The organism is Collinsella sp. An2 (assembly GCF_002160065.1).
Classification (GTDB): Bacteria; Actinomycetota; Coriobacteriia; order Coriobacteriales; family Coriobacteriaceae; genus Limicola.
Genome location: NZ_NFJW01000001.1, coordinates 284,394 through 397,072 on the forward strand (window position 1 = coordinate 284,394; position 112,679 = coordinate 397,072).

Below are 112,679 nucleotides of genomic sequence, written 5' to 3' on the forward strand. Positions count from 1 at the left end.
TCGTTGACGCGACAGTTTCCAGATGATAATGTGTTCCATCGTGCCCGTACGGGGCGGTATTTGGAGGTAATGAGTTTCATGCGTACATTAGTCACCCTTGCGTGCACTGAGTGCAAGCGTCGCAACTACACGACCACCAAGAACAAGGCGAACATGCCTGATCGTATGGAGATCAAGAAGTATTGCCCCTGGTGCCGTCGTCACACCGTGCACAAAGAGACCCGCTAGTCTCACATACATACGCCAGTAGTTCAATTGGTAGAGCATCGGTCTCCAAAACCGAGTGTTGAGGGTTCGAGTCCTTCCTGGCGTGCCAGCACCTATCCCGTAAGCCTCGGAAACGAGGCTTACGGTTTCTAACTGTCAAGCGCTTTTGCGCCGGAGGTTCAGCATCATGGCCAACAAGAAGAACAAGAAGAAGGCACAGCAGAAGAGCAGCCAGCCTGCTGCGGCTGCCGCGGCCGATGCTAAGGTCGAGAAGAAGGCTGTAGCCAAGAAGGCCGATGCGAAGGGCAAGCCTGCCAAGGAGACCTCCAAGGCTGCAAAGGCCAAGAAGAACAAGGGCGGCAAGCCCGGCCTGTTCGCCCGCGCCAAGAAGTATCTTGGTTCGGTTCGCTCCGAGATGCGCCGCGTCACGTGGCCCAGCAAGAAGGAGCTCATTAATTACTCCGTCGCCGTTTGCGTCTCCCTGGTGGTCGTCGGCGTCGTTATCTTCGTGCTCGATATGGCTATCGGCGAGGGCCTGGCCCTCTTTGCAGGATTGAGGGGGTAGGCCATGTCGAAGCGTTGGTATGTCGTTCACACCTACTCGGGCTACGAGAAGAGCGTCAAGACCGATCTTGAGCATCGTATCGAGACGATGGGCATGCAGGATCGCATCTTCGATATCGAGATTCCCACCGAGACCGTCACCGAGATCAAGGAAGGCGGCAAGCGCGAGACCAAGGACGTCAAGATCTTCCCGGGTTATGTGCTGGTCCGAATGGAGATGGATGACGATGCTTGGACGTGCGTGCGCAACACGCCTGGCGTCACGGGATTCCTGGGCGCCAACGGCAAGCCTTCTCCGCTTTCGCGCGACGAGTACAACAAGATGATGCGTCGTTCCAAGAAGGGCGATGCTCCTAAGCGTACGGCCGTCAATCTTGAGGTCGGTACCTCGGTCAAGGTCACCTCTGGTCCTCTTGCCGATTTCGATGGCCAGGTTTCCGAGGTCAACGCCGAGTCCGGCAAGGTCAAGGTCAACCTCCTCATCTTCGGTCGCGAGACCCCTGTGGAGCTTGGCTTCGATCAGGTTGCCGTTATCAGCTAATTCGTTTGTTCGCGAGCGCGTGTTTCCACGAGGTCCGCTCAACCTCGCAGGTGCTTCTAGCACGTGAACGCTGACGATATGTTCTGCAAGTATTTTTCCAGGAAGGTTTGAAAGATGGCTGAGAAGAAAGTCACCACCGTCATCAAGCTTCAGATTCCTGCCGGCCAGGCCAACCCGGCTCCTCCCGTGGGCCCCGCCCTCGGTGCCGCTCAGGTGAACATCATGCAGTTCTGCCAGGCGTTCAACGCTGCTACGCAGGACAAGATGGGCGACGTTATCCCTGTCGTCATCACCGTGTACGAAGATCGTTCGTTCACCTTCGAGTGCCACACTCCGCCTGCGGCTCACCTCATCAAGAAGGAGCTCAAGCTCAAGAGCGGTTCTGCTGTCCCGCAGCGTGACAAGGTTGGCCAGCTCACTCAGGAGCAGCTCACCAAGATCGCCGAGATCAAGATGCCGGACCTCAATGCCAACGACATCGAGGCCGCTAAGAAGATCGTCGCTGGTACCGCCCGCTCCATGGGCGTTACTATCGCCGGGTAACCATTTGGTATCAACGGGTGCGTCAAAGGGGCGCACCCGTTTAATGTGCAATACCGCACATGTTCGATGTGGGAGGGCAGGAGCCCGTTTACCACAGGAGGTGTAACATGCCGAAGCATGGAAAGAACTACCGCGCCGCTGCCGAGAAGGTCGATTCTCTGAAGCTCTACACGCCGCTCGAGGCTGTGAAGCTCGTCAAGGAGATCGCTCCGGCCAAGTTTGACGAGACCGTCGAGGCTCACTTCCGTCTGGGCATCGATACCCGTAAGGCCGACCAGAACGTTCGTGGCTCCATCTCGCTGCCTCACGGCACCGGCAAGACCGTTCGTGTCGCCGTGTTCGCCGAGGGCGAGAAGGCTCGCGAGGCCGAGGCTGCTGGCGCTGACGTCATCGGTGCCGACGACCTGGTCGCTCAGATCCAGGCTGGCGAGATCAACTTCGACGCCGCGATCGCTACCCCGAACATGATGGCCAAGGTTGGCCGCATCGGTAAGATCCTTGGTCCCCGTGGCCTCATGCCCAACCCCAAGCTGGGCACTGTGACCATGGACGTCGCCAAGATGGTTGCCGAGCTCAAGGCTGGCCGCGTGGAGTATCGTGCCGACCGTTACGGCATCTGCCACGTGCCGGTGGGCCGCATCTCCTTCGACGACCAGAAGATCGTTGAGAACTACGCTGCTCTCTACACCGAGATCCTGCGTGTCAAGCCGTCTTCTGCTAAGGGCCGCTATGTGAAGAGCATCTCGCTGTCTTCCACCATGGGCCCGGGCGTCAAGGTCGACCCCGCCGTTCAGCGCAACTTCATGGCTGAGTAGCGCGCCTGTACCATATGCGCTTGCATTCGCCCGTCTGCCGTTTGGCAGGCGGGCGTTTTTTAATATGAGTCGAACATTGTCAAGCGGCAATACGGCCCCGACCGCTCGCGGGTCAAACGCGACCGGTCGGGGCCCCCTATCTGAACCGGCTTCCCCGTCGTTTTAAAAGGCGTGTGTCGACGCAGTGGTGTCTGTCAGTTTAATATCCGCGGGTCGGGACCGCATTTCGTCTGTCCGGCTGGGGGCCTACGGTCGTATGACAGTCTGTGTGTCGGGCGTGCCGGTCCCCCGGTGCCCAGAAAAAGTCGCCCGAATGGCCCCCGGCTGCCTCGAATCCGCTGGGTCGCCGGTGGAGATACGGTATGCGGCGCCCGGGCCTACCCGGCCATGCGGGCGAGCGCCCACGCCCAGCACGCCATCTCGCGCGCGGTCGCGCAGTTCGCCACGCAGGGGCGCTTCCCGGACAGGCGCATCGCCTCGCGCCTGTCCTGCAGCCTCCTGTTCCCCTTGGTCGCGTGCCGCCTGACGGCCGGCGCCACCGACTGGCCGCTCGCCAGCGCCTTCGGCGCCCTGCCGGACATGGGCACGTGCCACGCGGCCTCCACGAGGGCCGCCCTCGCGTGGGCGTTCCCGGCCCTCGTGATGCCCCCGCGCGACACGGTCTCCCCGCTCGAGCGCTCCGAGGGCGTCAGCCCGCACCACGACGCGAAGGACGGCGCCGTCGGGAAGCGGCCGAAGTCGCCGGCCTCGGCGGCGAGGCAGAAGGCGGTCGCCGACTCGACGCCCTTGAGGCAGCGCAGCGCGTCGCACACGGGCTTCCACTCGGGGCGCCCCGCCGCCTCGGCGACCCTGCGCGCCAGGTCCCTCCACGCCTCCTCGGCGCGCCTCACGCAGTCGCGGTAGTACTCGAGGACGCAGGCGTCGTCGGCCTCCGCGAACGAGATCGAGCCGACCCACCTGCAGTAGGCGGCGGTCCAGTTGCCCCTGCGCCTGCCGGCCGGCGTCCTCTCGTCGAAGACGTGGCCGTGCCTCAGCAGGAACTTGCCCATGCGCTGCTTGGCGCGCCGGAGGTCGTCGCGCGCGTCGGCCAGCGCGCGGGAGAGGTCGCGGGCCGCCTCGGTGCGCTCGTCGGGGACCCACACCTCGGTGACGTTCCTGGTGGCGAGCAGGCGCGCCAGGAACTCGGCGTCGCGCCTGTCGGTCTTCCTGCGCCTGTCGGCGGCGGGCCGCTGCATCTTGGAGACCGCGCCGACGACGCAGTCGACGCCGAGCGCCCGCAGCGCGCGGCAGAGGTGGAAGCCCGTGACGCCGCTCTCGTAGACCGCCTTGGGCTCCTCGAACCCGAGGGCCCACTCCGCGACGGACACGGGGTCGTACCCGAAGCGGGCGCTCTCGCACTCGCCGGTCATCGGGTTGAAGGCGAATGCGGAGATGCTGCGCGCATGGACGTCGAGGCCGATGGAGGTGACATACTGGGACATGGGTCCTCCCTTGTCGCATGTGGCGCGCGGCCACGGCTTGCTGGAACTGCCATTGTCGCCCGACCCACGGAGCCGCGGCAAGCGGGGGGCCCAATGTTCGACTCATATCGTCTGTATCGGGCTGCCGGAGTTGCTGTGAGGTGTGGCGTAACGATGAGCTCACTGCCTAGACCTAAAGCTGAAATAACACTTAAGTAGAAAAAGTATATCGACACACATAGTACTCTGTGATAGATTGAGCGTAGCAACACAAGCGCCAACCTAGGAGGTGACGCGATGGCAGCGCGAGATGCGGTGAGCGACTTGATTCGCGGAAACATCGACGCGATCATTCTCTGCACGCTCTCCCGAGGCGACAGCTATGGATACGAGATTCTCAAAGAGGTCGCCGAGACCAGCCAGGGTCAGTACGAGATGAAAGAGCCTTCGCTCTACACCTGTCTGAAGCGGCTGGAAAATCAAGCGTTCGTAGAAAGTTACTGGGGTGATGAGACCCAGGGGGCACGTCGAAAGTATTATCGAATCACCCCCGCGGGTCTAAAAGAACTCCGTGAGGCGACCGACCGATGGGTTCGGGTTCGCGACATCATTGACAAGCTGCTCAACCAGAATGGGGGAGACCGATGAATGAACTTCGTATGTATGTGGAGCATCTCTTCGAAGGCAAGGTGCTCACCTCCGAGAACATCGAGCTAAAAGAAGAAATCTACGGCAATCTGGTTGCTCGGTACCAGGATTATGTTGCGAGTGGCATGTCCGAAGCTGAGGCGCTTGAGAAGACCAAGGCGAGTGTGCCAAGCGTAGATGACGTGCTGCGCGGCGAGGATGCGGCCGGGGACGCTTCGGCAGAAGAAGCGGCAGCTGCGGTGCCGACGCCCCAGACTGAAGCCGTGGGGCAACCCGCTCCCACTGCCGCGCCTGCGCAGGATGCGTCCGCAGCGCCCGTGTCTTCGACGGTGGCGGGTGCACCGACTCGTCCTTCTGACTATGGCACAGAAGCTGCGACTCCGCCAAAGAAGAAGTGGCCGCTTGTCGTGGGCATCGTCGCGGCTGTACTAGTTGTTCTGACGGTCGTGGTCGTAGCGTTCAACGTGGTAGTCGAGCCAGCGCTCGACTACGCGGAGGACACGGTTGAAGACGTGCTGGAAAACAATTCCAACAAGGGCGGTACGTCGAATACAAACGGCGGCACCACCGGCGGCAACGCCTCAGCAGGACAGCAGCAGACGCCCACCTTCACCGACCCGGAAGATCAGCGTGAGTACGAGGCGACCATGGCACTCCTGCAGGAGATTGATAGCAGCGATGCTGGCCTGCTGCAGGTCTATGCCGGCCGCGGGACAAGCTCCGAGGTGTCCGAGCTTGCTTCTGAGCTTCCGCTCGGTGCGAACCGTCGTGAGGCCGGTCTTGACAATACGGTCGCTGCGACGGCCTACATCGACTACACCAACGTGTCCGAGGATATCGATGGGGATGCCATCGATCGCGCGCTTACCTATAACGCGCTCGCCATCTTCTCGGTGTATCCCGAGGTCTCGACCCTGCGCGTTACGCTGCAAGAGGTCAACGACAGCCAATGGGACGCCGACACCTACTCCTTCGATCGCACGAGGGTGGAGCAGAGCCTTGCTGCTGCAAGCAACAATGCGATCACACAGCTCAACAGCTCGCTCTTCGAGAGCGCCGATGCTTGGAACCAGGTGAAAAGCTACCTCGATTATCCGGATTTCGCCGATCATGTGGTTGAGTGGGCCGAGACCAACTAGCTGTAAGGACGAGCGAATAGACCGTACGCCGGATTGTCGCTTGCGTGGCTACTTTAGTTTGCTACACTACAAACCATCGCCACGTCCGCAAGGCCGGCGAGAGACGAAGGGAAGCACCGCATGGAGTTCATGTCGAACATCGCAGCACAGGCCGCAACGGCTCCTGCCGCCATGCTCTCGCTATCCCTAGACGCCCTACTACTAGGTGCATGCGCGCCGAGGGTGTCGGCCAGCCTGTAAGGCCCGTCTGGACGATAGAATTCACCAGAGGCACCCGCGACGCGTATCTGCCCATCGCCCTGCAGGGCTTGGCGGACCGTCCGGGTGCCTTTTGCGTAAGCGCGGCATGAACGTCATCCTCCTGCAGAGCTCGATTGTATGCAACGGCTCGAATGTGTAGGAGGAACCATGACCCGTAAGATCGCCATCTTTGACACCACGCTGCGTGACGGCGAGCAGTCGCCCGGCGCGAGTATGAACACCGAAGAGAAGCTCATCATCGCGCGTCAGCTCATTCGCATGAACGTGGACGTTATCGAGGCGGGTTTCCCCATTTCCAGCCCCGGCGACTTCAAGAGCGTCTCCGAGATCGGCCGCATCGCTGGCGACAAGTGCACCGTCTGCGGCCTCACGCGTGCGGTGGACAAAGACATCGAGGTCGCGGCCGAGGCGCTCAAGACCGCCAAGCGCCCGCGCATCCACACCGGTCTGGGCGTTTCTCCGTCGCATTTGCACGAGAAGCTTCATATGACCGAGGACGAGGCCATCGAGCGCGCCATCCATGCCGTGAAGCTCGCGCGCAATTTTGTGGACGACGTTGAGTTCTACGCCGAGGATGCCGGCCGTGCCGACCAGGACTTCCTGGTGCGCATCGTCGAGGCGGCCGTAAAGGCGGGCGCCACTGTCATCAACATTCCCGATACCACCGGGTACAACCTGCCCTGGCACTTCGGTGCGCGCATCCGCGACCTGCGCGAGCGCGTGGACGGCATCGAAGACGTGACCATCTCCGTTCACACCCACAACGACCTGGGCATGGCGACGGCGCTGGCGCTCGAGAGCGTGCGCAACGGCGCTACCCAGATCGAGTGCACCATCAACGGCCTGGGCGAGCGCGCGGGCAACACCTCGCTCGAAGAGGTCGTTATGGCCATCAAGATGCATGGCAAGGAGCTCGACGCGCATACCGACATCGTGACGCAGGAACTCACCCATGCGAGCAAGCTCGTGAGCTCGATCACCGGTATTAACGTCCAGCCCAACAAGGCCATCGTGGGCGCCAACGCCTTCGCTCACTCTTCGGGCATTCATCAGGACGGCGTCCTCAAGGCGCGCGACACCTACGAGATCATCGACCCGGCAGACGTGGGTGCCGCCGGCTCGCAGATCATCCTCTCTGCCCGCAGTGGCCATGCAGCGCTGCGCCATCGCATGTCCGAGCTGGGCTACACCTTCTCCGATGAGGATTTCGAGGGCATTTACCAGGCGTTCCTCGAGGTCGCAGACAAGAAGAAGGAAGTCTACGACGAGGACCTGGAGTCCATCGTTCACGAGCGCGAGCGCGTGAGCACGGCTATCTGGAACCTCGACGCGCTGCAGGTTTCCTGCGGCTTCCCGCTCACGCCTACGGCAACCATCAAGCTCGCCGATGTGGACGGGAATGTCTTCACGGCGTGCGAGTACGGCGTGGGCCCGATCGACGCGGCGTTCAAGGCGGTCGACAAGATTGTGGCCGTGGCGAACGACCTGCAGGAGTTCTCGGTCAAGGCCGTGACGCGTGGTATCGACGCTCTGGGCGAGGTCACGGTACGTGTGACGGCCGAGAACGGTGAGGTGTACATCGGTCGCGGCAGCGACGGCGACATCATCGTGTCCTCGACGAAGGCCTATATCAACGCGCTCAACCGTCTGATCTCTGACCAGAACGAGCGGGCGGGGAAGTAGCCATTGGACGGGGTCCGGCCGTTTCATCCTTCGCTGGTCCTCGCGCTTCGCGCTGCGGAATCGCTCAGGACGAAACGGCCGGACCCCTCTCGAGTGTTCTCCGCGGCGCGTTGATTCGGCCTACGTGCTCGGGGGCTTAAAATAAAGATGGTGCACCGCTTCGCGGTGCCCTGAACAAAACGCGAGGCGTAGCCTCGCACCAACTTTATTTCATCTATCAATGCGCTAGATGGAGTACCTGAAAGAAACGGTTCGTAGAGCCCTGGAGCATCGTCCCGAGCGCTTCCGCAGCGCGTAGCGCGAGGACCAGCGAGGGATGATGCTCCAGGGCTCCCGAGAGGTATAAGAAAGGAACGCACAGCTATGCCTAGACCCATGACGGTGGCAGAGAAGATTCTTGCAGCCCATGCCGGGCTCGACGAGGTGCGCCCCGGCCAGCTTGTCGAGTGCGACCTGGATCTCGTGCTCGCCAACGACATCACCGCTCCTATCGCCATCGACGTGTTTCACGAGCTCGGGGCCAAAGAGGTCTTCGACCGCGACCGCGTGTGCCTTGTGCCCGACCACTATGCGCCAAACAAGGACATCAAGAGCGCCGAGCAGACCAAGAAGATGCGCGACTTCGCCCACGAGCAGAAGATCACCCATTACTGGGAGCAGGGCTGCGCGGGCATTGAGCATGCCCTGCTGCCCGAGCAGGGCGTCGTGGTGCCGGGCGACCTGGTGATCGGTGCGGACTCTCACACCTGCACGTACGGCGCGCTCGGCGCGTTCTCTACGGGCGTAGGCTCCACCGATGCCGGCGTGGGTCTCGCCACGGGCCGTGCGTGGTTCAAGGTCCCGCCCACCATTCGTTTTGAGATCGATGGCGACCTGGTCGATGGCGCCTCTGCCAAGGACATCATCCTGCACATCATCGGCCTTATCGGCGTCGACGGCGCTCTGTACCAGGCCATGGAATTTGCCGGCTCCACCATCGAGAGCCTGTCCATGGAGGGTCGTATGACCATCTCCAACATGGCCATTGAGGCCGGCGGCAAGGCGGGCATCATGGAGGTCGACGACGTTGCTCGCGCCTGGCTCGAGGGCCGCTGCCAGCGTCCGTACGTCGAGTACCATGCCGACCCGGACGCCGAGTATGCGCGCGTCATCAAGATCGATGCAGCCGACATCAAGCCCTGCGTGTCCTGGCCGCACCTTCCTTCCAACACCCATCCGGTAAGCGAGAGCACCCATATCCAGATTGACCAGGCGGTAATCGGTTCGTGCACGAACGGCCGTATCGAAGACATGCGTGCCGCCGCGGACGTGCTGCGTGGCCGCAAGGTGAACGAGAACGTTCGCTGCATCGTGATTCCCGCCACGCAGGCCGTCTTCAAGCAGTGCATGGCCGAGGGTCTCGCCGACGTGTTCATCGATGCGAACTGCGTCTTCTCGACCCCGACTTGCGGGCCGTGCCTGGGCGGCTACATGGGCATCCTCGCTGCCGGCGAGCGCTGCGTGTCGACTACGAATCGCAACTTCGTGGGCCGCATGGGCGACACGACCTCTGAGGTCTATCTGGCAAGCCCGGCCGTCGCCGCAGCCAGCGCCGTAGCCGGCCACATTTGCGCTCCGTCAGACCTGTAGCTCCCCAAAGGCCTCGGCAGCATCGTCCGCTGCTCGGGCAGTCCTCGCTCGCTACGCTCGCTGCGGAACTCGCGGCGGACGATACTGCCGAGGCCAGCGCTACAAAATCTACTTCGCCTGACAAAATCACGCGAGGGGCTTTGGGTTGCAAGGGGCTCTCTAGCGCGAGGTCCTGAGCATGCGCGCAGTTTCCGCAGGCCGAAAGCCGAGGACTGTTTGAGCAGCGAATGATATGCCCAAGCCTCCCGGGGAAGGAAAGGAAATCTAACATGAAGTTCGAGGGAACCGTTTTTAAGTATGGGCGCGATGTCGATACTGACGTCATCATTCCGGCCCGTTACCTCAACAGCTCTGATCACGCTCACCTGGCGGCGCATGCCATGGAGGATATCGATCCCACGTTTGCCACGACGGTGAAGCCGGGAGACATCATCGTCGCCGAAGAGAACTTCGGCTGCGGGTCGAGCCGCGAGCATGCGCCCGTGGCGCTCAAGGCGGCGGGTGTTTCCTGCGTCATCGCCAAGAGCTTCGCGCGCATCTTCTACCGCAATGCCATCAACGTCGGCCTGCCCATCATGGAGTGCCCCGACGCCGTCGATGCCATTGAGGGCGGCGCCCGCGTGGCGGTGGATACTGAGACTGGCACCATCACCAACCTCGACACCGGCGCCACCTTCACGGCCGAGCCGTTCCCGCCGTTCATCGCCGAGATTATCGAGGCGGGCGGGCTGGTCGAGCGCACGCGTCGCAAGCTTGCCGCCAAGTAACATCTGCCATTGGGGACGGGTACATTTGGCAGATGTTCCGCCATTGGGGACGGGTACATTTGACAAATGTTTCGCCCAGCTTCGCCTCTGTTCTATGGTGGGACAATCGCTCCAGATATCTTTGTCCCATTTCAAGGGGAGGACGCATGCCGCTCGATAATCCATTTGCTGCGGGTCCAAGCTCGCAAGATTGGAGTTGTAACGTGAAGAAGACCTATAAGATCTGCCTTCTGCCGGGCGATGGAATCGGCCCGGAGATCATCGCCGAGGGCGTCAAGGTCATGAACGCCGTGGGCAAGAAGTACGGCGTGTCGTTTGATTGCGCCGAAGCTTTGATCGGTGGATGTGCAATCGATGCGACGGGCACGGCGCTGCCCGACGAGACGCTTGAGACCGCCCAGGCCTCGGATGCCGTGCTGCTTGCGGCGGTGGGTGGCCCCAAGTGGGACACCACCGACCCCTCTAAGCCGCGTCCCGAGCAGGGGTTGCTTGGCATTCGCAAGGCGCTTGGGCTGTATTGCAACCTTCGCCCCGTCCAGATCTTCGGTGCGCTTTCCGATGCGTCGACGTTGCGCCCCGAGGTCATCGACGGCGTTGACATGATGATCGTCCGCGAGCTCACCGGCGGCCTGTACTTCGGTCGTCGCGAGCGCTTCTACGACGAGGAGGGCGCCGGCACGGACGGCAAGCCCGGCCAGCGCGCCTACGATACGCTTGAGTATCGCGAGTACGAGATTGAGCGCATCGCGCGCCAGGCATTTGAGGCTGCCCGCAAGCGCCGTGGCAAGGTGTCGAGCGTCGACAAGGCCAACGTGCTCGAGACAAGCCGCATGTGGCGCGAGATCGTGCATCGTATCGGCGAGCAGGAGTACCCGGACGTCGAGTTCGAGGACGTGCTGGTGGACAACGCCGCCATGCAGCTCATCAATCGCCCCGCGACGTTCGACGTCGTGGTGACCGAGAACATGTTCGGCGACATCCTGTCCGATGAGGCCGCGCAGATCACCGGCTCGCTCGGCATGCTCGCCTCCGCGAGCCTGGGTGACGGTGTGGCGCTCTACGAGCCGAGCCACGGTTCGGCGCCCGATATCGCAGGGCAGGGCATCGCCAACCCGCTGGCGCAGATTCTCTCCGTCGAGATGATGCTGCGTTACAGCTTTGACATGGGCGATGCGGCCGACGACATCCGCCGCGCCGTGACCGCTGTGCTCGACGAGGGCTGGCGCACGCGTGACATCGCCGACGACGCCACGCCTGCCGACCACGTGCTTGGCACCGAGGCCATGGGCGATGCCGTGGCTGCTCGTCTGTAGCGAGGCCTTTGATCGTTCGTTCGAGTGACGGACGAACGTTTATCGTGGCGCCTGGATCCAGTACAGGGTCTGGGCGCCACGCGCTGTCGTAGTGGTGTTACGAGCGGTCTAAGTCGTACACTTGAGTCCCGGTACATAGCTTAGGGGAAGGAGGGGCCATGGCGTTGCCGGAGGAGCGGCTGACCGAAGACTTGCTCAAACGGCTGCTCGAGGCCGAGACGCCCGAGGCCTACCTCGACCAGGGCGAGACGCTTGGCCGCGACCTAGCGGATTACCTACGCGAGTTGCTTGCCGACCGAGGCATCAACCGATCGGAGCTGGCGCGTCGGTCCGGCGTCAACGGAACCTTTGTTTACGACATCTTCAACGGCAAGAGCCTTCCCCGCCGGGATAATTCCATCATGCTGGCGTTTGGTCTTTCATGCAGCCTGATCGAGACACAGCGGCTTCTGCGTCTCGCGGGCGTGTCGGAGCTCTGGCCCAAGCGCCGGCGCGACGCCATCATCATCTGGTGCATAGAGCATGGCATGACCTACGCCGCTTGCGACGATGAGCTTGCGCGTCTGGGCGAGCGGACGCTCTTTCACCCCGAGAAGGACAACGTAAGCACGAGCGCACACCCAACGGCGAACAAGGGCGGTGCTGCTATAGAGGGGCATCGCATGAAGGGGCTCGGATAGCGGCCATGGACGACCTGCAGGTACGACATGCGATGAGTATCGACGACGCCTATGTGGTCGAGCGTGTGCTGGCGCGTGGCGAGCGTGGTATCACCGAGCTCGTGACGCTCGACGGCGCAGGGCCTTTTGTGCGAAAGCGCATGCCGCATGCCGCTGCGCGCCGCATGGTGTGGGCGGCGCTTGCCGAATGCTCGTCCCCGTATCTGCCTCGTGTGCAGGCGACCTACGATATGCCTGACGAGTTCGTGGCAGTGTACGACTTCGTTGCCGGCGAGACCTTGTCCGATGTCATGAATCGGCGCGGGAAGCTGTCGCTCGACGAGGTTGCTGACATCGTTGCCGCCGTGTTCAATGCGGCGTCGGATCTGCATGCGCACCATGTTGTGCATGCCGACATTGCCCCTTCGAACATCATTGTTGCTGCTGACGGGGCACATCTCATCGATTTTGACATTGCTCGCATGACCTATGACGCGCCCGCATCGGGCGAGCAGACGTGGGGTACGTATGGCTTTGCCGCGCCCGAGCAGCACGGTTTTGCTCCCATCGACACGCGGTCCGATATCTATGCGATTGGTCGGTTGGCCGGCTACCTGCTTGTGGGCACGCTTCTGGATGAGCGCACGTACGAGGCTGCGCTGCGCTGCACGGGGCTTGTTCCCGAGGCAGTGTGCTCCGTTTTGGGGCGGGCATGCGCCTTTGAGCCGAGCGCGCGGTTTCAGACGGCCGATGCGCTTGCTTCGGCATTTGCGGACGCGGTAAGGGGCGAGGCCTCCGATATGGGACCCGAGGATTCGTCGGAGATGCCTTCTTCGATCTCTGCGGCTACCTCACGGCATGCTGCGGACGTCGCGGAAAAGCCTCCGCTAAGTACGGATGATGCGGGGCGTACGGAGCTGTCTGGCGCGGAGACGGGGCATGCCTCATCGAAAAGTTCCCATATGTCATCTGCGACGCGGCGAATGCTTGTAGGGGTCCTGGCCGTGGTCGTGGTTGTGCTGGGAGCGCTTGGATTTTGGATGCTCGGTGGGCGTGCACAAGACAGCGGCACGGATGCTCACGACGATGCTTCGCCTGTGGCCACCGCTACGGATGACCTTTCCGGATTCTCGGACGCTCCCGATGAGCTGGGAGGCAGCGCGCTGCCCGAATCGAGCGAACCTGCGTCCGAAGAGGCACAGGCATGCTTGAAGATCGTCGATTCCGGCTGGTCGGTCGACGCGGCCGGCTACATCAATTATGGGGTTGCTATTCAGAACACAAGCGAGGACCTGACCATCGAGTTTCCTGCTTATACGATTACGGGTCGAAGCGAGGATGGATCGATCCTCTACTCCGACACGCAGGCGCTCTCTGTCATCTATCCAGGGGAAACAAGGTACTTTGGCTCTATTGCGGGGAATGGTAACGCTCCGGCGACGGTGGAATTTGCCACCGTTGCACCGTATGAATGGGCGGTTTCAACAGCTGCTGGGCGGCCGAGTACGTTCGATATTGCCCACCTGTCTGCTGTTTCCAATGGTATTGGTGGCACGTCCATAACCGGTGAGGTCACGATGACATCGAAGGGAAACGATGCGGAAGGTGCGTCCAATATTGAGCTGACGCTGATTGCGCGCAACGACAGCGGCAGCATTGTGTACGGTGCCGATGCGTTTATCACGATGCCTGCAGAAGGGGCAGCGACGCCTTTCGAAATTTTCTGCTACGACCTTCCGAGTTATAGCTCATTTGAGATTTATGCCCAGCCGTGGTAGGCCATTATGTGGTTCGGCTGCCTCGCTGTTCTGCCGCCGTTCCGGCGGTGGTCGCATGCGTCGCTTTTTAGGAGCCTATTGTAGGGACCTATTGCCTGCTTTTTATTGTGGCGAAGGGGCCTTGGAAGAACTCGTTTCGTTTTTATGCAGTTAATTCCGAACTTCTCGAGTAGACGGCCGATTTCGTCGGCAAGGCCCCAGGATTTTGGGACCCGAAAACCGGGTCTACTCGGCAGGTCGTGAAATAACTGCATAAAAACGAAACGAACAGTCATTGGTACAGGCTGGACACGTCCATAAAGGGGTGCGACACCATCTAGATTTTGTGCAAATCAGGCCGGCTTCCATCGAATCGGGTGCGAATGCTCCCCCTAGGTGTCACGAGCGGGCTCTCGGTCTGGTGGGCACACGCCGCTGAAGCGAGGCGTTCGGGCCATCGGTTTCAGTTGCCAACTGAGGTTATCTGCGAGAGCGTTCGCGAAAATATCACCGCCTATAGAGGAAGGGCCGCATAGCGGTCGACCTCACGAGAAAGGCGATGTATGAAGCAGACGAAGAACGGGCAGTTCAGCGGTGGTAAAGCGCATGGGGCGGCCTCGCATCGGCTGGCGGGGGAATCTCGCTGCTTCCTTGCCGCCCGGTTGCCGGGCGGTACAGGATGGGATGGGAAGGAGGTGCCGATGTGGAAGCGGTCGGAGGTTGAGCAGCTAACGGGGCTCACACGTCACATGATTCAGGACCTGTGCAACCAGAACACGTCGGGCGATGGCCTGGCGTTTTGGGTGCCGGCGGTCTCTAAGCCGGGATACTCCCGGTTCGATGAAGGCGATTTATTCATGTTCTATCTGGTCAAGCAGCTCAGTAAAGCAGGCTTCGCGCTTATTGAGATTGAACCGGTTGTACAGAGTATGCTTGAGGATGGCCGGGAGTTTCAGGCGCGCCTTCAACAGAAACAGCTCGAGCTTGCTGCTCGCAGAAGGGAGCTCGACGCTAAGCTTCGCGCGGTTGCAACATTGGAGGATGCAGCTGATGCAGCGCCGGAAGATCGACCTTATGTGATGGCCGCTCGTGCCTTGCATGCTGGGGCATTCCGCTCATTGGCGTGGGCAGCTCGGGAGACCAGCGCGGACGATGAGATGCATCAGGCTGTTGGCAACGCGATCAATTACGTGTTTCCCATCGCAATTGAGGTGATGGGATGGGATACCGCTGGGGAGCGGTCGCGCAATTGCGCTCAGAATGACGCGCTCTCCGCTGGTAAGGATGACCACACGCGCATAAGACACGCTTTGGATGCATGTAGGATGCATGTTTCAAGGTTGGTACAGGATTGCTCTAGATCCGATGATGCGAGCGGGCAGAGGTTTGTGCAACATGTCGTCGATGGCTTCTGTTCGCTGACACGAAGTATTGCGAGTCCCCTCCGTTTGCACACCCCCGCCCTGGAATGTCTCGTTGCAACGACATTGGTGCACTTTTTCTCGCAGGCCGAGAACGGTGTGCCCGTCGAGCTTGCCTGTGGAAAGGGGTCCTTTGCATTTTTGAAACGGGCGGCATGTGCGTATTTGAGCAAGGTAGCTGCCAGCGTGTGCACGTAAGGGGACTGAAGGCGACCGGAGCCTGACTGAGATACTGGAATGCATAGCGCACCGTTTGCCGATGAATCCCCACACGTTCATCCAGCAGCCTTATGCCTAGAGATGGCTGTGCGCTTGCATGCTATAACATGGCTCACTAAAGAGAGCATATCTCAGGAGAAGGGGAGAACGGCGAAGCCGGGCGATTGCGCTGGGCGGGCATTCTGCACCGGGTATGGCAATCGCTTTGAAACGACGGCACCTCGACGGGGGGATACTAATGGGATTTATGGATGAATTCAAACGAAGCGCTGGTCTTGATGACGAGAAGCTGGAAAAGAGCAAGGAGCGTCTCAAGGGCAGTGTTAAGGCTATCGGTGAAGAACTGAAGCGAAGCGGTGCGGTTCTGGCCCGCAACGCTGCAAAAAGCGTTGGCGACTTGGCGGAGGAGGCGCTGGCGAATTCACGCCAGGAGGAGAGTCGAGCGAAGCCTCGCGAAAGCGTCGTCGATTGCTCTGCTGCCACGCCCGACCTTGAATCCAGAAGCGAGGCGGATGATAACGAGGCGCCGGCTAAACAGACAATGGTGCTTCCTCATGTTGACGAAGACGAAGATGAACCGTTCGTCACGTCGTCGGAGCAGGTATCGGAGGCGGCGGAGGCTGAGGAGTCCCAGCCTGATTCTGTTGCAGGCAGCGCGCGTCAAGAGAGCGCCCAGAAAAAGAGGGCGACGCCAAAGCTCCAAAAGAAATGGCTGTATGCAGCGGCGGGGGTGAGCATAGCCCTTATCGCGGCAATTGCTATCGGCGCCGTGGCTTGTTCTGGTGGCCAAGGAGGTGCAAGTGATAGTGAGCCCGACATGACAGAGCCGGCTGAGGAGTTCGACGTTGCTTTGCATCTTGAGTGTGAGCGGAATCTCTTCTTTAGCACCTACAACTTGCGCGTTCTTATTGATGATGACGAGCAAGGAATACTCGCGCACGGCGATTCGGCGGATTACGACCTTGAGCTTGAGAAGGGAGAGCATCAGCTTCGACTGGAAAAGGAGGATGACCCCGAGGTAGCGGGAGAACTGGCGTTCAAGGTCGATGAGGATGAAGAGCTGTACTTCCATGCGAAGTGTACGAGTTCGGGCGTCGAGGTGGCGTCGGCGTCTCAGGATGAAATCGCGCAAATCAGAGCGCGAAACAACGCCAAAAAGTATCTTGAGATTGCGAATAAACCTGGTACCCGGGCAGATGAGATTATTGCTGAGTTGGAGCAAGAGGGCTATGCCGACGAAGGGTTCGAGCTAATCTGCCTCGACGGCGATGAGCGGCTGAAGGATTTTAATCCGGAAGAGTACAACGTCGAGAGTGCCGAGACCGATGCTGACAGCAAGACGATCACGCTTCACCTTGTGACGAATATTGAGGTTTCGTTTGATCAGGAGACCGCTACCCGTGCAGCCGTGGTTGCCATGACGAACTGCTATGCAACTGACGTTTTCACAGCAGATGGGTCCGCTTACGATGTGACCAAGTTTCATTCATATGCCGATATGGGAGGGTATTACCTTACGGTTGAGTCCTCGGGTACATGGAGGCCTAAAGACGCGCAGACGTGGCATGTCGAAGGGCTTCGCCTCAAAGCTGCAGGTGGCGATTTTCGTATTGAATTCAAGGGAGACGTCACGTTCGATGGGGCGAACTACATCATTTCGGGTGAAGCCAAGACTGCGAACTCCTTTGACGCCATTGACTCAGGTGGAGAGAACGTTGGGACAGACACCTTCCAGCCAAGTGAAACGGCGCCGTATTTGACGGTATCCCCGGCGCTGGTGGCAGACGCACGCGATACAGCTGCTGAATCGGCCGCTCGCGATGCGGAGAATGCGGCTCGTAAGGAGCAGGAGGATTACAACGACTGGGTTTCATCTCAGTTTAGCTTCTGGAGTGGCAGCAACGATGCTTTTGTCGATGCGGTGAAGTCGATGCTGAACGATGAGCGTTCCTTCCATCATGAGGAGACGAAATACCTGCCGATTCGTGATGCCGAGACGCTCGACAGCGTCAACTCTTCCTTCTCGCAAAACGGCAGTGCAGTTGCAAGCATGAATGACGTTCTGCTGACCATGGACTTCACGGCCAAAAATGGGTTCAACGCAACGATCAAATGCCAAGCTTACGGAATCATGCATTACCCAGACGGCAACGTCGACGTTCTGGGCATTCAATAGCAACAAACAGCGGATAGGAGGCATCGTGAACAGTTTTAGAAGCAATGTGGTGTTGCCGGCGTTGGTATTGGTGTTGGCCGGGAGCCTGACCGCCTGCTCTCCAGGTGCATCAAGTGGATCGGTTGAACCAGACTATGCTGACGATGAGGCCATGGCGGTTGTCGCAGATGGATTGGAGGCAAGGTTCGACGTAGCCGATGAACACGAGGAGTCGGGGGAGGAATCCACAGGCGAATCGTATGCCGAGGCAATCCAGGCGGAACTGGACTATGTGGAGCCGCTCAAGAAGCGTCCCTTCGAAGATTCCAAGCTTCAGGAGGGAATTTTGGCATATGTCAATGTGCTTGATGACTCAATGGCTGCCGTTGATACATATCCCATCAACAGCCAAGAGTTTTATGACGCTTGGACCGACCTCTACAACGAGCGGACCGTCATGCTGAAGAACTTTGTCGACAACTATGGGCTTGAGGTCGACTTTGCACATGAGGACACATTGAAAGACATGTTGAGAAACGCCAACACCGTAACTGAACAGCGTGAGACGGAAAAGGCGCTTGATGCCCTTGTTTCGACCATTGTGTTTGAAAAACAGGACGACGGATATGGGTTCTATACCTATACTGCGACTGTGCAAAACACATCTGGCATCAATCTTGAAAATGTCTCGCTCACGCTGGGACTCTATGACAGCGCAGGTGTAAAGGCGGACGAAACGTTTACAAGCTGCTCTTCGTGGGCGGCAGGGGAGACGGTCGTTTTCGATGCGATGTCTCAAACAGATGCTGCCCAAATCAAAGTCTCGCTTGACTACTACACAATTGCTGAATAAGCGGCTAGAAATCAAAGAGGCTATGAACAGGGATATCGAGAGCCTTCGCGATTTTAATGAGCACGTCGATTCCTACATCGGCCGTTCCTGTCTCGATTTTCCAGAGATAGGAACGGCTGATGCCGGTCATGAGTGCGAGCTGGCGTTGCGAGATGTTGCGCTCCGCTCGCACCGAGCGGATGCTCGATCCAAGCATCCTCTTTTCGTGCACGTTGTCCATGCCTCTTAGCGTACGTGCGCAAGGAAAAGGGTCGGCTCACTATAGAGAGCCAATACAATAGAACAATGGGATTGTTCGGGATAGAGAGAGGAGATTCTCATATGGACGAGCACATTGATGCAATCATATCGGCCGAGTCCGACGAGATAACTGTAGGCAGCGGAATGTCGGCAGACCTCTCCGGAAGGTCGCGAGGTCTTTCGAAGGCGCGTATCGTGGGCATAGTCTTGCTTGTCGCCTTGGCGCTCATATCGGTGTTTCCACTGAGGGGGACGTTTACGAATCCTGCAACATATGAGGCGCAGATTCAGACTCTTGACGAGAAGAAGGGCAATGTCACCGCTCTCGTCGCTATGTCTACTGCGGCATCTGCTGGCATTTCCCTCATTCCCGACGATGTGGGAACGCCTATCGCCAACAAACTGATGGATCTCAGCAGCAACCTCATGGTTATCCTTGCGGTTATTTACTTGGAAAAATATCTGCTCACCATTTTTGGTATGGCGACCTTTGCCATTTTAGTGCCGGTCGCTTGTGTGCTTGGAATCGCCGCAATTGTATTGTGGAACCGAGCGGCGATTTCGAGGGCGGCGGTGCGTCTAGCCATGAAGCTTGTCGTGCTGGGTGCTGTGCTTATGTTTACAGTGCCTACCAGTGTGGCTGTGACCAATATGATCGACGAAACCTATGACATAACGGCGAGCATTCAAGAGGCAAATCAGGCAGCTGCGGAGGAAGAGGACACCGACGAGGCACCTTCCGACCCGCTCAGTTTCATCGCCTCTATTCCGAACATGGTTGCCGATGGTCTTGCGAGCGTTTCAAACGAGATGCTCGATGAGGTGAATAGCCTCATCGAGAGCGCGGCGGTCATGATCGTGACTTCGTGCGTGATTCCTATCGTCGTGCTCGTCTTTTATCTATGGGTTGCGAACATGCTGCTGGGAATTGACGTTTCGACGCCCAAGAACTTCCTTTCAGGACGGATGGCCCGTATGGGCGGCGGACGAGAGGTCATCGCAGAGTCTGGCCAGAGGGTGCGTGAGGCGCGGGCTGGGCGCCGTGAAAAAACGGAGATGCAAGACGCGCGATAACGCTGCAGTTCTCACTTACCCCATCAGCGAGCCGTTGTAGTACACGATGGCTCCTAAGGCGCCGGCGAGGCTTGCCGCAAATACGATGACGCCCGCCACAAGCACTACGTTGCTCCAGCGCGGCGCGGGTCGACGAAGGGCCGCGCCGCCAAAGCCGACCATGCATATCAGAAAACTGACGCCCAGTCCGATCATGCAGATGCCTTCGGCGCGGGCGAGCAGCGGAATGTCGGCGGGCGCGACGTTGACGTAGTGATAATCGTGCAGCGAGCTTACATCTCCCGTCGCGATCATATGGATGCCTGGGACAAAACCTATGAGCGAAAGGGCGATTCCGATGATCGTGCACGCCAGCATGACGACCCACGGTTTCTGTCCGGTTATGAGGGGCCAGCTGCTGTTGGGAGCAAGGGTCACAAGCCCGCCATTGTGTCGAACGATGGCGGCGAACATGCCCACCAGGCCCGCCACGAGCAGCACGACGCCTATAACAGAGACCCAGCCGGGCAGAACCGTCGGGACGATAAGCGCAACGGAGACACCGCATGCAATGAGCGACGCGCCGACTTCGCGTGCTAGTATGGGTCGCTCGGCAGCCGGAGTGGTGGCGTAATGGTAGCTGTGTAGCAGCGAGCAGTTTCCGCTTACCAGCATATAGAAGCCACTAAGCGCCACGCATACGCCTATGCCGCAGCCAATGATGATGCTTCCCATAGCGACTCCTTCAACCGAACCTCGCCTCAAATGCGGGGGCTGTAATTCGTTGCCACGGGATTATAGGCAGCCACATGCAAAAGACAAGGGCTTGTACCAGCGAAAATAGAAAATTGGCGAGCGGTTGCATGGAGCGATGCGGCCAGCCAGATGGTTGGCCGATGATGCGCTCGTCTCTGTCGTCTGGTCGCTATTCCAGCTCGCGCGCAATAGCCCGTACGACGGCATCGGCAGCGGCAGAGGTCTTCGAGGCGTCCTCGATCGTAAAGATGACCTTGCCCTTGATGCCAAGCTCACTCACCTCGGAGAAGAAGACCTTGGGGCCGTCGGTGATGGGCGAGATATCGCCTGCGGCCTCGCGTGCCTGGTCGACGATAGTCGCGGAGAGCTGGTCCAGGTCGCGCGCAACCTGGGTGGCCTGCACGCTGGGGCCAGGCGTGGGCTGATCCGCGGGTGCCGAGTCCAGTGCGCCGGTGCTCTCGTCAACGTTTATGGACGCGCCGATGCTCACGTTTCGCGACACGGCGAACGGCACGCTCACGCGGCTTGGCGGCAGAAGATGGACTAAGGCCGTCTTGGATATCACCGAATTGGGGATGATGACCGTCTGCCCAAGGCTGTCACGGATGGTGGTGTGCCGCCAGCTCACGTCCTGCACTACGCCCGACGATGATCCGACCTCGATGTTGTCACCAGGCTTCACAATGCCCATAAGCGTGACCTGCAAGCCGCCGATAAGGTTGGAGAGCGTGTCCTGAAAACCCAGGGAGACCGCGATGCCTCCAACGCCCAGGGCGGTGACGATGGCGTTGACGTCTTGATGAAAGCAGGTGCTCAGGATAAAGCATGCGCCCACCACGTAGATGGTGGCGCGAACGATGTTGATGATGATGCTCGAGCTCGGTAGGGGGTTGCTATCGTGGTGGAGCAGATGTCGCACCGCGCGGGTGGCGACGCGGGCAACCAGGAGGGTGATGGCGGCAAAAATGCACGCCCATATGACGCTCTGCACGAGCGGAATCTGTAGGAAGTCGACAATATCGACAAGAAGCTGCGGCATGAAGGTCCTTTCGTCCTTTCGCGAGGAAGGTTTCCCTCATGATACCCATGGAGGGGCGGGTTCTCATGCGAGGCTACGTGCGGCACGGTGCGGATTGCGGCAAGGCGAGGGCGACCGTGCAGACCGGCGCGGATGGCTGCTCGGATGCTGCGCGGCGAACGCCGCCGCGCAGGCCAATGCCACTTGTCGGCGGCGACCCCTTTAGGCCGCCTGGCGGCGCGTCCGGCGGTCCAGCAGCAGCGTGATTGCAACAAGGGCGAGCGCAACGAGCGAGAACGCGCCGCCTACAAGCCCCACCTGCGCCATGCCGGGCCCGGATACCACTGCGCCACCCACGGCCGTGCCAAACGCAATCCCCGTGTTAAACGACATGGGTTCAAGCGAGCTGGCCAGCGTGAGCGCCTTGGGGTGCCGCTGGCGCGCGACCCTCATAAACAGGCTGATGCACGGCACCGAGACGACATACATCGAAAGGCCGATGAGCAGCACGATCGCAAGCGCGGCCGGCATGGTCGGCCCCAGCAGGAAAAGCGCAAAGAGCAGCGCTGCCTGGATAAGGAAGCTTGCCAGCAGCGCCTTCATGCCTACGCGGGCATCGAACCACCCCGAGAGCAGGTTCGAGAAGAAGCAAGCCACGCCATATGCCATGAGGACCGTGCTGGCCCCGAGCGCGTCCATGCCCAAAATGGTTTCCAGATACGGCGTGACGTACCCGTAGAACACATAGACCGAGCCCACGCCAAAAATGAAGATAGCCATGCCAGTCAGGATCTGGGGCTCGCAGAAAAGGACCGCCTGCTCGCGCATGGTGGCGGGTTCGTCGGTGCTGCCGGATCGTGGCAGCACCAGCAGCAGCGCCACGCTCGTGACCACGGCAAGTACGAGAACGCCCATCATGGCCACATGCCAGTCCATGGTCTCGGCAATCATCTTGCCTGCCGAGGTCGAGATCACCATGGCTACGGAGAACGCAGCATACACGATAGAGATCATCATCGATGTCCGCTGCACGCCGACAAGCTCGGGAATAAAGGTGACGCCAACTGCCAGCAGGGCACCCGAGACCGCTCCCAAGAGCACGCGGGCCGCCAGAAGAAGCTCGAAGCTGGGCGCGAACGCCATGGCGATATTCGAAAGGATGAAGATAACCGCATAGGCAGCAAGCAGCTGAAAACGCTTGAAGCGCCCCGTAGCGATTGCAAGCAGCGGGGTGCACACCGCGTAGGTGATGGAGAAGAAGCTGATGAGCTCGCCTACGCGAGCGATGCTCACACCAAAGGTTTCGGCAAGTTCGGTCTCGATGCCGATGACCACGAATTCCGAGCACCCGAGCGAAAAACCCAGCAATGTGAGCAGCGCCACACAGACAAGGGCGTGGGGTGTAAGGCGCTCGGCGCGGTCGGCAGATGCGCTCGATGACGCGGAGGTGATATCGGACATGATGGCTCCCGAAGACGTTCTGTATGGCAGAGGGCAACGCGTATTGTAGCAGGGGCAACAGGGGCATTCATGCACGTCTTGCATCGTGGAGACTCAGTCTCGCTTGAAGCGGCGTAAGATGGTCTCAATCGATATTCCGAGCATTTGCAATCGTCGTGGGTTTGAGGAGAATCACATGGGCAACGGCAAGCGAGTGCGCCGTCAGGCGCCGGACGCCATCTTGGTGCGTGGCGCGCGCGTGCACAACCTGAAGGACATCGACGTCGACATTCCCTTGCGCAAGCTGGTGGGCATCGCCGGCGTGTCGGGCTCGGGCAAGAGCTCGCTTGCTCTGGGTACGCTCTACGCCGAGGGCTCCCGCCGCTACCTGGACGCGCTTTCCACCTATACGCGGCGTCGCATTTCACAGGCGGCCCGCGCCACCGTGGACGAGGTGCGCCACGTGCCAGCGGCACTCGCCCTGCGACAGCGCCCCGGCATCGGCAGCGTGCACTCCACCTTTGGCACCTCGACCGAGCTCCTCAACTACCTGCGCCTTATGTTCTCGCGCCTGGGTAGCCACCGCTGCCCGCACTGCGGCGCGCACGCCGAGCCTTCCATGGCCGTGGCGCTCATGCAGCCCATCACATGTCCTAGCTGCGGTCGCGAATTCTTTGGGCCCGGCGCGGAGGACCTGGCCTTCAACAGCGCCGGTGCGTGTCCAACGTGCGGCGGCACCGGTGTGGTGCGCACGGTGGACGAGGCGAGCCTTGTGCCGGATGAGTCCATCAGCATCGATGACGGGGCAGTCCTTCCGTGGGGAAGCCTCATGTGGGACCTCATGAAGCAGGTCTGCGGCGCCATGGGCGTGCGCACGAACGTGCCGTTCAACCAGCTTACGCCCGAGGAGCGCGAGATCGTGTTCCACGGACCCATGGAGAAGAAGCACATCCTCTATAAGGCTAAAAAGGGCGATGCGTTCGCCGAGATGGACTTCACCTACTACAGCGCCGTCAACACGGTGAAAAACGCCCTTGCGAAGGCCAAGGACGAGAAGGGCCTCGCGCGCGTGGCGAAATTCCTGCGCGAAGACGTGTGCCCCGACTGTGGCGGCACGCGCCTGTCGGAGGCGGCGCGCGGTCCCGTGATTGACGGCATGACGCTTGCCGATGCGACCGCGATGACGTTGGACGAGCTGAGTCGCTGGGTGCCCGGCGTGCCTGCCCTCATGCCCGCCAAGCTGCGCCCCATGGCTCAGTCCATCGTGGCCGAAATGGAGGAGCCTGTTCAGCGTTTGCAACAGCTGGGGTTGGGATATCTGTCGCTCGACCGCGCGAGCTCGACGCTTTCCACCGGTGAGCGTCAGCGCGTGCAGTTGGCGCGTGCCGTGCGCAACCGCACCTGCGGCGTGCTCTACGTGCTGGACGAGCCGTCGATCGGCCTGCATCCCTCCAATGTCGAGGGACTGCTTGGGGTGGTGGACGACCTGTTGGACGACGGCAACTCGGTGGTGCTTGTAGACCACGACGTGCGCGTGCTGCGCCATGCGGACCATCTCATCGAAATCGGTCCCGGGTCGGGCGCCGAAGGCGGGCAGGTCATTGCGCAGGGTACGGTCGAAGAGGTCGAGGCGGCGTCGGCCACGCGTATCGGGCCGTTTCTCTCGGGCGAGCGACGTATTCGCACGCGTGAGCGCGCTGCTTCCAACCAGGTGTTCGAGCAGGGGGCCATTCGTCTGGAGACGGACGCCATCCACACGGTGAAGCCGCTGTCGGTCGAGATTCCGCGCGGACGCCTCACTGCGGTTACGGGTGTTTCCGGTTCGGGCAAGACGACACTGGTGCTCGAGAGCCTCATACCCGCGCTCAAGGCGGAGGCGGCGGGGGAGGCGTTGCCGTCGCATGTGCGGTCTGTGGGCGCTGCGGGTATCGCTCGGGCGAACCTCATCGACGCGACGCCTATTGGTGCCAACGTGCGCTCGACGGTTGCCACGTATTCTGGCGTGCTCGACGACCTGCGCCGCGCCTACGCCAAGCTGCCCGATGCTCGCGAGCGGGGTTACAAGGCAGGGGTGTTCTCGTATAACACGGGATCTCTCCGCTGTCCTACGTGCGACGGCACAGGGCAGATCTCGCTCGACGTGCAGTTTCTGCCCGACGTGGACATTCCCTGTCCGGATTGCGATGGGGGACGATATGCACGAGCGGCCTACGAGATACGGCTCATCTGTCCCGACGAAGGCCAGGCGTCACGTGGGGCATCCTCCGGAGGTGCCCAAGCGGGGGACGACCGCGTCGAGCGCTCTCTCGCCGAGGGCGTCAGTCTTCCCGATTTGCTCACCTGCACGGTGGACGAGGCCCGCGCCATCCTTGCGGGAACCAAGCTCAAGTCGGCCAAGGCCAAGCTGCAGGTTCTTTCCGACCTGGGTCTTGGCTATCTCACGCTTGGCGAGGCGACCCCGGCGCTCTCGGGTGGCGAGGCGCAGCGTCTCAAGCTCGCCAGCGAGCTCACCCGCAACCAGGCAGACGCGCTCTTTGTGTTCGATGAGCCGACGATCGGCCTGCATCCGCTTGACGTGGAGGTGCTGCTTGGCGTGTTGCAGCGCTTGATTGACAACGGCGCGACCGTTGTGGTGATTGAGCACGACCTGGACATGATTGCCAACGCCGATTACGTGATCGACATGGGGCCCGGTGGCGGCAATGCCGGCGGACGTGTTGTCTGTGCGGGAACGCCCGAGGAGGTCGCGGCATGTTCCGATAGCATCACCGGCAGCTACATCGCCGAGGAGCTGGGGTTATAAAACTGGGTCTGAAGAATCGGGTCTGGAAAATTGAGGCCGTAAAGCCTGGCCTGTAAGCAGCGCCGGGCTCGCGATGCCGTCATGTGTCCGCTTGATGCGTGTTCGTGCTGATAGTTGCGTGCGTCCGGCACGAGTTGCGTGCCCCGTTTTCAAGTTACGTGCGCCAAACGAAAGTTGCGGGCGCAATTCAGCCATTTCGGGCCCCTTGGGAGGCGTTTTTTGGACGAAATCCTCCATCAACTTTTGCTGGGCGCACGCAACGGCGACGGGGCGTACGAAACTCGCATCGGGCGCACACAACTCCGACAAGGGGCGCGCAACGAGCGGTGGAGCGTACGCAACACTGATGGAAAGCGTGCAACACGGGGTTTCCTTGCCGCGATGTTCGCGCAACCTGTCTCTAGGCAAGGTATCAGGTAGGATGTGAAGAAGGGGGTCGCGATATAGGGAGGCCAGCGTGTTTACCGTCGATGAGATCAAGAGTCTGAATGAACTCGAGCTATGTGTCTACCGCTATGTTGCCACGCATCAGGAAGATGCCTGCTATATGAAAATTCGCGACCTTGCTGAGGCGGCCCATGTGTCTACGACGACGGTTCTTCATTTTTGCAAGAAGATGGGCTGCGACGGTTTTGCCGAGTTTCGGCTGAGATTTCGAGACTATCGTCGATATCTTTCGGGGCATCGACAGCGTTACGATGCGAGTGAAATCACGCATTTCTTCCAGCGCGTAGGTGATTCTTCCTACCAGGCAGAAATCGATCAGGTGGCATCGGTGCTCAAGGCCGCTCCATGCATCATTTTTGTAGGCGTAGGAAACTCGGCGTTCACAGCGCAATATGCCGCACGCTATTTTTCGAATGCCGGTGCCTTCAGCCTAAGCGTTACCGATCCATTCCATCCTGCAGAAATCAGCCAGGATCTTCCGGTCACCATAGTGGTGATTTCCGTTTCAGGAGAGACGACTGAGACGTTGGACATTGCAAACAAGTTCAAGTTTCGTGGTTGTCCCATCGTGAGCATTACGATGAGTGAAAACTGCACGTTGGCACGGCTTGCCGATTACCATTTGAGCTGCTATCTCACGCAAGTGAAGAAAGGCACGCTTGACCTTACAACGCAGGTTCCCATTTTGTATCTTGTGGAGCAGCTCGGTTATCGCATGCTCGAGGATGGCGCCCCGGCCTCAGAGTAGGTCGATGCTTCGTCAGGGATATGCCGACGAGTCTTGAAATGCTTGGCTTCGCCTGCCGTGTTCACAAGGCTCGGCTCCATTGTTCATGCCTGGGCCGTCAAGGTTTGCATGCCATGTTTTTTGTTGACGTTGGGCGATCTCTTGCGTCCTTGTGTTTTCGCTTGCTTTGACCGCTCACGGAGGGTTTGTAACCGGTCGCGCCCGGGGAGGAAATAACGGCTGTTGCCTGTAAAAAACAGGTCGCTTTTATGGGAAACAAGTCACCCAATATCCGTTTACCTCAACAAAATGCCTGGTTAAGGCCTATAACAGATGCACCGGGAAAAGCGACGTGCAACGCTTCAACCCAGGCACAGTTTTTTCAATGGGAGGAGAGCATATGGATTATCGGGATGCGGCGAAGAGCATCGTTGATGCCGTCGGCGGCGTCGGAAACATTTCCGAAGTCGTGCACTGTGCGACCCGACTGCGGTTCAATCTTGTTGACGACGACAAGGCGGACGTCAAGAAGATTGAAGGCATCGATGGGGTTCGCGGCACCATGAGACAAGGTGGCCAATTCCAGGTCATCATCGGCAACGAAGTCACCGATGTGTACGACGAGGTGATTGGCATCACGGGTGCCGAGCGCAAGCCCGAGGTCGCGGCTGATGAAGGTGCCGAAGCTAAGAAGGGCGGCTGGGGCAGCCGGCTCATCAGTACCCTTACTGAGATCTTCGCACCGGCGCTTCCCGCCATCACGGGTGCCGGTATGTTCAAGGCACTGCTTGCGGCGGTTGTTGCGTTCAACCTGCTCGATACGACGGGCGCGACGTATCGCATCCTGTATGCCATGGGCGACGCGATTTTCTACTTCCTGCCCATGATTATTGGCTTCACGTCGGCGAAGAAGTTCGGCGGCAATCCTGCGCTTGTGCTGGGACTTGCGGGCCTTCTGCTGTATCCGGATTTCATGACGATGCTCTCTGGTGAAGACCCGGTTTCCTTCTTCATGCTTCCGGTTACCAAATTTACCTATTCGGCAAGCGTCATTCCCATCATTTTGATTGCGCTGATCGAGGCCCCGATCGAGAAGTGGATGTACAGGCATGTTTGGGCGCCTATCCGGTACTTTATCGCTCCGTTGCTCACGCTCTTCATTTGTGGCGTCATCGGCATCTTGGTGCTTGGACCGCTTGGAGCTTGGGTTGGCGACATCATCGCCATTGGCCTGCAGTGGCTTGTGACGAACGCTCGCATCTTTGGATGCATTCTGATTGGAGTGCTTGGTCCCTTTATCGGCATGACGGGCATCCATCAGAGCTTCACCCCGATCACCATCTCGATGTTTACGCAGTTCGGCTATGATCCGCTCATGTTCCCGGCGACTCTTGCGTGCAACATGGGTCAGTGCGGCGTCGCCCTTGCAGTGGGTTTGAGGGTCAAGGATACCAACAAGCGCAGCCAGCTTCTGTCGAGCAGCCTCACGGCTCTTATGGGCATCACCGAGCCGGCGCTTTTCGGTTGCACCATCAAGTCAAAGAAAACGTTCGCCGCAGCTATGATCGGAGGAGGAATTGGCGCGCTCGTAGCGGGTTTGCTGTCGCTTAAGGCGTTCGCTATCTCCGGCCCGGGTCTCGCTTCCATCGCGATGTTCTTGGGCGGCACCGATCCTGTGGGCAACATCGTTGCCGCAGCGATTGTCATGGTCGTTTCCATCGTGGCGTCGTTTATCGCCGCATGGTTCATCGGCGGCAAGTCCATCGCCGAGGAAATGTAGCGTGAAGAGGCGCTGGCATCGGTTCATGCCAGCGCCTCGTGGCGCCGATGGCGGCGCAGCGCCTCAGAAAGCAAGAGATTGTGCGTGTGGATGCGCAATGGTAAGAGGAAGGCCGATGCCAAAATGCCGATGAAGATGCCCGAGGGGTTTCTCTGGGGAGGTGCCGTTGCGGCGCACCAGATTGAGGGGGCGTGGAACGTTGATGACCGTGGGCCTAGCGTATGCGATGTCATGACGGCTGGTGGCCCCCATCGTCCGCGGCGTATCACAAACGGAGTGCTTCCTGGCGAGTATTACCCCAACCACGATGGTATCGATTTTTACCATACATACGAGCATGATCTCGACCTCTTTCAAGAGATGGGCTTCTCTTGCTTTCGCACATCGATTTCTTGGTCGCGCATCTTTCCGCGCGGAGACGAGGACGAGCCGAGCGAAGCTGGTCTTGCCTTTTATGACAAGCTCTTTGATGCAATGCATGCGCGGGGGATCGAGCCGGTGGTTACCATTAGCCATTTCGAGATGCCCTATCACCTGGCAAAAGAGTACGGAGGCTTCCGTGATCGCCGCCTCATTGACTTCTACCTTCGTTTCTGTGAAGTGATATTTAAGCGCTATCACAATAAGGTTCGTTGGTGGATGCTGTTTAACGAGATCAACAATCAAACCGATGTGACGCGCGACATCTACGCGTTCACCAATTCAGGCGTCACCTATACGCCGGCCGATAACCGACGGCAGGTGATGTATCAGGTGGTGCACAACGAGCTCGTTGCAGGCGCTCGGGCTCGCCAGCTGGCTCGTCAAATCGACCCGAAGATGAAGATCGGTTGTATGGTGGCGTGGGTGCCGATTTATCCGGCAAGCGCTGACCCTGCAGACCAGATGAGCGCGCTCGATGCCATGCATGACCGGTTCTTGTTTACCGATGTGTATCTGCGTGGGCATTATCCTGCGTACATACGTAAACAGTGGAAGCGCGAGGGCATTCAGATCGATATCCACGACGGCGATCTCGAGGCCCTTAGAGAGGGAACCGTCGATTTCATCGGGTTGAGCTATTACATGTCCTCTGCGTCACGGGCGGGGGCTACTGGAGATGCCGACGAACGGGGATTTGAATCGTCGGTTTCCAACCCCTATCTCGAGAAGAGCGCATGGGGATGGAACATTGATCCTACGGGACTCACATACACCCTCGCGACGCTCTACGAGCGCTACGAGGTTCCGCTTTTTGTGGTGGAAAACGGTTTCGGTGCGTACGACATTCCAGATGAGAGCGGCTACATCGCCGACGACTACCGCATCGATTACCTCCGTAAACATATTGCCGCTCTCGAGCGCGCTGTTGTAGATGAGGGGGTCGAAGTTATCGGGTATACCGTTTGGGGATGCATTGACGTGGTCAGCTTCACCACCGGCGAAATGGAGAAGCGCTACGGCATGATTTACGTTGATCGCGACAACGAAGGGCATGGCACGCTCGAGCGACGCAGGAAGAAATCGTTTTATTGGTATCAGCATGTGATAGAGACGAATGGCGAGGAGCTGTGATGATACGCGGCGTGAATCTCGGCGGATGGCTTGCGCTCGAGCGGTGGATTACGCCGAATCTATTTGAGGGGATTGCTGCGGCTGACGAACGGGAGTTTTACGAGGAGCTCGGCTGGCAACAGGCTTGCGACCGCCTTGTACGGCATCGTGAGAGCTTCATCGACGAGAAGGATTTCGCCTTTATCCACGAGGCGGGCTGTTCGCTCATTCGTCTGCCTGTCCCCTACAGCGTCTTTGGGGATGTGGAAGGCAGGCTGGGCTGCATCGAGTATGTTGATCGCGCCTTTGAGTGGGCAGAACGGTACGGGCTGGACATCCTGATCGACCTCCATACCGTGCCCGGCTGTGCAAACGGTCTTGAAAACGGTGGTGTATGCGGTCTGTGCACGTGGCACCAGGATGAGAAGAACGTTGATGTTACCCTGGATGTTCTCGAGCGCCTCGCGAGTCGATACGCGAAATCCTCGGCGCTCTTTGGCATCGAGCCTGTGAACGAGCCGGCCAGCAAAGCGTTTCTAGCTAACGCCGTGCGTGGCTACCGCGGGCGTTACGACGACCGTCTTGAAAAATCTACTGCGGTTCCCTCGACGTTTCTTCGTGATTTTTACGAGCGAGCCTATCGACTACTTGTTCCGATTATGGGAGAGGATCGATATGTGGTGCTGCAGGATGGCTTTCGCTTAGGCGAGTGGGATGACGTTATGCCGCCCGCGGCGTACCCGGCTGTTATGATCGACACGCATCAGTATCTCAACTTCGCACGTTACGAACTGGGAGAGCGCAATCTCTGTCGCAACTATTTTGGTTTTGCGTGGGATCGTTTCGCTCCCGCCCTCGACGCGGCGGCGCAGCACCATCCGGTGCTTGTTGGCGAGTGGACCTTGGCGCATCGGCCTGGAGACCTCAATGCCATGTCGTCAGAACGCGCGTATCGATATTGGCGTGCCATCGCTGAGGTTCAGCAAGCGACTTTTTCTGAGTGCGCAGGATGGGTGTACTTCACTTACAGGGTCGATGACCCAGATAGGCCTGCTTGGGATTTTCGAAATGTAGTGAATGCTGGCTGGTTATCGCTGTAATTAGACGCAGCGCTTCCCGTCGTTGATGTGGACTGGGGCTTGGCGTGTTTGGCCTGAATGGTACTGGGGGTTGATATGGGATTGTTCGATAGGTTCATTCGTTCTTCCGTCGGTAAAGGCGACAGTGGGGCTGATTCTGCGGCTCCTGCTTCGGTGAAGGCTTCGGCTATGAGGGATGTGCTTTGCGCTCCGGTTTCAGGTCGCGTGATTCGCATGGCCGATGTCCCTGACCCTGTTTTCTCCCAAGAAGTACTGGGCAAGGGCTGTGCGATATGGCCAGATACAGACATCGTCTACGCTCCCTTGTCAGGATCGATTACGGTTGTTATGGGGCATGCCGTAGGAATTAGCGGCGACGATGGCACCGAGGTGTTGGTGCATATTGGAGTGGATACCGTCGATATGAACGGTGCCGGCTTCACTGGTTTTGTAAAGACGGGCGATCATGTAGATGCGGGCCAGCCGCTGATTCGCATGGATCGTTTGGCGATTAGGGCGGCGGGACATCCTGACTGTGTGGTGCTCGCCGTTTCAAACACGGACTCGTTCGCCGACGTTGAGCTCGCTGTTGAGGGTGAGGTCTCGGTTCTTGCGGGCTCTCCTGTCGTAACGGTGCGGCGCTCATAGGGGTTTCTCGAGCGTCCTCATCCGGTCTTGATCCTGTTATGTGGTTGTGCGTGATGTGCGCTCGTGCTGATAGATGCGTGCGTCCGGCACGAGTTGCGTGCGGCGTTTTCAAGTTCCGTGCGCCAAACGAAAGTTGCGGGCGCGATTCGTCCATTTCTGGCTTCTCGGGAGGCGTTTTTTGGACAAAACCCTCTATCAATTTTGATAGGGCGCACGTAACGGCGACGGGGCGCACGCAACTCGCATCGGACGCACGTGACTCTGACAAGGCGCACGCAACTCCGACAAGGGGCGTGCAACGAGCGGCGGAGCGTACGCAGCACTGATGGAAAGCGCGCAACACGAGGTTTCCTCGCCGCGACGCTCACGCAACCTGATAGCATATCGGGCGTATGACCGCCGACGCCCAGGGGAGAGGCGTCGGGACATCGACTCGACAAGAAGGGATCGTCATGATCAAAGAGATCGTGAAGGACGAGGAGTTCCTGAGCAAGCCGGCCGAGCCTGCGACTGCGGAGGACGCCGAAATCGGTCAGGACCTGCGCGACACCATGGAGTCGCTTGATGACTGCGTGTGCCTGGCAGCCAATCAGATCGGTTCCACGAAGGCCGTCATCGCCTACGAGGACGCCGGCCGCATCTGGGTGATGTACAACCCGAAGATGATTGCGTCCATTCAGCCCTATGAGACTGTTGAGGGCTGCGTCTCGCGTGAGGAACCCAGCCAGGTCAAGCGCTACAAGATGATTCGCGTCTCGTATCAGGTGCTCTCGAACGGCGGGCTCGTGCGCCGCACCAAGCAGCTGACGGGTTGGACCGCCGAGATCGTCCAGCACGGTCTTGATCACCTCGCAGGCAAGCTGGTGTAACGCTTGTTGCAGCATAATGTGAGGATGTGGCTGCCCCTGGTGGGGCTTGCGTTTGCCGCGTTCATGTTCAACACTTCGGAGTTCATGCCGGTGGGGCTGCTGACCGACATCGCCGGATCGTTTGCGCTCAGTGAGGCGCAGGCAGGCATGATGATTTCCATCTATGCCTGGGCGGTCATGGCGTTGTCGCTGCCGCTCATGATCTTGGGCTCGAAGTTGCCCATGCGCACGCTGCTGCTCGTGGTGATCGCGGTCTTTCTTACCGGTCAGGCCGCTTCCGCCGCAGCGCCAACGTTTCCGCTGCTTGTTGCCGCCCGTTTGCTCGTCGCAGCAGCACATGCCGTGTTTTGGTCGATCGCCTCGCCTCTGGCGACGCGCATCGCCGATGACCAGCATGCCTCCACTGCCATGAGCATGGTGGTCACGGGGTCGTCGGTAGCTATGATCTTCGGTATGCCGCTGGGGCGCGTTATCGGGTTGGCCGTGGGCTGGCGCATGACGTTTGCCTGCGTGGGAGCGGTCGCGCTCTGCGTGCTGCTGCTCATGATGGCCGTGATGCCCCGCCTGGAGAAGGGTGAGCCGTTTACGCTCGCACAGCTGCCCGGCTTGCTTCAAAACCGGTCGCTCATGGCAATCTATGCGGTAACGATTCTGGCGGCCACGGGGTATTACACGGGCTACAGCTATATCGAGCCGTTCTTGCAGCAGATTGCCGGCCTTGCGGACGGTACCATCACCGCTGCGCTCATGGTGTTTGGCTGCGCAGGTATCGTAGGCAGTCTTTTGTTTTCGCGTTTCTACGACGGACACCGCGTGGGCTTTTCGCGCATCATGATCGCCGGCCTTTCGCTTGCCCTGCTGCTTATGGTCGCGACGGGCGTCTCACCGGCGGCGGTGTTTGGCATCTGCTTTATCTGGGGCCTGAGCGCCACGGCGTTCAATGTGGCCTTCCAGGCAGAGATCATTCATGCGACGCCGCCGGATGCCTCGGCCGTTGCCATGTCGATCTTCTCGGGGCTTTTTAACCTGGGAATCGGCTGCGGCACGTGGTTCGGCGGCATGGTGACGGATTCGGTCGGTATCGGATCGGTCGGGCTGGTGGGCGGCGCCATCGCCGCCGTGGCACTTGTGGTGTGCTGCGCCACGATGGGAGGACGCCGCCGATCTGTCGAGGCTACTTTACGGTAAGCACCGGCACGTCTACCGAGCGCAGGACGCCGTAGCTCACGCTGCCCAACATGCCGCGCAGGGCGCCGAGGCCGCGGCGCCCCATGACCACCAGGTCGATGTCGTGGCTGGTCACATATTCGGCAATGCCTTCGACGGGCGACCCCGCGATGATGGCCGTAGGCGTCACCGTGCAGGTCGCCCCATCTTTTGCGTCGTTGATGACGCCCTGCATGTCGGCGCGTACACGGTGAAGGATTGCTCCCATGACGCTGTCGTATTCCAGGGGAGTGGTGCTTGCCAACGGGTCGCCAAATGTGTCGCTGTCAATCGAGGGGCCGGGTACCGCGCCAATGGATACCACGGTGACCACATGCACCTCCGCGTCGGGGTCGTCTCCGACCATCCCCAAAGCGACGTGCAGGGCACTGATGGCGTGCTCCGATTCGTCGTAGGGGACAAGCACGTTCTTGAACAACATGGCTGCTCCTCCCACTTGGGTTTGACGCTTACTGCGGTTATACCCCTGGTCGCTCATGTTGGGACGGGGTTCTTTTTAGTTGGGAGACTGTTTCGGTCATCTCTTGGCGCGTTTGCCGCTGGCCACCTTGAGTTCTTGCAGCATCGCCTTTTGCTCCGCCGTGATCCGTCTGCTTTCGCGTGCCTTCTGGAGCGCCTTGTTGTGGGTCCATGTGTCCAATCGGGGCGGGCGCTCTTGAAAGAGCGGCAGCGTGGCACCGGGCTGCTTGATGAGCGCAAACGAGAAGTACCAGGCGCGCGCCATGTTGATGTAGTACTCATCGCGCTTGATGGCCGCAACGAGGTCGAGCTGGGACGGTTCGAAGGCATCGTCCAAAAAGAGCTCCATGAGCTGGACCACGCCAAAGCGCACGACGTACTCGGTGCAAGGACCCGTTGCGGAAATCCAGCTGCGGATCTTGGCGAGTACGGCGGGCAGGTTCTTCTTAAAGGCCGGCACACGAATGAGGTCGCAGGTAGCCCAGTTGTCCACGTGGGGGAGGAAGGCGTCCAGCAGCTCAAAGGCTTCTTCGGGCGTTTTGGACATGAGGCCGATGAGCTCGCCGTGGAGACTCATTTCCTCGTAGAGGTCATGTGCTGGAGACGCGAGAAAAGACCGCGCCTCTTCGGGGCGCGTGCGGGCAAGCGAGCGCGCATAGCGTCTGAGATCTGGCGTGCGGACGCCCAGGATGCGCGTCGGGTCGACCGTGGGAACCAGTTTGGCCTGAAACGCCTGGTAGGCAGGGTCGGCCAGTGCGGCGAGCTCTCTCGCGATGTCATCATTCATGCGAACCTCCCATTCGCCATTGGGGACGGGTACAAATGGCAGCTTTCACCATTGGGGACGGGTACAAATGGCAGACAGCTGGTGGACGCGCCGCTTTAGGCCGCCGACACCGCTCCACCGCTATCGAAAGCGGCCATCGCTGCCATTTGTACCCGTCCCCAATGGCACGTTTCCGGTGACAGAGCCCAGCGGCAAGTCAGGCGAGGAGTTCGCCCAGTATGCGGGCGAACTCTCGAACAAGCCAGTTGGTGCGTCGCTTGGGCCAGAAGGCGAAGTACTCGCGCACGAGCTGGCCTTCGGCGGCGATAAGCGGTACATGTCGTATCACCTTTCCGGTGGAGACGTTGGGGTCGCGCACCTCTAGCGGTAGGAACCCACGGTTGCCCGCGACCATGAGGTGGGCTTCTTCAAGCGAGTTTGCAAAGACAAAGGGGCAGGGGAAGTTGAGCGTGTCGCGATAGTAAGCGCGTTCGGCAGCGCGCGTCTCGCCCGTTGCCACAAGAATGCACGACGAGTCGGCCAGCTCGGAGACGCTCACCTGGTCGTGTGCCGAAAGTGCATTGGCTTCGGAGACTTCAATGACGGTATAGCGGGTGGTGAGGTGTATGTTTTCAAACTCGTCCGAAAGCTCTCGCCGCCGGTCGCTGAACGCCAGGTCGACATCGTCGTCAATCATGCGCTGATACAGCTCTTCATGGCTGCCAGGCATGGCGGTAACGGTGATCTCGGGGTGGCGCAAGGTGAACGCCGCAACCGCGCTGGGAACCTCCCATCCTTCATATCGGCTCAGGTAGCCCACGCGAAGTTCGCGCTCATCGCCATCGGCAAGATGCTCGATTTCGAAGCGCATGCGGTCGATGCGGTCGATTGCCTCTCGAGCGGCGGAAAGCGCGAGTTCACCGGCCGGAGTAAGCTCGATATGACGCCCAGAACGAAGCAGCAACTCGCAGCCCAGCTCGCGCTCGAGGGACTTGATCTGCTGCGAGATGGCAGACTGTGAGACGTGGCAGCGCTGCGAGGCCGCCGTGAAGCCGTTGCATTCGGCCACGGCGCGGAAGTATTCAAGCTGGCGAAGAAGCATGCAACCCCCTTTGCTGGCTTTGATGAGGATGGGTCGTTTTCGGCCATTCGTTGTTGCGAAGTCCGCCTGCTCCTGAATGACGTAAAACAGCCCTATCTCGACTTAGGCAACTCGACAGGCCCTCCTCGTTCCAAGACATATTAGAAATTCTAATAAACAAGCGTGGCAAATTGAATAAAAGATAAGCAAAACCATCCATATAGTAAGCGGTGTCAGGCAACCGGATGTGGGAGAGGTTAGATTCAAATGACAAGACCCCTGATTGCGTATTTTTCGCGCGCTGGACAGAACTATGTAAACGGCCAGGTGAGAGCACTCGCCGTGGGCAACACCGAAGTCGTTGCTCGCATGATTGCCGAGGAGACCGGCGGCGATCTGTTTCGCATCGAGACAGTACACGAGTATGCCGTCGATTACACGGAGTGCACGGAGGAGGCGGCAGACGAGAAGCGCTTGAAGGCGCGTCCTAAGCTTCGCGCCCTGCCCAAGAATATCGACGATTACGACACGGTCATTCTCGGCTATCCCAACTGGTGGGGCACCATGCCCATGGCGGTCTATACCTTCCTGGAGTCGTTCGATTTCACGAACAAGGTAATCATGCCGTTCTGTACACATGAGGGCAGCGGCCTTTCCGGAACCGAGCGTGACATCGCCCGCACCTGCCCAGGTGCGGAGGTCGTGGCCGGGCTTGCCATCCACGGTGCCGATGCCGCGCACGCCCGCTCGCAGGTGCAGGCATGGCTCGCGCACAACGGCTTCTAACCCATCGCTTGCCATTGGGGACGGGTACAAATGATTTGACGTGCCATTGGGGACGGGTACAAATGACAGATTATGCCAATGGGGATGCGTCGTCGCGCCATTGGGGACGGGTACAAATGGCTACTTGAAAAGTCGTCTCCGCCAAACCTCCAAGCCCGCTTCGTTCTCTCCCACATGCTTCGACGCTTCGGACGACCAACCCCAAATTGACTGAAGGCGCTCGGCACTAACCCCCTAGCAATTGGAACACCTGAAAGGAAATACACCATGAGTAAGAACGTCATGATCGTCACAGGTGCGGGCCAAATCAGCATGGCCATCGCGCGACGCATGGGCGCCGGCATGAAGATCGTCATGGGCGACAAGAATCCGGCCAATGCCGAGACCATCGCTACCACCATGAACAACGCCGGTTTCGACGTGACACCGGTCGAGATGGATCTTTCCAGCCGCGCCTCTATCAAAGAGCTGATTGCCAAGGCTCAGGAATTCGGTCCCATTACCATGCTCGTGAACGGTGCGGGCGTGAGTCCCAGCCAGGCACCCGTCGAGGCCATTCTCAACGTTGATCTCTACGGCACGGCCGTGTTGCTGGAAGAGGTCGGCCGCGTCATCGAGCCGGGTGGCGTGGGCGTGACCATCTCAAGCCAGTCCGGCCACCGCATGCCCGCCCTTTCGCTCGAGGAGGACGAGCAGCTCGCCTGCACGCCCACCGAGGAGCTTCTCAGCCTTCCGTTGCTCCAGCCTGAGAACATCCGCGACACACTTCACGCGTACCAGCTTGCCAAGCGCTGCAACGAGAAGCGCGTGATGATGGAGTCTGTGCGCTGGGGCCAGAAGGGTGCTCGCGTGAACTCAATCAGCCCCGGCATCATCGTGACGCCGCTTGCCATCGACGAGTTCAACGGTCCGCGCGGCGACTTCTACAAAAACATGTTCGCTCAGTGCCCGGCGGGTCGCCCCGGCACGGCCGATGAGGTGGCCAACGTGGCCGAGCTGCTCATGAGCAACAAGGGTGCGTTCATCACCGGGGCGGACTTCCTGGTGGATGGCGGCGCCACGGCGAGCTACTTCTATGGCCCGCTTAGGCCGTAGCTCTGCATTTGTAGCCATTGGGGACGGGCACAAATGACTGCTTTCGTTCAAAACGATATGCCGGCGCTGCGTCCAACAGGCTTGCGCTATGCATGGTTTGCATAGCGATATGCGAGGAACATCGGCGAATATGCTCTTACACGGCGGGAGAATGCGCCAAAGAGGGGTTTGTAACAAGACAACGAGCATCACAACCGGGAGGTTTTTCATGACAATTTCAGCAGCGCGCCGCGTGCTCGGCAACAGCGGAATCGAGGTATCGCCCGTAGGGCTCGGCTGTATGGGGCTCACCCATGCAAGCGGTGATGCGATGCCCACGCATGAGGCGGCGCGTGTGATTCGCGAGGCGTTCGAGGCGGGCTATACCTTCTTCGACACAGCTGAATGCTACGCGGGCGAGGATGCCGAGGGCAACGAGCTCTACAACGAGGTCGCGGTGGGCGAGGCCCTGCGCCCCGTGCGTGATCAGGTGGTGATTGCCACCAAGTTCGGCGTGCAGCACAACCCGGACAAGACGCTGCGTATGGACAGCCGCCCCGAGACCATCCGCGCCTCCGTGGAGGGCAGTCTGCGCCGCCTGGGCATCGACTACATCGACCTCTACTACCAGCACCGCATCGACCCCAACGTGGAGCCGGAGGAGGTCGCCGGCGTCATGGCCGACCTCATCCGCGAGGGCAAGATTCGCGCCTGGGGTATCTCCGAGGCCACGGAGGATTATCTGCGCCGCGCACATGCCGTCTGCCCGGTGGCGGCCGTGCAGAATCGCTACTCCATGTTGGCGCGCTGGCATGAGCCGCTCTTCCCGGTGCTCGAGGAACTCAACGTGGCGCTTGTGGCGTTCAGTCCCATGGCGAACGGCTTCCTCACCGGCGCGTACTCGCCGACCACGCAGTTCGAGGGTGTGCAGGACTTTCGCGACGGCATGCCGCAGTACACCGAGCAGGGCTACGAGAAGGACCGCGCGGTACTCGACCTTATCGGTGGCCTGGCGCGCGAGAAGGGCGCGACGATGGCGCAGATTTCGCTGGCGTGGATGCTCTGCAAGAAGCCGTGGATCATCCCGATTCCGGGCAGCCGCAAGCCAGAGCGTCTGCGCGAGAACTTCGGCGCGGCGCGCGTGGAGCTCACTACCAACGAGGTGGCGCGCATCGACGCCGCGCTCGACAGCATGGACCTCGCTGTCTTCGGCGGCCACGGCGCGAAGTAGAAGCGCCCTGCCATTGGGGACGGGTACAAGCACCCTGCCATTGGGGACGGGTACAAATGGCAGGTCACATTCAAAGCGAGCGCTTTCCTACATTGAGGGATGCGCCGTTCCGAGCCGCCGGTACCGCTCTGTTGCCAGCGCAAGTAGCCATTTCTGCCATATGTACCCGTCCCCAATGGCTAACCAACGGCAATCTGCCATTTGTACCCGTCCCCAATGGCCAATGGCAGAGCGAAACATATAGTTGGAATGCTACTATCCAACACGCTATCTGCGACAGCGCGGCGCCGGCGCGCCGGCGGGGGAGGTGCCATGTCCAAGAGCACGAAGGAGGCCATCGCGCGGGCGTTCGTCGAGCTGGTCGGCGAGCGGGGGATCGACAAGCTGAGCGTCACCGACGTCATCAGCCGGTGCGGCATGGCGCGCCAGACGTTCTACTACTACTTCCACGACCTGGATGAACTCACGGGGTGGTGCATCGAGCAGACCTTCAGCGACGTCGTCGCCCAGGGCGAGCGAAACTGCGACCCGCTCGCGACGGTGGAACTGTTCGTGGACCGGGTGGCAGAGAACCGCGTGCTGCTCAACCACCTCGTGCTGTCGCCCCGTCGTGCCGATGTCGAGCACATCACCGCGCGGTGTTTGCGCACCTGCTTTGAGCAGCTCGTCCGGGTGGAGAACCCCCGACCGGACCTCGTGGGCCCCGCGCTCGATACGGCGCTGAGCCTGTACGCCTACGGTATCACGGGGCTGCTGTTCGAGCGCTGCCTGCAGCCGGACCTCGACCGCGCCGCGCTCGCCCACCAGATCGTTGACATCGTGTACGGGGCACCAGGCGGTCGCTGCATCTGACACATCGCCCAATCTGTCTGGATTACACCCGCTCGCGTCCGGCAAGACTACGTTCGGACGCGTCTCGCGCGCCTCGACCGGACTACGAAAGGCGACCCCATGAACGAAGTCAAGCAGCCCAAACGGCCCCTCATCTACTACTATCTCATCGCACTCGCCCTGTTGTTGGCGTTCAACCTGCTTGTCATGCCGAGCATTACGACTACGCCCGTGCAGGAGACCGATTACGGTACCTTCATGCGCATGACCGAGGACCACGACATCGGCAAGGTCGAGATTGACGAGCAGCAGAACGAGATCCGCTTCACCGACAAGGACGATAAGAACGTCTACTCGACCGCCATGGTGAGCGACCCCGACCTCACCGAGCGCCTCTACGACGCGGGCGCCGACTTCTCGGGCGAGGTGGTGCAGCAGACGCCCCTGTGGTTGAGCATCCTAGCGTGGATCCTGCCCATCGTGGTGTTCATTGCGATCGGTAACTACATGAGCCGAAAGCTCATGGAGCGCGCGGGCGGCGGGCCCGGCGCCATGGGCTTCAACCTGGGCAAGAGCAATGCGAAGATTTACGTGCAGTCCACCGAGGGCATCCGCTTCGACGACGTGGCGGGCGAGGACGAGGCAAAGGAGAATCTGGCCGAGGTCGTGGACTACCTGCACAATCCCGACAAGTACAAGGCTGTGGGTGCGGCCATGCCCAAGGGCATCCTGCTGGTGGGACCTCCCGGGACGGGCAAGACCATGCTCGCCAAGGCCGTCGCCGGCGAGTCGGGCGTGCCGTTCTTCTCCATCTCGGGCTCGGAGTTCGTGGAGATGTTCGTGGGCGCTGGCGCCGCCAAGGTGCGCGACCTGTTCAAGCAGGCCAAGGAGAAGGCGCCGTGCATCGTCTTCATCGACGAGATCGACGCAGTGGGCGAGAAGCGCGGCGGCGCCGCGGGCGTGAGCGGAAACGACGAACGCGAGCAGACCTTGAACCAGCTCCTGACCGAGATGGACGGCTTCGAGGAGAACAGCGGCGTCATCATCCTGGCCGCCACCAACCGCCCCGACTCGCTTGACCCGGCGCTCACCCGTCCGGGACGCTTCGACAGGCGCGTGCCCGTGGAGTTGCCCGATCTCGCGGGGCGCGAGGCCATCCTCAAGGTCCACGCGAAGAAGGTCAAGACCGAGGGCCCGATCGACTTCAACAAGATCGCTCGCATGGCGAGCGGCGCTTCGGGCGCGGAGCTCGCGAACATCGTGAACGAGGCGGCGCTGCGCGCGGTGCGCGACGGACGGCCGGGCGCGCGGCAGGACGACTTCGAGGAGAGTATCGAGACGGTCATCGCCGGCTACCAGAAGAAGAACGCCATCCTCTCCGACGAGGAGAAGCGCATCGTGGCCTACCACGAGATAGGGCACGCGCTCGTGGCAGCCGAGCAGACCCACTCGGCGCCGGTCACCAAGATCACCATCGTGCCGCGCACCTCGGGCGCGCTGGGCTACACCATGCAGGTGGACACGGGGCAGAAGAACCTGCTTTCGCGCGAGGAGCTGGAGAACAAGATTGCCACGCTCACCGGCGGCCGTGCGGCCGAGGAGGTGGTCTTCGGGATGGTGACGACGGGCGCTTCCAACGACATCGAGCAGGCCACCAAGCTGGCGCGCGCCATGATCTGCCAGTACGGCATGACCGACTAGTTCGACATGGTGGCGCTCGAGACCGTCACCAACCGCTACCTGGGCGGCGACGCATCGCTCGCGTGCTCGGCGGAGACCCAAGCGAAGGTGGACCAGCGCGTGGTGGAGCTCGTGCGCCGCGAGCACGAGAGGGCGCGCAAGATCCTCGAGGACCATCGCGACAAGCTCGACGAGCTCGCGCAGCATCTCTACGAGAAAGAGACCGTTACCGGCGAGGAGTTCATGCAGATCCTGAACGCATGACGGCACGTTCGGCGGTCCCCAATTTGCCATTGGGGACGGGTACAAATGACAGATTTAACTTACTCGGCCATTCCCGTGTCGCGTTCTCCCCGTAGGACTATGGTGTAAGCAGGGAAGTGATGATGCCATGTGGCTCGCATTCGCGGCGGGGTCCGCGCTGTTTTCGGGGTTGACGGCAATCTTGGCCAAGTGTGGCATTCGCCAGACGGATTCGACGGTCGCCACGGCCATCCGGACCATCGTGGTGCTGGCATGCTCGTGGCTCATGGTCCTGGTGGTGGGCTCCGCCGGGCAAATGACGCACCTGGATCCAAAGACGTGGCTGTTCCTCGTGCTCTCCGGCTTGGCCACGGGAGCATCGTGGCTTTGCTATTTCCGCGCCCTGCAGCTGGGGAGCGTCAATCACGTCACGCCCATCGACAAGTCGAGCACGGTCATGACCATGGTGCTCGCGGCGGTGCTGCTCGGGGAGCCGTTCGGTCCCGCACAGCTTGCGGCGACGGTACTCATCGGCGTGGGCACCGTCGCCATGATCCAACCGAGCGGCGAAGGGCGTGGGCAGGCTCTAGGGGAAGGGACTGCCGGGACGGGCGAGCGTCCCGGCTGGCTCATGTACGCGCTGCTCTCGGCCGTCTTTGCCGCGCTGACCGCGATTCTCGGCAAAGTGGGCATGCAGGGTGTGGAGTCCAATCTGGGTACGGCCATCCGCACGGTGGTGGTGCTCGTCATGGCGTGGCTCATGGTGGCGATAACCGGCAAGACCTCTCAGGTGCGCGCGGTGCCCCGTCGTGAGCTGACATTCATATGTCTTTCGGGCGTTGCGACGGGTGCGGCGTGGCTGTGCTATTACCGCGCGCTGCAGGAGGGGCCGGCGAGCGTGGTGGTGCCGGTCGATAAGCTGAGCATTCTCGTGACCATCGCCTTCTCGCGCATCGTGTTTGGCGAGCGCCTTACACCGCGCGCGGCGCTCGGCCTTGTGCTCGTGGTTGCCGGTACCCTCCTCGTCGCCCTCGCGTAAGCCGCACCCCCTGCCATTGGGGACGGGTACAAATGGTGCCATTGGGGACGGGTACAAATGGCAGATTTCTGTCATTGGGGACGGGTGCGAATGACAGCTTTCACTCAAGTCGGAGCCCTCCCTCAGCCGGAAGACGCGCTGCCCCAAGCCGTCGGCGCTGTTCCGCTGCTACTGGAAGCGGTCATTTCTGCCATTTGTACCCGTCCCCAATGGCAAGTCCAGGCGGTGCAGGCGATGCGGGTCCATACAGCGTTGCGTTCCGCGTACGTAGGGGATTTCCGGGTACCCGAAGCCGATAATCATGCCGACGTAGTGGCTCTCTGGGATCCTCAGCAGCGCGCGGACGTCGGGCATGAGGTCGAGCACGGCAAGCGGGAAGGTCATCATCACGGCGCCAAGACCGCGGGAGGCGCACAGTAGCTCAAAGTACGTGCCCGCGATGATGACGTCCTGCACCGGCTCGCCGTTGCCGAGCGGCGCGTGCGGAATGAACACGTGAGGCGCGCCGCAGAAGAACATATCGGGGCGGACCGTCTGCTCCCAGCCGCGCATGTCCTCGTAGGCTTCCCGACCAAAGCCCTCCGGGTAGATGCCCTGCTCGGCAAGCTGACCCATCCTGTTCCGCACGACGGCACGCAGTCGGTCCATCCGGTCCATGTCATCGACCAGCGTGAACTCGACCTGTTGCTTGTTGCCGCCGTTGGGCGCGTTGGCGAGAAGGTCAATCATCTGGTCCACTACGTCGCGCGGCACGTTGCGGCGCCGGTAGCGGCGACAGGAGCGCCGGCCCGCTACGAGGGCGTCCATGACGGGCGCAGCTTCGCTGGAATGCGCCACGGGCAAGCTGTCTTCCGGCTGCTTGTCCAATACGCTCACCGCGCCCATTGGGCAGACGGCCAGGCAGTGATCGCACTTCCAGCAGCCGTTCCAGCCAAACTCCTCAAAACCGCGCATGCGCGGGCGACGGTCGTCACCCATCTCGAGCACTCCGCCGGGGCAGACGTTGACGCAACGTCCGCATCCGACGCACGCATCGCTGACGATGAAGCGCGCGGCGTTCATCGCACGTCCCCCGTCTCCTGCGTCCGTCGCGCCGCGACGCCGCTGAACTCGCAGCCCGCGAGTTGGTCGTCGGGCAGACGGCACGCACGGCGCTCGCGCGCCACGAGCTTGCGCACAAAGTCGGTTGCGGGGTGGGCGAGGAGCTCGGCCGGCTCCGCGTACTGCTGGATGGTCCCGCCGTCCAGCACTAACACGCGCGTGCCAAGCCTGAGCGCCTCCGAGACGTCGTGCGTGACAAAGAGCACCGTGATCCCTGTCTCTTCGTGGATGCGCTTGATTTCCTCCTGCAGCTGGGCGCGCGTGAGCTCGTCCACCGCGCCGAACGGCTCGTCCATAAGCAGGATGTCCGGGGAGGCTGCGAGCGCCCGCGCGATGCCCACGCGCTGCGCCTGGCCACCGGAGAGCTCGTCGGGATAGCGGCCGCGCAGCGCCGGATCCAGCCCCACGATGCCCATCCACTTGTCCACGGCCGCCTTGGTCCGCGCGCGGTCACGGCGGTTGAGCAGGTTGGGTACGTAGGCAATGTTTTGCTCGACCGTCATGTGCGGGAAGAGCACGCTGCCCTGGATGGCGTAGCCAATGGACCGCCGCAGCTCGACCAGGTCCATTTCGGCAATGTCCCGGCCGTTTACCAGAATCCGCCCGGCATCCGGCGCGATGAGGCCGTTCACCATCTTGAGCGCAGTGGTCTTGCCGCCGCCCGACGCGCCGACGATCGTCACGAACGCGCCCTTCTCAATCTTCAAGTTGAAATGGTTGAGAACCACGTGGTTCCCGTATGCTTTGCTGATGTCTTTGAATTCGACGGCAGTGTCCATGGCCGTTCTCCTTTCCTAGTTGTCGAGAAGCCCGGCGCGCTCGAGGTAGTCCCGCGCCACGTCGGCGGGCTCGGCGCCCTCGGTCTCCACCTCGTAGTTCATCTGCGCCATGTCTGCGTCGGTGATGGTGCCGTCGAGTTTCTCCAGCACGGCGCGCAGCTCCGGGTGCTCCTCCAGCACCTCGTTGCGGACCACGTTGCCGCAGAGGTAGGACGGGAAGAAGCCCTTGTCGTCCTCGAGCACCACGGCGTCGGCGGCGGAGAGCTGGCCGTCGGTAGTGAAGATCACCATGACGTCGATCTGGCCCTGCGCGAGCGCCTGGTACTTGAGGCCGATGTCCAGGTCCATGGTGTTGCCGAAGCTCAGGCCGTACGTTGCGCACAGCGCGTCGTAGCCGTCCTCGCGCTCGAAGAAGTCGTACTCGGCGCCAAAGGTGAGCTGCGACGCCACGGCGGCGAGGTCGGAGTAGGTCTCAATGCCGTATTGCTCGGCCACCTCGCGGCGCACCACGAGGCCGTAGGTGTTGTTGAAGCCGTACATGCCGACCCAGCTCATGTCGTAGTCGTCGGCGTAGCGCTGCTCCAGCGTGCCGAACTGGTCCTCGCTGTAGACGCCCGACTCGCCCAGCACCTCGTTCCAGGCAGTGCCGGTGTACTCGGGATAGAGGTCGAACTCGCCGGACTCCATGGCGGGCTGGATGTTGGACGTGCCGCCGCCCACGCCCTCCGTGAGCTCGACATCAAGGTCGGTATCCTGTTCGATGAGCAGCTTCAGGGCCTCGCCCATGATGTACTGCTCGGTCATGGGCTTGGTGGCCACGTGGATGACGGCGGAGACAGGCGCGGGCATGAGTGACACCACGGCGGCCACGACGCAGGCCGCCACCGCGACCATCGCGGCGATGCGGTTATGGCGGCGCGCCTGAGCGCTGCGCAGCTGCATGCGCTTCTCGACCACGCCCAGGACCAGGTCCACCACGAGCGCAAGCACGGCGATGATGAGGCTGCCGGCGATGGTCATGGCCGCGTTGTTGGTGGTGATGCCGCGGTAGATGGCCACGCCCAGACCGCCCGCGCCGATGAACGACGCAATGCCCGCGAGCGCGATGGTCATGGTGACCATGCTACGGATACCGTTCATGATGACCGGCCGTGCCAGCGGCAGCTTGACCTTCACGAGGATCTGCCAGCGCGTGCTGCCCATGCCGCGCGCCGCCTCCAGGATGGCCGGGTCAATGGTGGTAAGTCCCGTGTGGGTGTTGCGGACCATGGGCAAAAGCGCGTAGACCGTAAGGGCGATGATCGCCGTGGCGTCGCCCACGCCCGTGAACGGGATGAGGAAGCCCAGCATGCTGATGGACGGGATGGTGTAGAGGAGGTTCACCACGGCGAGCGTGGGCTTGGCGGCGCGCGTGAACTCGCTGATGAGGATGCCCGCGATGCCGCCGATTACGATGGCTATGGCGATGGCGGCAAACGAGATCTGCAGGTGCTCGACAAGGAGGCCCGCGAAGAAGTCGCTACGGGTGGCGAGGAGCTGGATGACGTCGTTGATCATTTATGCGTCCCTCCGTTCGATGGCGTGTACGGGGCAGTTCTCGGCGCAAAGGCCGCAGTGCAGGCAGTGGTCCTGGTCGATGCGGTAGGGGGCGCTGCTTGCGTCCGTGCTGCCGGGTTCCGCCTCTACAACGCACCGCTGCGGGCAGACGCGCTGGCAAGTGCCGCAGCCGATGCAGGCGTCTGTGATCTGGAAGCCGCGGGGTGCCGGCACGGCGTCGCCCAGCGTGAAGCTGTGGCGGTCGATGGGGCTTACGCCCAGGTCAAAGAGCTCTATCTCCCCGTTGCCCAGCGCAAAGGCTTCCAGTACGTAACGAGCGTCGCCGGGGTAGACGTTGTTCATAGACGGGTTGTTGTCGAAGATCTTGTCGATCCAGGCGTGTTGCTCTGCATCCGGCAGTCGGCGCGCCCGGCCCTGGAAGCGGACCATCTTGAAGTCCCGCGTGAGGCCGGTGACCGCCACGCGGCCATCCTCGATGAGCTGGCGGTAGAAGTTCTTGCCGCGCGCTGTGCAGAAGATAACGGCGCCCGGCTCGGCGAGCATGACGTCGATGATGCGGATCTGCGGTGCGCCGGTCTCGTCCACGGTGGCAAACGATGCATCGCGGATGTGGCGTAGCAGGTTGATGCAGTCTTGTGCAGTGATATTGAGCGGACCGTCCGACGGCGCTTCTTCCATAGTCTTGCCTCCGATACGCTAAGGTGTATCAATAACTATTACAACCTTATTGTTGAGGAGGGCAAAGGGGAGGGGAAGTACGCACTTTGAAGTGGCCTAGTTACCGCGCAGTAACTATCGGCGAGGGGCGAGCGTGGCAGCGCGGTCAGCCTGGGCGCTTGGCAAGAACCTGTTTGGACACCTTAGACGTGCTCGAGGTGCAAGGCAGGGACCGCTCGTCTCATGAGCAGAACAACGTATGAGGGAGGGACTTGCTATTCCCACGGCTTGGGGAGCATATCCGGGCGTTCGGGCTCGACCATATGCTGATAGCCGCAGCCCCAGTCCCACATGGCGCTCAGGACAGGCTTCAGGCTGAGGCCCAGCGGGGTGAGCGTGTATTCCACGCGAGGTGGAATCTCAGGATAGATAGTACGAGTGACGAGGCCGTTTTCTTCCATCTCTCTTAGGCGCGCCGTGAGCACCTTCTGTGAAATGCCGCTGAGCGATCGTTTGAGTTCGCCGAATCGCTTGGTACCGCTTAAGAGCTCGCGCAGGATAAGCGTGGTCCATTTGTCGCGGATCAGCGTAAGCGTCGTCTCAACAGGGCATGCGGGCAGCGGCGACGAGACCATGGCGACTCCTTTCGCGAGGCGGCGGGATAAAGCAGTTTCCCATGGATACTACCACGTTGCTATCCGCCATTGGGGACGGGTACAAATGACAGCCCTCAACCAAGAAAGACAGGCTTACTGAGGGGCCAAACGGGAAGTCGCGGGACCGTAACAGGATAGTATCGTGCCGGCAATGCTCTCGTCATGGTGACGAAATGCGTTTTTCGTACCTTGGGACCGCAGTTTCGTCCATCATGAGGAGGCATATATGTCTGCGTACCCCAAGCTCAAGGTCGCCGCTGTTCAAATGGCGCCGGTGATGCTCGACCTCGATGCCACGGTCTACAAGGTGTGTGGCTTTATCCGCGAAGCCGGTGAGGCCGGTGCCAAGGTCATTGGCTTTCCTGAGGCCATTGTTCCTGGGTATCCCTGGTGGATTTGGATGAAAAATCCTGGCGATGGCATGAAGCACTACGTTGACCTCTATCGGAATTCCGTTGAGATTCCTAGCCATGCTGTTCGCAAGCTGAGCGACGCTGCGCGTGAGGCTGGGGCATATGCATGCGTTTCGGTTACCGAGAAAGAAGATGCCTCGCTCTACCTCACGCAGCTTTGGTTTGATCCGCAGGGCAATCTGGTAGGAAAACACCGCAAAATGAAGGCCACCAACGCCGAAATGACCATCTGGGGTGACGGCGATGGATGCATGATGCCCGTTCTCGACACCGAGTATGGCCGGTTGGGCGGTCTTCAGTGCTGGGAGCATTACATTCCACTGAACATCGCCACCATGGCTGCTCAAAACGAGCAGATTCACGTTTCGTCGTGGCCGATCGGTCTGCCCGACCCCACACATCCGTTCGCCGTTCAGCAGTGCAAGAACGCGGCCGATTATTATGCGCTTACCAACGGGTGTTTCGTCCTTCAGGCTTCGCAAATCTGGACTGAGGAGCAAGCGGACCGCCTGTGCGATACGCCCGAGCAGCGTGCCATGATGGGCTTTGGTCACGGATTTACCCGTATTCTTGGCCCCAACGGCTGCGTGCTCTCCGAGCTCGCCCACGATGAAGAGGGCGTGTGCTATGCGGATATCGATCTTGCGGATATCATCCCGGTGAAATATTTCATCGATACAGCGGGCCACTACTCTACACCTGGCGTTATGCAGCTATATGTGGATATGAGCGAGCACAAGGCGGTTCATCTGAACGGCAAGCCTGAACCCAAAACCATGAGTTACGAAGAAATCCAGGAACTCGACGCATAGCGTGACCAGTCGCTGATATTGATGCGCTCATAGTGCCATTGGGGACGGGTACAAATGACAGCTTGCGAATGACAGCCTGTGCTGTGGGCCATTGGATGAAAAAAGCCCCTATCCCCTGGCCTCGATTCCATGGCCAGGGGATAGGGGCAACTCGGCATGTCGAAGGCCGATGTCGATAGGGGGGTGCCCTTACATCACCGCGTCATCTGCGGTGAAGTTCCCAAGGGAGCCGGTCTTCACCTGGATGCAGAGGTAGCTGATGCCCTCGTCGTCGGCCGCGAAGAACTGACGCATGCCCGCGGGGTCGATGCGCAGCCAATCGCCCGCGGTGAGTTCGACGGTCTCGCCGTCGATGACGACCTTGCCCTTACCGGAGAGGATTCCATAGATTTCCTCGTTATCCTTGTGGGCGTGGGCGAACGGCACGCTGCCGCCGGCGGGCAGGTGGTTGATGCTGATCTCAGCGCCGGTCAGGCCCAGCGCGTCATGAAGCTCAGTGCGGGGGCTGTCGTCTATGTGGGTAGTTTTGAAGTTGCTCATGGCTGCTCCTTGTTTGCCGGTGGATGATGTATCCAAAACGGTTACGTCTACAAGAGAGACTATACGTCCCTATAGGTGTAGTGTCAACGGTTACAACAACATTTTGTGATGGTCGAAGTTCCATCGCCCTGGGACAGCGCGTGACGAGGCGGCGCTGAGACAGTACTTCTATCGAAGTCGGCTTGAAGCCTCGGCTCGAAATGAGACGGTTTGACGTTATGGACACAGGGCTGCGCTACGGCTGCTCATCGGTCCCATCAAGGGGGATATCGGCGAGCACCTCGGCGAGCGTCATCCGGGAGAGCTCATGCTCAAACGCCTGCTGCGCGCGCTCCAGGCGGCCGTCGAGCGCACGGTGGATGTTGCGGCCTACGGGGCAGAGCTCGTTGGGGTTCTCGTGGAAGTGGAACAGGCCGGTGCTGTCATCGCCTTCGGTGGCACGGTAGATGTCGAGCAGGGTGATCTCGGCGAGCGGACGCGTGATTGTGACGCCGCCCGTCCCGCGTGTGACCTCAATGAGTCCCGCGGCCTTTAGCTTCTGAAGGAGCCGGCGCACCACGACGGGATTGGTGCCGATGCTGCTCGCTATGAAATCGCTGGTCACCTTGCGGTTGCGAAAGACGTGGGCGCATGCCAGCAGGTGCACCGCCATGGTGAATCTCGACGAAACGCGCATCCGTCCCTCCTCGCCGACTGAACGCTATAGCCGCTATCCTGCGGAAACCGACGTATTCATACTACAGCAGCAACGCATGGGAGAATCTGCCATTGTGCCATTGGGGACGGGTACAAATGACAGCTTTCGCTCAAGGCGTCTTCCATTGAGGACCTGTCACTCCAGGCCTCCGTTGCCGCTCTGCTGCTACCGGAAGCAGCTATTTCTGTCATTTGTACCCGTCCCCAATGGCAAAGGGGATGCTTTCGGTCAGAATAACCCTGTTTCTACAGTGGGGGCGGATTGGGGAAAAGAACGGTCGTCGACAAGCGGCGCGGTTTCGGCAAGGTGCTGCATGTTCTGGTCATAGTTCATGGTAAAGACGCAGCCAAAGAGCACGTCGAGCACAAACTGCAACGCGATGTGCGAAGCGAACTGCGAGATGCGCAGCTGCGGATGCTCGCGATCGCTGATCTGTAGGCCAAGATCAATGTCGGGATGCAACTTAATGGCCTCTTCGGTGCCAATAAAGATGATGGGCACGCGCCTGATGTGCAATATACGCATGACGCTTGCCAGGAACGTGGCCCGTCCGGAATACGAGATAACAATGGCTACGCAGTGCGAGGTAAGCTCCGCCGCGGTGATTCGCTGGTCTTCGTCAGATTGGGGCACGAGGGCTGTCTTGCCAAGACGATGTAGGCGGTCGCGGAACGACTCAGCAACCTGGGCGTTGTGAGAATGCGTGAATACACCAATTTGTTGCGCTCCATTGGCCAGTCGTGCTGCGCGAGAGAGCTGGGCAAAGTCCATGCATGCGATGGCGTCGGATAGAGTCAGCTCGTAGAGCGCTTTGAGGCCATAGGCGATGGTTCGCGGCGAATCGCCCTTGCTAAACGGGTAGTCGATATTGACCGCCGCGGTCTCTAGGCGCTGTTCTCCATAGCGGGTGAGCTCGGTTTTAAACTCCTTGAACCCCTTGAGTCCAATTTTCTTGCAGAAGCGACTGATACTGGCCGGCGACATATGCGCCTTGCGCGCAAGGTCTTCGATCGTGCATCCATCGATGCGGTCTTGCATCTTGAATACGGTTTTGATGAGCGTGCGGTCCGCTGGCGTGAGGTTGTCGCACGATTGAATGCGATGCACGATGTCCATAGCGCTCCTTTCCGCTCAAGATCATTGTCCAGTCTAGCGCGCCTGCTCGTTTTTATGAGGCTATGAACGACGACTGACCTTCGCGTTTTCAAAACATGTCAGCTTTTCAGACGCTCGGCACGGGTAATCCTGAAAAGAATTTCCCACCTTGCTCGTGCGCCGCCAGGGTGCTTCTGCCTGCTCCGATACTGCTTGCTAGACAAGGTCAGCGTATGAAAGGAGCAGGAATGGCCGCCACAGCACAAGATGCCTCGAACACCCAGCGGGGCATCAAGATCGTTACCATCGGAGGCGGTTCGAGCTATACGCCCGAGCTGATGGAAGGGTTTATCAAGCGGTATGACGAGCTGCCCGTTCGCGAGATCTGGCTCGTGGACGTCGAAGAGGGAAAGGAAAAGGTCGACATCATTGCTGCGATGGCGCGTCGCCAGTGGAAGGCCGCGGGACACGACGTCGACATCCATGTGACGCTCGACCGCCGCGAGGCTTTGCCAGGCGCCGATTTCGTGACCACGCAGTTCCGTGTGGGCTTTCTCTACGCTCGCATCAAGGACGAGCGTATTCCACTTGCACACGGCATGCTCGGCCAGGAGACCAACGGTGCCGGCGGCATGTTCAAAGCGTTCCGCACCATTCCGGTTATTGGTCAGATTATCGCCGACATGCGCGAGCTCTGCCCGGATGCTTGGCTTATCAACTTCACCAATCCTTCCGGTATGGTCACCGAGGCTGCCATCAAGCATTTTGGGTGGAAGAAAACCGTTGGCCTGTGCAACATCCCCGTCATCTCAATGATGAAGGAGCCGGCGCTCATCGGCCGCGATCCACGGGACCTTACGTTCCGTTTCGCAGGCATCAACCATTTCCACTGGCACAAGGTTTATGACAATCACGGCAACGATCTGACCGACGAGATGATCGAGCACGTCAACGACCCAGACGGCCCGTTCCCCGCGAACATCTTTGCCGCGGAGTTCCCCTCCGACCTGCTGCACTCTATGCATCTCATGCCCTGCGGCTATCACCGTTACTACTACATGGCAGACGAGATGCTTGGCCATTGTGTGGATGACTACAAGATTAACGACACCCGCGCTGAGCATGTGAAAGAGGTCGAGGACGAACTCTTCGAGTTATACCGCGATCCGAATCTCGACCACAAGCCCGCCCAGCTTGCCGAGCGCGGCGGCGCATATTACTCCGATGCTGCGTGCGAATGCATTTGCGCCATCTACAACGACAAACACGAGCACATGGTGGTTTCGACTCAGAATAACGGTGCCCTGCCCGATCTCGACCCCACTTCGATTGTCGAAGTTTCTTGTTTGGTGGGCGCGCACGGACCTGAACCCATTGCATGGGGTCCGCTCCCGTCGGCGGAAAAGGGTTGGCTGCGCGTGATGAAAGCCATGGAGGAGCTCACGATCAAAGCCGCCCTTACCGGTGACTACGGGACGGCGCTTGAAGCGTTCACCATCAATCCGCTCGTGGCTAAGAATCCCGAGGCGCGCGTTGTACTCAACCACCTGCTGTTGGCGCACGAGAAGTACCTGCCGCAGTTTGCCGACGCCATTGCAAAGCTCAAAGCGGCGGGCGAGCACGTGACCGATCCGGTAGTGCTCAAGCTCATGGAAGAGGGGAAGTAGCCGCTCTGCGGGTCTGCTGTACCCATTCGAACACGACGGAAGGGTAGGAGGTTCCGCGCTCCTAGCTCTGTACAGCGTATTCATGCCGCATACGTCAGATAGAGAGCTGTCATTGAGCGACGGAATTTCGGAAGAGGAGGAGATGGCATGGTAGGAATCGTTTTTGCGAGCCATGGTGGTCTTGCGGAGGGGGTGAAAGACTCCGTCTCGATGGTGTTCGGTGACCAGCCGGATGTGACGGCAGTCTCGCTTCTGCCAAGTATGGCACCTGAGAATTTTCGGGCGGCGCTTGATAGTGCTGTTGCAGGCCTGTCCGAACCCGAAAATGTGCTTGTGCTTATTGACTTGTGGGGTGGCACGCCCTTCAACCAAACGTCCGCAGCGCTTGCCGACCATTCGGGGTGGGCGCTTGTAACGGGTTTGAATCTGCCGATGGCAATTGAGGCATGCGCCTCACGTGGCGCGGCGAAGAGTGCCCGCGATCTGGCCGGACAGTTGATGGTAGAGGGCAGGCGCGGCGTTCGTGTTTTGCCTGAGGACCTCGCGCCTCAGCCCAAGCGTGTTTCCGCAGCTTCGACGGCTGCGCATGCTGCGCCGGCGCCGGCGGGGGAGGGCGGTCTACAGATCAAGTGGACGCGCATCGACTCGCGTCTGCTCCATGGCCAGGTGGCTATGGCGTGGTCGAAGGAGATTCGCCCCGACCGCATCATCGTGGTGTCCGATAACGTTGCCCACGACGAGCTGCGCAAGAACCTTATTACGCAGGCTGCCCCTCCGGGAATCAAAGCAAATGTGTGCCCGGTTTCTAAGCTCATCCAAATCGCACACGATTCCCGATTTGCGCGCACGACGGCGCTGCTGCTCTTCGAAACGCCGCAGGATGTTGTTCGCGTCATTGAGGGCGGCGTGCCGCTCGAGCATATCAACGTGGGCTCTATGGCGCATTCTGCCGGAAAGATTGCCATCAACGACACGGTATCTATTGATGCGCAGGACGCCGAGGCGTTTAAGCAGCTGCACGACCGAGGATGCAGGCTTGGCTGGCAGAAAGTCCCTGCCGACCATGAAGAGCCTGTTTGGCCGCTGGTAGAGAAGAGTGGCCTGCTGTCTTAGAAGCAGATGTTGCATATAAGAAGGGAGTAATCCATGGAAATCATTCTGGTCCTGTTGGTGGCGCTGCTCGCCGGCTTTGAGGGTATTCTCGACGCCTTTGAGTTCCACCAGCCCATTGTGGCCTGTACGCTTATTGGCGTGGTGACAGGTCATCCGGCCGAGGGCATCGCGTTGGGCGGCTCGCTGCAGCTCGTGGCACTCGGTTGGATGAATATCGGTCCCGCCGTTGCACCCGATGCCGCGCTGTGCTCGGTTGCCTCAGCCATCCTCGTCTGCATGAAGGGCGTCGACATGGGCGTGGGCATCTCGGCCGCTATGGCGCTTGCCGTCGCTGGCCTGGGCCTCACCATCATTGTGCGCACCATCACCGTTGGTCTTATCCATGCTGCCGACTCTGCAGCGGACAAAGGTAGCATCCGAGGCGTCGAGGCGGCGCATCTTACGGCGCTGCTGCTTCAGGGCCTGCGCGTCGTCATTCCTGCGGCGCTCATCATCGCTGTTCCTGTCGACGTCGTGCAGGGAGCTCTCGACGCTATTCCCAGCTGGGTGACGACGGGTCTTTCGACCGCAGGTGGCTTCATCGTCGCTGTGGGCTATGCCATGGTCATCAACATGATGGCAACTCCCAAGCTTTGGCCGTTCTTCTTCCTGGGCTTTGCTTTTGCGGCGCTTTCCCAGCTTAATCTCATCGTGCTCGGCATTATCGGTCTGTGCATCGCCTTCATCTATATCCAGCTCGCACCCGAGTTCAATCAGCAGAGTGTGCAGGCGACGGGAGCCGCGGGCGACGACCTCGACGCGATTATCAACGATTACGAATAGGAAGGGGAGGATACGATGTCAACTACTCAGACTGCGCCTGTCACGGGACAGGCAGGGCAGCTTCATCTCACCAAGCGCGACCGAATCGCCGTGTGGCTTAGAAGCACCTTTATGCAGGCCTCGAACAATTACGAGCGCCTCATCACCATGGGATTCACGTTTAGTATGATTCCTGTCGTCAAGCGTCTTTATCCCAATCAGGCCGATCGCTCGGCGTTCCTTAAGCGTCACCTCGAGTTCTTCAACACGCATCCGTACCTCGCCTCGCCTATCTTGGGCGTTACGATGGCACTTGAGGAAGAGCGTGCCAATGGCGCCGATATCGACGACGCTTCGATCCAGGGCGTGAAGATTGGCATGATGGGTCCTCTGGCCGGTGTGGGCGACCCGGTATTCTGGGGTACGCTTCGCCCGATCATTGGCGCGTTTGCTGCATCTCTTGCGCTTTCCGGCAGCATTATGGGTGCCGTGGTGTTCTTTGTTGTGTGGAACGTCGTGCGTATGGCATTTACCTGGTACACACAGGAACTCGGCTACAAGCAGGGGCGCAACATCGTCTCCGATCTGTCGGGCGGCATCATGCAGAAGATCACGATGGGTGCGTCGGTTCTTGGCATGTTTATTATGGGCGTGCTCATTCCCCGCTGGACGTCGATTGATCTTTCGAAGATCGTTTTCTCGTCAACCGACATGGGAGCGGTGGCCGAGAAATTCCCCGGCCTTACGACACTGCTTGACCTTATCAACGGCGGCGGACAGTTGACGGCCGAGGCGCTCACCAATGGGTTCAGCGGTATCCAGGATATGCTGTCCAATGGTTACACCGCGTTGACGAATGCCGCCGCGTATCCCGACGCACCCGTGCGCCTCATGCAGACCACGACGCTTCAGAGCGTGTGTGACTCCCTGCTGCCCGGTCTTATGCCGCTGGCGCTCACCATGCTGTGTCTGTTCTTGCTGCGTAAGAAGGTTAATCCCATTGCAATCATCTGCGGTCTTTTTGTCGTCGGCGTCATCGGCGCTTTCGTAGGCATCTTCTAGCGATGGTTTAGCGCGTGCCGGGCGGTTTGTAGGCCGCCCGGCACGCGCACAGTAAGACGAACAGGAGCAAACATGCGGATGTCAGAGAAGCTCAGCGTATCGGGGGATGCACATTGTCCTAAGCACCGCGCGGTCGATAAGGGTCATGGGTCCGTACGTGGAAGCATGCGTGCCATGCGAGATCCCGGAATGCTCAATGCCTGCGTTGAGTTATATGTCCGAGCCCACGCGTTCCTCTCTCCGTTCTTTCCACAGCGCGGTCTCCTGATGCTCGGCGGGTCTGGTGTCGAATTCCGTCAGCGAGGAGGCAGGGGATACATCCAGGTACCCTGGGGCTCGATTTCGGTGGTGCGGGCGGACGCGTACGGGAACTTTGTTCGCAGCGTCGAGATTTGCCTGGATGATGGCCGCACATTTTCGTTTGTGGTTGATGACGGGGCGGAAGTTGTTCGCACGATGAGTCGTTATCTGAGACGCGAACAGCTCGTACCTGCAAAAAAGCCCCTGAGCTCACTTTTCGAGAGGGGCTTTCGCAAGTCGTAGTTTTTCTGCCAATGGCGAATGGCACGGCCCCAATGGTGCATGTTGTGCCATTGGGGACGGGTACAAATGACAGATTTCAATCACGTCGGACCCCTCCCAAATCGGAGGGCTTACTGGTTCAAGCCACCGGTACAGCCCTACTGCTATCGAATGTGGCCATTGCTGCCATTTGTACTCGTCCCCAATTGACCGTATGACTGTGAACAACAAGACAGCGTGCCGAGCTGCGCTCATGTGTGGTCTTACACGCTGCGTTGCGATGGCATCATCGCGTGCCCCTGCGCCCAATCGAAGAGCTGGCGGACCTCGCCCGTTGCGTCAGCGCGTGCAACGAGCCAGAACGTGAGGTGCGCCCACGGCTCGTCGATGGGGGCGATGGCTCGTCCGGGCATTCTAGCCTCAAGATAGGGAGCATCGGTGGTGAACAGGCAGTGTGGCGTCGTGCGTGCGAGCTGCGCGAAGACCGCGCGGTCCCGCTGATCGATCAAGGTGGCATGAGGCAGCGCGGCATCTACGGCATCGCGCCAGACGCCAATGTCGGTGAGGATGAGAAATGTCTGCCCGTCGAGGTCGGCCGCGGTGACGCCGCGCCGCGCGGCGAGCGGATGGTTGGGCGGCAGTGCCACGGAGAGGTTCTCGCGCATGAGCTCGCAGGAGAGCACCCCTGGCGTCGCGGGATCGCTGGCAACGATACCGAGGTCGAGCGTGCCGTCCGCAAGGCCGCGTCGAATCTCCTCATCCCGCATGATTTCCGAGGTGAGCGTCTCCTCGGGCAGGCGCTCCACCATGAAGCTCGTGAGCCGCCAGAGAGGAGCCGGGGCAACCGCGCCCACGTGGAGCGTGCGGGCTCGCGCGCCCGCGGCGGCGATCACTTCGCGCATGAGGTGCTCGTCGCGCAGGATCTGGCGCGCCCAATCAACGGCAACACGCCCCACATCATTCAAGACCATGCGACGGCCATCGCGATCAAAGAGCTCGAGGCCAAGCTCGGCTTCCAGGCGCTGGACCGACCGGCTCAGGGCCGGCTGGGATATATGAAGCTGCGCGGCTGCCCCGGACAGAGTACCGGCGCGCTCGATGGCGTCCAGCTGCCGCATCTGTTCAAGTTCCATGGGTTTCGTTTCCTCCTGCGGGTGCCCGGGTGCCGCGCACGGTGCCGCATGCGTTCCGCCGACCCCGCTCGCCTGTAGCATATGCATGCAACGCATAAAGACTGTATCAAATTGCATTTTACATCAGCTGAATATCGACAGAAACTATGCATGAGATGCAAATAATCAAAGGAGGATACACGATGCAGTACATCACCATGAACGACGGGCACACCATTCCGCAACTGGGATTCGGCGTGTACATGATGACCGGCGATGAGATTCGCCACATGGTCCCGGAGGCCATCGAGGCGGGCTATCGCCATTTCGATACGGCAAACGCCTACTTCAACGAGGTCGCGCTCGGCGAAGCCCTCAAGGCGACGGGCACCCCGCGCGAGGAGCTCTTCATCACGTCCAAGCTCTTTCCGCAGAGCTACACCACCGCGCAGTGCGGTTCCGACATCGACGCCACGCTGAAGCGCTTGGGTATCGACTATCTCGACCTGTTGCTGCTCCACCAGCCGTACGGCGCCTACGCCGAGGCATGGCCTGCGCTCGAGGAGGCCGTTAAGGCGGGAAAGGTTCGCTCCATCGGCCTCTCCAACTTCCCCGTCCACAAGATTAAGGAGGTCATGAAGGTCGCAACCATCAAGCCGGCCGTTCTGCAGGTGGAGATCAACCCCTACTGGAATCAGCACGAGCTCAAGCACCAGCTGGCCGAGATGGGGCTCGGCGATGTGACGCTCGAGGGCTGGTACCCCTTTGGTCACGGTGACAAGGGCATCATGGAGGAACCGGTGCTCGTGGACATCGCGCAGGCTCACGGCAAGTCCGTGGCGCAGGTCATCCTCCGCTGGGCGCTGCAAGAGGGCGACGTGGTCTTCCCCAAGACGCTGAGTGCCGAGCATCTGCGCCAGAACATGGACGTTTTTGACTTCGAGCTCACGGCGGACGAGATGGCGCGCGTGAACGCCCTCCCGCAGCACCCCTACTACGTGGTGCCCGAGGAGGCGCCGGCATTCGTGCTCGCGCAGAACGATTATTCGAAGCAGATCTAGGAGTGATTGCCATGATGTTCAAGACCCTCAACAACGGCGTCGAGATGCCGATGCTCGGCTACGGCGTCTACCAGACCCCGCCCGAGGACACGGAGCGCTGCGTGGCCGAGGCGCTCGAGGTGGGCTATCGCCTCATCGATACTGCCCAGGCCTATGGCAACGAGGCGGGCGTGGGCGCCGCGGTGGCCAAGAGCGGCATTCCGCGCGACGAGGTGTTCATCACCAGCAAGGTTTGGGTCTCAAACATGAACTACGAGCGCGCCAAGGCCTCCATCGACGAGAGCCTACGCGCACTCGGCACCGACTATCTTGACCTCATGCTTCTGCATCAGATCATGGGCGACTACCCCGGCGCATGGCGGGCGTTGGAGGAGGCCTACCATGCGGGCAAGATCCGTGCTATCGGCGTCTCCAACTGCTATCCGGAGCGTTTGGTAGACCTCTGCACGCTTGCCGAGGTACAGCCGGCGGTGAACCAGATCGAGACGCATCCGCTCCGCCCGGAGCACGAGGCACATGCCAATATGGACGACCTCGGCGTAGCCCACGAGGCCTGGGCACCGTTTGCCGAGGGGAGAAACGGCATCTTCCAGAACCCGGTGCTCGCCGCTGTGGGCGAGCGCTATGGCAAGACGCCCGCGCAGGTGGTGCTGCGCGCGCTCTTGCAGCAGGGCGTAATCGTCATTCCCAAGTCCACCCATCGCGACCGCATGGAGCAGAACTTCGACGTTTTCGATTTTGAGCTCACGGATGAGGATATGGCACAGGTGGCGACGCTCGAGGACCCGTCGTTCCCGCGCATCTTCGATCACTTCGACGTATCCACCATCAAGTGGCTGCTCGGCGACCTCGTGCGTCAGCAACAGCTCGGCGGTGCAACGCTCTACTAATACCTGCAGGAGCCGGCTGGCGCATTACGCTGACCGGCTCCCTGGGTGCGCGCGTTGCCGCTATCGCCTGCGGGCCTCGTTCGGCAAGACTGCATTCGTCATTGGGGACGGGTACAAATGGCTGATTTAGATGAACAATCTGTCATTTGTACCCGTCCCCAATGGACTCAATGGACTGAACGAGAGCGTTATCATAGAGACAAGTACGTACAATTAAGTACGATACTATCCAAAAGGCAAGTGCTTACATGGGGGAGTGCGCTATGGAGCCCTGCTGCATCGACGATGCTAACCTTGAGGACACCGGCTTCATGTACACCATGTCGCTCATCCAGGGGAAGTACAAGATGTTCATCCTGTACGCGCTGGCGGGGTATGGAGTGGTGCGGTTTAACGAGCTCAAACGCTACATCAAGACCATTTCATACAAAACGCTGAGCGCCACGCTCAAGGAGCTGGAGGCGGACGGCCTGGTGCATCGCGAGGAGTACCCGCAGATTCCGCCCAAGGTGGAGTACAGCTTGACCGAGCGCGGGCAGTCGCTTATGCCGATTTTGGACAGCATGTGCGATTGGGGTGAACAGCACCGCGACGACCTCAAGCTCTCGACGACCTAAAGCTCTCGACGACCTAAAGCCCGCAACGACCTCAAGCCGCGAGCGGACAAGAACACTAACGTCAAGGTAAGTACCTCACCTAAAAGACCGTACTAGCGTCACGCGCGCATGCATACGATACTCAAGGCGTGGTAGACCAGCCCGGGCGAAAACCCGGGTTAGAGAGAGGAGCTTCCATGAAAAAGAGCCTGGGTAACGCGGGCGAGCTGTTCCCGCAGTCGGTGTTCATCATTGCGAGCTACGACGAAAACGGCGTGCCCAACGCTATGAACGCGGCATGGGCGGGCGAGTGCAGCCGCCACGAGATCTGCTTCAACATCGGCAGCCACAAGACCACGGCCAACATCGTCAAGAAGGGCGCCTTTACCGTGGCGCCGGCCGACCTGGCGAACGTGGTCAGCGCCGACTACTTCGGTATCGCGACGGGCAACAAGGTCAACAAGGCCGAGCAGAGCGGCCTCACCTTCACGAAATCAGAGCACGTGGACGCGCCCGTGATCGAGGAGTACCCGCTCACCATGGAGTGCGAGGTCACCGACGTGCAGGGCGACGAAAACGGCGCTCGCATCACCGGTAAGATCGTGAATACGCTGGTCGACGAGTCAATCCTGGACGAGGACGGCAAGGTGGACTTCGGCAAGTTCAAGCCGCTCGTCTACGATGCCGCGCACATGACCTACCGCGTGGTGGGCGAGGAAGTCGGTGGCGCGTGGAAGGTCGGCCGCACGCTCATGGAGTAACAGGGGATAACCAGAGCGTTCGCTGGGCGCAGATGGTAGCGGGCGACGTTTGCCGCTCGGGTGCGTGCGACTTCCCACGGCACTCCGCCCGGCGGACGTTTATTGCATCGATTCATGAGAACGTTCGTCCAAGAAAACGGACAGCGTGACACGGCGGACCTGTTCCATTGGGGCCATTCTGCCATTGGGGACGGGTACAAATGACAGCTTTCGCTCAAGGCGCCTCCCAATATGGACCTGTCACTCCAGGCAGCCGGCTCTGCCCTGTCGCTATCGAAGCAGCTGCTAGCTGTCATTCGTACCCGTCCCCAATGGCGATTTGTATCCGTCCCCAATGGCGAAGGCGCGTCCCCAAAGGCAGGTTACTGCAGCTCGACGGTGGCGTACGATGCGCCGTCCGCATCGGTGAGGTCCACGACGACGCGGCTCTCGTCACGGCCAAGATGTGGGTAGACGACGTCTCCCAGAACGGCGGCGCGGCGGTAGTCGACGCGGATCTGCGCAGGCGACACCTCGCGCGGCAGCATCTCAAGTGCCATCTGGACGTACTGGCTGTTGTTGACGTGCTCGTTGGTATCTATGTGGTGCCGGCACACAGTAATGGGGGCGCCGTCCTCAAGGTGCTCGGGCAGCGCGACCTTTCGCGCCTCGGTGGGCATGTCGATTGGCTCACGCGTGCCGTACGGCTCGGTGTATTCGGGCGTCAGACGCGTGGGACGTCCCTTAGCAACGTCGATAAATGCCCAAGTCGACTTCGCCCGCGCAAGATAGGAGCCCTGGGCGTTGCAGACGGTAAAGTAGCGCGTGGCGGTCAGTCCACTGAACTTGCTAGCAAACGTAGAGACCGTGATAGGCTCGCAAAACGATGGATAGCGGTCGACCACGATTTGCCAATGCGAGAGCACCCACGCGCGTTCCCGCTCCCTAAGCTGGCCAAGGCCCAATCCGACATGCTCGGAGTGGAAGATGGTGCAATCCTGCAGGTAGTTGATGAGCGCGGCCGGTGTGAGGAGGCCTCGGTGGTCGACCTCGCTATAGCGAACGCGCGCGTCGAAGGAAAACGTCGCGTCGGGGGACATGGCCGTTGCCGGCTCGTTTTGCTCGAACATGATAGTGCTCCTAAGATGAATGTGGCGCATGCGGCGCGGCGCGTCATTACAGCCGCCGCATGCTCCGTGTCGCGTGAACCTACTGTGCCGGGGGAGGGGCAAGCTCCGAGGTCCGTTGCCGATAGGCTTCGATAATCTCGGCGAGGGTCACCGTCACCATGGCCTTCTCGGCGGCGTGCTGAACGGCGGCAAAGCGCTCGCCGATCACCAACTGAACGTTCACACCGATGCCGCAGGCGGGGTTGGTGTGCGTGTCCAGGTGGAGCAGCGGCTTTTCGCCCTCAACAGCGCGATAGACGTCGAGCATGGTGATAGCGTCGACAGCGCGCGCCAAGCGGGGGCGAGGGTGTCCCGTGGTGCTGGCGATAAGTCCTGCGCGCCTGAGTTTGCCCATGAGTTGGCGCACGCTCGAAGGATTGCAGGCGAGGCTTCTGGCGATTGTCTCGCTTGAGAGGTTTTCGCCCTGCTGCATCGCGACGTAGGCAAGCACGTGCAGGGCATCGCTCAATTTGGTCGAGTACGCCATGAATCTTCCCCTTGCAGCTTTCTAACGATGTTTACATAACGCGATGCGTTGCTGTTGAATCAAGTATAACAGCCTTGAAGTATCGACAGATGCCGATATCATTTTTATCGGAGGTCGGAGCGCTATGGATTATGTCGATGTAGAACATGCCGAGCTGGTCGCAGGCACGGGTGGGCACGATGAGCAGGTCACGTATGTGATCGATCTGCCAGAGCATCCTTTTGACGTGGCGACGGCGGCGAAGGGGCTTGCGGCGCATGTCGTGCGTGTGCCGGTGCACTCCTGGAACGACAGCTTGACGCCGTGGCCCGCACCGGGTCTGCATGCAGGCGATGCCGATTTTGGCGGCAAAGCGGCAACGACGCTTGCCGAACTTGCGAGTGAAGCGATTCCCCTGTTGGAGACACGCTTCCGCCTGACTCCCACCCGGCGCGCCATCTGCGGGTATTCGCTCGGTGGGCTCTTTGCGCTCTATGCGTTTACGTGCGACGCCCGCTTCGATGCTTGCGCATGCCTTTCCGGTTCGCTGTGGTACGAGGGCTGGCTCGATTATCTTCGGGCGCAGTCGTTCGAGGGCACGGGGCGCTACGTGTATTTCTCGCTGGGCAAGAAGGAATGTAAGGCTGGTCCGCACATTATGCGAAGTGTGCAGGACAACATGGAGGCCTGTGCCGAGATGTGTCGCGAGCATGGATGCGCGGTCGACTATGTGCTGGGCCCTGGCAACCACATGCAGCATCACACCGAGCGCCTTGCTGCTGGTCTTTCCGCTCTTGATTCCTGCGGGATGTAGCTAACACGAGGCGAGTCCCGTGCAGGTTAGGAGGCCGCCGGTCGCAGCTGCTTGACCTCACGGCTTGGCTCGATACCCGGCAGGCTGCCGTCAAACTGTCGCGGACATGTCTCCGACATCGGACGATACACAGGAGCCGGCCTCCGCTGACGACCCATCACGCTCACCCTGTGCTTCTTGCACAAGCGTCTCCTGATACCGGGCGAGCACGTCTGCGAGCGTAATGCCTTTCAAGCTGTGGCAGAGGTCTTCGCGCACGGTCTCATACGTGTCGTCGAGCACCTCGTGGATGTTGCGCCCCACCGGGCAGAGATCGGACGGCGAGGCGTGAACGCCAATAAGCTTGGAGAGAAAATCGGGTTCAAGCGCTTTGGTCACGGTGAAGACGTCGATCTGCTCGGGCGGGAGAGCGAGCGTGGCGCCCCCGGTGCCGGGGCGCACCTCGACGATGCCGGCTTTTTTAAGGGCGCTTAGGATGGTGCGGATGGTGACAGGATTCACCCCGGTCGATTTGGCGAGAAGCTGGCTCGTGACGCGTCTCTGCTCGCCGTATTCGGAGATAAAGATCAGGCAGTGGAGGGCGACGGAGCATTTCACACTAATATGCATACGTTCCTCCCCACTGGTCAAAAACCTGCAGCTGTCATTATTGACACTACAACATGACAGGGCATACACTGATGTAAATCTAAACTTTACATGCCGGTGGCGTTAGAGGGCGCCACGCTCGACATGCACGACGACAGGAGGGGCGTTATGGCAGTACGGCAGATCGTTTTTAGTCCTACGGGTGGAACTCAGCGCGTTGCAGACATCGTTTCCGATGCGCTGGTTAAGCACGGTGTTGGAGACAACGCCTCGGCTATCGATTTGTCCAATCCACATGCGGATTTCTCGGCGATGACGCTGGACGCGGGCGATGTGGCCGTTATTGCCATGCCGTCGTTCGGCGGACGTGTTCCCGCGCCTGCAACCGAGCGCCTGGCGAAGGTCAAGGGTGCCGGCGCGCGCTGCGTGTTGGTGTGTGTCTATGGAAACCGAGCCTATGAAGATACGCTTGTTGAGATGGAAGACGCAGCTCATGCGGCAGGGTTTAAGGTCGTCGCGGCAATGGCCGCCATCGCCGAGCATTCGATGATGCATCAATATGCCGCCGGCCGTCCCGACGATAAAGACCGCGAGGCTCTCGAGGACATGGTGGCTGCGATTGCTCAGAAGCTTCAGGATGAGCACGCAGACGAAGAGCCGACGAACATTCCCGGCAACCGTCCGTACAAGAAGGCGGGTAAGGGCATGGTGCCCAAGGCGTCCTCGGCGTGCGTCGCTTGCGGCCTGTGCGCTCGCCGTTGCCCGGTTCAGGCCATCGACCCCAGCGATCCGAAGAAGGTGAAGAGCGACGCGTGCATCGGCTGCATGCGGTGTGTGTCGGTCTGCCCGCACGAGGCGCGTGCACTCAACGGTGCCATGCTTGCCGCCGCATCGCTCGCGCTCAAGAAGGCGTGCTCCACGCGCAAAGAGCCGGAGCTTTACCTTTAGGGAAACACTGATCAAACCATTCCGCGCCCGATCCCGCCGTGCCGGGCGCCTGCGGCCTCAGGCTGCGTCGGCGCAGCCCCATCGTGCCTTCCTCGCCTTCGGCCGCATCCGCCTCGCCGCGGCGGCCCCGGGCGTGAAAGCCTTTAATCGGTGTTTCCCCGGCGCATCGAGCTCGTTCGCATTGCTTCGAGGGACGGGCGGCTTGTGCTGGCTTGCCGCATGAGCGCGGGTGGCCCGGCGTGCTTCCTACCGCGGCCTTGTCGGCAGATGGTCAGAAAGTCCGCCTCCTGGGCAGGCTATGCCTGTCTTTGTGGCTTGAATGGTCAAAAGGTTCGTCCTCTGGGTAGCTCGCGTCTACTTGCGCGGGTTGAGTGGTCAAAAGAGTCCTCCGCTGGGTACGGGGTTTGCGGTGAGGAGCTCTGGCTGGTCAAAAGCCATGTCGTTTGGGTACGAATTGTGAGATTCGGCCGAGTTGGCGCGCCCGCGGTCTCATCGGCCTGCCCAGGCGGCGCCGCTTTTGACCACGGAACATGCGACGTCGCATCGCTCCTGCCCAGCGGACCGCCTTTTTGACCGCAGAGCAAGCGGCGCTACGCCACTCGTGCCCAGGAGGCGTCCTTTTCGACCATCGCTCGCCCCGTCCCGCGGCGTGGGCTCACCCAGTCTTCGCGCAAAGCTCGGGGCCAATGGCGTACAGTGTTCCCAGCAAAGGTCGGGCTCAGAATAGGGGGTGGGATACCGCATGCACGATATCTGGAACCCCTGGCACGGATGTCGCAAGGCCAGCGAGGGCTGCGACAACTGCTACATGTTTACCATGGACCGCTGGCGCGGCCTCGACGGCGGACAGGTCCGTCGCAACAAGGCGGGCTTCCGGTACCCGCTTTCGCGCACCCGCGACGGGCTGCCCAAAGTGCGCGCGGGCGAGCTCATCCGCGTATGCATGACCTCGGACTTCTTTGTGGATGAGGCCGACCCTTGGCGCGACGAGGCATGGGACATCACGCGCGAGCGGCCCGACGTGCGGTTTTGGCTGCTCACCAAACGGCCCGAACGATTTGTTACGTGTCTTCCCAAGGACTGGGGCGACGGCTGGGAAAACGTGATGCTCAATGTGACCTGCGAAAACCAGCGCCGCGCCGACGAGCGCATTCCCATGTTGCTGGCGACGCCTGCGCGTCATAAGGGCATCATGTGCGCCCCGTTCATCGGGCAGGTGGACATAGAGCGCTATCTTGCCGCCGGCGATGCGTATCGCATGTCGTGCCAAGCGGATCGGCAAGGCACGGTGACCGCGACCCCCGAGATGCCCGCAACCCTCGCGACCGGCTCTGCAGACAGGGCGTACGAGGCGCGCGGGCCATACAAAGCGGACGGCAGCGCGGAAGGCGTCGATGACGTAATCGTTCGCAGCTGTGGCATTGAGCAGGTAATCTGCGGTGGCGAGAACTACGAGGGTGCGCGTCCGTGCGACTTTGCCTGGGTACAGCTCTTGGCCGGGCAGTGTCGCGATCACCATATCACCTTCGCCTTTATCGAGACGGGCAGCGTGTTTGTAAAAGATGGCCGGACATATCGCATGCCCAGCCATCGCTTACAGAGCGAGCAGGCACGCAAGTCCGGGGTGAGTTTTCGCGGCAGGCCCATCGAGTGGCACCTCACCGACCCCTTGGGTATGGAGATCCCCAACGACGAGCTTTACCGCCCGCAATGGATTGAGCGTTGTTCGCAGTGCGGACAACAGATCATTTGCAACGGTTGCGCTCGATGTGGCAGGTGCGAGTAGCCGGCGCACCAAGGCCCTGCGTGCAAATGGCGTCATGCCGACACGCCGGGGTGACCTCGCGAATAGCTTCCATGCTGGCATGTCGGCACGCCAAGGCGACTCGCGCGAATATCCGCTGCATCAACATGCCAAGGCATCGCGCGCGTCCGAAGGGAGCATCCGGCCGAGAGCGATTGTTACCGCTGCATGTCATCGACGTTGCTCGCGCATTGCCGGCATGGTCCTCGTATAATGGCTAAACTTTACAACGGTGTTGGCAACAACAGCTTCAGCGATCTCATTGGAATCAAGCGTAAGAAATCAGGGTGTGTTATGCGTACAGTAGACATGAGCGACTTTACCGTTGGCGACGATGCGTTCGATGCGATTCCCGAGACCTTGGCCACGTTTGGCGTGAAGAAAATCGTGCTTGCCGGAGGTAAGCGCGCGCTTGCGGCGGCGGCCCCTGGTATCAAGGCGGCGGTGGCGCAGACGGACATCGAGGTGACCGACACCATCGTATACGGCACCGAGTGCACGCAGGATAACATCGACCGCCTGGTGAACAACCCTGCGTTCCGCGATGCCGACGTGGCGTTTGCCATCGGCGGCGGCAAGGCCATCGACACGGTGAAGACCGCGGCACACGAGCTCAACAAGATCGTCTTCTCGGTGCCGACCATCTGCTCTAACTGCTCTGCTGCGACGGCTATCGCGGTGGTATACAACAACGACGGCAGCATGAGCCACTACGCCTATCCGCCGTGCCCTGTGCACATCTTCATTAATCCGCAGGTCATTGCCGAGGCTCCCGAGGAATACTTCTGGGCGGGCATTGGCGATGCGCTTTCCAAGCAGCCGGAAGTCGAGTATGCGACGAGCAAGGACGAGCTCGACGTGACGGCCGAGCTGGGCCTCTCGCTGGCCCATACGTGCTCCGAGCCGCTGTTCTGCTGGGGCGAGCAGGGACTTGACGACGTGCGTGCCAACCGTTCGAGCGAAGCGGTGAAGCGCATCGCTCTTGACATCGTCATCAACACCGGCTATGTGTCGAACCTCACCAACCAGCCGGACTTCTATTACAACTCAACCATCGCGCATGCGTTCTATAACGGTACGACCGGCATCCATCGCGAGGGTTCCTACCTGCATGGGCAGATTGTTTCCTTCGGCGTGCTGGTACTGTTTGCCTATGCGAACGACCGGGCGAACCTTGAGCGCTATGCTGCCTTCAACAAGAAGCTTGGGCTGCCGGTGACCTTAGCCGAGATCGGCCTGGGCGAGGATACGCTGCCTCAGCTTGAGCAGTACGCAGAGCACAGCAACGAGTGGAAGCAGCAGAAGCCCGAGCCCATCGAGTCGGCGCGTTTCATCCAGGCGATCAAAGACGCCGATGCGTTTGGTCGTGAGCTCCTGGCGCAGTAGCGCCGATTGGCCGCGCCCGGCTGCCCGCTTGTGTCCGGCTGCGCATTCGCGTCTGACAGCGCGCGTGCGCCCGGGCGCTGTTTGCATCCGGCTGCCCGTGCTCGTTACAGCTGCTCCGTCTTGATAGCGACCTGGATAGATGGGTCGACCAACGCGGCAAACGCTTCGGCGTCCTCGGGTTTGCCGGCCACGCTGCCGTAGTGCGTAGGAATGGCTGCTCGGGGCTGCAGTACATTGACGAACGCGGCCGCCTGTGCGGGGTCCATCGTAAAGGTGCCGCCGATGGGAACAAGGGTAACGTCGCAGGGGATTTGCATGTTGTCCGGGTTCTGGTCGGTATCGCCGGCAACGTAGTACCGCATGTCGTCTGCCGCGAGCACATAGCCAAGCCACGCGTTGGACTTGGGATGGAACCCCAGGCGCTCGGGCTGGACGTTGTAGGCGGGAACCGCATCGAGTTCAACGTCGGCGAGGCGCAAGGAATCTCCCGGCTGCATGGTGTGGATGGCGGCAAGCCCAGCTTGTGGGGCCTCGCCTGCCATCGATGCTGGCACGACGAGCTGCGTGTCCTGTCGTGCCGCACGTGCGATGTCCTTAGGCGAGAAATGATCGTAGTGGGCGTGGGTGATGCAGATGATGTCTGCATCGTGAGCGGCGTCGCGCATGTTGTACGGGTCGAAATACACGACGGTCCCCGCGGCGGTCTGAATGCGGATGCTGCTGTGGGTGAGTACGCGGACGCGGTCGAGGTTCATGGTGCTCATGCCAGCTCCTTACGTTCTGATGCGCTTTTCCCCTATGTACCCACATGCTCGCCGCTGGTCGCGGTAGCGCGCGAAGGGGGCCACATTCACATATACGTTGTGAGACGCACGGCGTCGCACCGCATATGGGCGACGGCGTCGACGTACCGGGGCCACTTCGCCCCGGCTGCTTGCTGCCACGCCGATGTTTCCGGAGCATTGCTCGGTTGTTTCTCGACGATGTGTACCTGTTTATCGGCGTGTTGCAGGTTCGTTGCGCGTGTTTCGAGTCGGTTGTGGGCCTGTTAACTGCCATTATGTGGCAACAATCACGAAACACCCTCCCTATGATGGGCGCATCTAAAGACGAGGCGCTGCTCGCGGCTTCTCGCGGGCGCCGCCTCGTGTGCTCGGGGAGGGGATGCATATGTACGATACCGGCTCAACGGCTTTTATGCTCATCTGTACGATGCTGGTGCTGCTCATGACGCCCGGTCTTGCGTTTTTCTACGGCGGCCTGTCGCGGCGCAAGAATGTCATCAACACCATGTTCATGTCGCTGATGGTAATTGGCATCGTTGGCCTGACCTGGGTCCTCATTGGCTGGTCGCTTGCCTATGGCGGTGACGGGTCGAGCCCGATAATCGGAGGGTTCGACCAGATCGGCCTTTCCGGCACGGTCTCGGGCATGCTGTCCGAGGCGGCGTCGGTGCCCGACGGCGTCACCTATCCTTCTGTTCTCGATATCGCATTCCAGATGGCCTTCGCCCTCATCACGGCGGGCATTGTGACGGGCGCGGTGGCCGGTCGCATGCGGTTTGGTGCGATCGCGCTCTTCATTGGCATCTGGTCGGTGGTCGTATATGCTCCGCTTGCCCATATGGTATGGGGAGGCGACGGCAGTCTGATTGGTGGCATCATCGGCGCACTCGACTTTGCCGGCGGCGACGTCGTTCACATCAGCTCCGGCCTGACCGGCCTGGTGCTCTGCCTGTTCCTCGGCGGCCGCAAGGGCTTTGGGCTTAAGACCTACCGGCCGCACAACGTGCCGTTTGTTGCGCTCGGTGCCGGCCTGCTGTGGTTTGGATGGTTTGGATTCAACGGAGGCTCTGCGTTTGCAGCGGACGATGTGGCAGCGCTCGCCATCCTTAACACTGTGGTATCCAGCGCTGCGGGCATGGCGTCGTGGATGATTGTCGAGCGCATCGCGACGGGCAAACCCACGCTCGTGGGCGCCTGCACCGGTTTGGTGGCCGGTCTTGTGGTGGTGACCCCTTCGGCCGGTTTCGTCGAGCCCTGGGTCGCGGTCGTCATGGGGCTTATCGTGTCACCTGTCTGCTATTTCGCCATCTCGTACCTCAAGGCGCGCCTGGGGTACGATGACGCGCTCGACGCGTTTGGGTGCCACGGTATCGGCGGCATCCTGGGCGGTATCCTCACCGGCATCTTCTGCGTGCCCGAGCTTTCGTGGACAGGTCTTGGCGGCCTCATCTATACGGGGGACCCGGCGCTGCTGATCGACCAGGTGCTGGGCATCGTTGTTACGGTCGCGCTTGTTTTGGTTTGTGATGTGGTGATTGCGCTGGTGGTGAAGGCGGTCTTCCATGGGCGTCTGCGTGTGACCGATGGCGAGGAAGCGCTTGGCCTGGATGTCTCGCAGCACGGCGAGAGCGCCTATCCGGCATACACCGGTCTCGACGCGTAATCCCGGCTGCAGGCGAGAGGTTGGAGTCGCCTGCCGGTTTCTGTGCTGCGGCGGGCGGCTCCCAGGGGGCGCGACCGATGTGGTCCTACCAGGCGTCTGAACGGCGCGGGTAGCCGGTCCTCCAGGATAGACGCATGAGGTCAACACAGAGAGAAGGGGAATCCCATGAAACGAATCACGGCAATTATTCGACCCGAGATGCTCGAACCGATGAAGGACGCGCTCATTGAGGCGGGCGTGCATGGCATGTCTGTTTCGGAGATTCAGGGCTTTGGCAAGCAGCATGGCTGGAAGGAGTACTACCGCGGAACCGAGGTGCTGCTCAACATGGTGCCTAAGGTCCGCGTCGAGCTTGTTGTGGCAGACGGCGAGGTCGAAGGCCTTATCGACACGATATGTTCGGTTGCAAAGACCGGCGAGGTGGGTGACGGCAAGATCTTCGTCGACCCCGTCGAGGAGGCTGTGCGCATTCGCACGGGTGAGCGTGGCGAGGCCGCCCTGTAGCCACCCCCGAGAGGCTGACGTCTTGCGACTGGCTTGCGCGCGTGATATAGTGGGCACGACCAGAGGGTCCCTGACGAGGGCAGCCGTACCAGGTTCGAAAAGACGGCGCATCGATCGGGGAGGTGCCTCATGAATTGGCTCGTGTTGATTGTTTCCGGCGTTACGGAGTCTGTCTGGGCGACGGCGCTCAGTCGCTCCGAGGGGTTCTCGAAACTTGGGCCGTCCGTCGTATTCGTTGTAGGGCTGCTGCTGAGCATGGCAGGGCTCGCCTATGCCATGCGTACGCTGCCGGCCGGCACGGCCTATGCCGTTTGGGTGGGCATTGGAGCCACGCTCACCGTGTGCATCGGCATGGCTACCGGCACCGAACCGGTAAACGCCGCCAAGATGGTCTTTATCGCAGGTCTCATCGTCTGCATCATCGGGCTTAAGCTGGTGTCAGAGGGACATTGACGGATTTGGTGCGTCCCATTGTTGGGCAACGACCCGATGACGTGCATCTATAGCAAGCGGCTGCGTGTTGGGTATCCTTCCGCATAGGATTGCGTTTGAGGGGGCAGGGCATGCAGCGGGAATGGTCGATTGCGGGCAACGTGTTGGTTTCGAGGGGTGAGGGGCACGATGCCCAAGCCCCTGATGTCTTGGTTCTGGACACGGACGAGGCGGCGGGCATTGCTTCGGACCATGCCACCCGCGATCTGCTTTCCCAGCTCCCTCATGCCGAGCTTTCGTTTGTCGAGCATATCGGCGAGCGCGCGGCGGGCATTGTCGTCGCGCCGGCGGGCGAGCGCCTTTCGCGCCGACAGGGTCGGTTTGGCGTGCTTCTGAGCCGCAGCGAGCTGGTGCTGGTGGATGACGGCGACGTTTGCACGACGTTGCTTGGCCAGCTTGCCGAGGAGAGGGTGCCGGTTGAAAGCCCTGCAGGGGTGCTTTGTGCGATGCTTCGGCTGTTGCTGCGCGAACACCCTGCGACGCTTTCTCGTGTGCGTGAGGACTTTGAGCGCTTCGAGGCTCTGATCTTGGAGGGTCGCACGCGCATCGACCGCGGCGACATGATGGCCGATGCTCGCAGGCTTCTTGGGTTCGATACTTTTTACCAGGGCCTGTCCGACCTTGCCGACGACCTTTCGGAGGATGAGGCCCTTCTTTTCCCGGCCGATTGCGAACGGTTTGCCGCGCTTTCACGACAGCTTGATCGCTTGGGAATGCGCTTGGAGTCGCTCCAGGATTACAGCTTGCAGGTACATAGCCTTTACCAGGAGAGCATCGACGTGCGGCAGAACAACGTGATGCAGTGGCTTACCGTTGTGGCTACGATCGCGCTGCCGCTTACGTTTATCACCGGATGGTTTGGCATGAACTTCCCCAACATGCTGCTCATTAACGTGCCATGGGGCTATGCCGTCGCCGCGGCATTGTGTGTGGCGCTTGCCGTGGCCGAAATCGTGTTCTTTCATAGGCGGGGTTGGTTGAGCTTTGGGATGTCGCGCAGGAAGCGCCGCGGACAGCACGGTACCGACAGGCATCGATAGGAGTGCTGCTTCCCGCGTCCGAGGGCGCCGCGGGCCGTGTAGGCTGCGGCGCCCTTCTCTACCGCGCCGCCGGGTGCCGGGCTTCCCTCCGTGCTTGCCGCCTGAGCAGGTTTGCTGCGATGGTGCAGGCGATGATGACGCAGGCGAGCACGAGGAAGAGGACAAATGCCATCTGGGCCCCCGCGGCGGTTCCGGCGGCGGTGTTAGAGCCGGCTGCGGCTTGAGCTCCGGCGACGATGCTCGAGGTCACCGCCGTGCCCACCGCACCCGAGAGCTGCTGCAGCGTGTTGATGACGGCATTTCCGTCGGCCGAGAGCTCATGTGACAGACAGCTGAGGCCATTTGTCATCGAGTTGCCCATGGTGAAGCCTTGGCCAAGTGCGTAGATCGCGTATAGAGCAGCTACACCCCACACGGGCAGATGCACACCGAGCAGCGCCATGCCTGCTGTCGCCGCAATGATGAAGACGTTGCCGAGCAGGATGGGCTTGGTAAAGCCGATGCGGTCTGCGATGCGCCCGGAGATGGGCGAGAAGCACGAGCCCACGATGCATCCCGGTAGGAGCAGGCATCCGGCAAGCGAGGCGCCTGCCCCCAGCGAAAGCTGCGCGTAGTTGGGCACGAGATAGCCGAGACTCAGGGTGGTGAACTGCACGAGAAGGATGACCACGAGAGTTAGGGTGAAGGGCGCTGTTCGCAGCACCTCGACGCGGATAAGCGGATTCTGGGAGCTCATCGAGCGCTTATAGAAGATTAGAGCCAGCACGACGGCGGTGAGGATGGGCGCGATGACCGTCGGCGAGCCCCAGCCGCCCGCCGACGCTTGGTTTACGCCCAAGACGAGACAGACGTAACAGACGGCGAGAAGAATGAAGTCCGGCGTGTTGAAGCGCGTACGCTCTGTGGGCGTTGCCTGGCGCATGGTGGGAAGACCAAGCAGCGCGGAGATAACAAGCACGGGTAACAGCACAAGGAAGATGGCGCGCCAGCCAAACGCGGAGAGCACGACACCGCCGATAAACGGTCCAACTCCTGGGGCGACCGATGCGATGAGCGTGCCAAAGCCCATGAGGAATCCCATGCGGTTGTATGGCACCTGAGTAAGCACGATGTTGAATAGAAGCGGTAACGCTATGCCGCCCGCGATGCCCTGCACAATACGTCCGGCAAGAAGCACCTCAAACGTGGGTGCGGCGGCTGCAAGCACAATGCCAACGGCGAACGAGGTAAGAAGCGCCGCGAACAATGTTCGTGCTGTGAATCGTCGCTGTAGATATGAAAAGGCGGAGATGACGCAGGCGATGGTAAGCAGGTAGGCTGTGGTGACCCACTGCACGTCTCCAGTGCTCACACCGAATTCCTGGCTGAGCACGGGAAGCGTGACGTTCATAGCCGTTTCCACTACGATGCCCGCGGCGGCGGCGAGTCCTACTGCGGCAAATGAGCAGATGAGGCGTGCGTCCATGCGGCGTTCAAAGGCCATGGGCGCCGGAGCGGATGTCGCCGCGCCAGACGCGTTGTTCTCCTGTTTGCGGATGTCCACAGCTGCATTGGTGTGTGGTTGTTGCATTTCCTGTTGTTCTGCCATAGATCAGCCTCCCAAACGGGAGCCCGCTCCGGCGGCGGCCGTGGCTTGTACAGTGCTTAGGCATGCGCGGTGGCGAGGCTCGAGAACGGCGGACGGCAACTCGCCGTCCGCGGCGCCTCACGCCATCGCCTGGCTTTTCGCTCAACCGCGGTGGGCACAAGCGATAAGCATACCGCGTGCAACAGGAGCTCTCATCAAAACGTCATGTCTTGGCCATGCTCGCCCTGCCTTTGGCGTTAGCGCCGCACCGCGTCGACGATATCGAGCACCACTGCAGCGCGGCAGAACGTTGCCGTGAATGCGTCGTTAATCTATTTCCGCTGGACGAGGGTCCTATGCAGGGAGAATATAGAGCTGAGCGCCTTGCCTGAAGGGCCGGGCACCCACCCTATAAATTAGGCGTCCTGTTGGGGTCATGCAGTGGAGGTGGACTCTATGGAACATGATGACGAGCTCGAACGGTACTTTGCGGCAGCGCCGGAGATGCTCCCGGTGTACCGCGTGTTCGAAGATCGCGTGGTCGAGCTTTGCGCCGCGCGTGGACCGTTGATCATTCGCGTGCAGAAGACGCAGATCACCTTCTCGAATAGGTATAACTTCGCGTGTGCGTCGCTGCCCATTCGTCGCAAAAAGGGGTGGCCCAACCCATGTCTCATGATTACATTTGGTCTGGAATATCGGCTTGATAACCCGCGCATTGTGGTGGCGACGGAGCCATATCCCCATCGCTGGACACATCATGTGCTCATGACCTGCCCCGAGGACATCGATGACGAGCTCATGTCCTGGGTCTGCGCAGCATACGACTTCTCGCTTACCAAATAACCCCGGCTGGGGAGTGTGCGTGGTGTTTTCGGCTATGGGGAAACAGGCTCTGGCGCGTCCTCTCTGGTTCTACATGATTGCGGCAACGGCCAGTTATGCCCGTAATTTAATCCTGGGGAACCCGACCATCTGCTTGCGAGCTATTGCTGGTCAGGGTGGCGAGAATGACGTCGACTTGCTCTAGAAAGGTGGGTAGGTCATCAAGAATGATTGAGGCAACCATGCTCCAGTTTGTCCCCCCGTAGTCATGAACGGGACGATGGCGAAGTCCCGAGATGCCAGGCAATTCAACATCGGAGTGGGCAGTTTTGAACCCTTTTGACAGGCAATATGCCTGGCGAGTTATACACGTGAAATCCGCCCGCAGTTTGCGTCGCCCTCCGCCAGCGTGAAATTGCCCCTGTCCCCATTTCACGCCAAGTGCGCTGTGGTTACCGGCACTCGATCAGGATCTGGAACACCTCGTCGCGCTTCAGCTTCTTGGCGCAGCCGCCGGTGAGCACGCAGGTGTCGGCTACCTTGCGGAGCGTCTCGTCGGACGCGTCGGAGCCCATCTCGGCGAAGCTCGTGGGCAGGCCCATCTCGCCGATGAACGCCTGCAGGCGGTCGATGCCCTCGAGCGCGACGGCGAGGTCGCCCTTGCCCGCGGCGTCGACGCCCCACACCTCGCTCGCCCAGCGGGCGAACTGCTCGGGCGCCTCGGGGGCAAGGTGGCGGTAGAGCGCCGGGTGGATGACCGCGAGGCCCATGCCGTGGTTGGTGTGGGTGTATGCGCCGTACTGGTGCTGGATCATGTGCGCTTGGAAGTCCGTGGCCTTGCCGATCTTGAGCACGCCGTTCTCGGCCATGGCGGAGTCGTATACGAGCTCGCTGCGCGCCTCGAGGCTCTGGTCGTCCTCCGCGACGACCCGCATGTTGCGGATGACGTTCTTCTGAATGGCGAGATTGATGTCGTCGGTGACGTTGCGCCCGCGCGGGCTCCCGAAGTAGCTCTCCATGCAGTGCGAGAGCGTGTCGAACGCGCCGCTCATGAACTGCGCGTGGGGGACGGTGAGCGTGAGCGCCGGGTCGAGCGCCGCCCACGTGGGCAGCGCGCCGACGAAGGCGCCCTTCACGTGCGTCTCCTCGTTGGTGATGACGGCGCCGTTGTTCTGCTCGGCGCCCGTGCCGGAGAGCGTCACGATGCAGCCCATGGGGATGAACGAGCTCGGCACCTTGCCCTGGACGTGCTCGTAGCCCTCGATGTCCTCATCGAGCATGGCCTGCGCGGAGACGACCTTGCAGCAGTCGAAGACCGAGCCACCGCCCACGGCGAGGATGAAATCGACCTGCTCCTCGCGCGCGAGCGCAGCGCCTTCCTGGCACTTCTCGTAGGTCGGGTTGGACATGATTCCACCGAAGTCCACCACGCGCTTGCCGGCACCCGTGAGCTTCTCGACCACGCGGTCGTAGACGCCGGTGCGCTTGACCGAGCCTCCGCCGTAGGCGAGCATCACGGTCTCTCCCATGCGCGCGAGCTCGGCGTCGAGCGCCTGGTCCATGGCCCCTTCGCCAAAGTAGTTCCTGACCGGGTAGTCGTACGTGAATGAGTTCATGGCAATTCCTCCTAGTAAGTTATCAGTGCGGTCTGACCGCTCGTCTACACGTTGCGCACGAGCCCGGCCATCATCTCGACGGTGGCGGGGTCGTGGTGGTCGAAGAACGCGCTGCGCCCGGTGTCGAGCGCGGCGATGGCGGCCATCTCGTTGTCGCCCAGCGCGAAGTCGAAGACGTCGAAGTTCTGCTCCATGCGCTCGCGGTGCGTGCTCTTGGGGATGCAGACCACGCCGCGCTGCAGCAGCCAACGCAGCACGACCTGGGCGACCGTCTTGCCGTGTGCCTCGCCGATGCGGGCGAGGGCCTCGTTGTGGAAGAGGTCGTTGCGTCCTTCCGCGAAGGGAGCCCAGCCCTCCATGGCCACGTCCTTGCCGGCCATGTACTCCTGCGCCTCGCGCTGCTGGAAGAACACATTGCACTCCACCTGGTTCACGGCGGGGGCGATGCGGTTGAACGAGATGAGGTTCGCGAGGTGGTCGGGGTAGAAGTTCGCCGTGCCGATGGCGCGAATCACGCCCTGCTCGTAGAGCTCCTCCATGGCGCGCCACGCGCCGAAGACGTCGCCGAACGGCTGGTGGATGAGGTAGAGGTCGACGTAGTCGAGTCCCAGCCGCTTGAGCGACGCGTCGAAGCCGCGCTTAGCGCCCTCGTAGCTCGCGTCCGACATCCACAGCTTGGTCGTCACGAACACCTCGTCGCGCGGCAGGCCGCTCTCGCGCACGGCCGCCCCGACCGCTTCTTCGTTGCCGTAGCTCGCGGCCGTGTCGAGCAGCCGGTAGCCCACCGAGAGCGCGTCCTCCACGGCGCGCTGGCACTCGGCGGCGTCCGGGATCTGGTACACGCCGAAGCCGAGCTGCGGCATCCTGACGCCGTTGTTGAGGGCGATGTAGTCCATGATGTTCTCCTTTCACGTGTCTGTTGATGCATCCACCGTACGGGGAGCGCCTCGCCCGCAGAAGTCTCCGTTGGTGAGACCCCTATAACGCTGGGGTGCGCGCAGGGCTATAACCCGCGGGTTCAGGTCACCGCACCAAGAGGAGCTTCCGCACTCCGCTCCGCGGCCGTACGCTTGGCGGTAAGAGAGCGCAAGTCATCAACAGGAGGAGTTCATGACCGATACCAACCGCCCCAACGTCATCCTGGTTAACGCTGGTCCTCATGCGCACGGCTGCACGGACCGGGCGCTGCGAGAGGTCGCTGCCGCTCTTGAAGATAACGGTGTCGCCGCCGACATCTTCTGGGTAGGCACCAAGCCGCTCGCGAGCTGCATTGCCTGCAAGCGCTGCGATGAGCTTGGAAAATGCGTCTTCGACGATCGCGTGAACGAGTTTACCGAGATCGTCCGGGACTACGACGGCATCGTGCTAGGGTCGCCCGTGCACTTCGGCGCCGCCACGGGTGCGGCGACGTCGTTCTTCGACCGCGCGTTCTACAGCCTGCGCCGGGCCGCGGGCGACGACGGGTTCCGCATGAAGGTGGGCGCCGCGGTGGCCAGCTGCCGTCGGGCGGGCAACACCGCGACGATCGACCAGCTCAACCGGTACTTCCAGCTGCTGCAGATGCCCATCGCCACCTCGCGCTACTGGAACATCGTGCACGGCGCCACTGCCGAGGAGGTCGAGCGCGACGCCGAGGGGCTGCAGGCAATGCGCTTCCTTGGCGGCAACATGGCGTTCCTCGTCAAGGCCATTCGCGTGGCGCGCGAGGCTGGCATCGAGCTGCCCGCTCAGGAAGCAACTGCCTATACCAACTTCATCCGTTAGCGAGCGCCTACTGGTTTGTCAGGGCTCGGTGCTTCATCGCCCGAGCTTTTTTCGCAAGGAGGGCTTCATGTCCGAAAGACCGTATGTCATCTGCCACGTCTTTGCCGGACTCAACGGGCATATTGATGGAGCATACATGTTTGACCCCGCCGCTGCATCACCCCGCGCAGAGTATGCCCGGTTGCAGGGCTCGTTTGGTGCTGACGCCATCGCATATGGTGCGATGACCACAAAGGGGTTTGAGGGCGCAGACGTTCCAGAGGTTGATGCGACCGCCGATGTTCCCACGGGAGATTACGTGGCGCCGCATCGCGAAGATAGGTTCTATATTTCCATTGATCCTGCTGGTGAGATTGCGTGGCGGTCGGCAACGTATCGCCGGACGGGCCATGACGATGCGCACGTTATCGAGGTGCTTACCGCGTCTACGCCCCGTGGGTATCGTGCCTATTTGCGTGATCGTGGGACCTCGTACGTGCTTGCCGGCAAGGACACGCTTGACCTTCCGCTTGCGCTGGAAAAGCTGCGCTCGCTGTTTGGCATCGAGCGCTTGCTGGTATGCGGTGGTGGCAAGACGGATATGTCGTTTCTTGCCGCGGGTGTGCTCGACGAGCTGAGCCTTGTTCTTGCCCCGACGGTTTCGGGAGAGCCCGGAGTGGCTTCCGTCTTTGATGAGATGCCCGGCGCGGCAGTGCGCTCGCACGCGTTCGAGCTCAAACGCATGGAGCGCGTTGGGGGCAATGGACTGCATCTCGTCTATAAGGTGCTGCGATGATGTCGCGTCGCACGTTCTTGGCCGCAATCCTTGGTGTTTCTGGGGTAGCGCTCGGCGGCTGCGCTGCGAACGGTCGGACGGGGCATGGATTGGGTTCCCACTCCGAATCTGTATCCGAGCAGGTGCAGGTCTCGGGCTCGACTCTCATCTACGATGTTATCGACAATCCTCTGTTTGAGGACTGCGGCCGCCTGCTCTTTCCCACGACGCTCCACCCGCCGACGGAGGACATGACGCTCGACGACCTTCCCGCATGCCTGCCGTGGTACTCGGAGATCCATACGGGCACCACGGTCGATGTCGTCGGCTATCTGCTATCAGAGCGCGCGGCGGGACGGACGGTCTTCTACGACATCTACACGGATGCCGAGAAGACAGCCGACCCATCGCTCGCCTACACGGGGCTCTTCCGCTTCGCTGCCGAGGGGGCGGGCGGCGCACCCGCGCCGTTTGCTGTGGTAAGCGCGGGCGGAGGCTTCGCCTACGTCGCGGCCATGCACGACTCCTTCCCGCACTGCCTGCACCTGTCCCACGCCGGCATCAACGGGTTCGCGGTCATCTACCGCCCGGATGCGCAGCTCGCCTGCGAGGACCTGGCTCGCGCCGTCTCCTTCATCTTCGAGCACGCCGACGAGCTCGGCGTGGACACGTCGGGCTATTCGCTGTGGGGCGGCTCGGCCGGTGCGCGCATGGCGGCATGGGTCGGCGGCTACGGCCCGGCTGCCTTTGGCGCGCCGGCGGCGACGCCCCGACCCGCGACGGTCATCATGCAGTACACCGGCATGAGCGAGCTGACGGGCACCGACCCCGCGACCTACGCCTGCGTGGGCGATCGCGACGGCATCGCCAGCTGGCGCACGATGCAGGACCGCATCGACGCGCTCGGCGCGACGGGCGTGCCCACGGAGTTTCATGTTTACGAAGGCCTGAGCCACGGGTTCGGCCTGGGTATCGATACCGTGGCAGAGGGCTGGATTGACGATGCCCGCGCGTTTTGGGAGGCACAGCGATGAGGATGACGAGACGTACCTTCTTTGCGACGGCGGTCGGCGCAGCCTCCGCCCTGCTTGCCGGGTGCGACCTCGGCGCGCACGACGAGAGTCAACAAACTGACCGGGAGCGGGACTCGCTCGTTGGTGTTTCGACCGACGCCGCGCCCGACGATGTTTCCGATGATGACCTCGGAGGTGTCCGCGAGCTTGTTGACCTCGATGTTGACGAGGAGGGGCTTACGCGCCTGGACGACAGCCATGTGAGCCCCGATCCCTCCACCGTCGAGGGAACGGTGCTCGCGGCGGATGTGCGGCCGCTCGAGCGGCAGCGCTTCTTCCTCTGGGAGGAGGGGCGCGCTCCCGCGGTGACCGAGGAGGGAGCGGGCGGGAGCGACCCAGACGGATTTCGTCCCACGATAACAAGCGTCCCCGTGCCCGCGGGTACTGTGGTCAAGGGAGCCGTGCTCCTGTGCGCCGGCGGGGCTTTTATCTTCCGCGGCGATAACGCCGACTGCTACCCCACGGTAGCGGAACTTTCCCGCCGCGGCTACCAGTGCTTTGTCGTGGACTACCGCCTGCGGCCGTATTCGCAGCAGGAGGGGGCGCTCGACCTGGCGCGCGCCGTGCGCTTCGTGCGCGCGCATGCGGATGAGTACGACCTGCCCAATGAGCGCTGCATCGCCGTCGGTGGCTACTCGGCGGGCGGCATCCTGTGCGGCGAGGAACTGATCAACTGGCGGGGCGACGTGACCCCGTACGCGCTCGACCCCTCGTATGGGCCCGACGATCTCGACCGGGTGTCGGCAGATGTCGCGGCAGATGCGATGATTTACTCCTTCTACGGGCGCCTCTCGGTCGCCTCGCTCGACGCCGACCTGCTGGCGGGCGCGGACCTGCCGCCGACGTTTTACTGCTACGGTACGCGCGACCCGTTCTACGACCAGTTCGAGGAGCAGGTCTGGCTCATGGCCGACTTGGGCTACACGGTCCATGCGCGCGTACTCGAGGGCTGGCCGCACGGCTTCGGCGCACTCGGTGACTGGATTCCCGAGTTCGACGATTTCATGCAGGATGCGTTTGCGCGCGCATCGTTATAACGCAAAGCTTATAACCAACTCACTCTTTGAGGCGTTCACCGGGCAGGCGCCCTTCACTACACTGAAATCGTACTCAAAGCCACTTCCTTCGTCGACGCTCGGGCTGGCTGTCCAAATCCAATCGAGGTTACACCCCTCTTCACGAAGGGAAGCTGTGCTATGGCAAAAGACTACGACGGTCTCGCACGCACCATCATCGACAACGTGGGCGGACGGGACAACATCATCTCCGCGGCGCACTGCATCACCCGCCTGCGCTTCAAGCTGAAAAACGAGTCCAAGGCCGATACCGAGGCCCTCAAGGCGACCGACGGCGTGCTTGCCGTCATGCAGGCGGGCGGTCAGTACCAGGTGGTCATCGGACCGGACGTGGCCAACGTCTACGATGCCGTCCTCGCCGTGGGCGGCATCCAGGGCGCCGGAGAGGTCGCGGCCGATGATGCAAGGGAGGCCGACGGCGTCGAGCCCGCCAAGGGTGGTCCCATCGGGGTCGTAATTGACCTCATCTCCGGCATCATCCAGCCGTGCCTGGGCGTGCTCGCTGCCTCCGGCCTCATCCAGGGGATCCTCGCCCTTCTCGCCTTCCTGGGGGTGCTGTCGCAGACTGACGGTGCCTATCAAGTGCTCTATGCGGTGGGCAACGGCTTCTTCTACTTCCTGCCCATCGTGCTCGGCTACAGCGCTGCCAAGAAGTTCGGCTGCAACGAGTTCATCGGCATCGCCGTGGGCGCGGCGCTCTGCTTCCCGCAGATGGTCAACGCCAACCCCTCCGCCCTCGGTTCCACGGCCGAGGCGATAGGGACGGTGTTCACGGGCACGCCCTTCGAGATGGCGTACTCGATGACCTTCCTCGGCATCCCCGTCATCATGCCCGCCTCGGGATACACGAGCACGGTGGTGCCCGTCATCCTCGCTGTGTGGGTGGCCTCGCTCATCGAGCGGCCGCTCAAGAAGCACGTTCCGGCAACGGTTCGCTTCTTCACCGTCCCCTTCGTTACGCTCGTCGTGACCGTCTCGCTCACGTACCTCGTCATCGGCCCCATTGCAAGCATCCTGACGAGTCTTGTGACGCTGCTGTTCAACACGCTCTACGCGATTCCCACCGTGGGCGGGCTTGTCGCCGGTGCCGTGCTCGGAGCGCTCTGGCAGGTACTCGTCATCTTCGGTCTGCACTGGGCCATCGTCCCCATCATGTTCGCCAACTACGGCCTGCAGGCCTATGACGTCGTGATGTCTCCTGACTTCTGCTGCGTCTTCGCCCAGACCGCCGTCATCATCGCCATCGCCATCAAGACCAAGGACGTTCGGACCCGCGAGGTCGCCATTCCTTGCATCGTGACCGGCTTCTTCGGCACCACCGAGCCCGCCATCTACGGCATCACGCTGCCCAAGGTCAAGCCGTTCGTGATCTCCTGCGTCGCGAGCGCCTTCGGCGGCACCTTCATCGGCGCCATGGGCACCCGTTCGTTCACCACGGGTTTCTCGGGCATCATCGGCTTTCCCACGTTCATTGACACCGTTGGCGACATGGGCATGACCAACGTGGTGTACGCGGCCATCGGCGTCGTTATCGCCATGGTCATCGCATTCGCCGCGACCATGGTTACGTACCGGGACGAGCCCAACAAGCTGGCTGCTTAGGTATCGCATTCCCTCCCCTGGCGGGGTCCGTGCTTCCTTCGCGGGCCCCGCCCCGTTGCCAGAAAGGGTGAGATATGGAAAAACGCTTTTCGGAGGGCTTCTTCTGGGGCGGCGCCCTTGCCGCCAACCAGTGCGAGGGCGCCTGGGACGTCGACGGACGCGGCCCGAGCGTGGACGACCATGTGACGGGGGGCAGCTTCGAGCGACCGCGCGAAATCACCGCCGCGATCGATCCGCAGGCGTTCTACCCCAACCACGACGGTATCGACTTCTACCGCCGCTACGAGGAGGACATAGCCCTCTTTGCCGAGATGGGCTTCACGATGCTGCGCCTCTCAATCTCCTGGAGCCGCATCTTCCCGAACGGCGACGACGCGGAGCCCAACGAGGCGGGCCTCGCGTTCTACGACCGCGTCTTCGAATGCTGCCGTGAGCACGGCATCGAGCCGATCGTGACCCTTTCGCACTACGAGATGCCCTGGTCGCTCGCCGAGCGCTATAACGGCTGGGCCTCGCGCGAGGTCATCGACTGCTTCGTGCGGTACTGCTCGACCGTCTTTGCGCGCTACCGGGATAAGGTGCACTGGTGGCTCACGTTCAACGAGATCAACAACGGCGCCTCCGACCACGGCAACCTGCTCTCGACGAGCCTCGTGCGGGGCTTCGAGGGCCCGGTCTCCGAGCTTAAGCGCACGCCGCAGGAGCGCTATCAGGCCCTGCACCATCAGCTCGTCGCCTCAGCCCTCGCGGTGAGGCTCGCGCATGAGAAGTACCCGCAGTTCAAGATTGGCAACATGGACTGCTTCATCCTGAGCTACCCCGCCACGTGCGACCCGGCCGACGTGCTCGCCAACCAGGCGGAGATGCGCCGCTCCAACTGGTTCTGCTCGGACGTGCAAGTTCGTGGCCACTACCCCTCATACGCCCGGCGCTACTTCCGTGAGAATGGAATCGAGCTTCACATGGAGCCGGGCGACCTTGCGGATCTCGCGGCGGGGACGGTTGACTTCTACACCCTCTCGTACTACATGTCGAACATCGTCGGGACGCACGGTGACCTCGAGATGGCGCAGGGCAACATGACGTTCGGGGGCAAGAACCCCTATCTGCCCGCCACGGAATGGGGCTGGCAGATCGACCCGGCGGGTCTCCGCTTCGCTCTGAACGAGATTTACGACCGCTACGAGATTCCAATCATGATCGTGGAGAACGGCATGGGGGCTCGTGACGAGGTCTCCGAGGACGGCCTCGTCCACGATCCCTATCGAATCGACTATCTGCGGCGGCACGTCGAGGCCATGCGCGAGGCCGTCGACGACGGCGTCGACCTCATCGGCTACACCTGGTGGGGGCCGATCGACATCGTGAGCGCCGGCACGGGTGAGCTCGCCAAGCGCTACGGCTTCATCTATGTGGACAAGCACGACGACGGCACGGGAACGCTCGCGCGCAGCCGCAAGGACAGCTTCTACGCATATCAGCGGATCATCGCGAGCAACGGCGCCGATCTTTCCTAGGAGGCAAGAAGTGGGACTGTTTGACAGATTCAAGAAGGCGACGGGGGCGGGCGGAAGCGCGAGGCCGGCCGCCGTGGACGCGCAGACGGGGGCGGGCGTCGTCTGCGCCCCGGTCGACGGGCGCGTGGTCCCCATGGCAGAGGTGCCCGACTCGGTCTTCGCGGGCGAGGTGATGGGCCCGGGATGCGGTATCTGGCCGACGGGGGAGACGGCGTACGCTCCCGTATCGGGGACCGTGAGCGTCACGATGGGCCATGCGGTCGGAATCACGTCGGATGACGGCGTCGAGCTCATCGTCCATGTGGGTATCGACACGGTGGAGATGGACGGCAGGGGGTTCACCGCCTATGTCGAGAAGGGCGATCACGTCGAGGCGGGCCAGCCCATCCTGGGCTTCTCGCGCCATGCGATCGCGGACGCCGGTTACCGGGATATCGTGGTAACGGCGGTGACCAACGGCGGGAGCTTCTCGTCCGTGGAGCTTTCCGCGGACTCCGGGTCGCAGGTCGCCGCCGGAGCCGCGGTCCTTCGTCTCGTGCGGTAGCCCGGCGTGCCCCGGCGGGGCCGAGGGGCTGCGCCAGGCGGGTGGGCTATCTATCCGTTAGGTGCCCGCTTGGCGCATACCGGCATGCAGAGCGCGCATACCGGAGGGATCGGACGGCCCCTTATACTGGTAGACGAAACGGGGGCGGCCTTTTTGGCGGCCGCGTCCCCTCGCGCTCGCTCTACGGGAGGATGCAGATGACGAGTCAGCACGGACGCTTCATACGGGAGGATTTCGGTCACACGTAATCCCGCCTTTGCATGGATGAGGACAATGGAAGGGCACGCAGGCATATGGGCGCGCAGGCCGCGGGCACAGATCGCGTGCGACGGGCACGCATGCAAGGGAGCGATAACATGCAGAACGTAGACGGCAAGGTCGTAATCATCACCGGCGCGAGCTCGGGCATCGGCGCAGAGACCGCGCGCGTGCTCGCGGCGAACGGCGCCAAGGTTGTGCTGTCCGCCCGGCGCGAGGAGCGCCTGAAGGCGCTTGCCGGGGAGCTGGGGAGCGATCACGCGGCGTATCTTGCCTCCGACGTGACCGCGCTTAAGGACATGCAGGCGGTCGCGGCGCTCGCACAGGAGCGCTTTGGCAAGGTCGACGCGCTCTTCGCCAACGCGGGCATCATGCCGGGCGGCAACATGAGCGAGCTCGACGTGACCGGTTGGATGAACATGGTCGACATCAACATTAAGGGCGTGCTCAACGCCATGGCGGCGGTGCTGCCGGTCTTTCTCGAGCAGAGGCGCGGACATATCGTCGTGACGTCCTCGTGCGCGGGGACCCGCTCGGTGCCGGGCAACGCCGTGTACTGTGGCACGAAGCACTTCGTCCGCGCGATGCTCGATTCGTTTCGCCAGGAGGCGGTGGCCGAGCAGTCCGGCATCCGCACCACGACGATCTATCCCGGGGCCATCAAGACGGAGCTGCTGAACACCGTCGCCCCGTCCGAGACCAAGACGATGGTCGAGCAGTTCTACGAGAACGTCGGGCTCGAACCGGATGCGATCGCCAACGCGGTGCTCTACGTCCTCTCGCAGCCGGACAACGTGGACGTGTGCGACCTGGTGGTGCGCCCGAGCATGGAGGCGTAGAGGTTCACCTGGAGAAAGACCGGTCGAATCATTCCGAGCCCGGTACCGACGTGCTGGGCTCTTGTTGCCTGAGGGCGCATCGGCGCAGCGCCGCCGCCCCTTCTCGCCTTCCGCTGCATCCACCCCGCCGCTGCGTCCCCGGGCGCGGAAGCCGATAATCAGCGTTTCCCTCAGCGAGCGGCGTTCCCCTTGACGTCTGGTTTGCCCGGCCGGACGGGTCCGGGCGCAACGGTGCTCCCCGTTGACGATCGCGAGAAGCCTGCGCTGCGCCATTGCGGCTATGCGTGAGCCCTGCTCTTGCGGCCGACGGCTTGCGCCGCGCGCATGGCCAGCGAGCCGAGCAACGCGAACAGCGCCATCACGGCGGCGTGTTCAAACAGGTAGATGGGAAGTGGCACAGTGGCGGGCAGCACGAAGGGCATGCGGAGCAGTATGTAGTCCAGAATGTGCAGCGCCGTAAATTCGTAGATGCCGCCGCAGGCGAGCAGCATCCATAGTATCGACGAGGGCGCTACGCGCGAGCGGGCGCCCTTCTTCCTTTTGAGCGGGAACGGCATGTGAAACCCTGCGTGAAATGGCATGATGAGCAAGGCGAGGTACGAGACGCTCAGGTGCGCAGCACGGGCAACGGAGTCCAAGCCGCGCGAAACGGGCAAGATGCCCGAGAGCACCAGACCGCTTAAGCCAAGGATGATCATCAATGCTGCCGATGCGCATGCGCCGGCAGCAAGAAGGAACCGCGTCGGGTTCATGCGCCCGCGCCCCAGTGCCCGCGCCCCCTTGGCATTGAGAGCAAGGTGCGCAATCGCGCATGCCACCATGGCGAGTCCAAGCAGCGCGTGCAGGTCGTCGGGGAGCAGCTGATAGCACATTTGCAGCGCAAGAAGTGCGGCAAGCGTCTGATCGAGCGCCCGCCGCACCATGCGTCGCCGGGTTGTTTGATTCTTGGTCACGTGAAGAGCCACCCCATGATTTCCTCGTCATGCGCGAACAGGTATCCGCCCGCCCCGTGCTGGCCGGCGTCTTCGCTGAAGCCGTGCTCGACAAAGTAGCTCGTCGGCTTCACGTCGAGTGTTACGAGCTCGTCGATGCGGCTCTCGCTGAGCCCGCGGGTTCGATAGGCTTCTCTCATCTGTTCGGCCGCCTCGCGCGCCGGCTCGGGGCCGTAATATTCGTCGTGCTCGCCGATGGCCATATACACCGGGACCTCGGCCGCTGCGAGTACAGCGATGTCACCGTCCCAGCGCGATATGGTGTGGAGCGCGCGGCGGTAGAGGTCGGGCCGCATGCCCAGCACGAGCGAGATGGTCTCCCCGCCGCCCGAACAGCCGGAGAGATAGACGTGCGACCGGTCGATGCGATAGGCGGTAAGCGCCCATTCGGTGAGCGCGATAACATCGGCGGCGGACTGCTCGCCCCAATCATCGAGCTGCGGGGACAGTACGATCATGTCCGGGACGTAGCCGTTGGCCACGAACGGGTAGTCCTCCTGGAGGTTCGCGCCCACGCCCTGGAAGTAGAGACCCTCCCAGCCGGGACAGGAGACGTAGAGGGCGAACGCCGTCCGTCCGTCGTAGGTATTGGGAACGTGGGAGGAGAAGTGGAGGGTCCGCCCGTCGGGAGTCGTCAGCGCGTTGTCCACCACGAATCCGCGGTCAACCTGCGATCCCGCGGTCAGCGTGTAGCCCGCCACCGCACGCGGCTCGTCAGTTCAAGACAGGCCTGCCGCCCAGCTGCGCACCTCGTCTTCGTCGGCGTTCTGCGAGAAGCGCCGGCCCTCCTGCCAGTCGCCGGAGCCCGCTGCCTCGGCAAGCAAATCGCCGCTTTGCCCCAAGCCAGAGCTCGCGGACGTGCAGAACGGGATAACCGTCTTGCCGTCCCAGTCGTTGCCCGTGATGAAGTTGTTGACGGGCCATGCGGCGATGCCCCACCAGATGGGGTAGCCTACGAGCACCGTATCGTAGCCGTCCCAGCCGTCGGGCGTGACCTGGGTGAGCTCCACGTCGCGCAGACTTTCATCCTCGTGCTCGCGCGTGACGCGGCTGCTGTCGTCGGTCCAGTTGAGGTCGTCGTCGGAGTAGGGCTCCGCGGGCATGATTTCAAAGAGGTCAGTCCCCAATTCGTCGGCGATTACTTGCGCCACGGCCTCGGTGTGCCCCTGCGCCGAGTAGTAGGCAACCAGGACATTGCCATTCGCTGATGTGACAGATGAGGTGCCGCTGCTACTGGTAGTGGGTTGGCTGTTTCCTGCCTGCTGATCGTTCTCGGCTCCGCTTGGGTTGTTGTTGGCGTCACAGCCTGCCAACGCTCCCGCAAAAAGTGCCGCCCCTGCAAGGAATCCTCGCCTGCTCATTACGCTGCTTTCACGCATGATGATCCTCCTGTCATGTTGACTGTTTTTACAGGTATCCACGTTTCATGCTATGGACGACCGCAACGCAGGGGAAGTTTTCGTTGGAGTAGACGTTATAACTTTGGGGTACATACCGGCAGAGCGCACGAGAGAGGAAGCCATGTACAATCCGCAGCTTGACACCTTTATTCGCGTGGCGGAAGCTGGCAGCTTCTCCAAGGCTGCGCAGGAATCGTTCATCACGCCGACAGCCGTCATCAAGCAGATGAACCTTTTGGAGTCGCGCCTGGGTCTCACGCTGTTTCACCGTTCTCACCAGGGTCTCACGCTCACCAAGGCGGGGGAGAGTCTGCTCGCCGACGCGCGTCATATCGTTCAGTACTCTCAGGAGTCCGTCGCCCGCGCCCGCATGGCGGAGCGTGCCGAGAAGCGCATCGTGCGTGTAGGCGTGTCTCTTATGACGCCGGTGGCTCCGCTTACCGAGCTGTGGAATCGGGTGCGCGAGCTCTGCCCGGGCATGAGCATGCAGGTGGTCACCTTCGAGAACGGTCCCGAGACAGCGCGCCTGCTCGCTACGCTCGGGCGAGACATCGACGTTGTGCTCGGCGTGTTTGATGACAACTACCTTGAGGAGCATTGCTGCGAGGGCCTGGTGCTTGCCCGCAAGCCCCTGTGGTGTGCCGTGCCGGCTGAAAGCGACTTGGCCGACCGCGACGTCATTCCACTCGATGCGCTGCGTGGGCATGCGCTGTTGCTGAGCCAGCGCGGCTGGAACGAAGATATCGACAGGCTGCGAGCAACCATTCGCACTGACTATCCTGACATTACCCTCATCGACTTTCCCCAGTACACCGCCGAGGTGTTCAACCGTGCCGCAAACGAGGGGCTTGCTTTGGCGACGCTGCCCATCTGGCGCGACGTTCACCCGCTGCTGCGCACCATTCCAACCGACTGGGGATGCGAGGTCTCCTACGGCCTCCTGCACAGTCCCAGCCCTTCTGATCACGTTGCGGAGTTTCTTGCCGCTGTTGATTCGATTCGCAAGAGTGCGTGAATCGCTTAACGTGAAATTTCCTCTGGCCCCGTTTCATGTTGGTGTGTCGCGGATGGGTATATTTATATAATGCGTTCACGCATGCATAAGGAGGGCATCATGGCACAGGCAGCGAGCAGCGTTCTTGATTACATCGTTCCCGCAAGCGACCTCAACCACGGGAAAGCGGCGCAGATCATCAACCGAGTTCAGGTGGGAAGCCCTGTCATCATCGTGAAGCGGAGCGTCCCCACGGCGGTGGTCATCACGCCCGAGGAATATCGCGAATACGAGCGTCTGCGCGAAGCGCGGGAGGACGCGGCCGATCTTGCCCTGGCGGAGGAGCGTCTCGCGCGGTGGAACGGCGATACGAGCAAGCTCAAAACGCATGAGGAGCTCATGGAAGAGCTGGGCATTTCGCAGGAGGAAGTCGATGCGATGCCGGAGGTCGAGTTCGAATGAGCTGGCAGGTAACGTACACTCCTGAGGCGGCGAAGGACGTTGCTCGCCTCGATGGGTCCCAGCAAAAAGAATATGCAAAGGCCATCAACAAGGTCAGCCAGAATCCGCTTCCGCAGCAAGAGGGCGGGTATGGTAAACCGCTTGGAAATAAGGGTGGCCGAAACCTTACCGGCCTGTTCAAGGTGAAGCTGCGCGGCGCGGGGATCCGCATCGTCTATGCGCTCGAGCGACGTGACGAAGAGATGGTTATCGTGGTTGTTGGCGCCCGCGCCGATGATGAGGTCTACGACATCGCCCTCGAGCGCTGGGAGCGCTATTCAAGCTAGTTTACGTAAAAATGCCCCTGTTCCCGTTTCGCCTCAGCAGAACGACGGGCGCTTTTCACGTACATGACACCGTAATCGCCTGCTCGTCGATGTTGAAAAATGCCGTCGTTGAGTTCAGACAGTTCATAAATGCCAACATCTTTGCCTGTCGATTCGCGGACTTGTTCACCAAGAGCGTAGATTGAGAGCGGCTTAACGTGGGGGTCTCCGTCGACAAGAAGGTCAATGTCAGAAGATTCGGTCGCCTCACCGCGAGCATAAGACCCAAATACGAACGCCGCGCAGAGGTCGTGCCTGGCTAAAGCTCGAGTGAGGGCAGATCCTACAACGTGCCTCTATACTGGAGGGCAGGAGGAAGGTGCGAGCGGTATGCCGGCACGGCTCGATTGGGGGCGGAAAAGCCCGTCCAGCGGCTGCTGCGACATGCGGTTCGCCACATAGGGGAGGATGATCATGCAGTATCGCACGCTTGGCAACACGGGGCTCAAGGTCAGCGAGATCGGCTTTGGCGGCGAGTGGATGGACGGCACGCTCGAAGATACGCTTGCCGTGGTGCGTGCGTGCGAGGATGCGGGCATCAATATCCTCGACTGCTGGATGCCCGACCCCACGCGCCGTTCAAACTTGGGCGACGCGCTCCAGGAGCTTGGCAGCCGCGATCGCTGGATTATCCAGGGCCATTTGGGCTCCACCTGGCAGAACGAGCAATACGTGCGCGACCGCGACCTGGACCAGGTCAAGCCGGCGTTCGAGGACCTACTTGCGCGCTTTCACACCGACTATATGGACCTTGGTATGATTCACTACATCGACAAGGTCGATGAGTTCCACCAGATTATGGCCGGTCCGTTCTACGACTACGTGCGCGAGCTTCACGCTGCGGGAACCATTCGTCATGTGGGCCTTTCCACGCATAATCCCGCCGTCGCCCGTCTGGCTGTGGAGAGCTCCGACATCGAGATGATCCTCTTCAGCGTTAATCCGGCATTCGATATGATGCCGGCAAGCGAGAACCTCGACGATGTGCTGGGCGAGCACGTGACCTTCGACCGCGATGCGCTCGACGGCGTGAACCCCGACCGCGCCGAGCTGTACGCGCTTGCCGAGGAAACCGGCACGGGCATCACCGTCATGAAGGGCTATGCGGGCGGCCGTCTGCTCGACGCCTCGGCGTCGCCCTTTGGCGTGGCGCTCGCCCCGGTGCAGTGCATCCATTACGCGCTCACCCGTCCGGCAGTGGCGAGCATCATGGTCGGCTACACCACGCCTGAGCACGTGGCCGAGGCGGTGGCCTACGAGACGGCAGACGACGCCGCGCGGGACTATGCGGCCGTGCTTGCCGGTGCCCCGCGCCATGCCTACTATGGCCAGTGCACCTACTGCGGACACTGTGCGCCGTGCCCCGTGGGCATCGATATCCCCACCGTCAACAAGTTCTACGATCTCGCCGCCATGCAGCCCTCGGTGCCGGATTCGGTGCGCGAGCACTATCGCGCACTCGGCGTGACCGCCGGCGCGTGTATCGCCTGCCATGCATGCGAAAGCCGCTGTCCCTTTGGTGTAAAGGTCGCCGATAAGATGTCCCAGGCCGCGCGGCTTTTTGGCTGCTAGCCATCAGCGCTCCTAGGCGTTTTGGTTCCGGGCGTCACGCATCGCGCATCGGTTCCGTGCGCCACGTGCTCGCAGCGTATCAGGCCCGCTCATGGACGGCGGCGTTGACCCATTGCGTCTGCTGCACGTTCACGCCCGAGAAGATGCCGATGTCGAGCATGCAGTCGCGATAGTCCCGCCCGTGTGCAATGGTGATGTAGTCGTCGTTCACGAGACGGTTGTGCGTGGGGTCGAGGCCGATCCATCGGTCCCCGTGGTATACCTCGACCCACGCGTGCGTCGCGCCCTCGCCGGCGAGCATCCCAGCGATGTAGCGCGCAACGATTCCGCAGCTTCGGCATACGGCAAGCATGACGTGCGCATAGTCCTGGCACACGCCCTTGCCTTGTGCAAGCGCTTCCTCGGCGGTGGTGCGAACGGTGGTGCTCCCCGGCGTATAGGTAAACGCCCGATACACCTCGTTCATGATGACCTGGGCTCGCTCGACAGGGGTCGCGCCGCCGGGAAGCGGGCGAAGCAGCTCCTCGCAGCGAGCTACAAGTGCCGAGACAACGGGGCCTGGCTCGGTGAGCGCAGAGGTAAAGCGATAGAGTGGCTTGGGAGGCTCAGGCTTGATGTGCTCGTTGTCCACGAAAGCGATGCCGGTCACGCGGTAGCCAAAGGTATCGTGTTCCTGCGGGATAAAGCCCGTCACCACGACGGAATCAAAGGAATCGGTCGAAGTCTCGTACGGCACGTCCGGCTCGAGCGTGAACTCCACATCGACAATCTGTTGACGTGGCCCTGTTGCAGGAATGCATCGCAGCTGAAACCTGTGGTCGGTCACCGGTGCGCTGAACGTCAGTCGCATCTGGTAGTCGAACGACAGCTTCTTCATGCGTGCCTCCTGCTCATGCCTTTTTGCCTGCAGGAATAGTACCCCAACCCGCTCGCTGTGAACCGTGCGCCGACGGTCCGTGCATCGTCTACATGTTGCGTCTACGCGTGCGGCGCATCCATGTTCATGGAGCTCAGAGAGCCCGCGTCTTTGGTATCCGAGGTCACGATACGTCCCTCAAATCGCGCAAGCAGCTGCGCGGTGCGCTCGGCGGCCTCGGCATATCCACGATGGGCCAGGTCACTTGCCAGGATGCGCGTGCCTTCGGCATAACAGTACGGCAGCGGGTGGTCTCCCAGCTGCTTGGCATAGCTGTCGAGCTTGCCAAGCGCCGCCTTCATAAGTTCGGCAGGCAGCTCGAAGCGGCTGTACAAATCAAGGCGCTCGAGGTACTTGCCCAGGAAGATGAGAGCTTTGAAGGCGGGGTCGGCAGCGGAGTTCTCAATGCCGCCCCAGAAGGCGAGGAGGGCATCCGCCACATCGCGCTGGCTCAGCATGCTGCCGCCCTTGCCGCAGGTGCGGGCCGCGTCGTCCAGGTCGCGCAGAGCGAGCTCGATATGTTGCAACAGGCGCGAACTCAGCTCGGGACGCAGGATGACGGCGTTGTAGAACGCCGCGTCGGCCGCGCTTCGCACCGAGTTGGGCTCCTGTGCGTCGTAGAGCAGCGACCAGATGAAGCCATCGAAATCGGTGAAGTCCTCGGGCACGTCGAGAGCGCGGGCAAACGGTCGGAACGCCTCCACGTCGGTGTCCATCACGCGGTCGTAGAACGGATAAAACACGTTGAGCGTGGTGAAGATACGCTCGGTGTAGCGTCCAAGCCAGTAGAGGTTTTCGGCTTTTGACGCCGTGACAAGCGCGAGCGGACGGCGACGCGCCTGGTCGAGTGCGTGCTCGATGCGGGCATGCACGTCTTCTCCGCCGACGCCCTGCTTTGACGAAAGTACCCACGTGTCTTTGAAGCCGCCGCCCTGCGACGAGTTCACGATCATCTGGCCGGGGACAGACGAGTACCGCGTAAGGCCCGAGTACCAAACGTGCGTGTTCTTGCCGGTGAGCACGAAGGCGCGCAGGTCGCACTTGCGGGGGCTGTGTTCGCCGGTCTCTGGGTCGATGACGTCGATGTCGCGGAAGTCGATGACCTCCTGCGCGATAAAGCGGCGCGGCTCCGCCTTGATACGCTCGGCAAGTTCGGCGCGCTCGCTGGCCGACAGGCTCGAGCCAAAGACCACGCCGTAGCCGCCGGCCTCGGCGACGTCCTTGATGACGAGCTCGCCCAGGCGGTTGAGCACCTCGCGTCGGTCCTTCTCGAAGAGGGGCATGTAGGTGGGGGCGTTGTCCAAAATGGGCTCCTCGCCCAGGTAGTAGCGAATCATCTGGGGCACGAAGTAGTAGATGGCCTTGTCGTCGGCGACGCCGTTGCCCGGCGCGTTGACGATGGCGACGTTTCCTGCCCGATAGGCACCGAGCAGCCCCGGTACGCCGATGACCGAGTCGGGGTTGAAAGCGAAGGGGTCGAGGAACTCGTCGGAGAGGCGCCGGTACACCACGCCCACGCGGTGCCGCGTGCCTGTGTAGTCGAGCAGGTAGACCTTGTTGTCGATGACCTCTAGGTCATCCGGGAAGGCGAGCTCGGCGCCGGTGGTCTCGGCCAGGTAGGCGTGCTCGAAGAACGCCGAGTTGTAGCGGCCGGGGGTGAGCACCACGGCCAGGCCCTCGCACGAGACGAAGTCCATGGTCTTGCGCAGCAGGCGCGGATAGTCGCGGTTGTCGCGCAGGTTCATGGTGCGGAAGGTGCGTGGATTGATACGTCGCTCGATCTCGCGCACAAAAAGCGGGTAGCTCGCGCCCGAGGGGATGCGCAGGTTGTCCTCAAGCACCCACCAGTGGCCGTCTTTGCCCTGGACAAGGTCTTCGCCGGCGATGTGCGCGTAGATGCCGCCCGGCGGCGTGACGCCGTTGACCTGCGGAAGGTAGCCGGCCGAGGTGTAGACGTACTCTTCGGGCACGACGCCGTCGTGCACGATCTGCTTGGCCGAGTAGATGTCGCGCAGGTAGGCGTTGAGGGCATCTACGCGTTGCCTGAGGCCGGCTTCGAGCCGGTCGAACTCGTCGGAGGGAATGATGCGTGGAATGGGGTCGTAGGGAAAGAGACGGTCTTCATACGTGCCGTTCCGGTAGATGCCAAAGCGCACGCCGTTGCGCGCGAGCTCCTGGCCGATTTCCTTCTGATGCGATGCCAGGCTGGCGGCAAGCTGGCGTGCGGTGGTTTCGATATCCATGGTGACTCCCCTCATGCGGGCGATGCATGAGGCTCATCGTAGGAGCCGCGTGTTTCCAGCTGCAGGCACGCGTGTTTCAGTTGTGAAAATAGGACCCAGGAAATATCACATAGGGTAGACCTATCTGCCATTGGGGACGCTGCCATTTGCCATTGGGGACGGGTACATATGGCAGACGATCTGCCATTCTGCCATTGGGGACGGGTACATTTGGCAGACGATCGGCGCGGTCGCCCCATTTGCCATTCGCAGCACCCGCCGACGGCAAGCAGCATACCGCGGTCGTGGTAGCCAATGTAGTTGGTCATGACCTGGCGATAGTAGTTCACAGCCAGCTCAAAGGTCCAGAAACGCTTGTGGGCAGGCGGTCGCGCGGGCTGTGCAGTCTGTTGGGTGGGTCTACAGGATTGTATAATTGCCGGGATTTATCGAGAGGCTGGTAAAGCAGCAGGTGTGAAAGGGCGGTCGACGTGGCGGGAAATGTGTGGAACGGCGAGCTGTTGCTGGATGACTTCATGGCTCGGCTGCCGCTGGCACAGACGACGGTCGACCTCGATGTGGAGCGTCGCGGAGAGCCGGGCCTGCTGGCACGTCTGCTGCATGATTCCGCGACGCGCGTGATGTTTGTTGATCGTGGCGCGGTCGCCGTACCTCGCCAGGAAGTCACGGCGGCGCCTGCCGCCCTGGACTGTGCCGATGATCCGGCCGCTCCTCGTCCCGACGCCGTGGCCCCGCAGGATATGTTGGAGCTTGCCACGCTCTCTGTTGTCGCGTTGCACGGCGACGTTGATCGCCTCGCGCCCTATGTGATCTATCTGGGTACCGAGCGCGCTTCTGTCGGTAACGCGGGCTCATGTGCGGGGGCGGAAATAGGCGATGCGGCGGCCTCTTACGTGGCGCTCGACGTTTCCCGTGCGTTCCGGGCGAGCGTCGATCTGGGGGTCTCGCGCGATGCATTTGGCTGGGTTGAGCTCCGGTCGTTTGCGCCGTGCGCGTCCGCCCGCGATGCCGGCCTTGCCACAAGCGCGGTCGCGGTGGCCATGTGGCACGACCAGCAGCGCTGCTGCCCGTTTTGCGGCGCTCCGGTCTCGCCGACGCTTGGTGGATGGGCTCAGACCTGCACGAATCCCGACGATGCCGACCGTCTCCTGTTCCCGCGGATCGAGCCGGCCATCATCACGGCGATTGTCGATGACGCTGACCGCATCTTGCTGCAAAACAACAGCGCGTGGCGCGAGCGGTTCTTCTCGGTTTCCGCCGGATTCGTGGAGGCGGGCGAGAGTTTGGAGCACGCGGTGCGTCGGGAGGCGCACGAAGAGGTGGGTGTCGAGCTGGATACGGTGGGCTATCGCGGCTCTCAGCCGTGGCCGTTTCCGGCTAGCATCATGCTGGGCTTCCGCGCGCATGCGTGCACGACGGATATTCGGGTGGATCACAACGAGGTCGCCTCTGCCCGATGGTTCTCACGCGACGAGCTTGTCCAAGCGGTGGCTTCGGGCGAGGTCGAGCTGCCTGGACGGGCATCGATTGCGCGCCACCTCATCGAAGAGTGGTTCGGCGCGTCCCTACCATAAACCCTGCCATTGGGGACGGGTACAAATGGCAGACGGGGCGGGCCGATCGCGTCCGTCCGCCAGTTGCACCCGTCCCCGGTGGCGAGTGATGGGGCCAAGGAGCGATCCTGCGGGAGGAGAAGCGGGTACACTGAGGCTATGGTGAGGAGGGGTTATGTGCTATACGGTCGAAGAGATCAGGGATCGCGTGAACAATGCGGTCGCCGTCTATAACGCCTCATCGGATTCCGATGCACGAATCAGCTCGGTGTCGCTTTTTGGCAGTTATGCCGAGGGGCGAGCTCGCGACGACTCCGATGTGGACCTACTGGTGACCTTCAGCTCGTCCACGGTGAGCTTCTTTACGCTTGCTAGGGCGCTTGAGGCTATGGAGCAGGGGCTTGGCGTCTCGGTCGATTTGGTGCAAGACCCTTTGCCGGAAGGCGCTCTCTTGGTCATCGGAAAGAAGGTGCCCCTCTATGAAGCAGCCTGACAAGCATGTGCTCGACGTGTCATAGGGGACGGGTACAAATGACAGACGGGGCGGGCCAATCGCGTCCGTCCGCCATCTGTACCCGTCCCCAGTGGCAGATAGAGGACGGGCGGTTACCGTAGGGGTAGACGCACCTCGAAGGTAGAGCCCTTGCCCGGTGAGCTCTCGACCGAGATGCAGCCGTCGTGAAGCTCGACAATGCGCCGGCAAAGTGCCAGGCCCAGCCCGCTGCCCTCGCCCGCATGGCTCGTATCCCCCTGGTAGAACCGGTCAAAGAGATGCTCGCGCGTCTCGGCGTCCATGCCGCATCCCTCGTCCGAGATCCAGCAGACCAGCTCGTCCGCGGTGCTGTCTCGCCCCTCTTCGCCGGCGCGCCCGCCGTAGAGCGCAACGTCTATATGTCCGCCCGGCTCGGAGAACTTCACGGCGTTGTTCAGCAGGTTCGTCCACAGCTGCACAAGGTAGTCGGTGTTGCCGCTACACGTGCACGGGTCGAGCGCCAGGGTAATCTCGATGCCGCGCTCTGCAGCGCGGTGCTCCTCAAGCGCCACCGCGCGACGGATGGTCTCGGCCACATCGACGCGCCCCACATCGGGAAGAATCGCCAGCGCCTCCATTTTGGATAGCGACAAGATGCGCTCGGAGAGGCCGGCAAGGCGCTCCGATTCCTCAACGATGATGTCAAGGTATTCGCGCTGCTCGCTGCGGGTTAGGTCGTCGCTATCCCGCAAAAGCTGGGCAAATCCGCGCAGCGCGTTGATGGGTGTGCGAAACTCGTGGCTGAAGTCGCTGATAAAGCTTGCGCGCATCATCTCGGTGCTGCCAAGTTCCTGCGCCGCGGTGTTGAAGCTCTTCACGAACTCGTCGACTTCACGCACGGAGAGCCGCTCGGTGTTGGCAATCCTGAAGTCAAAATTGCCGCGCGCAAGTTCCTTCATGGCTGCGGTCATGCGGCGGAGCGGGTTTACGAACGTGCGATTCACGAGAAGGCAGATGAGCGCCGCGATGATGAGGCTGCCTGCGATGACCACGAAAACGACCGAGGAGATGCTGGTCAGGCGCTCGAACGAGACGAGTCCCGCGTCCACGAGGTGTGACCCCAGCATTCCAACGCAGCTTACGAAGGCAATGATGATGGTGGCGATGATAGCGGTGAGGGCCGACACCAAAGCAACCGTGCGCATAGGGGAGAGCATGGGGTCGTCAAAGATGGACTCGTTGCCCCGACTCTTATCCACGGTCGCTCACCTCCCCGCGATAGCCCACGCCGCGCACGGTGACGATCTGGAACTCGTCCCAGTCCGCAAAGCGTGTGCGCAGGCGATTGACGTGTACGTTCACCGTGCTCTCGGAGCTTTCGGTATCCCATCCCCATACCTCATCGAGCAGCTGCATGCGGGTATAGGTATGCCCCGGGTTAGAGAGGAGCTTGAACAACAGCTCGAACTCGCGCTTGGGCAGGGTGACGGCTTTGCCTTCTGTGCCGGCGACGGTGAGCGCGCCGGGGTCGAGCGTGGCCGCGCCCGCCCGCAGCCTGTCGTCGCCGGCAACGCGTGCGCGCCGCAGCAGGGCGCGCACGCGCAGGGCGAGCTCCTTGAGGTCGGCGGGCTTGGTGAGGTAGTCGTCCGCGCCCACGATGAACCCCTGGTTTATGTCGGCTTGGGCGCTTTTGGCGGTGAGCATGAGAACGGGCAGGCCATAGTCGGCGTCGCGCAGTTGGCGTACCAATTCGCTACCGTCGAGGTGCGGCATCATTAGATCGGTGATGAGAAGGTCGGGGCGAGCAGCGTCCATGAGGGCAAGCGCCTCCCGTCCGTCGCGTGCCGAGAGCGTCTCGTGTCCCATCTTGCGCATTACGGCGCAGATGAGCTTGTTGGTATTGCGGTCATCTTCCGCAACGAGAATCATCGCCATGGTCTTCTCCCGGGTCGCACGCCTATACCACAAGTACATACCAAGAGGATAAACGGAGCATAAACGGCGGGGCTCGCTCAGCGCCTGGCATTCGCGGTGCATCTTGGGTATTCGCCCCGCCTATACCTGCCCCTGTCGCGGCTTCGTTGTGTTCCGATGCCGCTGTGGATTCGTATGGGGACTTCTGCGGGGCCGGGACTTCTCGGCGCCGTGCCGCCGCATCTCGCTTCATAAACTCCTCGGTTATCGGCTGTTAAGGGATTGTTTATCCGGTCCGCTCATCATGGGGCTCGTCAAGCGGGAGGATGCACGACCGCATCCGACGAAAGGAGTTAACCATGTATTGAATGAACTGTGGTCACGAGATGCCCGATGCCGCCAAGGTATGCCCGGCGTGTGGAACGAAGGTCGGCGGTGTCGGGGTGGCGGACGCCGCGGGTGCGGCCGATGCGCCCGTTCGTCACGATTCCTACGAGTATGCCCGCACCACGGTGGCAAGCGACTTGGCGACGGTTGCGACCGACTGCTATCAGAGCCTTGGCTTCGAGCTCACGAGTGCTAAGAGCTCGCAGACAGGCGGCAGCACGGTGCTCGCCTTTCGCCGCAGTCGCAAAGTGCGCGGCAAGGCGCAGCTTGCCAAGCTCCAGCGCACGGCCGACGATCTTATTGCTCAGCTTGCGATGCTTGAGGGCGAGAAGACGCGCGGTGCGACCATGAAGGCCATCACAACGGGCGTTGTCTCGGCGCTGGTGCTCGGCGTGGGCATGTGCTGCACCATGGTGTGGACGCAGTTTATGGTGCTCGGCATCATCGTCGGCCTTGTGGGCATTGCCGGCTGTGTTGGGGCCTGGCTGCTCTACCGTGCGACGGTGCGCAGGGACACCGCGCGCCTGGCTCCGCGCATCGAGGCCGCTTACGACCAGCTGGCAACCGTGTGCGAAGAGGCCCAATCCGTGCTCGCTACGGCGTAGCAGACGACAGGGCGACTTAATCGAGTCGCTTAGCAACAGGCGCCTGTCAGGCGGGGTGATAACAGGTCTGCAGGCAAAACCGATACGCAAGAAAGGAATTGATCATGGGCAAGTTCGGTATGGGTCTTGGCATCGTGGTTCTGGTCGCGGCGGGTGTGGCCATCGCTTACTGCATCAAGCATGACGTGTTTGGTGACCTCGCACTCAGCTGGCGCGTGTAGCGGGTGATCACCATGAGCGTGGGAGACGTGTTGGGCTTGCTGGTGGCTGTCGTAAGTTGCGCTGTTGTGTTTCGCAGGGTGCCATAGCTGCTGCCATCTGCCATTGGGGACGGGTACATTTGGCAGACGGGGCGACCATGCCATCCCGTCTGCCAACCGTACCCGTCCCCAATGACACATTTGCCAAATGTACCCGTCCCCAATGGCAGCGAATGGCATACGGGCGCGCGACATGCCTTACGCGCCTGCTGTTCTGTGGCATTTCACACGCACGTCTTCTGTTCTGTGGTAATCCACACGCTTGAGGCTCATATGGGGCCGGTTTTCGTGTGGATTGCCACAATTTAGCTCGCGTCCGTGTGGACTGCCGCACAACAAGCGACGTCCAAGCTCCATGTCCGAAGTCCGCGACGATGCGGGGCCAGACGGCATGCGCTCATCCAATGCCGGCTATTAGGAGATGCCGGCCATCAGAAGACCAACTATCGGGCCGACATCATCTTTGGGCTGCATGCGTTCCGGGGCGCGCATCGCGTACTATCCAGATGGCGACGATGACGGCAAAGACGCACACAGCGGCACCGGTCAGCATGATCATGGGGGAGCGGAAGCCCTCGTTGTTTGCAGTGCTAAACGTGTCAATCATCGAGATTTCAAGCGAAAGCATCGAGACGCTGGCAACTACCAGGTACAGGGCGTTTGCCGCCCGTGCCGCCGGATGCGGAGAGTGCCGCTCGCGTACGAATTTCACAATACCGCCGATGAGCGAGTAGAACGCATAGAGCGCAATGCCGTAGATTAAGTATCCCGAATGGGAGATTGCCGATTCGCGGTGAAGTGCAAGAACGATTAAACCGGCAAACACCGGCGTGCACAGCAGAAGCAATGCGCCACACGCGCGGCAGATGCGCTGCTCATGGTGAAGCTGCTGCGCGGTTTGCCGCCCGTCGCTATGACGCAATATGCTGAACGACAGCGGTGCACGCATGACGGCGAGCGCGGCGTAATAGGCGGCGAGCGTGGAAAACCATGCTGACGAGTTGGCCGCCGCGGCGATTGCGTTGCTTGCCGTCCACAGGACATCGATGGCAAATGATAGCGTTGTGGTGAGTCCAAGTCGAAGGTGCGTATCGTTAAGGATGCGGGCAAGAACGTTGTTATGCTCGGCTGCTCTGCGTACGCTGGCCACAGGATTTGCCCGAACAAGGCGTGCGACCCAAATCACGAGCGCCCATGCCGAGAGGACATAGGAGAAGTAGACGAGGACATGGGGCATGCCGATTTCCGCAAACGCTCCAATGAGCAGGGAAAACCCGATGATTGTCACAGCCAATACTAGAGGCAATGGTGGAAAGAGCAGCCGAAGCCCGCATTGCCGCGCGTGTTCGGCCCAGTTGTGAGCCCGTCCTGTGTCCATATTGCTCCCATGTTGCTGTCCGATATCGTACGCGGCAAGCTTAGCGAGGCGAGATAAACGATTCGTAAATGTGCCCCAACATTCGCCATTGGGGACGGGTACGGTTGGCAGGCGGGATTGTCGTTGGGGATGAAGTGCCATTGTTTGCCATTGGGGACGGGTACAGTTGGCAGACGGGGTGACCATGCCATCCCGTCTGCCAACCGTACCCGTCCCCAATGGCAGGCACCCTTGAAATGTACCCGTCCCCAATGGCAAGCACCCTTGTACGTTCTGCGGGGAATGCTCCTGCGGCGGCGTGTACCCGACGTCACCTGATAGGATGCCGCTAACCCCCCAGACGAGGAGGCGGCCCATGTCTCAGACCGTTTTGATCGCCGAGGACGATAACGACATCGTAGAGCTACTCACGCTCTATCTGTCAGGCAGTGGATACGAGGTGCTGGCAGCACCGGACGGTGTTCGCGCACTCGAACTGCTTCAAGAGCGCGACGTCGATGTCGCTCTCGTGGACATCATGATGCCGCGCATGAACGGCTACGATTTCATCAAGGCGGCGCGTGCGGTAAGCGACGTGCCGATCGTCATTGTTTCGGCGCGCAGCATGCCCGCGGACAAGATCGTGGGTCTCGACGCAGGTGCCGATGGCTATATCACCAAGCCGTTCGATCCGCTAGAGGTCACGGCGTATATTCGTGCGATGCTGCGCCGCCGCAACGCAAACCGCGCCGCAGAGGCGTCTGGTGCGGCATCGGGGCAAGGCACCGGTCCTGCAAGGCACGATCCGGACGTCATCGACGCCGCTCTAGCGCAATCGGCATCCGACACAACCCCCATCTCGCCCGACGCCATGGTCTGCGGAGACCTTGTGTTCGACCCCGGCAGGTTGATGCTTTTCAAACAGGGACAGCCCGTTTCCCTCACGGCGGCCGAGCTCAAGATCATGGCTGCCCTCATGGCCGCGCCGGGACGCGTGCTCAGCAAGGACCGGCTGTACGCAGCGGTAAACGGTGAGCCGGCGTTTGGCGGGGCGAGCAGCGTGATGGTGCACATCTCGAATATCCGCGCCAAGCTCGAGGATGACCCGCTGCAGCCTCGCTACATCAAGACGGTTCGCGGCCTGGGGTATCGAATCGATGGATAAGCAGAAGCCACAGGAAAACGCCGCCCCATTTCGGCCCGGTTTGTCTCGCATGCGCGGAGCACTCGCCAACGCCGGCCGCGCGGTGCGCACCAGCCTCGCTGCACGCTGTCTTGCTGTGGTGGTTGCCTATGCGCTTGTGCTCACGGCGGCCATGGCCGTCCTCGGGCGCGCGGGGGATGCCCTGTTCACCAACGCGTTTCCCTCTATGGACACGGTGATTGAATACGACGATGCCCTCAAGCAGGACGACTTCGCCGCGCTGCAGTCTCCGGAGTTGCACAACAGCCAGATCATCGTCTTCGATGCCGACGGAGCGCGCCTATATGCCTCAAGCGAGAAGGTTGCGACGTGGGTCTTCGCTTCCGACCTCTCGTTTATCAGCGATTATGACGAGAGCACGTTCTACGAGGTATTCCAGGAGTATGCGGAGGACGGGCTGCGATACCGAATCCTGTGGTGCGTCTACGACGACCAGGACGGCTCCAGCAAGACCGTGATTTCGTGGTGCGAACTCGACGAGGGCCTGCATATTGTGGCGGGAGACCTCTTTCCGGGACGCTCTGCGCTCACGCAGCGCGAGTTCGATCTGATCAAAGGTGTCTACGACGCCCAGCTCAGCGTGGAGCGCTACGACTACGTCACGGATGTCGGCGACTTCCGCTCGCTGGTGCTGCTGGCTCCGCTTGTCAGCGGTGCGCGGTATCAGAGCGTGCTCGACAGCGCGGGACGTCTTGCGCTGCTGGGCGTTCCCATCGTACTGGTGGTGACAGCCGCCGCCGCGTGGGCGCTCGTGCGCATGGCGCGCAGGGCGGCACGCCCGCTTGACGATGCCATCGATGCGTATCGTCGGGGAGACGAGGATGCCTCGACGCGCTCTCGGGTTCCCAGCGAGCTTGTGCATACCTACGACAACTTCACCGCCCTCATGGATGAGTTGCGCGCCTCTCGGCTCGAACGGCAGCGCATTATCGCTGACGTCTCGCACGACCTGAAGACGCCGCTCACGGTGATTCGCGGCTATGCCCAAGCATTTTGTGAGGGACTGGTGCCTCCGGAGAAGCAGGAGGCCTACCATCGTGCTATCGCGGAACGCGCGGTGGCGGCAAGCGAGCTGATCGACGCTCTTTCCAGCTATGCCCAGATGGAGCACCCCTCGTTCGAGCCCGAGCTCGTTCGGCGCGACGTCGCCGCGCTCGTGCGTTCGGTGGCGTCGAGTGCAGAACCCGCGGTGGAGCAGGCGGGCGATACGCTTGAGGTGGACGCTTCCGGTGAGGCGTCCGCCCTCATCGACGACCAGCTGTTTCGGCGCATGCTCGCCAACCTCATCGACAACGCTTGGGCACACAACGACGCCGGCATACGTATTCGCGTATCGTGCTGCATCGATGATGTGCGCGGTGTGGTGGTCGTGACGGTCGCCGATACCGGCAAGGGCTTTCCGCCCGAGCTTGCGGCGCGGGCGTTTGAACCTTTCGTGACCGAGAACGTGGCGCGCGCGGCAGAAGGTGGCACGGGGTTGGGGCTCTCTATAGCCCGACGCGCCGTGGAGCTCATGGCCGGCAGCATCCGCGTGGATGAGCACCCCGCTGCTCCATGGGGCGCCGTGCTGGTGGTCGAGCTGCCGCGAGCATAGGCGTCGCTCCTGCAGCACGCGGCTAGCCTGCAGCACGCGGCTAGCCTGCGCCGCGCCGCCGCTTCACGTGCGTGCGCCGCGCTGCTCTACCCGCATTCACCCGGTCCACGACCTGTCGCCCTGCACGCACTCATCAGGCCCGCGACCTGTCGCCCCGCCTTGGACCCGCGGCCCGTCGTCGCCCCATCCGCGACCGTCTGCGTTCGCCCGTCCCGCCCCGTTCCCGCGACTATCTAAATAAACCTTTATAAACGAATCCTTAGCACGCCTTCAGCCGTCCTGAAGGTGGCTCCTCCAGACTGATGCTCGTACCGCAAAGCAAAGGACAGGAGGAGCACATGCGCCCAGCCGGACCGATGGAGGCCGCACGGGTCATTGACCTGAGGATTGGCACGCATCAAAGATATCGCTACACCGCCCTTTGCTTTCTCGAGCGCGGGGCCCTCTTGCATCCGGCAAAGACCGCCGTCGTGGATGAGCTTGGCTCATGCACATACGGGCAGCTGTACGGTCTTGTTCGGCGGGTGGGTTCCGCGCTGGCCGCTCGTGGCTGTACGGGTCGGGCGGTAATCGTATGCGCCGAAAAGAGCGCTGAGACGCTTGCGGCCATGCTCGGCGTGCTCGCGGCGGGCGGGTATTACGTGCCGGTAGACCCCGCCGTTCCCGCCGAACGGGCGCGGAGCATCTACGAGACGCTCGAGCAGCCCGTGGTGATTGTCGACTGGCGCACGCGCGACCGCGCACGCATGGTGTTTCCAGGCGCCGAGCTCGCTCCTCTGGACGAGCTCACGGCTGCCCCAATCGCGGCGGACAATCTCGATCGCATCGCACGGCAGGTCGTCGACACCGACCCGGCATACGTGCTCTTTACCTCTGGCTCCACGGGCGCCCCGAAAGGCGTTGCGGTGAGTCACCGCGCCATCGTCGAGTTCATCTCGACGTTCGTGCGTACGCTCGAGATCGGTTCGGACGAGGTGTTGGGCAACCAAGCGCCGTTCGACTTCGACGTCTCGGTCAAGGATATCTATGGGGCCATGGCGGCAGGTGCCACGCTTGTCATTCTGCCGCGGCGGCTCTTTTCGAGCCCTGCAGAGCTCATGGATGCGCTCGCCGCCCATCGGGTGACGACGCTCATCTGGGCGGTTGCCGCCCTCTGCTTGCTTTCGCGCCTGCACGGCTTGGAGCATGCGGAGCTTCCGTGTCTGCGCACGGTGATGTTCAGCGGCGAGGTCATGCCGCTCGAGCATCTGCGCCGGTGGCGAGAGCGCTTGCCACGCGTACGCTTCGTAAACCTGTACGGACCGACCGAGGTCACGTGCAACTGCACCTATCAAGTGCTTGCTCCTGGCCGGTCGTACGACGAGGGAGTGCCGCTGGGGAGGCCATTCCCAAACAGGCGGGTTCTGCTGCTCGACGAGGCGGGACGGCTTGTGACGGAGCCCGGTGAGGTGGGCGAGCTCTATGTAGGCGGGTCGGCCCTTGCGCTCGGCTACGTGGGAGACACGGAGCGTACGCGCGCCGCCTTTGTATCCAGTCCGCTTCGCTCCTTGGTGCCCGAGACGCTCTATCGCACGGGGGACCGTGCGCGCGTGGGCACGGAGGGTGAGCTGTTTTTCTGCGGTCGTGTGGACAACCAGGTGAAGCATCTGGGACATAGGGTCGAGCTGGAAGAGATCGATGCGGCATTCGAACGCCAGCCGGACGTCGAGCGCTGCCGGACGGTCTACGACGCACGCCGCGAGCGGCTGTGTGCCTTCTTCGAGGGCTCGGCAGCTATAGGCGACCTGCGCCGCGGCGTGGAGCGGTATCTGCCGGCCGCCCTGGTTCCCGGTCGCATCGTGCGCGTCGAGGCCATGCCGCTCACCAAGAACGGCAAGGTCGACCGCCTGCGCCTGCTCGAGCTCGATGAGAACGTGCATCGGCGGTCTGTAACGGCGACTGCAAACAAGGGCGCGTCTGTGAAGTCAGCCGTCCGCCAGCCCGTCAAATCGTCCGCTCACCACACCCACCCTCTTGCCTTAGAAAGGAGCTCGTCATGACCGGTCCCTCCGCTCTCGTGAAAGTCGAACAGGCGTCACGCGCCGCCATGAACGCGCCTTCTGCGCGCCCGACAGCCGGGCTTTCCGACGGTGTCCTCGGCGACGTGGCCCAGCGCTTTGGCACGCCGCTCTACGTATTCGACGAGCGGGCGCTTGCCGAGCGCACGGCGTTCCTGCGCGCCTCGCTGCCTCAGGGTGTAGGGCTCTGCTATGCCATGAAAGCCAACACCTTCGTGCTTCCGCAGCTGTCGCCGCTCGTTGACCGCGTGGAGGTGTGCTCGCCCGGCGAGTATCGCATCTGCCGTACGGTCGGGGTGCCCCAGGGGAGGCTCGTGATATCGGGCGTCCATAAAGACGAGGCGACCGTTGCCGCCGCGCTGGCCGACGCGGCACAGCCGGCGACCGTGACGATTGAGTCCGAGGCCCAGATGCGGCTCGTCGACCAGCTGGCGCAACGGTTCGGCCTGCGTGTGCCGGTGCTGCTGCGCCTGACGAGCGCCAACCAGTTCGGTCTGGATGCGTGCAAGGTGCGCGAACTGGCGGGTCGCTACCTGCGAGCCACCCACATCGAGCTGCGTGGCGTCCAGTATTTCTCCGGCACGCAGAAGACCTCGGCCAAGCGCATCGGTCGAGAGATCGAGAAGCTGGACCGGTTCCTGGCAAGCCTTGAGCAGGAATGTGGCTGGCGTGCACCTGAGTTCGAGTACGGCCCCGGGCTGCCTGTCGCCTACTTCGAGGCCGATGCCTTCGACGAGCGGAGCCTGTTGGTGCAGATTGGCCGTCACCTGCAGGAGATGTCGTTTACGGGAGACATCGTCCTGGAGGTGGGGAGAAGCCTCGTGGCAAGCTGTGGAACGTATCTTACGAGCGTAGTCGATACCAAGTGCAACCGCGGCCAGCGCTACGCCATCGTGGACGGCGGCACGCATCAGCTGGTGTATTTTGGCCAGTCGATGGCCATGCGGCAGCCGTCGTGCCGGCTTCTGCGCCCTGGCACGCCGGGGGAGGCGGGTGCCGATCGCGACCACGCCGCCTGCGAGCGTGTCGCCGGCAGCCCTGCCGCCGATGCCCGCACCACCTGTGATCATGCCGCCGGTGACCCTGCCGCCGATACCCCCGCCACTTGCGACGGCCTCGCGTCCGCTCCGGACAGCGAACGGGAGCTTTGGAACGTCTTCGGGTCGCTGTGCACCGTGAATGACGTGCTGGCCAAGCAGATGCCGCTTTGCGGACTGCGGGAACAAGACGTGCTTGCGTTTTCGAACGCGGGTGCCTACTGCGCGACGGAGGGCATCGCGCTCTTCCTCAGTCGCGATCTGCCGCGTGTCGTCGTGCTCGATCGCGCCGGAGAGCCCCATGTGGTTCGCGATGCGCTGCGTACCGACCCGCTCAACACCCCCTCCTCTTTCCGATAGCGGGAGCGCGGGCCACCTCCCCGCTTCCTGCAGCGGCCCGCGTTCCCGCACCCTTCGGAAGTTTTTGTCTCATGTTTCATGGGCACGTGCGTGCCCCGATTCGAAAGGAACCGATTATGGACGCTCTGCTCGACATTCTCGAAGACCTCAGGCCCGGCGAGGACTATCGCTCGCGCACCGATTTGGTGGACGCGCGCGTGCTCGATTCGCTGACCATTCTTGCGCTCGTCTCCGAGCTCGAAGACACCTTCGACATTTCCATTCCCGCGGTCGAGATCGTCGCCGACAACTTCAACTCTCTTGCCGGCATGTGGGCCATGGTGAGTCGCCTGCGCGACGAGGACCTGTAGGCGACGCGAGGCGGCGACCCCATGAAGTCATATATCTCGCTTGCCGTGCTGGGACTGGTGCTGATTGCGGCCGTGATGCTCTACCAGCTCGCGCCGCGCCGGATGCGTCCTGTCGTGCTCCTCGCGGCAAGCTATGGGTACGTTTGGATGCTGAGCGGAGCGCTGCTGACGTTTTTGCTGTTTTCGACGGCGAGCATTTGGGCGACAGGCATGGTGCTGGATGCCCTGCGTAGCCGACGTGCGGCGGAGCTTGCCGAGCCGGGGGCGTCGCGCCGTGCGGTGAAGCAGCGGTATCAGCGCCTCATGCGCTGCATGCTCGCGACTGGTGCGGCGGCGAACCTTGGCGTGCTCGCCGCGCTCAAGTACCTGCCCTTCTTTGCGGGGCTTGCCAAACCGCTGCTCGCCGCTGTGGGTGTTGCGGCGCCTACGGCCGGGCTCGGCATCGGCGTGCCAATCGGCATATCGTTCTATACGCTGCAGGCCATCTCCTATCTGGCGGATGTCTACCGCGGCACCATTTCCGCCGATCGCAATCCCGTGCGACTGGCGCTCTTTCTCGCATTCTTTCCGCAGATCATGGAAGGGCCCATCGCTCGCTATGGCCAGACGGCTGCCCGCCTGTGGGAGGGACGGCCCGTTACGGCAGAGGCGCTCTTTGGTGGATCGGCGCGCATTCTGTGGGGCCTGGCGAAGAAGCTCGTGGTAGCCGATCGCGTGAACGCGCTCGTAAAGGCTGTCTTTGATGACTATGGTTCCTACGACGGCGGCGTGATCGCGCTGGCCGCAGTGCTCTATACGGCGCAGCTGTACTTCGATTTCTCCGGCGCGATGGACATCGCCGTGGGAGCGGGACGCATCTTCGGCGTGTCCGAGCCAGAGAACTTTCGACAGCCGTTTGCTTCGCGCACGGCATCGGAGTTTTGGCAGCGCTGGCATGTGACGCTGGGCTCGTGGTTTCGCGACTACGTGTTCTATCCGGTGTCGCTCTCTGCCCCGGTCAAACGCCTCTCTGCAGCTGCGCGCCGCGCGCTGGGTAGCCGTGTGGGTCCCGTTGCCGCAAGTGGCGTCGCGCTCGCCTGCGTATGGCTGGGAAACGGGCTGTGGCACGGCGCGGGAGGTCAGTACCTGCTCTTTGGCGCGTACTATTTCGTGCTCATATGGACGGGCGGCCTGGTGGTCCCTTTGGCAGAGCGGCTGTGCTTGCATATGGGGATCGACCGTGACGGCCGTGCCTGGCATGCATGGCAGCACCTGCGGACCCTTGCGGTGATCGTCGTGGGCGAGCTCATCTTTCGCGCTGCGAGTGCGGAGGACGCCCTGTCCATGGTATGGCGTCTGGTGACGACCTTCTCTTTTGCCTCGTTTGCGGATGGGACCGTGTTGACGCTCGGCATGGATGCCGCAGATGTTGCGGTGGTCAGCGTGGCGGTCGTCGTCCTACTCGTCGTGGGCCATCTGCGTGAGCGCGGCATGCATCCGCTGCGCCGCATGTGGTCCTGCCCGTGGCCGGCGCGTGCTGCCCTGCTGCTTGCGCTTGCTATGGTGAGCGTCGTCTTTGGCGCCTATGGGGCCTCCTATGTTCCGATTGACCCCATGTATGCACAGTTCTGAGAGGAGACATCGCATGGTGCGAGTCGTTCGTCATATCCGTTCCACAGCGATCGCGCTCACGGTGATGGCGGTTGCTGTCGCGCTGTTGGCGGGCGCGTCCTACGTGGTGATGCCCAAGAATAATCAAGCCGAGTTCGGTCAGGTCGATGCCGCCGCTCACGGCGTCATGGGCGAGCCTGCCAACTCCATCGACGTGCTGTTTTTGGGCGACAGCGAGGCGTTCAGCTCGTTTTCGCCGCTGCAGCTGTGGGGCGAGCGGGGCATTACATCCTACACCTGCGCAACGAGCGCTCAGCGCCTGAGCTACACACGTACGCTGCTTGCGCGCGCCCTCAAGCGGCAGCGACCGCGCGTGGTGATGCTCGAGACGGATTGCGTCTATGCACGCCTGACGCTGGGCGATGCGGCCTTTCGGTTGCTTTCCGACGTGTTTCCCATCTTTGAGTACCATGACCGATGGAAACACCTGCGCCCGGAGGATATCGCCGGCAGCGTGCGCCAAACCTGGACGGACGAGCTCAAGGGATTCCGTCTGGACCACGCCATGGATATCAAGGCCGCCGACGACTCCTCGCACATGGCGGAGACCGACAAGGTTGCGAAAGTGTCGCGGCTCAATCGGCTTCACCTCAACGAGATCCATCGCATGTGCACGGAACACGGTGCAAAGCTTGTTTTGGTGAGCACGCCCAGCACGGTCAATTGGAACATGGCGCGGCATCGGGGCATCGAGCAGTTTGCCCGCGAAATGGGTGTCGATTACTACGACTTCAACCTGGGTGAGCACGAGGTGCCGATCGATTGGTCGTGCGAGACCTATGACGGAGGAGACCATTTGAACCTTGCTGGTGCCAAGAAGGTGACGAGCGCCGTGGGTGCGCTGCTGAGCGAGGTGTACGACATGCCTGACCATAGGCAGGATGCTGCCTTCGATGCTTGGAACGACGCCTATAACCGCTACCAGCAGCGTCTTTCTGCCCTGTGATGCCGCAGGGGACCAGGCGGAAAGAAGCCGCCACAGGTCCTCCATGATGTAACAAAGATGTTTACAACATAGGTGTCAAGGGAGTATGCTGCTGGAAAGCGACTGTGGAAGGTAGGGACTACATGCAGATCTCGACGCGGTTTTCCATGGCGGTGCATACACTGCTGTGCATTGCGTATTTCACGCCAAAGGAGCGGGTGACCTCATCGTTTGTGGCGCAGAGCGTGAACGCGAATCCTGTGGTCATTCGACGCGTCTTCGGGCAGCTCAAGGAGGCCGGCCTCATCACGGTGGAGATGGGTATCGGCGGAGCGAAGCTTGCGCGTCCTGCCGATACGATCACGCTGCTCGACGTGTTTCGAGCAGTGGAGAGCGTGGATGGCGACCTGTTTAACTTCCATGCCGATCCCAACCCCGAGTGCCCGGTGGGCCACAGCATCCATGCTGTACTCGATGGCGAGCTGGCCGACGCACAGCGCGCGCTCGAGGACCGCTTGGCTCAGTCGACCCTGGCCGATCTCGAGGGCCGTGTGGAGCAGCTGAACTCCTAGGCGCGCCCGATGTAGGGCGCGGTGACGCACGTCGTCCGCTGCGTCGCATCCAAAGCAATTACAGAGTGTGTCGATAGACCGCGCCGCGCGGCAGGGTAGCTCTGTGCAAAAACACCGAATGTCGCGGGTGTAGGCCGCGGAGCTGCGGCTCGAATCGCATGTTTACATGAGGAGGGCATTATGGAAGGAACGTTGCGTTTGGTGAGCGCACCAAGGGAGGGAAGCCTGTCCGAGCAGGTTGAACGGCTGCGCCGTGCGCTGGATGAAGCCGATGCGGTTGTGATCGGCGCGGGCGCCGGGCTTTCGACCGCCGCTGGGTTCACCTACGGCGGAGATCGTTTTACCAAGTGGTTCGGCGACTTTGCAGATAGGTACGGGTTCACCGACATGTATTCGGGCGGGTTCTATCCCTTCGATACATTCGAGGAGTACTGGGCGTTCTGGAGTCGCAACATCTACTGCAACCGCTATCTGCCGGCGCCGGGCAGCGTCTATGCTGATCTGTTCGGCGTTGTGCGCAACCGGGACTATTTCGTGCTCACGACTAACGTAGACCATCAGTTCCAGATTGCAGGGTTCGATAAGCACCGGCTGTTCTACACCCAGGGCGATTACGGCCTGTTCCAATGCAGCGAACCGTGCCATGCGAAGACCTACGATAACGAGGCTGCGGTATGCGCGATGCTCAAGGCGCAAGGATACGTCAAGGGGGCCGATGGGGCGTACGAGCTTCCCGAAGGGGTCCGTCCGCTCATGGAGGTGCCGAGCGACCTGGTGCCGCACTGTCCGGTCTGTGGTAAGCCGATGAGCACGAATCTGCGTATCGACAACACGTTCGTGGAGGATGAGGGCTGGCATCGCGCGGCGGAACGTTGGGCTGACTTTCAGCGGCGGCACGAGAGGACGCGCACGCTGTACCTGGAGCTTGGCGTGGGGTATAACACGCCGGCCATCATCAAGTTTCCCTTCTGGCGGGCGACGGCAAACAATCCGTTGGCGACGTATGTTTGCGTGAACAGGGGAGAGGCC

The 112,679-nt window shown here is 61.5% G+C and carries 104 protein-coding genes, 1 tRNA gene, 1 pseudogene and 1 riboswitch (1 of these 107 only partly in view); of the genes and pseudogenes, 74 read left to right on the forward strand and 32 right to left on the reverse strand.

The window, feature by feature from the left end; genetic code table 11:
* Positions 1 to 78 precede the first annotated feature (78 nt).
* The 6 genes from rpmG (at position 79) to rplA (ending at position 2,670) form a co-directional block, all read left to right on the forward strand.
* Positions 79 to 228: a 50S ribosomal protein L33 gene (gene rpmG, locus B5F33_RS01330; protein WP_079989048.1), complete on the forward strand. Its 150-nt coding sequence runs from the start codon at positions 79 to 81 to the stop codon at positions 226 to 228.
* Positions 229 to 240: 12 nt separating this feature from the next.
* A tRNA-Trp gene (locus tag B5F33_RS01335) sits at positions 241 to 316 on the forward strand.
* A 78-nt stretch (positions 317 to 394) separates the two neighbouring features.
* Complete coding sequence (gene secE / locus B5F33_RS01340) at positions 395 to 772, forward strand: preprotein translocase subunit SecE (RefSeq protein ID WP_087409981.1); 378 nt, start codon at positions 395 to 397, stop codon at positions 770 to 772.
* Between the two features lie 3 nt (positions 773 to 775).
* A complete protein-coding gene (gene nusG, locus B5F33_RS01345) occupies positions 776 to 1,312 on the forward strand; it encodes a transcription termination/antitermination protein NusG (protein WP_087409982.1) in 537 nt (178 codons plus the stop codon).
* Positions 1,313 to 1,426: 114 nt separating this feature from the next.
* Entirely contained in the window at positions 1,427 to 1,855 is a 429-nt protein-coding gene (gene rplK, locus B5F33_RS01350; protein ID WP_087409983.1) for a 50S ribosomal protein L11, read from the forward strand.
* Between the two features lie 107 nt (positions 1,856 to 1,962).
* Positions 1,963 to 2,670 carry a 50S ribosomal protein L1 gene (gene rplA, locus B5F33_RS01355; protein WP_087409984.1) on the forward strand — a complete coding sequence of 236 codons (708 nt, stop codon included), beginning with the start codon at positions 1,963 to 1,965 and terminating at the stop codon, positions 2,668 to 2,670.
* 377 nt (positions 2,671 to 3,047) lie between these two features.
* Here the strand turns inward: rplA and B5F33_RS01360 are convergent, their stop codons facing one another.
* The gene (locus tag B5F33_RS01360; protein ID WP_087409985.1) at positions 3,048 to 4,151 is read right to left on the reverse strand and encodes an IS110 family transposase; all 1,104 of its coding nucleotides are present in this window, start codon (positions 4,149 to 4,151) and stop codon (positions 3,048 to 3,050) included.
* Between the two features lie 276 nt (positions 4,152 to 4,427).
* Here B5F33_RS01360 and B5F33_RS01365 point away from each other — a divergent pair, with 276 nt between their 5' ends.
* The 11 genes from B5F33_RS01365 (at position 4,428) to B5F33_RS01415 (ending at position 18,634) form a co-directional block, all read left to right on the forward strand.
* Positions 4,428 to 4,778, forward strand: coding sequence for a PadR family transcriptional regulator (locus tag B5F33_RS01365; RefSeq protein WP_087409986.1), 351 nt, complete (start codon positions 4,428 to 4,430; stop codon positions 4,776 to 4,778).
* A complete protein-coding gene (locus B5F33_RS01370) occupies positions 4,775 to 5,917 on the forward strand; it encodes a permease prefix domain 1-containing protein (protein WP_087409987.1) in 1,143 nt (380 codons plus the stop codon). The genes B5F33_RS01365 and B5F33_RS01370 overlap by 4 nt, the downstream gene beginning before the upstream one ends.
* 408 nt (positions 5,918 to 6,325) lie before the next feature.
* On the forward strand, positions 6,326 to 7,861 hold the full coding sequence (locus B5F33_RS01375) for a 2-isopropylmalate synthase (RefSeq protein WP_087409988.1): 1,536 nt from the start codon (positions 6,326 to 6,328) through the stop codon (positions 7,859 to 7,861).
* A gap of 363 nt (positions 7,862 to 8,224) precedes the next feature.
* Positions 8,225 to 9,490 (forward strand): 3-isopropylmalate dehydratase large subunit, encoded by a 1,266-nt coding sequence (gene leuC, locus B5F33_RS01380; protein WP_239284650.1) that lies wholly within the window; start codon positions 8,225 to 8,227, stop codon positions 9,488 to 9,490.
* Positions 9,491 to 9,759: 269 nt separating this feature from the next.
* Complete coding sequence (locus B5F33_RS01385; protein ID WP_087409990.1) at positions 9,760 to 10,257, forward strand: 3-isopropylmalate dehydratase small subunit; 498 nt, start codon at positions 9,760 to 9,762, stop codon at positions 10,255 to 10,257.
* A gap of 203 nt (positions 10,258 to 10,460) precedes the next feature.
* Complete coding sequence (leuB, locus tag B5F33_RS01390; RefSeq protein ID WP_087409991.1) at positions 10,461 to 11,570, forward strand: 3-isopropylmalate dehydrogenase; 1,110 nt, start codon at positions 10,461 to 10,463, stop codon at positions 11,568 to 11,570.
* A 158-nt stretch (positions 11,571 to 11,728) separates the two neighbouring features.
* Positions 11,729 to 12,250, forward strand: coding sequence for a helix-turn-helix transcriptional regulator (locus B5F33_RS01395; RefSeq protein WP_087409992.1), 522 nt, complete (start codon positions 11,729 to 11,731; stop codon positions 12,248 to 12,250).
* A 5-nt stretch (positions 12,251 to 12,255) separates the two neighbouring features.
* The gene (locus tag B5F33_RS01400) at positions 12,256 to 14,007 is read left to right on the forward strand and encodes a protein kinase (protein WP_087409993.1); all 1,752 of its coding nucleotides are present in this window, start codon (positions 12,256 to 12,258) and stop codon (positions 14,005 to 14,007) included.
* 542 nt (positions 14,008 to 14,549) lie between these two features.
* Complete coding sequence (locus tag B5F33_RS01405; protein ID WP_087409994.1) at positions 14,550 to 15,605, forward strand: MerR family transcriptional regulator; 1,056 nt, start codon at positions 14,550 to 14,552, stop codon at positions 15,603 to 15,605.
* Between the two features lie 259 nt (positions 15,606 to 15,864).
* The gene (locus B5F33_RS01410; RefSeq protein WP_087409995.1) at positions 15,865 to 17,802 is read left to right on the forward strand and encodes a hypothetical protein; all 1,938 of its coding nucleotides are present in this window, start codon (positions 15,865 to 15,867) and stop codon (positions 17,800 to 17,802) included.
* Positions 17,803 to 17,827: 25 nt separating this feature from the next.
* Positions 17,828 to 18,634 (forward strand): FxLYD domain-containing protein, encoded by an 807-nt coding sequence (locus B5F33_RS01415; RefSeq protein ID WP_143757913.1) that lies wholly within the window; start codon positions 17,828 to 17,830, stop codon positions 18,632 to 18,634.
* A 4-nt stretch (positions 18,635 to 18,638) separates the two neighbouring features.
* On the opposite strand, the gene B5F33_RS01420 is transcribed toward B5F33_RS01415, so the two are convergent.
* Entirely contained in the window at positions 18,639 to 18,854 is a 216-nt protein-coding gene (locus tag B5F33_RS01420; RefSeq protein ID WP_239284652.1) for a helix-turn-helix transcriptional regulator, read from the reverse strand.
* Between the two features lie 101 nt (positions 18,855 to 18,955).
* Between B5F33_RS01420 and B5F33_RS01425 the strand changes: the two genes are divergently transcribed.
* Positions 18,956 to 19,948, forward strand: coding sequence for a hypothetical protein (locus B5F33_RS01425; RefSeq protein WP_087409997.1), 993 nt, complete (start codon positions 18,956 to 18,958; stop codon positions 19,946 to 19,948).
* 15 nt (positions 19,949 to 19,963) lie between these two features.
* On the opposite strand, the gene B5F33_RS01430 is transcribed toward B5F33_RS01425, so the two are convergent.
* From B5F33_RS01430 to B5F33_RS01440, 3 genes are all read right to left on the reverse strand, one after another.
* Positions 19,964 to 20,662 carry a hypothetical protein gene (locus B5F33_RS01430; RefSeq protein ID WP_087409998.1) on the reverse strand — a complete coding sequence of 233 codons (699 nt, stop codon included), beginning with the start codon at positions 20,660 to 20,662 and terminating at the stop codon, positions 19,964 to 19,966.
* Between the two features lie 190 nt (positions 20,663 to 20,852).
* A complete protein-coding gene (locus B5F33_RS01435) occupies positions 20,853 to 21,722 on the reverse strand; it encodes a mechanosensitive ion channel domain-containing protein (RefSeq protein WP_087409999.1) in 870 nt (289 codons plus the stop codon).
* A gap of 201 nt (positions 21,723 to 21,923) precedes the next feature.
* Positions 21,924 to 23,162, reverse strand: a complete 1,239-nt coding sequence (locus B5F33_RS01440; protein ID WP_087410000.1) for an MFS transporter — start codon at positions 23,160 to 23,162, stop codon at positions 21,924 to 21,926.
* 175 nt (positions 23,163 to 23,337) lie between these two features.
* Between B5F33_RS01440 and B5F33_RS01445 the strand changes: the two genes are divergently transcribed.
* The 8 genes from B5F33_RS01445 (at position 23,338) to B5F33_RS01480 (ending at position 34,215) form a co-directional block, all read left to right on the forward strand.
* Positions 23,338 to 25,944 (forward strand): excinuclease ABC subunit UvrA, encoded by a 2,607-nt coding sequence (locus tag B5F33_RS01445; protein WP_087410001.1) that lies wholly within the window; start codon positions 23,338 to 23,340, stop codon positions 25,942 to 25,944.
* 457 nt (positions 25,945 to 26,401) lie between these two features.
* The gene (locus B5F33_RS01450) at positions 26,402 to 27,139 is read left to right on the forward strand and encodes a MurR/RpiR family transcriptional regulator (RefSeq protein ID WP_087410002.1); all 738 of its coding nucleotides are present in this window, start codon (positions 26,402 to 26,404) and stop codon (positions 27,137 to 27,139) included.
* Between the two features lie 379 nt (positions 27,140 to 27,518).
* Positions 27,519 to 28,898 carry a PTS transporter subunit EIIC gene (locus B5F33_RS01455; RefSeq protein WP_158095271.1) on the forward strand — a complete coding sequence of 460 codons (1,380 nt, stop codon included), beginning with the start codon at positions 27,519 to 27,521 and terminating at the stop codon, positions 28,896 to 28,898.
* A gap of 123 nt (positions 28,899 to 29,021) precedes the next feature.
* On the forward strand, positions 29,022 to 30,452 hold the full coding sequence (locus B5F33_RS01460) for a 6-phospho-beta-glucosidase (RefSeq protein WP_087410004.1): 1,431 nt from the start codon (positions 29,022 to 29,024) through the stop codon (positions 30,450 to 30,452).
* Positions 30,452 to 31,531: a cellulase family glycosylhydrolase gene (locus B5F33_RS01465; RefSeq protein WP_087410005.1), complete on the forward strand. Its 1,080-nt coding sequence runs from the start codon at positions 30,452 to 30,454 to the stop codon at positions 31,529 to 31,531. The genes B5F33_RS01460 and B5F33_RS01465 overlap by 1 nt, the downstream gene beginning before the upstream one ends.
* 75 nt (positions 31,532 to 31,606) lie before the next feature.
* Positions 31,607 to 32,158: a PTS glucose transporter subunit IIA gene (locus B5F33_RS01470; protein ID WP_087410006.1), complete on the forward strand. Its 552-nt coding sequence runs from the start codon at positions 31,607 to 31,609 to the stop codon at positions 32,156 to 32,158.
* A gap of 452 nt (positions 32,159 to 32,610) precedes the next feature.
* Positions 32,611 to 33,027, forward strand: coding sequence for a peptide deformylase (locus B5F33_RS01475; RefSeq protein WP_087410007.1), 417 nt, complete (start codon positions 32,611 to 32,613; stop codon positions 33,025 to 33,027).
* Positions 33,028 to 33,051: 24 nt separating this feature from the next.
* Positions 33,052 to 34,215: an MFS transporter gene (locus B5F33_RS01480; protein WP_087410008.1), complete on the forward strand. Its 1,164-nt coding sequence runs from the start codon at positions 33,052 to 33,054 to the stop codon at positions 34,213 to 34,215.
* Here B5F33_RS01480 and B5F33_RS01485 read toward each other — a convergent pair.
* From B5F33_RS01485 to B5F33_RS01495, 3 genes are all read right to left on the reverse strand, one after another.
* A complete protein-coding gene (locus tag B5F33_RS01485; protein WP_087410009.1) occupies positions 34,202 to 34,675 on the reverse strand; it encodes a universal stress protein in 474 nt (157 codons plus the stop codon). The two genes, B5F33_RS01480 and B5F33_RS01485, sit on opposite strands and share 14 nt — an antisense overlap.
* 96 nt (positions 34,676 to 34,771) lie before the next feature.
* Positions 34,772 to 35,500, reverse strand: coding sequence for a DNA alkylation repair protein (locus B5F33_RS01490; protein WP_087410010.1), 729 nt, complete (start codon positions 35,498 to 35,500; stop codon positions 34,772 to 34,774).
* A gap of 196 nt (positions 35,501 to 35,696) precedes the next feature.
* Positions 35,697 to 36,581, reverse strand: coding sequence for a LysR family transcriptional regulator (locus B5F33_RS01495; protein ID WP_087410011.1), 885 nt, complete (start codon positions 36,579 to 36,581; stop codon positions 35,697 to 35,699).
* A gap of 246 nt (positions 36,582 to 36,827) precedes the next feature.
* Between B5F33_RS01495 and B5F33_RS01500 the strand changes: the two genes are divergently transcribed.
* From B5F33_RS01500 to B5F33_RS01525, 6 genes and pseudogenes are all read left to right on the forward strand, one after another.
* Positions 36,828 to 37,346, forward strand: coding sequence for a flavodoxin (locus B5F33_RS01500; protein ID WP_087410012.1), 519 nt, complete (start codon positions 36,828 to 36,830; stop codon positions 37,344 to 37,346).
* A 267-nt stretch (positions 37,347 to 37,613) separates the two neighbouring features.
* The gene (locus B5F33_RS01505) at positions 37,614 to 38,441 is read left to right on the forward strand and encodes an SDR family oxidoreductase (protein WP_087410013.1); all 828 of its coding nucleotides are present in this window, start codon (positions 37,614 to 37,616) and stop codon (positions 38,439 to 38,441) included.
* Positions 38,442 to 38,649: 208 nt separating this feature from the next.
* Positions 38,650 to 39,651, forward strand: coding sequence for an aldo/keto reductase (locus B5F33_RS01510; RefSeq protein WP_204214327.1), 1,002 nt, complete (start codon positions 38,650 to 38,652; stop codon positions 39,649 to 39,651).
* A gap of 312 nt (positions 39,652 to 39,963) precedes the next feature.
* Entirely contained in the window at positions 39,964 to 40,503 is a 540-nt protein-coding gene (locus B5F33_RS01515) for a TetR family transcriptional regulator (RefSeq protein WP_158095272.1), read from the forward strand.
* Between the two features lie 99 nt (positions 40,504 to 40,602).
* Positions 40,603 to 42,426: pseudogene (gene ftsH, locus B5F33_RS01520) on the forward strand (ATP-dependent zinc metalloprotease FtsH).
* A gap of 127 nt (positions 42,427 to 42,553) precedes the next feature.
* Positions 42,554 to 43,444 (forward strand): EamA family transporter, encoded by an 891-nt coding sequence (locus B5F33_RS01525; protein ID WP_087410016.1) that lies wholly within the window; start codon positions 42,554 to 42,556, stop codon positions 43,442 to 43,444.
* Between the two features lie 168 nt (positions 43,445 to 43,612).
* On the opposite strand, the gene B5F33_RS01530 is transcribed toward B5F33_RS01525, so the two are convergent.
* The 5 genes from B5F33_RS01530 to B5F33_RS01550 form a co-directional block, all read right to left on the reverse strand.
* Positions 43,613 to 44,506, reverse strand: coding sequence for a nitroreductase family protein (locus tag B5F33_RS01530; protein WP_087410017.1), 894 nt, complete (start codon positions 44,504 to 44,506; stop codon positions 43,613 to 43,615).
* Entirely contained in the window at positions 44,503 to 45,324 is an 822-nt protein-coding gene (locus B5F33_RS01535; RefSeq protein WP_087410018.1) for an ABC transporter ATP-binding protein, read from the reverse strand. Before B5F33_RS01535 ends, B5F33_RS01530 begins: the two co-directional genes overlap by 4 nt.
* Before the next feature lie 15 nt (positions 45,325 to 45,339).
* Positions 45,340 to 46,881, reverse strand: a complete 1,542-nt coding sequence (locus tag B5F33_RS01540; RefSeq protein ID WP_087410019.1) for a glycine betaine ABC transporter substrate-binding protein — start codon at positions 46,879 to 46,881, stop codon at positions 45,340 to 45,342.
* Complete coding sequence (locus B5F33_RS01545) at positions 46,882 to 47,559, reverse strand: 4Fe-4S binding protein (protein WP_087410020.1); 678 nt, start codon at positions 47,557 to 47,559, stop codon at positions 46,882 to 46,884.
* Positions 47,560 to 47,813: 254 nt separating this feature from the next.
* Complete coding sequence (locus B5F33_RS01550; protein ID WP_087410021.1) at positions 47,814 to 48,173, reverse strand: helix-turn-helix domain-containing protein; 360 nt, start codon at positions 48,171 to 48,173, stop codon at positions 47,814 to 47,816.
* Positions 48,174 to 48,420: 247 nt separating this feature from the next.
* On the opposite strand from B5F33_RS01550, the gene B5F33_RS01555 reads away from it, so the two are divergent.
* Complete coding sequence (locus B5F33_RS01555) at positions 48,421 to 49,419, forward strand: carbon-nitrogen hydrolase family protein (protein ID WP_087410022.1); 999 nt, start codon at positions 48,421 to 48,423, stop codon at positions 49,417 to 49,419.
* A 189-nt stretch (positions 49,420 to 49,608) separates the two neighbouring features.
* Here the strand turns inward: B5F33_RS01555 and B5F33_RS01560 are convergent, their stop codons facing one another.
* The 3 genes from B5F33_RS01560 to B5F33_RS01570 all read right to left on the reverse strand — a co-directional run bounded on the left by B5F33_RS01560 (position 49,609) and on the right by B5F33_RS01570 (position 51,772).
* Positions 49,609 to 49,959, reverse strand: coding sequence for a cupin domain-containing protein (locus tag B5F33_RS01560; RefSeq protein WP_087410023.1), 351 nt, complete (start codon positions 49,957 to 49,959; stop codon positions 49,609 to 49,611).
* A 235-nt stretch (positions 49,960 to 50,194) separates the two neighbouring features.
* Entirely contained in the window at positions 50,195 to 50,635 is a 441-nt protein-coding gene (locus tag B5F33_RS01565) for an Rrf2 family transcriptional regulator (RefSeq protein ID WP_087410024.1), read from the reverse strand.
* 249 nt (positions 50,636 to 50,884) lie between these two features.
* Entirely contained in the window at positions 50,885 to 51,772 is an 888-nt protein-coding gene (locus tag B5F33_RS01570) for a MurR/RpiR family transcriptional regulator (RefSeq protein WP_087410025.1), read from the reverse strand.
* 227 nt (positions 51,773 to 51,999) lie between these two features.
* Between B5F33_RS01570 and B5F33_RS01575 the strand changes: the two genes are divergently transcribed.
* The 4 genes from B5F33_RS01575 (at position 52,000) to B5F33_RS01590 (ending at position 56,394) form a co-directional block, all read left to right on the forward strand.
* Positions 52,000 to 53,418, forward strand: a complete 1,419-nt coding sequence (locus B5F33_RS01575; protein WP_087410026.1) for a 6-phospho-beta-glucosidase — start codon at positions 52,000 to 52,002, stop codon at positions 53,416 to 53,418.
* Positions 53,419 to 53,565: 147 nt separating this feature from the next.
* A complete protein-coding gene (locus B5F33_RS01580) occupies positions 53,566 to 54,531 on the forward strand; it encodes a PTS sugar transporter subunit IIB (protein WP_087410027.1) in 966 nt (321 codons plus the stop codon).
* 33 nt (positions 54,532 to 54,564) lie between these two features.
* Complete coding sequence (locus tag B5F33_RS01585; protein WP_087410028.1) at positions 54,565 to 55,353, forward strand: PTS mannose/fructose/sorbose transporter subunit IIC; 789 nt, start codon at positions 54,565 to 54,567, stop codon at positions 55,351 to 55,353.
* 15 nt (positions 55,354 to 55,368) lie between these two features.
* Entirely contained in the window at positions 55,369 to 56,394 is a 1,026-nt protein-coding gene (locus B5F33_RS01590; protein WP_087410029.1) for a PTS system mannose/fructose/sorbose family transporter subunit IID, read from the forward strand.
* Between the two features lie 785 nt (positions 56,395 to 57,179).
* On the opposite strand, the gene B5F33_RS01600 is transcribed toward B5F33_RS01590, so the two are convergent.
* Positions 57,180 to 58,049 (reverse strand): LysR family transcriptional regulator, encoded by an 870-nt coding sequence (locus B5F33_RS01600; RefSeq protein ID WP_087410031.1) that lies wholly within the window; start codon positions 58,047 to 58,049, stop codon positions 57,180 to 57,182.
* A 182-nt stretch (positions 58,050 to 58,231) separates the two neighbouring features.
* On the opposite strand from B5F33_RS01600, the gene B5F33_RS01605 reads away from it, so the two are divergent.
* The 4 genes from B5F33_RS01605 to B5F33_RS01620 all read left to right on the forward strand — a co-directional run bounded on the left by B5F33_RS01605 (position 58,232) and on the right by B5F33_RS01620 (position 61,336).
* Complete coding sequence (locus B5F33_RS01605) at positions 58,232 to 59,089, forward strand: aldo/keto reductase (RefSeq protein ID WP_158095273.1); 858 nt, start codon at positions 58,232 to 58,234, stop codon at positions 59,087 to 59,089.
* 11 nt (positions 59,090 to 59,100) lie between these two features.
* Positions 59,101 to 59,979 (forward strand): aldo/keto reductase, encoded by an 879-nt coding sequence (locus B5F33_RS01610; RefSeq protein ID WP_087410033.1) that lies wholly within the window; start codon positions 59,101 to 59,103, stop codon positions 59,977 to 59,979.
* A 263-nt stretch (positions 59,980 to 60,242) separates the two neighbouring features.
* Positions 60,243 to 60,596, forward strand: a complete 354-nt coding sequence (locus tag B5F33_RS01615; protein ID WP_087410034.1) for a helix-turn-helix domain-containing protein — start codon at positions 60,243 to 60,245, stop codon at positions 60,594 to 60,596.
* 176 nt (positions 60,597 to 60,772) lie between these two features.
* Entirely contained in the window at positions 60,773 to 61,336 is a 564-nt protein-coding gene (locus B5F33_RS01620; RefSeq protein WP_087410035.1) for a flavin reductase family protein, read from the forward strand.
* Positions 61,337 to 61,698: 362 nt separating this feature from the next.
* On the opposite strand, the gene B5F33_RS01625 is transcribed toward B5F33_RS01620, so the two are convergent.
* Together B5F33_RS01625 and B5F33_RS01630 are read right to left on the reverse strand one after the other, a co-directional pair.
* Entirely contained in the window at positions 61,699 to 62,445 is a 747-nt protein-coding gene (locus B5F33_RS01625) for an acyl-ACP thioesterase domain-containing protein (RefSeq protein WP_239284654.1), read from the reverse strand.
* A gap of 79 nt (positions 62,446 to 62,524) precedes the next feature.
* Positions 62,525 to 62,971, reverse strand: coding sequence for an Rrf2 family transcriptional regulator (locus B5F33_RS01630; protein WP_087410036.1), 447 nt, complete (start codon positions 62,969 to 62,971; stop codon positions 62,525 to 62,527).
* A 124-nt stretch (positions 62,972 to 63,095) separates the two neighbouring features.
* Between B5F33_RS01630 and B5F33_RS01635 the strand changes: the two genes are divergently transcribed.
* The gene (locus B5F33_RS01635; protein ID WP_087410037.1) at positions 63,096 to 63,764 is read left to right on the forward strand and encodes an alpha/beta hydrolase-fold protein; all 669 of its coding nucleotides are present in this window, start codon (positions 63,096 to 63,098) and stop codon (positions 63,762 to 63,764) included.
* Between the two features lie 90 nt (positions 63,765 to 63,854).
* Here B5F33_RS01635 and B5F33_RS01640 read toward each other — a convergent pair whose 3' ends face one another.
* Entirely contained in the window at positions 63,855 to 64,373 is a 519-nt protein-coding gene (locus tag B5F33_RS01640; protein ID WP_087410038.1) for an Rrf2 family transcriptional regulator, read from the reverse strand.
* Positions 64,374 to 64,520: 147 nt separating this feature from the next.
* Between B5F33_RS01640 and B5F33_RS01645 the strand changes: the two genes are divergently transcribed.
* The 3 genes from B5F33_RS01645 to B5F33_RS01655 all read left to right on the forward strand — a co-directional run bounded on the left by B5F33_RS01645 (position 64,521) and on the right by B5F33_RS01655 (position 68,490).
* Positions 64,521 to 65,300, forward strand: coding sequence for a 4Fe-4S binding protein (locus B5F33_RS01645; protein ID WP_087410039.1), 780 nt, complete (start codon positions 64,521 to 64,523; stop codon positions 65,298 to 65,300).
* 742 nt (positions 65,301 to 66,042) lie between these two features.
* On the forward strand, positions 66,043 to 67,086 hold the full coding sequence (locus B5F33_RS01650) for a DUF5131 family protein (protein WP_087410040.1): 1,044 nt from the start codon (positions 66,043 to 66,045) through the stop codon (positions 67,084 to 67,086).
* Between the two features lie 312 nt (positions 67,087 to 67,398).
* Entirely contained in the window at positions 67,399 to 68,490 is a 1,092-nt protein-coding gene (locus B5F33_RS01655; RefSeq protein ID WP_087410041.1) for an iron-containing alcohol dehydrogenase family protein, read from the forward strand.
* Positions 68,491 to 68,594: 104 nt separating this feature from the next.
* On the opposite strand, the gene B5F33_RS01660 is transcribed toward B5F33_RS01655, so the two are convergent.
* A complete protein-coding gene (locus tag B5F33_RS01660) occupies positions 68,595 to 69,254 on the reverse strand; it encodes an MBL fold metallo-hydrolase (protein ID WP_239284655.1) in 660 nt (219 codons plus the stop codon).
* Positions 69,255 to 69,660: 406 nt separating this feature from the next.
* On the opposite strand from B5F33_RS01660, the gene B5F33_RS01665 reads away from it, so the two are divergent.
* The 4 genes from B5F33_RS01665 (at position 69,661) to B5F33_RS01680 (ending at position 72,974) form a co-directional block, all read left to right on the forward strand.
* Positions 69,661 to 70,938, forward strand: a complete 1,278-nt coding sequence (locus B5F33_RS01665; RefSeq protein ID WP_087410042.1) for an ammonium transporter — start codon at positions 69,661 to 69,663, stop codon at positions 70,936 to 70,938.
* A gap of 165 nt (positions 70,939 to 71,103) precedes the next feature.
* Complete coding sequence (locus B5F33_RS01670; protein ID WP_087410043.1) at positions 71,104 to 71,442, forward strand: P-II family nitrogen regulator; 339 nt, start codon at positions 71,104 to 71,106, stop codon at positions 71,440 to 71,442.
* A 52-nt stretch (positions 71,443 to 71,494) separates the two neighbouring features.
* Positions 71,495 to 71,554: riboswitch (guanidine-III (ykkC-III) riboswitch) on the forward strand.
* Positions 71,555 to 71,571: 17 nt separating this feature from the next.
* Positions 71,572 to 71,895, forward strand: coding sequence for a multidrug efflux SMR transporter (locus B5F33_RS01675; protein WP_087410044.1), 324 nt, complete (start codon positions 71,572 to 71,574; stop codon positions 71,893 to 71,895).
* 110 nt (positions 71,896 to 72,005) lie between these two features.
* Positions 72,006 to 72,974: a CorA family divalent cation transporter gene (locus B5F33_RS01680; protein WP_087410045.1), complete on the forward strand. Its 969-nt coding sequence runs from the start codon at positions 72,006 to 72,008 to the stop codon at positions 72,972 to 72,974.
* A gap of 58 nt (positions 72,975 to 73,032) precedes the next feature.
* Here the strand turns inward: B5F33_RS01680 and B5F33_RS01685 are convergent, their stop codons facing one another.
* Positions 73,033 to 74,562, reverse strand: a complete 1,530-nt coding sequence (locus B5F33_RS01685; protein ID WP_087410046.1) for an MFS transporter — start codon at positions 74,560 to 74,562, stop codon at positions 73,033 to 73,035.
* Positions 74,563 to 74,997: 435 nt separating this feature from the next.
* On the opposite strand from B5F33_RS01685, the gene B5F33_RS01690 reads away from it, so the two are divergent.
* Positions 74,998 to 75,387: a DUF5655 domain-containing protein gene (locus tag B5F33_RS01690; protein ID WP_087410047.1), complete on the forward strand. Its 390-nt coding sequence runs from the start codon at positions 74,998 to 75,000 to the stop codon at positions 75,385 to 75,387.
* A 431-nt stretch (positions 75,388 to 75,818) separates the two neighbouring features.
* Here B5F33_RS01690 and B5F33_RS01700 read toward each other — a convergent pair whose 3' ends face one another.
* A complete protein-coding gene (locus B5F33_RS01700) occupies positions 75,819 to 76,982 on the reverse strand; it encodes an iron-containing alcohol dehydrogenase (RefSeq protein ID WP_087410049.1) in 1,164 nt (387 codons plus the stop codon).
* 44 nt (positions 76,983 to 77,026) lie between these two features.
* Positions 77,027 to 77,878 (reverse strand): aldo/keto reductase, encoded by an 852-nt coding sequence (locus B5F33_RS01705; RefSeq protein WP_087410050.1) that lies wholly within the window; start codon positions 77,876 to 77,878, stop codon positions 77,027 to 77,029.
* Positions 77,879 to 78,092: 214 nt separating this feature from the next.
* On the opposite strand from B5F33_RS01705, the gene B5F33_RS01710 reads away from it, so the two are divergent.
* The 8 genes from B5F33_RS01710 (at position 78,093) to B5F33_RS01745 (ending at position 86,409) form a co-directional block, all read left to right on the forward strand.
* Positions 78,093 to 78,746 (forward strand): flavodoxin family protein, encoded by a 654-nt coding sequence (locus tag B5F33_RS01710; RefSeq protein WP_087410051.1) that lies wholly within the window; start codon positions 78,093 to 78,095, stop codon positions 78,744 to 78,746.
* A 67-nt stretch (positions 78,747 to 78,813) separates the two neighbouring features.
* Positions 78,814 to 79,521, forward strand: a complete 708-nt coding sequence (locus B5F33_RS01715; protein ID WP_087410052.1) for a dihydrofolate reductase family protein — start codon at positions 78,814 to 78,816, stop codon at positions 79,519 to 79,521.
* A complete protein-coding gene (locus B5F33_RS01720; protein WP_204214331.1) occupies positions 79,518 to 80,534 on the forward strand; it encodes a hypothetical protein in 1,017 nt (338 codons plus the stop codon). Before B5F33_RS01715 ends, B5F33_RS01720 begins: the two co-directional genes overlap by 4 nt.
* Positions 80,531 to 81,610, forward strand: coding sequence for an alpha/beta hydrolase (locus tag B5F33_RS01725; protein WP_087410053.1), 1,080 nt, complete (start codon positions 80,531 to 80,533; stop codon positions 81,608 to 81,610). The genes B5F33_RS01720 and B5F33_RS01725 overlap by 4 nt, the downstream gene beginning before the upstream one ends.
* 159 nt (positions 81,611 to 81,769) lie before the next feature.
* Entirely contained in the window at positions 81,770 to 83,251 is a 1,482-nt protein-coding gene (locus B5F33_RS01730) for a PTS transporter subunit EIIC (protein WP_087410054.1), read from the forward strand.
* A gap of 74 nt (positions 83,252 to 83,325) precedes the next feature.
* Positions 83,326 to 84,768 carry a family 1 glycosylhydrolase gene (locus tag B5F33_RS01735; RefSeq protein ID WP_087410055.1) on the forward strand — a complete coding sequence of 481 codons (1,443 nt, stop codon included), beginning with the start codon at positions 83,326 to 83,328 and terminating at the stop codon, positions 84,766 to 84,768.
* Between the two features lie 10 nt (positions 84,769 to 84,778).
* Positions 84,779 to 85,312, forward strand: a complete 534-nt coding sequence (locus B5F33_RS01740) for a PTS glucose transporter subunit IIA (RefSeq protein ID WP_239284658.1) — start codon at positions 84,779 to 84,781, stop codon at positions 85,310 to 85,312.
* 356 nt (positions 85,313 to 85,668) lie between these two features.
* Positions 85,669 to 86,409 carry an SDR family oxidoreductase gene (locus B5F33_RS01745; RefSeq protein WP_087410118.1) on the forward strand — a complete coding sequence of 247 codons (741 nt, stop codon included), beginning with the start codon at positions 85,669 to 85,671 and terminating at the stop codon, positions 86,407 to 86,409.
* Positions 86,410 to 86,687: 278 nt separating this feature from the next.
* Here B5F33_RS01745 and B5F33_RS01750 read toward each other — a convergent pair whose 3' ends face one another.
* The 3 genes from B5F33_RS01750 to B5F33_RS01760 are packed head-to-tail and all read right to left on the reverse strand — an operon-like array spanning position 86,688 to position 88,780.
* Positions 86,688 to 87,374 carry a hypothetical protein gene (locus tag B5F33_RS01750; protein WP_158095274.1) on the reverse strand — a complete coding sequence of 229 codons (687 nt, stop codon included), beginning with the start codon at positions 87,372 to 87,374 and terminating at the stop codon, positions 86,688 to 86,690.
* Entirely contained in the window at positions 87,359 to 88,102 is a 744-nt protein-coding gene (locus B5F33_RS01755) for a prolyl oligopeptidase family serine peptidase (protein WP_204214333.1), read from the reverse strand. The genes B5F33_RS01750 and B5F33_RS01755 overlap by 16 nt, the downstream gene beginning before the upstream one ends.
* An 18-nt stretch (positions 88,103 to 88,120) precedes the next feature.
* Positions 88,121 to 88,780, reverse strand: a complete 660-nt coding sequence (locus B5F33_RS01760) for a flavodoxin (RefSeq protein ID WP_204214335.1) — start codon at positions 88,778 to 88,780, stop codon at positions 88,121 to 88,123.
* Positions 88,781 to 88,922: 142 nt separating this feature from the next.
* Between B5F33_RS01760 and B5F33_RS01765 the strand changes: the two genes are divergently transcribed.
* The 4 genes from B5F33_RS01765 to B5F33_RS01785 all read left to right on the forward strand — a co-directional run bounded on the left by B5F33_RS01765 (position 88,923) and on the right by B5F33_RS01785 (position 92,194).
* Positions 88,923 to 89,816 carry a LysR family transcriptional regulator gene (locus tag B5F33_RS01765; protein ID WP_087410058.1) on the forward strand — a complete coding sequence of 298 codons (894 nt, stop codon included), beginning with the start codon at positions 88,923 to 88,925 and terminating at the stop codon, positions 89,814 to 89,816.
* Between the two features lie 99 nt (positions 89,817 to 89,915).
* Positions 89,916 to 90,257, forward strand: a complete 342-nt coding sequence (locus B5F33_RS01770; protein ID WP_158095275.1) for a type II toxin-antitoxin system prevent-host-death family antitoxin — start codon at positions 89,916 to 89,918, stop codon at positions 90,255 to 90,257.
* Entirely contained in the window at positions 90,254 to 90,583 is a 330-nt protein-coding gene (locus tag B5F33_RS01775) for a type II toxin-antitoxin system RelE/ParE family toxin (RefSeq protein WP_087410060.1), read from the forward strand. Before B5F33_RS01770 ends, B5F33_RS01775 begins: the two co-directional genes overlap by 4 nt.
* Before the next feature lie 453 nt (positions 90,584 to 91,036).
* A complete protein-coding gene (locus B5F33_RS01785) occupies positions 91,037 to 92,194 on the forward strand; it encodes an aldo/keto reductase (protein WP_087410121.1) in 1,158 nt (385 codons plus the stop codon).
* Between the two features lie 79 nt (positions 92,195 to 92,273).
* On the opposite strand, the gene B5F33_RS01790 is transcribed toward B5F33_RS01785, so the two are convergent.
* Both B5F33_RS01790 and B5F33_RS01795 read right to left on the reverse strand, forming a co-directional pair.
* The gene (locus B5F33_RS01790) at positions 92,274 to 93,071 is read right to left on the reverse strand and encodes a transglutaminase family protein (protein WP_087410061.1); all 798 of its coding nucleotides are present in this window, start codon (positions 93,069 to 93,071) and stop codon (positions 92,274 to 92,276) included.
* Between the two features lie 101 nt (positions 93,072 to 93,172).
* A complete protein-coding gene (locus B5F33_RS01795; protein WP_087410062.1) occupies positions 93,173 to 95,353 on the reverse strand; it encodes a circularly permuted type 2 ATP-grasp protein in 2,181 nt (726 codons plus the stop codon).
* A gap of 470 nt (positions 95,354 to 95,823) precedes the next feature.
* Between B5F33_RS01795 and nudC the strand changes: the two genes are divergently transcribed.
* Both nudC and B5F33_RS01805 read left to right on the forward strand, forming a co-directional pair.
* Positions 95,824 to 96,927 carry an NAD(+) diphosphatase gene (gene nudC / locus B5F33_RS01800; RefSeq protein ID WP_239284660.1) on the forward strand — a complete coding sequence of 368 codons (1,104 nt, stop codon included), beginning with the start codon at positions 95,824 to 95,826 and terminating at the stop codon, positions 96,925 to 96,927.
* Positions 96,928 to 97,081: 154 nt separating this feature from the next.
* Positions 97,082 to 97,399, forward strand: coding sequence for a nucleotidyltransferase domain-containing protein (locus B5F33_RS01805; RefSeq protein ID WP_087410063.1), 318 nt, complete (start codon positions 97,082 to 97,084; stop codon positions 97,397 to 97,399).
* Between the two features lie 113 nt (positions 97,400 to 97,512).
* On the opposite strand, the gene B5F33_RS01810 is transcribed toward B5F33_RS01805, so the two are convergent.
* Positions 97,513 to 98,637, reverse strand: a complete 1,125-nt coding sequence (locus B5F33_RS01810; protein ID WP_204214337.1) for a HAMP domain-containing sensor histidine kinase — start codon at positions 98,635 to 98,637, stop codon at positions 97,513 to 97,515.
* Complete coding sequence (locus tag B5F33_RS01815; protein WP_087410064.1) at positions 98,630 to 99,313, reverse strand: response regulator transcription factor; 684 nt, start codon at positions 99,311 to 99,313, stop codon at positions 98,630 to 98,632. Before B5F33_RS01815 ends, B5F33_RS01810 begins: the two co-directional genes overlap by 8 nt.
* Positions 99,314 to 99,660: 347 nt before the next feature.
* On the opposite strand from B5F33_RS01815, the gene B5F33_RS01820 reads away from it, so the two are divergent.
* Positions 99,661 to 100,284, forward strand: a complete 624-nt coding sequence (locus B5F33_RS01820) for a zinc ribbon domain-containing protein (protein WP_087410065.1) — start codon at positions 99,661 to 99,663, stop codon at positions 100,282 to 100,284.
* A gap of 717 nt (positions 100,285 to 101,001) precedes the next feature.
* Here the strand turns inward: B5F33_RS01820 and B5F33_RS01825 are convergent.
* A complete protein-coding gene (locus tag B5F33_RS01825) occupies positions 101,002 to 102,063 on the reverse strand; it encodes a hypothetical protein (RefSeq protein ID WP_143757916.1) in 1,062 nt (353 codons plus the stop codon).
* A 214-nt stretch (positions 102,064 to 102,277) separates the two neighbouring features.
* Between B5F33_RS01825 and B5F33_RS01830 the strand changes: the two genes are divergently transcribed.
* The 9 genes from B5F33_RS01830 to B5F33_RS01870 all read left to right on the forward strand — a co-directional run.
* Entirely contained in the window at positions 102,278 to 103,066 is a 789-nt protein-coding gene (locus tag B5F33_RS01830; protein WP_087410067.1) for a response regulator transcription factor, read from the forward strand.
* Entirely contained in the window at positions 103,059 to 104,699 is a 1,641-nt protein-coding gene (locus B5F33_RS01835) for a HAMP domain-containing sensor histidine kinase (RefSeq protein ID WP_158095276.1), read from the forward strand. The genes B5F33_RS01830 and B5F33_RS01835 overlap by 8 nt, the downstream gene beginning before the upstream one ends.
* A gap of 338 nt (positions 104,700 to 105,037) precedes the next feature.
* Positions 105,038 to 106,738 (forward strand): amino acid adenylation domain-containing protein, encoded by a 1,701-nt coding sequence (locus B5F33_RS01840; RefSeq protein WP_158095277.1) that lies wholly within the window; start codon positions 105,038 to 105,040, stop codon positions 106,736 to 106,738.
* Positions 106,735 to 108,153, forward strand: a complete 1,419-nt coding sequence (locus B5F33_RS01845) for an alanine racemase (RefSeq protein WP_087410070.1) — start codon at positions 106,735 to 106,737, stop codon at positions 108,151 to 108,153. Before B5F33_RS01840 ends, B5F33_RS01845 begins: the two co-directional genes overlap by 4 nt.
* Before the next feature lie 116 nt (positions 108,154 to 108,269).
* Positions 108,270 to 108,503 carry a phosphopantetheine-binding protein gene (locus tag B5F33_RS01850; protein WP_087410071.1) on the forward strand — a complete coding sequence of 78 codons (234 nt, stop codon included), beginning with the start codon at positions 108,270 to 108,272 and terminating at the stop codon, positions 108,501 to 108,503.
* A gap of 21 nt (positions 108,504 to 108,524) precedes the next feature.
* Complete coding sequence (locus B5F33_RS01855) at positions 108,525 to 110,114, forward strand: MBOAT family O-acyltransferase (protein WP_087410072.1); 1,590 nt, start codon at positions 108,525 to 108,527, stop codon at positions 110,112 to 110,114.
* 13 nt (positions 110,115 to 110,127) lie between these two features.
* Complete coding sequence (locus B5F33_RS01860) at positions 110,128 to 111,099, forward strand: hypothetical protein (RefSeq protein WP_087410073.1); 972 nt, start codon at positions 110,128 to 110,130, stop codon at positions 111,097 to 111,099.
* Between the two features lie 122 nt (positions 111,100 to 111,221).
* Complete coding sequence (locus B5F33_RS01865; RefSeq protein ID WP_087410074.1) at positions 111,222 to 111,650, forward strand: Rrf2 family transcriptional regulator; 429 nt, start codon at positions 111,222 to 111,224, stop codon at positions 111,648 to 111,650.
* A gap of 180 nt (positions 111,651 to 111,830) precedes the next feature.
* Positions 111,831 to 112,679 carry the 5' portion of a Sir2 silent information regulator family NAD-dependent deacetylase gene (locus tag B5F33_RS01870; protein ID WP_087410075.1) on the forward strand. Its footprint extends 81 nt past the window's final position, so the window shows 849 of its 930 coding nt (coding positions 1–849); it begins with the start codon at positions 111,831 to 111,833; its stop codon lies beyond the right edge, outside the window.

What these genes read in the sequence shown, in the direction of transcription:
- rpmG (WP_079989048.1), top strand. Translation starts at nt 79, where the DNA reads ATGCGTACATTAGTCACCCTTGCGTGCACTGAGTGCAAGCGTCGCAAC.
- secE (WP_087409981.1), top strand. Translation starts at nt 395, where the DNA reads ATGGCCAACAAGAAGAACAAGAAGAAGGCACAGCAGAAGAGCAGCCAG.
- nusG (WP_087409982.1), top strand. Translation starts at nt 776, where the DNA reads ATGTCGAAGCGTTGGTATGTCGTTCACACCTACTCGGGCTACGAGAAG.
- rplK (WP_087409983.1), top strand. Translation starts at nt 1,427, where the DNA reads ATGGCTGAGAAGAAAGTCACCACCGTCATCAAGCTTCAGATTCCTGCC.
- rplA (WP_087409984.1), top strand. Translation starts at nt 1,963, where the DNA reads ATGCCGAAGCATGGAAAGAACTACCGCGCCGCTGCCGAGAAGGTCGAT.
- B5F33_RS01360 (WP_087409985.1), bottom strand. Translation starts at nt 4,151, where the DNA reads ATGTCCCAGTATGTCACCTCCATCGGCCTCGACGTCCATGCGCGCAGC.
- B5F33_RS01365 (WP_087409986.1), top strand. Translation starts at nt 4,428, where the DNA reads ATGGCAGCGCGAGATGCGGTGAGCGACTTGATTCGCGGAAACATCGAC.
- B5F33_RS01370 (WP_087409987.1), top strand. Translation starts at nt 4,775, where the DNA reads ATGAATGAACTTCGTATGTATGTGGAGCATCTCTTCGAAGGCAAGGTG.
- B5F33_RS01375 (WP_087409988.1), top strand. Translation starts at nt 6,326, where the DNA reads ATGACCCGTAAGATCGCCATCTTTGACACCACGCTGCGTGACGGCGAG.
- leuC (WP_239284650.1), top strand. Translation starts at nt 8,225, where the DNA reads ATGCCTAGACCCATGACGGTGGCAGAGAAGATTCTTGCAGCCCATGCC.
- B5F33_RS01385 (WP_087409990.1), top strand. Translation starts at nt 9,760, where the DNA reads ATGAAGTTCGAGGGAACCGTTTTTAAGTATGGGCGCGATGTCGATACT.
- B5F33_RS01395 (WP_087409992.1), top strand. Translation starts at nt 11,729, where the DNA reads ATGGCGTTGCCGGAGGAGCGGCTGACCGAAGACTTGCTCAAACGGCTG.
- B5F33_RS01400 (WP_087409993.1), top strand. Translation starts at nt 12,256, where the DNA reads ATGGACGACCTGCAGGTACGACATGCGATGAGTATCGACGACGCCTAT.
- B5F33_RS01405 (WP_087409994.1), top strand. Translation starts at nt 14,550, where the DNA reads ATGAAGCAGACGAAGAACGGGCAGTTCAGCGGTGGTAAAGCGCATGGG.
- B5F33_RS01410 (WP_087409995.1), top strand. Translation starts at nt 15,865, where the DNA reads ATGGGATTTATGGATGAATTCAAACGAAGCGCTGGTCTTGATGACGAG.
- B5F33_RS01420 (WP_239284652.1), bottom strand. Translation starts at nt 18,854, where the DNA reads ATGGACAACGTGCACGAAAAGAGGATGCTTGGATCGAGCATCCGCTCG.
- B5F33_RS01425 (WP_087409997.1), top strand. Translation starts at nt 18,956, where the DNA reads ATGGACGAGCACATTGATGCAATCATATCGGCCGAGTCCGACGAGATA.
- B5F33_RS01430 (WP_087409998.1), bottom strand. Translation starts at nt 20,662, where the DNA reads ATGGGAAGCATCATCATTGGCTGCGGCATAGGCGTATGCGTGGCGCTT.
- B5F33_RS01435 (WP_087409999.1), bottom strand. Translation starts at nt 21,722, where the DNA reads ATGCCGCAGCTTCTTGTCGATATTGTCGACTTCCTACAGATTCCGCTC.
- B5F33_RS01440 (WP_087410000.1), bottom strand. Translation starts at nt 23,162, where the DNA reads ATGTCCGATATCACCTCCGCGTCATCGAGCGCATCTGCCGACCGCGCC.
- B5F33_RS01445 (WP_087410001.1), top strand. Translation starts at nt 23,338, where the DNA reads ATGGGCAACGGCAAGCGAGTGCGCCGTCAGGCGCCGGACGCCATCTTG.
- B5F33_RS01455 (WP_158095271.1), top strand. Translation starts at nt 27,519, where the DNA reads ATGGATTATCGGGATGCGGCGAAGAGCATCGTTGATGCCGTCGGCGGC.
- B5F33_RS01460 (WP_087410004.1), top strand. Translation starts at nt 29,022, where the DNA reads ATGCCGATGAAGATGCCCGAGGGGTTTCTCTGGGGAGGTGCCGTTGCG.
- B5F33_RS01465 (WP_087410005.1), top strand. Translation starts at nt 30,452, where the DNA reads ATGATACGCGGCGTGAATCTCGGCGGATGGCTTGCGCTCGAGCGGTGG.
- B5F33_RS01470 (WP_087410006.1), top strand. Translation starts at nt 31,607, where the DNA reads ATGGGATTGTTCGATAGGTTCATTCGTTCTTCCGTCGGTAAAGGCGAC.
- B5F33_RS01475 (WP_087410007.1), top strand. Translation starts at nt 32,611, where the DNA reads ATGATCAAAGAGATCGTGAAGGACGAGGAGTTCCTGAGCAAGCCGGCC.
- B5F33_RS01480 (WP_087410008.1), top strand. Translation starts at nt 33,052, where the DNA reads ATGTGGCTGCCCCTGGTGGGGCTTGCGTTTGCCGCGTTCATGTTCAAC.
- B5F33_RS01485 (WP_087410009.1), bottom strand. Translation starts at nt 34,675, where the DNA reads ATGTTGTTCAAGAACGTGCTTGTCCCCTACGACGAATCGGAGCACGCC.
- B5F33_RS01490 (WP_087410010.1), bottom strand. Translation starts at nt 35,500, where the DNA reads ATGAATGATGACATCGCGAGAGAGCTCGCCGCACTGGCCGACCCTGCC.
- B5F33_RS01495 (WP_087410011.1), bottom strand. Translation starts at nt 36,581, where the DNA reads ATGCTTCTTCGCCAGCTTGAATACTTCCGCGCCGTGGCCGAATGCAAC.
- B5F33_RS01500 (WP_087410012.1), top strand. Translation starts at nt 36,828, where the DNA reads ATGACAAGACCCCTGATTGCGTATTTTTCGCGCGCTGGACAGAACTAT.
- B5F33_RS01505 (WP_087410013.1), top strand. Translation starts at nt 37,614, where the DNA reads ATGAGTAAGAACGTCATGATCGTCACAGGTGCGGGCCAAATCAGCATG.
- B5F33_RS01510 (WP_204214327.1), top strand. Translation starts at nt 38,650, where the DNA reads ATGACAATTTCAGCAGCGCGCCGCGTGCTCGGCAACAGCGGAATCGAG.
- B5F33_RS01515 (WP_158095272.1), top strand. Translation starts at nt 39,964, where the DNA reads ATGTCCAAGAGCACGAAGGAGGCCATCGCGCGGGCGTTCGTCGAGCTG.
- B5F33_RS01525 (WP_087410016.1), top strand. Translation starts at nt 42,554, where the DNA reads ATGTGGCTCGCATTCGCGGCGGGGTCCGCGCTGTTTTCGGGGTTGACG.
- B5F33_RS01530 (WP_087410017.1), bottom strand. Translation starts at nt 44,506, where the DNA reads ATGAACGCCGCGCGCTTCATCGTCAGCGATGCGTGCGTCGGATGCGGA.
- B5F33_RS01535 (WP_087410018.1), bottom strand. Translation starts at nt 45,324, where the DNA reads ATGGACACTGCCGTCGAATTCAAAGACATCAGCAAAGCATACGGGAAC.
- B5F33_RS01540 (WP_087410019.1), bottom strand. Translation starts at nt 46,881, where the DNA reads ATGATCAACGACGTCATCCAGCTCCTCGCCACCCGTAGCGACTTCTTC.
- B5F33_RS01545 (WP_087410020.1), bottom strand. Translation starts at nt 47,559, where the DNA reads ATGGAAGAAGCGCCGTCGGACGGTCCGCTCAATATCACTGCACAAGAC.
- B5F33_RS01550 (WP_087410021.1), bottom strand. Translation starts at nt 48,173, where the DNA reads ATGGTCTCGTCGCCGCTGCCCGCATGCCCTGTTGAGACGACGCTTACG.
- B5F33_RS01555 (WP_087410022.1), top strand. Translation starts at nt 48,421, where the DNA reads ATGTCTGCGTACCCCAAGCTCAAGGTCGCCGCTGTTCAAATGGCGCCG.
- B5F33_RS01560 (WP_087410023.1), bottom strand. Translation starts at nt 49,959, where the DNA reads ATGAGCAACTTCAAAACTACCCACATAGACGACAGCCCCCGCACTGAG.
- B5F33_RS01565 (WP_087410024.1), bottom strand. Translation starts at nt 50,635, where the DNA reads ATGCGCGTTTCGTCGAGATTCACCATGGCGGTGCACCTGCTGGCATGC.
- B5F33_RS01570 (WP_087410025.1), bottom strand. Translation starts at nt 51,772, where the DNA reads ATGGACATCGTGCATCGCATTCAATCGTGCGACAACCTCACGCCAGCG.
- B5F33_RS01575 (WP_087410026.1), top strand. Translation starts at nt 52,000, where the DNA reads ATGGCCGCCACAGCACAAGATGCCTCGAACACCCAGCGGGGCATCAAG.
- B5F33_RS01580 (WP_087410027.1), top strand. Translation starts at nt 53,566, where the DNA reads ATGGTAGGAATCGTTTTTGCGAGCCATGGTGGTCTTGCGGAGGGGGTG.
- B5F33_RS01585 (WP_087410028.1), top strand. Translation starts at nt 54,565, where the DNA reads ATGGAAATCATTCTGGTCCTGTTGGTGGCGCTGCTCGCCGGCTTTGAG.
- B5F33_RS01590 (WP_087410029.1), top strand. Translation starts at nt 55,369, where the DNA reads ATGTCAACTACTCAGACTGCGCCTGTCACGGGACAGGCAGGGCAGCTT.
- B5F33_RS01600 (WP_087410031.1), bottom strand. Translation starts at nt 58,049, where the DNA reads ATGGAACTTGAACAGATGCGGCAGCTGGACGCCATCGAGCGCGCCGGT.
- B5F33_RS01605 (WP_158095273.1), top strand. Translation starts at nt 58,232, where the DNA reads ATGCAGTACATCACCATGAACGACGGGCACACCATTCCGCAACTGGGA.
- B5F33_RS01610 (WP_087410033.1), top strand. Translation starts at nt 59,101, where the DNA reads ATGATGTTCAAGACCCTCAACAACGGCGTCGAGATGCCGATGCTCGGC.
- B5F33_RS01615 (WP_087410034.1), top strand. Translation starts at nt 60,243, where the DNA reads ATGGAGCCCTGCTGCATCGACGATGCTAACCTTGAGGACACCGGCTTC.
- B5F33_RS01620 (WP_087410035.1), top strand. Translation starts at nt 60,773, where the DNA reads ATGAAAAAGAGCCTGGGTAACGCGGGCGAGCTGTTCCCGCAGTCGGTG.
- B5F33_RS01625 (WP_239284654.1), bottom strand. Translation starts at nt 62,445, where the DNA reads ATGTTCGAGCAAAACGAGCCGGCAACGGCCATGTCCCCCGACGCGACG.
- B5F33_RS01630 (WP_087410036.1), bottom strand. Translation starts at nt 62,971, where the DNA reads ATGGCGTACTCGACCAAATTGAGCGATGCCCTGCACGTGCTTGCCTAC.
- B5F33_RS01635 (WP_087410037.1), top strand. Translation starts at nt 63,096, where the DNA reads ATGGATTATGTCGATGTAGAACATGCCGAGCTGGTCGCAGGCACGGGT.
- B5F33_RS01640 (WP_087410038.1), bottom strand. Translation starts at nt 64,373, where the DNA reads ATGCATATTAGTGTGAAATGCTCCGTCGCCCTCCACTGCCTGATCTTT.
- B5F33_RS01645 (WP_087410039.1), top strand. Translation starts at nt 64,521, where the DNA reads ATGGCAGTACGGCAGATCGTTTTTAGTCCTACGGGTGGAACTCAGCGC.
- B5F33_RS01650 (WP_087410040.1), top strand. Translation starts at nt 66,043, where the DNA reads ATGCACGATATCTGGAACCCCTGGCACGGATGTCGCAAGGCCAGCGAG.
- B5F33_RS01655 (WP_087410041.1), top strand. Translation starts at nt 67,399, where the DNA reads ATGCGTACAGTAGACATGAGCGACTTTACCGTTGGCGACGATGCGTTC.
- B5F33_RS01660 (WP_239284655.1), bottom strand. Translation starts at nt 69,254, where the DNA reads ATGAGCACCATGAACCTCGACCGCGTCCGCGTACTCACCCACAGCAGC.
- B5F33_RS01665 (WP_087410042.1), top strand. Translation starts at nt 69,661, where the DNA reads ATGTACGATACCGGCTCAACGGCTTTTATGCTCATCTGTACGATGCTG.
- B5F33_RS01670 (WP_087410043.1), top strand. Translation starts at nt 71,104, where the DNA reads ATGAAACGAATCACGGCAATTATTCGACCCGAGATGCTCGAACCGATG.
- B5F33_RS01675 (WP_087410044.1), top strand. Translation starts at nt 71,572, where the DNA reads ATGAATTGGCTCGTGTTGATTGTTTCCGGCGTTACGGAGTCTGTCTGG.
- B5F33_RS01680 (WP_087410045.1), top strand. Translation starts at nt 72,006, where the DNA reads ATGCAGCGGGAATGGTCGATTGCGGGCAACGTGTTGGTTTCGAGGGGT.
- B5F33_RS01685 (WP_087410046.1), bottom strand. Translation starts at nt 74,562, where the DNA reads ATGGCAGAACAACAGGAAATGCAACAACCACACACCAATGCAGCTGTG.
- B5F33_RS01690 (WP_087410047.1), top strand. Translation starts at nt 74,998, where the DNA reads ATGGAACATGATGACGAGCTCGAACGGTACTTTGCGGCAGCGCCGGAG.
- B5F33_RS01700 (WP_087410049.1), bottom strand. Translation starts at nt 76,982, where the DNA reads ATGAACTCATTCACGTACGACTACCCGGTCAGGAACTACTTTGGCGAA.
- B5F33_RS01705 (WP_087410050.1), bottom strand. Translation starts at nt 77,878, where the DNA reads ATGGACTACATCGCCCTCAACAACGGCGTCAGGATGCCGCAGCTCGGC.
- B5F33_RS01710 (WP_087410051.1), top strand. Translation starts at nt 78,093, where the DNA reads ATGACCGATACCAACCGCCCCAACGTCATCCTGGTTAACGCTGGTCCT.
- B5F33_RS01715 (WP_087410052.1), top strand. Translation starts at nt 78,814, where the DNA reads ATGTCCGAAAGACCGTATGTCATCTGCCACGTCTTTGCCGGACTCAAC.
- B5F33_RS01720 (WP_204214331.1), top strand. Translation starts at nt 79,518, where the DNA reads ATGATGTCGCGTCGCACGTTCTTGGCCGCAATCCTTGGTGTTTCTGGG.
- B5F33_RS01725 (WP_087410053.1), top strand. Translation starts at nt 80,531, where the DNA reads ATGAGGATGACGAGACGTACCTTCTTTGCGACGGCGGTCGGCGCAGCC.
- B5F33_RS01730 (WP_087410054.1), top strand. Translation starts at nt 81,770, where the DNA reads ATGGCAAAAGACTACGACGGTCTCGCACGCACCATCATCGACAACGTG.
- B5F33_RS01735 (WP_087410055.1), top strand. Translation starts at nt 83,326, where the DNA reads ATGGAAAAACGCTTTTCGGAGGGCTTCTTCTGGGGCGGCGCCCTTGCC.
- B5F33_RS01745 (WP_087410118.1), top strand. Translation starts at nt 85,669, where the DNA reads ATGCAGAACGTAGACGGCAAGGTCGTAATCATCACCGGCGCGAGCTCG.
- B5F33_RS01760 (WP_204214335.1), bottom strand. Translation starts at nt 88,780, where the DNA reads ATGCGTGAAAGCAGCGTAATGAGCAGGCGAGGATTCCTTGCAGGGGCG.
- B5F33_RS01765 (WP_087410058.1), top strand. Translation starts at nt 88,923, where the DNA reads ATGTACAATCCGCAGCTTGACACCTTTATTCGCGTGGCGGAAGCTGGC.
- B5F33_RS01770 (WP_158095275.1), top strand. Translation starts at nt 89,916, where the DNA reads ATGGCACAGGCAGCGAGCAGCGTTCTTGATTACATCGTTCCCGCAAGC.
- B5F33_RS01775 (WP_087410060.1), top strand. Translation starts at nt 90,254, where the DNA reads ATGAGCTGGCAGGTAACGTACACTCCTGAGGCGGCGAAGGACGTTGCT.
- B5F33_RS01785 (WP_087410121.1), top strand. Translation starts at nt 91,037, where the DNA reads ATGCAGTATCGCACGCTTGGCAACACGGGGCTCAAGGTCAGCGAGATC.
- B5F33_RS01790 (WP_087410061.1), bottom strand. Translation starts at nt 93,071, where the DNA reads ATGAAGAAGCTGTCGTTCGACTACCAGATGCGACTGACGTTCAGCGCA.
- B5F33_RS01795 (WP_087410062.1), bottom strand. Translation starts at nt 95,353, where the DNA reads ATGGATATCGAAACCACCGCACGCCAGCTTGCCGCCAGCCTGGCATCG.
- B5F33_RS01805 (WP_087410063.1), top strand. Translation starts at nt 97,082, where the DNA reads ATGTGCTATACGGTCGAAGAGATCAGGGATCGCGTGAACAATGCGGTC.
- B5F33_RS01815 (WP_087410064.1), bottom strand. Translation starts at nt 99,313, where the DNA reads ATGGCGATGATTCTCGTTGCGGAAGATGACCGCAATACCAACAAGCTC.
- B5F33_RS01820 (WP_087410065.1), top strand. Translation starts at nt 99,661, where the DNA reads ATGAACTGTGGTCACGAGATGCCCGATGCCGCCAAGGTATGCCCGGCG.
- B5F33_RS01825 (WP_143757916.1), bottom strand. Translation starts at nt 102,063, where the DNA reads ATGGCACTTCATCCCCAACGACAATCCCGCCTGCCAACCGTACCCGTC.
- B5F33_RS01830 (WP_087410067.1), top strand. Translation starts at nt 102,278, where the DNA reads ATGTCTCAGACCGTTTTGATCGCCGAGGACGATAACGACATCGTAGAG.
- B5F33_RS01835 (WP_158095276.1), top strand. Translation starts at nt 103,059, where the DNA reads ATGGATAAGCAGAAGCCACAGGAAAACGCCGCCCCATTTCGGCCCGGT.
- B5F33_RS01840 (WP_158095277.1), top strand. Translation starts at nt 105,038, where the DNA reads ATGCGCCCAGCCGGACCGATGGAGGCCGCACGGGTCATTGACCTGAGG.
- B5F33_RS01845 (WP_087410070.1), top strand. Translation starts at nt 106,735, where the DNA reads ATGACCGGTCCCTCCGCTCTCGTGAAAGTCGAACAGGCGTCACGCGCC.
- B5F33_RS01850 (WP_087410071.1), top strand. Translation starts at nt 108,270, where the DNA reads ATGGACGCTCTGCTCGACATTCTCGAAGACCTCAGGCCCGGCGAGGAC.
- B5F33_RS01855 (WP_087410072.1), top strand. Translation starts at nt 108,525, where the DNA reads ATGAAGTCATATATCTCGCTTGCCGTGCTGGGACTGGTGCTGATTGCG.
- B5F33_RS01860 (WP_087410073.1), top strand. Translation starts at nt 110,128, where the DNA reads ATGGTGCGAGTCGTTCGTCATATCCGTTCCACAGCGATCGCGCTCACG.
- B5F33_RS01865 (WP_087410074.1), top strand. Translation starts at nt 111,222, where the DNA reads ATGCAGATCTCGACGCGGTTTTCCATGGCGGTGCATACACTGCTGTGC.